The following is a 115,343-nucleotide window of genomic DNA, read 5'->3' as shown; positions in this document are numbered from 1 at the left end:
GCTCGCGACTGGAGCTGCTGGCAAACCACCACAAGCACGAGCAGGCACTGGCTGATGGCATGGTGGCCATGGCCGACCAATGCCACCTGCTGGCTTCCCTGCTGCGGGAATTGCGAGATGGCGTTGAGGGGGATTGGTGCTTCCCTGGTGATCTGGACGAGCGCATCGACTCAGCTCTGGCTGTCACCCTATGTGTGCGACTTGATGCAGCGTGTACCGAGGCCACGACCACCCCGACCGAGCAGGACTACCGCGAGCTGCAGGAGCAACACGACCAGTTGCAGAGCACGCACAAGGGGACGCTGGTTCTGCTGCAGGAAGCGCATGAGGTAATGCGCCGTGTTATCCCGTCATTGCCGCAAGACTGCGCCAAGCGTGGTGACCTGCTGGATCGCATCGAGGTGGTGCTGGCTGGCCAGGTGCCGGAACTCACAAGCTTGCCAGATTGCACCGAGGTAACCCGCACCGCGCCGAAGCGCATCTGGTTGCAAGTGAGCGATGACTTTGGCGATCACAATGAACCGTTCCCCACCAGGGATGAGTTGGGGAACCGCGAGGTAACCTGGTGCGCCGATAGCGTGGGAGGTACCCAAATAGAGTATCTGCGCGCTGATTTGGCACACTGGATTACAAAACCAGCCCGCATTGGAGGGGTCGTGTTCCGGCCAGGGGTCAAGGTGGCAACGGTCATTGAGGCAGCCTACCGATCAGCCGAGAACTACCAGCAATGCCCGGCCAAATTCCAAGCGCTGCAGCATGCCATTCTCGGCAAGTTGCCAGAACTGTCTGCAGATATGTTGCGCGAGATCCAGCTCACTGGTCCTGTCGTGGTCATAGATAAGCCAGGCGTGTCGGAAGACTCGCAGGACGCATGGAGAAGGATGCTCTCCGCAGCCCCTAAGCCAGAATCGGTGAAAGTCCGCACCATCACCGAAGGCCAGGAACTCGAGCTGACCACTGTGCTGCAATCCATCGCCAACGGTTTCAGCGACGACCCGGCACATGATGCAGCCGCGTTGCTCAAGCGGATCGCCGGGGACATACCGTGGACGGGTGACTCCTTCCAGATCCCGCCACGCCAAGGAGGTGAGCCGTGCGATTCCGCGAGCCCATCATCCAGCCCGGCCTGACCCGCACCGAAGCCGAAGAGACCCGCGCCAGATACCTCCGCATCAACCCCGGCGCCCGGGTCACCATCGACAGCCAACCCGATAACCCCCAGCTCAAGACCCTGATAGCCCACCTCCCCGTCCTGCCGTTCAGGCAAGTCATGGATCCCGGCTTTATCGGGTACCGGGGCTGGCGAGCATAACCAGATCCCCGGCCTGCCCGGGGCTTCCAATTCAAGGACTCACCATGGCGAAAATCTACATAGCCGGGCCTATCTCAGGCCTGCCGAACTTCAACCGCGACGCCTTCAATGCCGAGGCGCACCGCCTGCTTGGCCTGGGCCATGTGGCCCTAAACCCGGCGATCCTGCCGGATGGGCTGGAGCAACACGAATACATGGCCATCTGCATCGAGATGGTTAAGATGGCAGATCAGCTGGTCATGCTGCCTGGCTGGGAGCGCAGCGCCGGCGCCAGAGCAGAGCACGCCCTGGCCATCAAGCTCGGCAAGGCCATAATTCTCCCCGTGCCGCACTTGGCTGACGAGGTGGCGGCATGACCAGACAGCGGGCCGCCGGGCTCGCCATCCTGGCGCTAAACACCCTGGCCGCACTGATGGTGCTGACCCTGCTGTAATCGCGGCCCTTCCTTCAATCCACCCGGCGCCCCATCCTCTGGGACAGGAGGGCCACGCCATGCAGCAACTTCAACTGACCATCGACCAGGACAGCCAGCTTCTCAACGAGCTGGTCAGCGCCGTGCGCTCCCCCACCCTTTCCCGATCGGCCAAGCTCGCCGAGATCGGCCGCATCCTGGCGCACTTCGATCTGCCCATCGAAGCGCCCCGGGTTGCCGGCCAGCTCTGGAGCGCCACCGAACTGGGCAAGGAGCTGGGGGTCAGCGCCCAGGCCATTGGCCGGCTGGCCAACCAGCACCAACTCAAACGCCCGGCGTTCGGGGAGTACCGCCTTGACCAGGCGGTCAGCAGCAGGAAGCAGGTGGAATGCTTCCTCTACAACCGAGCGGGCCGGGATGAAATCACCAGACTGACGAGGACCAACAACCATGGGAACAGCAGCAGACCCGGCGCAAACCCACATTCAGGGCCAGCTCATCATAATGAGAATGCCTGACGCCATCCCGCTCAGCACCTACCTGAGCACCATCGAGCTCACCGACCGGGACACCATCAACAAGCGGATCCAGCGCGGCATCTGGCAGCTGGGGGTGCACATCGTCAACGTGGACGGGGTGAAGGAGCGTTGGGTCAACATCGCAGAGGTAACCAAGTGGGCAATGAAAAACAGCTCCCACGCGGCGTAACAGTCCGCGGGGATACGATCAATATCACCTTCACGTTCAAGGGGGTTCGCTGTCGTGAGCCCCTGTCCAACTTGCCGAACACCACCGCCAACGTGCGCTACGCCTCCCGCCTGCTCGGGGAGATCCAGGGCAAGATAGAGCGTGGCCAGTTCGCCTACGCCGACTACTTCCCGAAGTCCAAGAAGCTGCGGATGTTCGGCGGCGCCTCGATCGCCGCCAAGGTGGCCGACTATCTGGACGAGTACCTGCAGCGATGTGAGCGCCGGGGGCTGAGCCCATCAACAATGGTTGGGTACCGCAAGTGCCACACAGCGCTGGCCGATCTGCACGGGATCACCGTCTCCGAGCTGACCCCCGCCCAGGTGAAAAACTGGCTGATCAGGGGAGGCACTACCGCGAAGACGGCCCGCAACCGGCTGTCGTTCCTGCGCAGCGCCATCGACGAGGCGGTCACGGATGGGTTGCTGGCATCAAACCCGGTTTCTCTGGTGACCGTTTCCCGATATTTGGACGGGAATTCAGTTCCCGATCAGGGAGCCAAGGACGTGGACCCCTTCACCCCGGAGGAAGTGGCCGCCATCCTCTCCACAGCCCACGGCATCAATGAGCAGTGGGCCAACCTGTTCTCCTTCGCTTTCGCAACCGGGATGCGGCCGTCAGAGCTATGCGCCCTGCGTTGGGAGGCCATCGACTGGATCGGTAACACCGTGCAGGTATCTCGCGCCAAAGTGGTCGGGGTCATCAAGACCACCAAGACCCGGGCCGGAACTCGCACCATCGAGCTGACCGGCGAGGCGCTGGCGGCGCTGACCAGCCAGAAGCGCTTCACCTGCCTTCGGGGGGAGTATGTCTTTGACGACCCCAAGCTCAACCAGCCCTGGGCCGGGGCCGACGCCATCAGGAAGAAAGCCTGGCTCTACACCCTCAAGCGGTCAGGCGTTCGCTACCGCCACCTCTACCAAACCCGCCACACCTTTGCCACCGCCAACATCAGCCGCGGCTGCAACCTGTTTTGGCTCTCCACCCAGATGGGACACAAGGGGCCAGAAATGCTGTTTCGGCACTACGGATCCTACCTTGCCGAGTACGACGGCCAGACAGCAAAAGCGCCAATCCTGATCCAAAATCCAACCGGAAAATAAAAAAGCCTTATAGTTCAATTGGTAAAGCTGCACAGGACGGGGGTTCAAATCCCCCCAGCTCCACCAAATAATGTTCCGGCCGGGAACAAAGAAGTACAGAAACCCGCACAGCGTAAGGCTTTGCGGGTTTTTTGTTGTCCGTAAAAGTCCGAGGGAGTCGCCAGAAGCCAGCTCATTTAGTACCATTATTAGTACCACAGGGGCTGTGGTACTAAATTCGGTGGTACTAAGAGGCAACATGGACAAGAAGACGCGCGAGACCGGGACAAACCGGCTAACCGACACTAAAGTGAAAACTGCCAAGGCAGAAACAAAAGAATCCACGCTGTCTGATGGTGAAGGGCTAGAGCTGAGAGTTAAACCTAACGGCGGGAAGCGATGGGTTTTCAAATACCAAAGACCAGCCGATAAGAAACGCACCAACATGGGATTTGGTACTTATCCAGAAGTATCCCTTGCTGCAGCCAGAGAACGGCGGCGAGAAGCCCGTGCCCTGCTGGCCAAAAGCATTGATCCCAAGCTCCACAAAGAAGAACAGATCTCCACAGCCCAAGCCGAAAAAGAAGCCAGTGCCAACACGTTCGGGCTCATGGCCAGCGAATGGCTGGAACTGAAACGCCACGACGTATCAGAAGACTATGCCGCAGATTCGTGGCGCTCTCTTGAGCTATATGTACTGCCCTTCATTGGCGCCCTGCCCATCGACCAGATACGAGCGCCAAAAGTCATTGAGATACTTCGGCCGATTGAGGCTGATGGCAAGCATGAGACTGTACGGCGCCTCTGTCAGCGGATTAACGAGATCCTCGACTACAGCGTTAACCACGGGCTCCTCGCCGCCAACCCCTGCTCCGCTATTCGCAAGGTGTTCAAGAAACCCACCAAAAAACATATGCCAACCCTCAAGCCAGACGAGCTGCCTGCGCTGATGGCCGACATTGCCAACGGTCGTCTTGATCCCACCACCCGCTGCCAGATCGAGTGGAGCCTTCACACTCTGGTGCGTCCCGGTGAGTCGGCTGGCACTCGCTGGGACGAGATCGACGTTGAGGCCAGGGTCTGGAACATCCCCGCCGACCGGATGAAGATGGACAGACCCCACCGCGTACCGCTCTCCCCGCAAGCCCTTGCCCTGTTGGAGCGGATGAAGCCTATCAGCGGTCACCGCCCCTTTGTGTTCCCCGGCTACCGTGATCCCATGGGCCATATCAACGACCAGAGCGCCAATGCTGCCCTCAAGCGACTGGGCTACGGTGGGCGGCTGGTGGCCCACGGGCTGCGCTCGCTGGGGAGCACCACCCTCAACGAACAAGGTTTTAACCCCGACGCCATTGAGGCGGCCCTCTCCCACGCCGACGATAACGAGATCCGCCGTGCCTATAACCGGTCGGACTACTTCGAGCAGAGGGTGATCATGATGGGCTGGTGGAGTGAGCATATCGAGCAGGCCAGCCAGGGGAGTATGTCCCTGGCAAGCGGCTTTAAAGGATTAAAGGTGGTGGTCAAATAGTCCAAACCTAACGACTTGCCGGGTCTAGATAGGCCAATCGAAACGCGGGAAACCTTGCCCGTTCGGCTCGGCTCAACTTCAAGGGTTTCTAAGAATAACACATGGGTAAACAACCAGAAATATCCTCTAATTCCACCTCTCGCACCATTCCTGTATTGCCTCGTGATTACTGCACGATAGAGCGCGCCGCTCGCATGCTGTCCTGTGAAGCTGAGGACATTTTGCAATGGGGGGCGGAGGGTGCTATTCCCCTCATGGTGAATTTTGACCAATGGGTGAAGCCGATTTATGGGGAAGTAGTGGACTGTTACGGCTACGAACGAGAACCTGATGACGATGGAGTCGTTGAATTAGCTGGTGGACGAACGTGGTACAGGCCCACCCCACTAGCAGACGACGATGAAATTATTGGATTAGACGAGTTAGGGGGATTCTGGTGTGTGCTGAAATCTGATTTATTGCAGAGTCTCCTTGGAGTCCCCGTCGATGAGCTAAAACTCTTTGCACCTGATCTAGATTTAATTCCGAGAGGAAGTTCGCAGGCACTTGCTATGGCTTGTGACCTTGACAATCCATTTCCAACCTACTGGATTTCTCGGCATAGCATCCTGAAAATCAAAAAACACATTGAGTCAGGTGAATCGCTTCAACCTGACAGTCTTCTGCTCGAAAATTTCCTTGCATCATCAAAAACTCATCCACGAGCCTTAGCAAGTGCAGTAGACCGTGAGTTAATTCTGACTGCTGCAATTTATGTTAAAGATAAAGTTGGTGATGGCTGGTTTCATGACCCCAAGGACACTAATACCGACGAGGCCAAGGGATGGGCCTACAAGGTTAAATGCAACGAAAAACGGTTGTTTGATGGGGGCGTGTGTCCATTAGGCGAAAGCAAAATTGAACGGATTTTAGGTGCAGCAATGAATCAAGGTAAACCACACAAGAGTAAATAGAAACCAATGTCAGGTAATATCTCTCGATGTCAGGTTGCCTACCTGACATCGAGTTTGCATCACCCTGTGCTTCAATGACCTCCTCGAAAACAACGACGATAGAGGATAGTTATGGAAGCACATACCCCACCCACCCCAGCTCAGTTTCGCCTGATCCGCATGAAGGAAGTGATCCAAAAAACCGGCTTGAGCAAGAGCAGTATTTACGATCTGATCGCTCGTGATCAGTTGCCGAGACCCGTCCGTTTGTCACCAGTAGGAGGTCGTTCTGTCGCCTTTGTCGAGTCAGAAATAGACTCTTGGATTGCGGAGCGCATTGCCGCTCGCCATACTGAATAAAGGGGCAAAAAATGAACAAAAAAAAGGCCGCCCCGCAGAACGGCACGACCCAGTTTGAACGCCGAAATAATACCACCTTAGGTGCTGCCCCAACAGTTAGCGGACAACTCGCGCAAGTGCTTAGCATCCTCCGACAGGGGCCAACCTCTAACTTGGATTTCATCCATAAACACAACATCTTGAGAGCTCCTGCGAGGATTTTGCAACTGCGGCAAAAGGGGTTTCATATCACGACCCATATACAGTCACACGTGCTGTATCGTGACCACATATACAAGAACACCGCAACCTACGAGCTAGGACGCCCCGAATGGACGCCCTCCTCCCAGTCTGACAGCAACGCGACCACCAGCTAACACCGCTAGAGACCAACTCCATGACGATTAACATCAATGGGCCTAAGGCTCAGGGCGAAGCTTTGCCAAAAATCGGGAAATATAGCCTCTGCCCCCTCCAGAGAAGGGCAATTTTTGATGCCTGGGCCAGCAATGCGCTTGTAGTAATTCATGGCGGGAGTGAAAGATGAGCAAAGCAGGATTCATCTCGGATGTGGCTGCTGCGGCTATAGGTCACTGGCCCAACCTACTGATGGCTGTGGGGATCGACACCCCACGCAGCGGTAAGCATGGCCCCTGCCCTGCTTGTGGTGGAAAAGACCGGTTCCGGCTCGATGACAAGGGCGGACGCGGCACCTGGATTTGTGGGCAATGTGGTGCCGGTGATGGGCTGGATCTGGTGTGCCGAGTGACAAACAAGACCCTCAAGGAGGCCGCCGAGCTGGTGGCCCCCCTAGTGGGGCTGTCTGCTAGTGGTCTTGCTCCTGCCGAACGTGAGCGCATCCACCTGCAACAACAGACCAGAGCTGAGACCGAGCGCAAGCAGAACGAGCAACGACGCAGGAAGGTTACCCGCCGCGCAGCTGCCATCATGCGAGACTGTAAGCCCGGCCAAACCCCTTATCTGGTAAGCAAACACCTGTGCTGGCCCCATGGGGTGATTAACAACACCTTGATCCGTGAGGGGAGCGAAAGCTTCCAGCCTGGTAGCTTGGTGATTCCATTGACCAATGAGGCGGGCGAACTGGTGAACGTTCAACTAATCAGCCATAACGGTAACAAGCGTTATCTGGCTGGTGGCCAAAAGACAGGTGCCTATCACTTCATCGAGGGCAAAGAACTGGTAGCCGTGGTGGAGGGTTACGCCACCGGGCTATCTGTTCACATGGCAACTGGGGCGAGCGTCTATTGCACCATGGATTGCGGCAACTTGGCCACAGTAGCGGCCATTGCTCGCCGCCAGCACCCAGACGCCCAGATCCTGCTCTGTGGCGACAATGACGAAGGTACCAAGGGCAACCCCGGCAGAGCCAAGGCCGAACAAGCCGCCGCCGCTGTGGGCGGGCGGGTGGCTCTGCCGCCCATATCCGGCGACTGGAACGACTATTATCAAGCGCACGGGCTGGCCGCAACCAAAGCGGCAATTCTGCGCGCCGACACTGAACCATTTACCACACCGCCCACCAGCCAACCCCAAGAGACCAGCAAGAAGCAAGGGGCAAACCTGAACATGCTTCCTCCTGAGCCAGTGGCCACCACCTGTACCGATGAGCTGAGCCTGCCGAAAGGATTCGAGATCAGGGGTGAGCGGCTCTGTGCGTTAGAGATGGTCGGTCGCGGCGAAGATACACATCAGGAGTGGATACCTATTTCCAGCCCGATCCGGGTACTGGCGGAAACGTCCGATGAACATGGACGTGGCTATGGCCGCTTACTCGAGTGGCGAGACAGTGCCGGGCGAGAGCGCCAGTGGGCCATGCCGGTGCGCGCCCTGGTCTCACGCAACGGTGACGAGGTATTCGCCGCCCTGCTTGATGCTGGTTTGCCGTTCATCGGGCTGAGCCACAAGCGCAAGCTGGCCGCCTATCTGATGGCCTGCCAGCCTGAGCGGCGGATCGTTTGTGTGGAGCGAACCGGCTGGCATGGCCATGCCTACGTGTTACCACAAGGCGGTATCGGGCCAGATGCTGAGAGTGTGATCCTGCAAACGGCGGGCTATGCGGCCAGCGACTTTACCGAGCGGGGCAGCCTGAGCGAATGGCAACAGGGGGTTGCAGGGCTGGCGGTGGGCAATAGCCGCCTCTGCTTTGCCTTGTCGCTCGCCTTTGCTGCGCCCCTTCTCTCTCTGGTTGGCATGGAGGGCGGTGGCTTTCATCTCAAGGGGGAAAGCACCGACGGCAAGACCACCATCATGAAGGCCGCCGCCAGCGTGTACGGCAACCCAGACCGTTACAGCCAGACGTGGCGGGCTACCGGCAACGCCATTGAGGGGATCGCCAGTCGCCGTAATGACGCCCTGCTCTGCCTGGACGAGTTGGGAGAGCTGGACGGGCGCGAGGCTGGGCAGGTGGCCTATATGCTGGCGAACGGTCAGGGCAAGGGGCGCAGCAGGCAGGACGGCGAGCTAAGGGAGCGCAAGGCGTGGCGCTTGCTGTTCCTTTCTACAGGGGAACTGAGCCTTGAAGATCATGCCGCCAGCGCGGGCCAGCGTACCCAGGCGGGGATGGAGGTACGCACCATCCAGATCCCGAGCGATACCGGCCACCACGGCGCGTTTGAATGGCTTCATGGCATGGCTGGCGGGCGCACCTTTGCCGACACCCTCAAGGCCAACGCAGAGCGCCAGCACGGCACCGCATTTCATGCGCTGGTGGCTGGACTGACTGTCGATATGGAGCAGCACCGCGAGCACCTAAGAAGCGAGATCCAGCGCCTTGCCGCCGAGCTGACCCCGCAGGGCGCAGGCAATCAAGTAGGCCGAGCCATCAACCGATTTGCGTTGGTGGCCGCTGCCGGTGAGCTGGCAACCAGGTTAGGGATCACGGGCTGGCCAGCGGGGGAAGCGATCAGGGCGGTGCGGGTCTGCCTCAAGGCATGGCTGGCCGAGCGGGGCCACTTGGGCAATAAGGAGGACGCAGCCACCCTGGAGCAAGTACGCAGGTTTGTCACCGCCAACCAATACGCCCGCTTTGCCGACTGGTTCGATACCAGCCATCGCCCGGCCAATATGGTGGGCTATCGCAAGGTAGAGACAGACGGCGTGAGCTTCTTCGTGTTGCCACTTGGCTGGGCCGAGATAACCAAGGGGCGCGATCCCAAGCGAGCGGCGCACCTGTGTCTTGAGGCGGGTTATCTGCTGACAAGCAAGGACAAGAAGCGGCTACAACGGCAAGCCCGATTACCTGGCATGAATGCTAGGACATGGGTCTATGTGTTGGTCGAGCGGGTATTAGCCGACGAAGGAGAGGGCAAAGAGGACGAGTGACGCCAGCCAGAAGGAATCAAGGGGCTACCAAGTGTGGCCCTTTACTTTCTTGTCTCATCCGCGGGCGTAAAGAACAGGGCAAAAACAGTGGTGACAGTGGTGACAGTGGTGACAAGGTATATAAATTACCTTCAATGCCTTATATATCAAAGGCTGTAGCTGTCACCACCTTACATAAACATAAGTGGTGACAAGGTGGTGACAGTGGTGACAGATCCAAGGTGTCACCACCTGACATCATTAGAATAATGGCTAGGTGGTGACAGACAACCCCAGCCGTGGCGCGGGTTTGCGAGTATTGTCATCACGTCACCACTGTCTCCACCGCTTTTTGGATATATAGAGAGCATACAGCCGGTCAAGAGCACATTCTTGGTGGGGAGTTGGTAGCCATGATGTTGGCCTCCCTGCTCGGTTGATGGATGAATCAGAAACAGGTAACCGAGGATCAGAGTAAAGGGTTCATTCTGGCTTAATGGCACTTGTACCTAAATAGACACAACAGACCCCCTACTAAATCGGACTAAAAGTCATCTGATCAGCTGTGCACATCTGATCAGGTACGTTTATGTGATCAGAAGGTCATCTGCTCACATTCAAGCTAGGCGAAAGAGCGGCTAAAAAACCAAAAAAAGGACCCGTTAGGACCTAAAATGGCGATTCTGAGAGTAGAACAAGGGGGACCAGGTGTGATTTGGACGGCCAAAATATCTGATCAGTATTTCCGGGAGCATTGCCGATGCGCCCAAAAAATAGCGAAAGCGACCGTTACAGCAACATGAACTTTTGGCTCTCCCCAAAACTGGTACAATGAGCGCGGGCAACCTAACCCAACTACACAAACTGTAGGCTGGAGCGGGAAAGGGAAACGGGCACTTCGGTGCCCGTTTTTTAAGGCTCCACTCTGCCCAGCAATTCATCATGCTCTGCCACCCGGCGCGGCACTACATCATCCAGCCGCAGTCCAGAACATCAAAGCAATGGCACTCATTGAGCCAATGCCAGTTGCCGATCTTGTCGTCTAGGTTGCTGGAATGCACCCCGTCCGAGGGGGTATACTTGAATCACTAGGGGCAATGCTTGTATCTGGGGCATCGGCGGCGGGTCGGCCGGTACGTAGAACCAGTGGTCCTGTCCTGCCTGCGCCCTCGACCCGATCACCTCTCCTTTAAACCTATCAATACGGCTCGCCTGCTGATAGCCCCTTCGAGATACTACCCGTCCTACTTGTTGATCGATGAGTTCTCCTCTTCTGATAAGCCAACGGGGTTATCACCGTCCTCCCTCTGCAACCTGAAGGCAAAAAATCATCGCTCCAAAAGCATCCATAACGGTTTATGGCATCCGGGCAAGGCGGTAGAATGGCCGCCAACTCAATCCATTAGCGACAACTGCCTGCCCAGGCTGGCGGTTGCCCACCCGCATTACCCGGATGCCATTCATGTTTGATCAAGCCTTCAAGAATATCGACGACGCCCTTCACAAAGAGTCTGGCTGCAGCTCTGAGCTGGACTACACCGAACAGACCTCCTGGCTGTTGTTCCTCAAGTACCTCGACGCGCTGGAGCAGGACAAAGAGAGCGAAGCACTGCTGGAAGGCAAGCCCTATACCCCTATCCTGCTTCCTCGCTATCGCTGGTCGAGCTGGGCCGCCCCTAAGGGTGCCGATGGCAAGATTGACCACAACGTTGCCATGACAGGTGACGATCTGGTGGAGTTTGTCGATAAAGACCTGTTCGCCTATCTGGAAGGGTTCAAGCAACGGGCTAGCGGGCCGGATACCATCGAATACAAGATTGGCGAGATCTTCGGCGAGATTAAGAACAAGATCCGTAGCGGCTATACCCTGCGCGATATCATCGACCATATCGACGAGCTGCGCTTTCGCTCCCAGGTGGAAAAACACGAGCTGTCTGCCCTCTATGAAGAAAAGATCAAGCGGATGGGCAACGCCGGGCGCAATGGCGGCGAATACTACACCCCTCGCCCACTTATCCGCGCCATGATTGCGGTGACCAAGCCGCGCATTGGCGAGCGCATCTATGACGGAGCCTGTGGCTCGGCAGGCTTCTTGTGTGAAGCCCATGACTACCTGAGTGCCATGCCGAATCTCTCCACCGACGATCTGGCCACCCTGCAAACCCGCACCTTCTACGGCAAGGAGAAAAAAAGCCTCGCCTACGTCATCGCTATCATGAACATGATTTTGCATGGCATTGAAGCGCCCAATATCCAGCACACCAACACCCTGGCCGAGAACTTGAGCGATATTCAGGACAAAGACCGGATGGAGGTGATCCTCGCCAACCCACCGTTTGGCGGCAAGGAGCGCAAGGAGGTACAACAGAACTTCCCCATTCGCACCGGCGAAACCGCGTTTCTGTTTATGCAGCACTTTATCAAGATGCTGAAAGTGGGCGGCCGCGCGGCAATCGTCATCAAAAATACCTTCCTCTCCAACACCGATAATGCCTCGGTGGCGCTGCGTAAATTACTGCTGGATAGCTGCAACCTGCACACGGTACTGGATTGCCCGGGCGGCACCTTCCAGGGGGCCGGTGTTAAAACCGTGGTGCTGTTCTTTACCAAGGGTGAGCCGACTCGCAAGGTGTGGTTTTATCAGCTCAATCCGGGCCGCAATTTGGGCAAGACCAACCCGCTCAATGATGACGATCTAAAAGAGTTTGTCGCGCTGCAGGCCAGCTTTGCCGACTCGGACAAGAGCTGGAGCCTAAACATTAGCGAGATCGATACCACCAACTATGACCTGTCAGTCAAGAACCCTAACGGCGGTGAAGAAGTGGCACATCGCAGCCCGAGCGACATTATGGATGAAATCGCCGCGCTGGATGCCGAAAGTGCCGACTTGCTAGCCACGATTCGGGGGCTGGTATGAATCATGTTACCATCCCTCTCTGTGAGCTGTTCCAAATTGGTTCTAGCAAACGGGTATTAAAATCAGAGTGGAAAGATGCTGGAGTTCCATTTTATAGAGGACGAGAAGTTACTCGTCTAGCAATCGATGGCTCTGTAAATAATGAGCTTTTTATTACTGAAGAACATTATGCAGCACTTTCAAAAAGTAACGGAGTCCCCTCCGCTGGGGACATTATCATCACTGCAATAGGGACCATTGGTAATTCTTATATCGTTCAACCAACTGATCGCTTTTATTTCAAAGACGCAAGCATCCTTTGGATGAAAAGAAACAGCGACGTTCTTAGCGAGTATGTCAATCTATGGTTAAAATCGCCACTTTTCTTTGAACAGCTAGATCGCGGCAATGGTGCAACTGTAGATACCTTGACGATTAAGAAACTCCAAAGCGTCAGGATTCGCCTTCCCCCACTCGCCGAACAGCGACGCATTGTAGACATCCTCGACGAGGCTTTTGAGGCGATCGCGGCGGCACGAGCCAATGCCGAACAGAACCGGCAGAATGCCCGCACCCTGTTTGAAAGCTATCTCCAGTCGGTATTTAGCCAGCGCGGTGATGAGTGGTCAGAAGCCAAATTAAGTGAATGTTTCAGACTAAAAAGCGGTGACGCTTTAACCAGCAAGGAAATGAAATCTGGCGAATACCCTGTTTATGGAGGAAATGGTATCGCTGGTACACATAACACATTTAATCTATCAGGCAATAATGTCATTATCGGTAGAGTTGGAGCATTGTGTGGCAACGCTCGGAATATAGAAGAGCCAATTTGGTTGACAGATAATGCATTTCAAGTCACAGATTTAAAGTATGATTTTGATTATGCTTTTTTAACATACTTGCTAAATTTCAAAAACTTGCGTTCCTTGGCAAGACAATCTGCTCAACCAGTGATATCTAATTCATCTCTAAAAGACCTTATACTTAATTTTCCTAATATCATTGAGCAGCGAAACATTGTAATACAGCTAGATGCCCTCAGTAACAAAACTCAGCGCCTTGAATCACTCTATCAACGCAAAATTGCTGCACTCGATGAGCTAAAGCAGTCGCTATTGCAGCAAGCCTTTAGCGGCCAGTTATAAGGGACTGTAGTTGATAAGCAACTCGGCTTAACGGATGACTGCGCAGTAACACTGGAAATTGCTCGGCAGTTGGCCACATAGACAGGGAGAGAACGTGAAGAACGAAGCAGAAACCCGCAGCGACCATATCGACCCCATGCTGGTGGCCGCTGGCTGGGGTATCACCCCGGGCAGCCGCATTCGCCGCGAGTACCCCATCACCCTGGGGCGGCTGGAGGGCAATGGTAAACGGGGCAAGGCGCTCTCTGCCGACTATGTGCTGGAGTATCGCAATACCAAGCTAGCTGTGGTCGAGGCAAAGGCGTGGGACAAGCCGCTCACCACCGGGGTGGGTCAGGCCAAGGATTACGCCAGCAAGCTGGCTATCCGCTTTACCTATTCGAGCAATGGCCAGGGTATCTACGCCATCGATATGGAGACCGGCAAAGAGGGGGAGACCCTGACCTTCCCGAGCCCCGATGAGCTGTGGAATGCCACCTTTGCGCTGCAAAATCGCTGGTGGGATCGCTTCACCGCCGTGCCCTTTGAAGACAAGGGTGGCTACTGGCAGGGACGCTACTATCAGGATATCGCTATCGAGCGGGTGTTGAAGGCTATCAGCGAAGGGCAAGATCGCATTCTGCTGACCCTGGCAACCGGCACCGGCAAGACCTTTATCGCCTTCCAGTTGGCCTGGAAGCTGTTTCATAGTCGCTGGAACATCAATGACTGGAAGAGCGAAATTGAACCGGCCCGCCGCCCCCGCATCCTGTTTCTGGCCGACCGCAATATCTTAGCCAATCAGGCGTTCAACAGTTTCTCTGCCTTCCCGGAAGATGCTCTGGTGCGGATCTCCCCCGATGAGATCAAAAAGAAAGGTCGCGCCCCCAAGAATGGCAATATCTTCTTCACCATCTTTCAGACCTTTATGACCGGCACAGATGCCGAGGGCAAACCGGCCCCGGTATTTGGTGACTACCCCGCCGACTTCTTCGACCTCATCATCATTGATGAGTGCCACAGAGGGGGCGCCAACGACGAAGGGAACTGGCGGGATATCCTCAACTACTTCAAACCCGCCGTGCAACTGGGGCTGACCGCAACCCCCAAGCGCAAGGATAACGTCGATACCTATGCCTACTTTGGCGAGCCGGTGTATAGCTACTCCCTCAAAGAGGGGATCAACGATGGTTACCTGACGCCGTTTCGAGTGCGCCAACATGCCACCACACTGGATGAGTATATCTACACCTCAGATGACAAGGTGATTCAGGGGGAAGTAGAACGGGGCCGGGTTTACACCGAGCAGGACATTAACCGCATCATCGAGATCGGTGCCCGCGAGAAAAAACGGGTCGAGATCTTTATGAATGAGATAGACCAGCGCCAGAAAGCTATCGTGTTCTGTGCCACCCAAGATCATGCGCTGGCGGTGCGAGATCTCATCAACCAGATGAACACAATCAAGCACCCCGACTATTGCCACCGGGTAACCGCCGACGACGGGTCTCTGGGCGAGCAGTGGTTGCGAGATTTTCAGGATAATGAGAAATCGATCCCGACTATCCTGACCACCTCGCAAAAGCTCTCAACCGGCGTAGATGCCCGCAATGTGCGCAATATCGTGCTGATGCGTCCGGTTAACTCGATGATCGAATTCAAACAGATCATCGGCCGAGGCACCCGGCTGTGTGATGGTAAGGATTACTTCACCCTGCATGACTTTGTAAAAGCCCATCACCACTTTAGCGACCCCGAGTGGGATGGTGAGCCCCTGCCAGCCGAGGTTTGTGAACGCTGCGGCACCTCTCCTTGCTCCTGCGAGAAAGCACCGCCCAAGCCATGCAAGGTCTGTGGTGAGCGCCCTTGTGTCTGCCTGAAAGAGCCTGAGCCCGAGTATCAGTGCGAGGTGTGCGGCAATAAGCCCTGCACCTGCAAGAAGAAAGACAAAATCAAAATTGAACTGGCTGACGGCAAGGCCCGCAAGATCCAACACATGAGTGCCACCAGCTTCTGGCACCCCGATGGTACGCCGATGTCAGCCGCCGAATTTATGGATGAGCTGTTTGGCAAGTTGCCCGAGTTTTTCAAGGATGAAGACGAGCTGCGCGCGCTCTGGAGTGAACCGGGCACACGCAAGAAGCTGCTTGATGGTCTTGCAGAGAAAGGGTTTGGCATTGACCAACTGACCGAGATGCAGAAAGTAATCGAGGCCGAGCAGAGCGATCTGTTTGATGTGCTGGCCTATGTGGCCTATGCCGATGATCCCATGACCCGGGAAGCACGAGCAGCACAAGCCGAAGCCATGCTGGGCCAGGAGTTTGACAGCAAGCAGCAAGCCTTCTTGAGCTTCGTGCTGGGTCACTATGTCAAAGAGGGGGTCACCGAGCTTGATGACACCAAGCTGGGGCCACTGCTCAAACTCAAATACAACAACGCACTGGCCGATGCCTTTGCCGAGTTGGGCACTCCTGATGCTGTACGCAGCGCCTTCGTCGGCTTCCAGAAGTATCTCTATCAGGGACAGTGAAGGGGATAATCGGTATTGGTGTATAAATGGCCGCTACCGACAAAGGGATTTGAACCCGCATCTTGTGAAGGCTGCAAGGTTACTGCATGTTCTGGAGATACCTTTTAAGGAGGGGTGGTTTTACAGCGTGTACCACCGCGAGTACCACCGACACTTAAATATAGAATGACAAATCATTTAAAATCAATCGTTTATGCAGCAAATTCAGACTCCCCCAGCCCAAACGTTTGGAAAGGGCCACTTCGCAAGAAGTGGCCCTTTTTGTATCCTTTTTCTCACCTTGAGAGGATGTATCCGCCCCACGAGCGCAGCACATCTCCAGATCAGGCCAAAGGCTCTGCGGGGGGTGGCTGCATTTGACATGGGCCAGCTCCAGGTGGCGTCGCCAGCAAAAACCGGCGAGTGGAGCAGCAATTTGCCCGGGCGCTGTGGGCCACGCCATCAGCCCAGCGCCTCCATGGGGTTGAAACAACCTCGAGGGTTCGCCCCCGAGAATCTTCCACTAGCCGTTGGCAGTGGAAGGCTGGGTCAGATGAACGACGGGATTTTCGGAGAAGAGGTAGCGGTCATCCTCCATTTCGTCATCGAAGATGGTGGCCTGGAAGAGCATCTGCTTGGTGTTCTCCAGGTGCTGCCACATGGCCAGCTTGGCCGCCTACGGATCCTTGCGCATCAAGGCCTTGAGGATCTGGTCGTGATCGTCGCACCAGCTGGAGATGGCCTTGTCGTCGATATGCTCGTGGAGCTTGCGCCAGTAGGAGTTGCGCTCGCAATGCAGCCAGGGAGCCAGGGCTTCGGGGTGGGCGAGATCGTCGTCAAGCGCGGCTCTGAGCCTTGCCTGGTGGTCACGGCAGCGCAGCGGATCGAAATCGCCGCCCTGCGGTTGTCCGCCGAACAGGTGATCGACACCACGGCGGCGGGCGACTCCTTCAGCGCCGGTTATCTCGCCGCACGCCTGCAAGGGGCCGACGTCACCGACGCCGCCGCCAAGGCCATCCGCCAGATGCGCGCGGCCTACCCGGATCTGCTGATCGGGGCCGGCACCGTGCTCAACCGCGAGCAGGTGGATGCGGCCGTTGCGGCGGGCGCCGACTTCATCGTCAGCCCCGGCTTCAACCCGACCACGGTGCAGTACTGCCTGGTCAAGGACGTCACCATCATCCCGGGGTCAACAACCCCAGCCTGGTGGAGCAAGCCATGGAGATGGGGCTGCGCCACCTCAAGTTCTTCCCGGCAGAGCAGTCAGGCGGCACCGCCATGCTCAAGGCCCTGGGCGCCGTCTATCCGGTGCGCTTCATGCCCACCGGCGGCGTGACGCCGGCCAATCTGAAAGAGTATCTGGGGCTGAATGCCGTGATCGCCTGCGGCGGCACCTGGATGGTGCTGGCCAAGCTCATCGACGAGGGCAGGTGGGAAGAGCTGGCCGCCCTGGTAAGAGAGGCCGTGGCGGCCCTGTGATCATCGGTTGAGCGAGGGAAGGTCTGCCCTCCCCCGGATGTGTTGAAGAGCCACTTCCCGCGAAGTGGCTTTTTTATGCCCTGCCAGGGCTGGAGATCAATGTGCGGTGCGGTTGCCGCAGTCTGCCAGCGGCTTATTCCCCTGCGGCATCGGGCGTCAACACCAGCCTGCGCCAGGGGCCCGTGATGTCGCAATGACCCGTCTCTTCGGTGTTCTCCCAGCCCAGGCGATGATAGAAAGCCATCGCCGTGGTGTTGCGCATGGCCACCTTGAGGGAGGCCGGGGAGGGGTATCCGGCCAAGCCGGCGGCAAGCAAGGCCCGCCCCATGCCCTGCCCGTGCCAGTCCGCCACCACGTAGAGATGATGCACGAAGCTCTCGGCCCCCCAGATGGAGACGAATCCGCACGGGCTGCCCCCTTTCTCCGCCACCCAGATCTCCTCGCCCCGGGTCTGCTCGGCAAAATCCTCGAGCCGGAACAGGGCGGGATCAACCCAATGGAAGGCCTGGCGCCTTCCCTTGAGGAAGAGCTGCGCCAGCATGGGCTCGTCAGCTTCCGTCATCATTCTGATCATGACACCATCCTTGCGTTGCGTGCTTGTCGCTTCCCACTCTCGATGGATCCCGCCGTGCTGTCAAATCGGCAATGTGGACCCTCTTGAATACGTAACCGTGTGACACAGGGCTGCCTATTTTATCGCCTCAGGGGCTATACTGCCGAGGTCCCGTCCATGACTGGTTTGAGGTTCACTGATTTATGGATAACAAGCAAATTGAAGGCAGTATTCTGGTACCCGCCCACATTGACGATGTCTGGCGGGCCTGGACCACGGAGAGCGGGCTGCGCAGTTTTCTGGCGCCGGAGTGCCTCATGGTCCCGGAACCCAACGGACCGTTCGAGATCTATTTCAGACCCGATGCTCCCCTCGGCGAGCGTGGCAGCGAAGGGTGCCGGGTGATGGCGGTCATGCCCCATGATCTGCTCAGCTTCAGCTGGAATTTCCCTCCCCAGTTTCCCCACATTCGTCAGCAGAAGACCCAGGTCAGCCTGCGCTTCGTGCCGGAGGGCCAGGGCACCCGGCTCCACTTCCTGCAGACCGGCTGGGCGCAGGATCCGGATTGGGACCAGGGTTATGCCTACTTCCGGGAGGAGTGGCTGGAACTGAGTCTGCCAAGGCTTCAGTACCGTTTCACCCACGGCCCCATCGACTGGAACAACCCGCCGGGCAAGCAGCAGCTGAAATCCCTGGCCCAGTGACGTCCATTCAAGCGATGGGCATGGCATGAAAAAGGACCCGCTCAGGGTCCTTTTTCGTGGATAGGCAGGCGGTCACTCCACCGGCTCTTCATCGAACAGGGGGTGATAGAGCACCTCGCCCCTTACCCCGTCGAGCCCGCCGGGTTGCAACTCCATCGCCATGAAACACTCCGTCGACACCTCGTAGATGCAGTGCAGGCCGAAGTCGCTGGCAGGCCGAAACCCGAAACGGGCGTAGTAGGCAGGATCCCCGAGCACCACCACCGCCTTCCAGTCCATCTCCAGTGCCGTGTCCAGCCCTTCCCGCACCAGATCCGAGCCAATGCCCTGCCCCTGCCAGTCGGGATGCACGGCCACGGGTGCCAGTCCCAGCCAGGGCCCTTCCTGTCCCTCAATGGTGATCGGGCTCAGCATCAGGTGCCCCATGAACTCGTACTCTTCCTCCTCGACCATGGTGACCACGGCGGCCCCACATTCTCGCAGGCGGTTGACCAGTTCGGCCTCGTCGGGACGACCAAAGGCGGCACTCACCAGCTCATAGACTGGCAGCATGTCGCCGGGACGCTCGGTTCTCAACATACAGCGTTACTCCTCGTACAGCAGGGCGGCCATTATTCCACAGAAGTGGGGCGCCACTTCACTGCCTTTGTCTGAAAATGGGAGGACGGACTCAGGAAAACGCCTGACAAACCCCGCACCAGGCTTCGCGATGACCGCCCTTGCGCAAGCCATCAGCGTCCGTCGTCAGGCTGTCGCAATCGCCGCAGATAGGCGAGGCCCAGATCCCCGCACTCCTTGAGGAGGGCGCCACCCCCATGGGCTTGCACCCCGGGTGCCTCTGGCGCCAGCATGGCCAGGGGATAGCGCCGCACCGTCAGCCCGCTGAGTGTCTGCTCGCCCTCTGTCGTCTCCCCCGCCATGAAGAGCGCCACCCCCTCACCGTGCAGTATGGCCACGACCACCTCCTCGTCATCCAGCCAGGGGGCCAGCGCCTCTTTGCGTGCATCCGTCAGACGCGCCGGGCGATCCAGCCGCCAGTAATCGAGCACGAGGGCGCCATCGGCCGGATCTGGCCGACGCCCGTCATGGTGCATGCCAGTCTTTTCCATCACCCGGCCTGAGGCGAGGTTGCCCGGCATGTGGCGGGCGGTGAGGGCGGGCAGGTGCCACTGCTCGAAGGCAAACGCCCTGACCAGGCTCGCGGCCCGGGTGGCCAGCCCTCTGTTCTGCCAGGGCACGCCGACCCACCATGCCAGCTCCCCGTGCCAGTGCAGGGAGAGGGTACCGACCAGGGGAGCGGGCTCGTCTTCACACCCCTGGGGCAGAGTCAGGGCCCAGGTGCATCCCAGCCCGAGAGCAGCCTTGCGCCCGCTCAGGGCAAGCCAGTCCCGCGCCGCCTCCGGCGAATAGGGGTGGGGGATGTTGAGGGTATAGCGGGCGAGCGCCGCATCCGAACAATAACGCAGGATGGCGCTCTCATCGCCGGGCAGCAGGGGGCGCAGCACCAGCGCGTCCTGCCCGCCAGGCTCGCGCAGCACCGGGGTCATCAGGCGGCGGGCAAGCAGGCGTTGCAGGGCAACCCCGAGGTCGTCATCGGCACCGAGGCGGTGATCCGCCCCCACGGGCCCCAGGGTGAGCAAGCCGCTCTCTCTGGCCAGGGTCAGCAGGGAGCCGGAGGCAGCGATCAGGATCTGCCGGTCCGGCTGTGTCGCCATCAGCGGGGAGGCGGCCTCCCCCAGCCAGGCGGCAAGCAGGTCGCGGGCAAGGAGAATGCCATCTGGCGGGCTGACCGACCAGGGTGCCGTCTCCCTCGCCTCCCCTTTGCCAAGCAACAGCCACCAGCGGTTTCCCCGGTGCTGCCAGGCCTGCAACGCCGCTTGCCAGGAGGGGCGCCAGAGCGCACCCTCGATCAACAGATCCATTCCTTCCCCCACATCCGCCCCCCGGATCAGGCACCGGGTGCCCGGGCGGCACCACACTCCTGTCTGAGGCAGCATAAGCAGCTGCCAATGAGTTGTTAAACCATATGTTTACCATGGTTAAACGGCATACCCCATGAAAAAATGCCATATGGCTGACTTGATGGCGGTCACATTCCTTCCCCTCCTCGCTTCCTATCATGCCCCCATCATGGCGTGACCAAAGACGCCCATGAAGGACAACGGATAACAAGAGACACACTATGCAGCCAACCAGCCCACTCAAAACGGTAGTAGTCAGTACCCTGGCGACCGCCCTGCTGATCTTCGTGGCCCAATCCCTCATCGGGAAGCAGGAGATCAGACTCGGCATCGCCATCATTCCCATCCTGCCCATGCTCTTTGCCGTCATCATCGGCATGATCGTCTCCGCCAAGCCCGTCAAGGATCGCATTCCCGGCTGGAAGAGGCTCTTCACCGAGCGAGAAGAGGGCTTCTGCGGCAAGATGGTGGGTTTCAGCCTGCTGATCCTCGGGACCCAGTATGCGGGGATGATCATCCCCAACCTCAAGATGATCCTGAGCGTCGGCGTACCGCTCTTCCTGCAGGAGATAGGCAACCTCCTACCCATCCTCATCGCCATTCCGCTGGCGGTGAAATTCGGCTTTGGCCGCCGCGCCATCGGGGCCTGCTCCTCCATCAGCCGTGAACCCTCGGTCGCGGTGATCCAGGGCAAGTTCGGCACCGGCTCCCAGGAATACATCGGCGTGCTCGCCATCTACCTGTGCGGCTCCGTCATCGGCACCCTCTGGTTCAGCGTGCTCGGCAGCATTGCCCCCCTCACGGGGCTGCACCCCCTGGCCCTGGCCGCCGGTTCCGGCGTGGGATCCGGCTCCATGCTGAGCGCCGCCTCCGGTGCCCTCATCAACGGCCTCGATGAGGCGATGGCCCAGCAGGTGCTCAGCATCGCCGCCGCCTCGAACCTGCTCTCGTCGGCCCTGGGAGCGCTCTCCCTCACCTATCTGGGTCTGCCGCTCGCTGAAAAAATCTATGCCCTGACCGCCAAAGGAGAGAAAGCATGAAAAGCATCGTGATGGATATGCGCTTCGTCTTCCTGGCGATCCTGCTGGCCATGTTCACCCAGACCCTGACCTCGGGCCTGCCGCTGTGGCAGATGGGGGACAGCTTCGTCGCCATGTCTCTGGTGGTGTTCGCCTCCCTGGTGGCCAAGCGCTACCTGCCCTCCTCCCTGCCGGCCTTTGCCTATGCCACCATCATCGGCATTCTCATCTGCCTGCCCGAGACCCCGGTGCGCGGCCTCTTCATCGATGCCGTGGCCAAGATCTCCTTCCTCTCCTGCTGCGTGCCGCTCCTGGCCTTCGCCGGCCTCTCGGTGGGCGGTCAGCTGGAGGAGCTCAAGAAGATGTCGTGGAAGGTGATCCTCATCTTCATGATCGTCTCCACCTGCTGCTTCTTTGGCGCCTCCCTGGTTGCCCAGCTCGGTTTCTCCATTCAAGGGATCATCTGATGAACCACTACCATATCGAACCTGACCTGTTGGCCCTGCGCGACTTCAGCTACGAAGTGCGCCACCACCTGCACCGCATCCCGGAATACTCCGGGGCCGAGTTCAAGACCTCTGCCTACTGCCGTGGGTTGATGGAAGAGTTCGGCTACAGGATCACCCTGTATCCCGGCTTCACCGGTTTTCACGGGGATCTGGCGGTCGACCCCACCCTGCCCACCATTGCCTTTCGTGCCGACATGGATGGCCTGGAGATGCACGACATGAGCGAGGTGGCGTTCAAATCCACCCATGAGGGGATGGCCCACAACTGCGGCCACGACTCCCACATGGCGATCGCTCTGACCGCCGCCAGGTTTCTGGCCGCCAACCGCGAGCGCCTGCGCTACAACGTCCGCTTCATCTTCCAGATGGCGGAAGAGGACATGCGCGTCCCCGGTGCCGAAAAGATGGTGGAGCTTGGCTGCATGAAGGGGGTGGACGAGGTCTATGCCCTGCACAACGACGGCGCCATGGAGACGGGCACCATCAAGTTCAACCAGGGGGTCATGTCCTCCTGGGGGTCTGCCTGGACGCTCGATGTGCACGGCATCTCCGCCCACGGCTCCACCCCCCACAAGGGGCTGGATGCCATCCGGGAGGCGGTGCGGATCATCGAGGACATGGACTACATCGTCGCCAAGCGCACCAGTCCGTTCAGCCCGGCGGTCTTTGGTTGCGGCATGATCAACGGCGGCACCATTCCCAACGCCATCGCCGATCATGTGCAGGCCCGTGGCACCATCCGCGCCATGGACACCGAAACCGACCAGATCCTGAAAAACAGCTTCAGGGACATCATCGCCCAGAGCGAGCTGCGCGGCTTCAAGACCACCATGGTCCATGCCGGCTACCCGGCAGTGGAGAACCACCCCCAGGCCTGCGAGCGCCTGCAACAAGCCGCCTCGGAGGTGTTGTCCAGCGACGGGATCAACGCAAAGGGCCAGCCCATGACCGGCAGCGAGGACTTCAGCTACATGATCAACGCCACGCCAAGCCGCATGGGGGCCATGTTCTTCCTCGGCAGCGGCAATCAGGCCAAGGGGATCTGCAACTACCTGCACGCGAACCCCTATTACCTGGACGACGACTGCCTGCTGGTGGGAGCCCAGATCTTCGTCAATCTGGCGACCCGAGCCGCCTGAGGGGTCAGTACAAGGGGATAGCAATGCAAAGAGAGGCCGACGGCCTCTCTTTTTTATGTCTCGGCGTCAGAGCCAGGGCAGAGTCGCAGACGGAGCGGGCGTTCCCTGGTTGAGCAGCGCCAGCTGCACCGTCTCCCGGCTCACATGGGGGGCATAGAGGTGGATGAAGTCGTACATGTAGTCCCGCAGGTGGGCGTGCCTGCGCAGGCACACATGGGCCACGCTCGAGGCGATCAGATGATCGATGTTGAGGCAGACCAGGCTCTCCCTGTCCCCTTCGTCGAACGCCGAGGTGGCGATCACCCCGACTCCCATCCCCAGGCGCACATAGTGCTTGATGATGTCGCTGTCGGTGGCCGTCAGCACGATGCGGGGGCTGAGACCATGGCGACCGAACGCCTTGTCCATCTTGGAGCGGCCGGTGAAACCGAACACATAGGTGATGAGGGGATACCGGGCCAGATCCGCCATGGCCAGCGGCTGGCAGTCCAGCAGCGGATGGCCGTGGGGCACCACCACGCTGCGCCCCCAGCGATAGCAGGGCACGGTCGCCAGCTCGTCGAACAGGTGCATGGACTCGGTGGCGATGGCCATCTCCACATCCCCGTTTTGCGCCATCTGCGCCAGTTGGGCAGGGGCTCCCTGATGCAGCTGGATGCTCACCTCGGGGTAGCGGCGGGAGAATTCGGTAATGACCGCCGGCAGCTTGTAGCGGGCCATGGTGTGGGTGGTGGCGATGCGCAGCACCCCGCTGGTGGCCAGCTGATCCCCGAGGGAAAGCTGACCAATCTGCTCCACCTGGGCCACCACTCCCCTGGCCAGCTCCATCACCTGCTCCCCCATGGGGGTCAGGCCCGCCAGGTTCTTGCCCTTGCGGGTAAACAGCGCCAGCCCCAGCTCCTCTTCCAGCATCTTCATCTGCTTGCTGAGGGTCGGCTGGGAGGTATAGAGCTTCTCCGCCGTCGCCGAGATGTTGAAGTTGTTCTTCACTATCTCGGTGAAATTCTTGAGCCGGGCGATGTTCATCAGGGCGCCAGGCGCTCGATGTGCCAGCCGTCCCCCTCGCGGGTGTAATAGAAGCGATCGTGCAGACGATGCTCCCCGCCCTGCCAGAACTCGACGGTGTCGATGCGCACCCGGAAACCACCCCAGAAGCTCGGCAGCGGCACCTCGCCATTGGCAAACTTCTGCTTGAGTTCGAGGAACTTGGCCTCGAGCACGCCACGGGCCGAGATGCGGGTCGACTGTTTGGAGACCCAGGCGGCGATCTGGCTGTCCTTGGGACGGCTGTGGAAATACTTCATCACCTCGAAGGTGCTCATCTTCTCCACCCGACCGGTCACGTGTACCTGTCTGTCCAGGGTGTGCCAGGGGAAGAGCAGGCTGATACGGGGGTTGCCCTCCAGCTGATGCGCCTTGCGGCTGCCCATGTTGGTGTAGAACACCATGCCTTCGGCATCGTAGTGCTTGAGCAGCACGGTGCGCTGCCAGGGCTGGCCATCGGCATCCACGGTGCCCACCACCATGGCGGTGGGATCGGTCAGTTTGGCCTCGCACGCCTGGGCCAGCCACTTCTCGAACAGGGTGAGGGGCTCGGCCGGCAGATCGGCCCGGTGCAGTCCACCCCTGGTGTATTCGCGACGCAGATCAGCCACATCCATCATCTTGATTTTCCTTCTCTCTTTCTCTGCCGCCCGTGCGGCGATGGGTGCAGGCATTGTGCGACGAGCGCGCCATGGGTACAAGCCTCGGGGCGGCCAAATGGCGGAGCAAAAAGAGAGGGAGGCTCATGCCTCCCTCTTTATGCCGATGACCGTCAGCCTACTGCTTGCCGTCAACCGGCGGGCAATGGGCCAGCATGCGCCGGTTGTAGTCCGCCGCATAGGCGCTCAGCCTGGCATGGGCCTCCTTCTGATCCGGCTTGATGACATCCCCGAATCCGTCGAGATAGCGCACGCCGCAGCGCGCCTTGGCCGCCGCCTGCTGATCCGCCGCGATCCCGGGCGCCACCTCGCCGCGCCCGGCCCGCACGATCAGCCGGTAGTCCTGCCTGGCAAGGCTGGCGCTGACCGCCTGCTCCAGGGTGTCTGCATCGGCCTGACAACCGCCGAGCAGGGTGAGCAGCAGCACCCCGGCCAGTCTCATGCCCGCCTCCGCTGCCAGCCCAGCAACGCCAGGGCCAGGGTCCAGAAGCCGAGGGCACCGCCGCCACCGCTTCCCCCCTCTTCACCGCGCTGGGTGACCGAGAGCTTGAGGGGACTGATGGCGAAGAAGATGTTGTCGCTGCACGCCACCTTCAAGCGGGCAGTGCCATCCTGGCCCGCCGGGATGGTGACGCTCGCCGAGCCCGAGTTGGGTTTGCCGCTGGCAAGGGGAGTCCAGTTTGCCCCCTCGTCCCGGGTCATGAAGAGATCCACCTTGCTGCAGTTGATGGGGGCGGCATTGGTGCCGGCCACTTCCCAACTGATGGTCTGCGTCTTGCCCGCCCCCAGGGGGGTCACCACCGGGCTGGTCAGGGCAAAGGCCTTGCCGGTGTTGACCACCTGGATCTTCATGTCATCGCTGGCGACACCGCCCTTGCCGTCCCGCGCCGTGAGGCGGAAGTTCAGGTCCCGGTTGGTGGCAGGCCAGGCCTCCCCTATCGCCAGGGTGTTGGTGAGCAGGGAGGTGAGACTCGGCAGGGTGCGCTCCGGCAAGCTGGTCGGCGCCACGAAATGGAACAGCGGGCGGCTGCCGTCGTCCACCATGGTGGCCGGGCTGCTCGACTCCGTCCCCAGATCGATCTGCTCCCAGGTGTAATTCAGCGGATCGCCGTCAAGATCGGCCCCCGCCCCCTTGAGCACGAAGGGGGTGTTGGCAGGGATGACGTAGTCATTGCCTGCCGCCACCTGGGGCGCATTGTTGACCAGCGCCAACGGGGTGCCGCAATTTGGCACAGTGGCCATGTGGGCCCGCATCTGCTCGATGGACTTGCTGTGGAAATAGGGCTCGCTGTGGGGCTGCAGATCTTCGTCTCCGCAGATCCCCGCATAGGCCATGATGGAGCTGCCGCTGCCCGGCTCCCAGGCCTGGCTTGCCTCCCGATTGCCGCCACCACAGCTGCCTGTGGTGCCGTTGAAGGTGTGGTCTGCTCCGAACTGGTGACCGATCTCGTGGGCTACGTAGTCGATGAAGAAGGCATCCCCCACCGGCTCGGAGGAGCCCGTCATCCCCGCCGATTTGTCAGGGGTGCAGAGTACGCCCAGTCCCGCCAGGCCGCCGCCACCGGTGTTGACCACATGGCCGATGTCGAAGGCCCCCAGCCCCTTGGTCAGGGCATCGGCCTGCACCTGCATGTTGGCATCGATATCGCCGTCATCATTGTTGAAGGGATCGTTCGCCACGTCGGTGAAGATGATGGTGTCGTTGCCGCTGGCCAGCTGGAATTCGGCCGCCACGTCACGCTGGTAGACCTCGTTGACCCGGTTGAGCAGGGTGGTGATGGCGCCAAGACCCGCCTCCACGGTACCGCCGTGATACTGGGTGTACTCCCCCGCCGCCGAGATGGCGATGACATAGCGCTTGCGCTCGTTGCCATCCACCAGCACCTGGCGGGCCAGCTTTTTGGCCTCGCCCCCGATCACCTTGTCCGCCTCTTCTTCCAGCCGGCTGTGGGCATCCTGCTGGTAATAGACGGCATAGCCTTCCCCATTGCGAAGGGGATCGACGAACACCATTTTCCCTTCATGGCTGAACATGGCGTGGAATCCCTGGGGACCGAGATCGAAGCGCCCGGTCTCGCCCAGCGCCGCTTCGTTGTACCCCTTGAAGGCCAGGATATCGGGATATTTGGCGGCCAGATCCGCCGGCAGCAGATCATAGGGTTGCAGGCTGAAGGTCACCTCCTTGCCATCCGGCAGGGGCAGGGTCAGGCGGCGCTCGCCCCCCTTCAGGGCAGCCAGGTAATCGGTGGAGACGGTGACGATGCGATACTGGCTGGCCCTCACCTCGTACCCATCGGCGGCGGTGGCCCGCGCCGTGACCGTATGCCACTCGCCGGCCATCAGGTTGCCGGACGTCATCAGACCCGCCACCAGCACCGCCAGCGGAGAATATTTCATCAACTGCATCTTTTTAATTCCTTTTTAAACGGATTCACCTGAACTGCCACGGCATCATTTGCCCGCTGGTCCGATTAGTCCAGCAACATCCTCTGTACATTCCCCGAATGGGGAAGGTTGCACCAATGCAGACTAGCCCCTATCATGGCGCGGATTTGTCCGTTCCAGAACCCCTCTTCGACGGGGCCGGTTCACTCTTTCTTTGGCCAAGGTTAATCTCATGCTCAAGTCCCCACTGTTGCCCCGTTTCGGGGATCTGGTCGTTGCCATCGTTGACGATGTGCTGGGTCAGGGTCTTACCCTCGACCGCGCCTATGCACGTCACTTCTCCGGCATCGAACTCAAACCGCAAGAACAGGCAAGGATTGCCCTGGTCACCGGCGATCTGCTGCGCCGCCTCAGCCTCTACTGCTTCCTCACCGGCATCCAGGTCCGTCAGGCGGAGAAGAATGTCTGGCCGCTGCTGCACAGCTGGCACGCCTTCCACAAGATAGATCAGCCCAACCACCCGACCCTGGATCGCTTCAACGAGGAGGCGTTCCGCCGCCGCCTGACCGAAGCCAAGAAGAACCCGGTGCTGATGGACGGCTGCCCTGCCTGGCTGGAAAAACTCGGCAGCGAGCAACTGGGCGACGCCTGGCCGGCCGAGCGTGCCGCCCTGGCCTGGATGCCCAAGCGTTACCTGCGGGTCAACACCCTCAAGTGCACCCGGGACGAGCTGCAAGCCATGCTGGCCAAAGAGCATGTCACCACAGTGCCCGTCGACGGAGTGGAGACCGCCTTGCAAGTGACCTCGGACGCCGCCCTGTTCCGTACCCAGGCCTTTGCCGATGGCTGCTTCGAGCAGCAGGATGCCGGCTCCCAGCTGGTGGCCGCGGCCCTCGACGTCAAGCCCGGCATGCGGGTCATCGACGCCTGTGCCGGTGCCGGCGGCAAGACCCTGCACCTGGCCGCCATGATGCAGGGCAAGGGCCGTCTGCTGGCCATGGACGTGGAAGAGTGGAAACTGGAGAACCTCAAGCAGCGCGCCCGCCGCGCCGGTGCCCACAACGTGGAGACCCGGGTCATCACCAGCAGCAAGACCGTCAAGCGCCTGAAAGAAAGCGCCGATCGCGTGCTGCTGGACGTCCCCTGCTCCGGCCTTGGCGTGCTCAAGCGCAACCCGGATGCCAAGTGGCGCGACACCGCCGAGCGCCTGCCGGTGCTGGTCGCCCTGCAAGAGGAGATCCTGCAGCGCTACAGCCAGATGGTGAAGGTGGGCGGCCTGCTGGTCTACGCCACCTGCTCCATCCTGCCCGAGGAGAACCGCCAGCAGGTGGACAAGTTCCTCGCCGCCAACGAGCACTTCCGCCTGATCGGCGATCACAACGTCAGCCCGGCAGAGACCGGCTTCGACGGCTTCTACATGGCGCGCCTCGAACGCATCGCCTGATGTCTGTCGTGGGCACAAAGAAAAGGGGAGCCAGTGGCTCCCCTTTTTGCATTGCATGGTATAGATGCGGCCTTACTCGGCAGCAGCGTCATCCTGCTTGTGCTTGGCGGCAGTTTCCTTGATCAGGGTCTGCAGCTCGCCGGCCTGGAACATCTCGATCATGATGTCGCAACCACCGACCAGCTCGCCCTCGACCCACAGTTGCGGGAAGGTGGGCCAGTTGGCGAATTTCGGCAGCTCGGCGCGGATGTCCGGGTTCTGCAGGATGTCGACATAGGCGAAAGGCTCGCCGCAGGACATCAGGGCCTGGGAGGCCTGGGCAGAGAAACCGCAGCTGGGCAGCTTGGGGGATCCCTTCATGTAGAGGATGATGGGATTCTCAGCCAACTGCTGTTTGATCTTTTCAATAGTTTCCATAAATGCCTCACTGGAGCGATTTCGGCGGCCATTCTACTGCAATCCGGGCAGACCACAAACTGGCAAACCGTTGCGAATGAAAGAAGTCATGCATCAATACGCCGCAGCTTGATCCGGATCATGGCAAGAATCAAGGGTTGTTCGCCCATCTTTGATACTGCTACAATCGTCGGGCTTTGGGCCGTCTGGCCCCCTCATTTCAAGAACAATTCTTTTCAAGATAGAAAAGAGTACGCAATGTCTTGCAACCGTCGCCTTCGCACGGACCAGCCAATGGAGAGTAGAAAATGGCTTTCGAACTTCCCGCTCTGCCCTATGCAATCAATGCTCTGGAACCGCACATCTCCCAGGAAACTCTGGAATACCACCATGGCAAGCACCACAACACCTACGTGGTCAACCTGAACAACCTGGTGCCGGGTACCGAGTTTGAAGGCAAGTCTCTGGAAGAGATCATCAAGACCTCCACTGGTGGCGTCTTCAACAACGCTGCCCAGATCTGGAACCACACCTTCTACTGGCACTGCCTCTCCCCGAACGGCGGTGGCGAGCCCACTGGCGCCCTGGCCGATGCCATCACCAAGGCCTTCGGCTCCTTCGCCGAGTTCAAGGATGCGTTCACCAAGTCTGCCATCGGCAACTTCGGCTCCAGCTGGACCTGGCTGGTGAAAAAGGCTGACGGCTCCCTGGCCATCGTCAACACCTCCAACGCCGGTTGCCCGCTGACCGAAGCCGGTACCACCCCGCTGCTGACCGTCGACCTGTGGGAACACGCCTACTACATCGATTTCCGCAACCTGCGTCCGAAGTACATGGAAACCTTCTGGGCCCTGGTCAACTGGGAATTCGTGGCCAAGAACCTGGCTGCCTGATAAGCCTTTCTTGCCAAAACGCCCCGCACTTGCGGGGCGTTTTTTATGGTCGAACACCTGCCATCGACAACAAAGGCGCCCGCAGGCGCCTTGTGGAAGATGACCGTGCTTACTGGTCTATCTCGTCCATGTAATCGTCGAGGTTGCCATCATCCGCCGCCTCTGGCTTCTGCTCCTGGAGCTCGGGTTTGCGGCCCGTCACCTTGCCATCGTTGTACTGCAAGTAGAAGTCCTTGGTCAGGGCGTAAGGATCCAGCGCGTTGTCGATGATGCGCTCCTGATCGATCAGCTTGGAGCGGGTACCGAGGCCATCCAGCGCCCAGTGCACCACCTTCAGCGGGAAGGTCAGCAGGGCATAGGGGAAGTAGATGGTATCGATGGTATCCCCAACCAGTTGCCGGGTGGTGGTGGGACCGTAGACCGGCACCATCAGATAGGCGCCATCCCCGATGTCGGCCTTGCCGAGCACGGTGTCCATCTCCAGCGTGTTGCGAGCCAGGCCCGCATGCTTGGCCACGTCGAACAGACCGAGCAGGCCCACAGTGGTGTTGAGGGTGAAGCGGCCCAGGTTGGTACCGGCCCCTTTCAGATCCCCCACCAGCAGGTGGTTTACCATGCTGCTCGGCTCGTCGAAGTTGTCCACGAAATTCTCTATGCTGTCCCTCACTCCTTGCGGGACATAGCGGGCATAGCCGTGTACCACGGGGCGCGCCACATAGGGCTCCAGCACGTCATAGTTGACGGCCCACATGGCACGGTTGGGCCCCTGGAAGGGGTCGCGAGGATCGCTGGCCGTGCTGGATGCCCCGGGGCGGCTCGGGGTCTCGCCGAGATCCAGGCTCTCCGGGCCCGGCTTGGGAGGGCCGCCCGCACAGCCCGCGAGCAGCAATGCCACCGCCAATGCTCCTGAACGCAGATACATATGAAAGTCCTAAGATTTTTTTGGGTATTGATATGAATTATACAGGGGGCCCACCCCAAGGGGTGGGCCAAAAGCATATTAGAGGGCGTGATCGATGCGGATGTCAATCGGCGCTGTGGGGATGGTGCTGGTCGGCACGGTGACCGAAACCCCTTCAAAGGCGCCTTCCTTGTTCATGACGTTGCCGCCCCGGGAGAGGCGCGCCTTGAACTGCAGCTCGGCATGGGCCGCCAGCTTGCTCCCCTCCATCATGGCATCCCCGTCCCCCAGGGAGAGGGTGAGCGGGAGATGCGGGCCTGCAATGCGCTTGACCGCGATGGGCATGGGCGGACCGTTGGGGATCACCGCAAAGACGAACAGATGGGCATCTTCCGGCATCTTGATGCCCGGCGCCAGGGTGATGTGCAGGGGGAACTCCCCCTCTTTCACCGCCAGCACCCCGGCTTGTGCCTGGCCTTCGGCAGACGGGGTAGTCACGGCGATGCCACGCTGGCCAAGCTGCTGCCTGGCGTACTCCATGGAGCGCTCCACCATGGTGTAGCGGGCCGAGCCCGGCTCCAGCAGCGGCAACATCCCCTGCCAGCGGTCGAGGGCGGTCTGGAAATCCTCTTTTTGCAGGGCCATGAAGGCGTGGACGGAGCGAGCCTCGATGTTGGCCGGGTCCTCGGTAATGACCGCCTGCAACAGTTGATCCGCACGGGCTTCCTCCCCCGTCATCATCAGGGCCTGGGCATAGGGCACCGCCACCATGGCCTTCTGGGGCGCGAGAGCGTAGGCACGCTCCAGCGCCTCGCGGGCCATCTCGGGATCATTGCCATCCAGGGTCAGACGTCCCAGCAGCAGCCAGCCACGGTAGTCGTTCGGTTCTTGTTTCAGCTGGGTTCGCAGGGCCAGGGTGAAGTCCAGCAGATCCTGCTCGGTCACCCGGGCGTCGCGCTCCACCAGGATGCGATTGCTGAGCTCCCCCAACCGGCTGCTGGCATCCTGCCAGCGGCTCACCTCCTGCCAGGCGCCGAGCTTGGCGTAGAGGCCGATGCTCACCACCGCCAGCACCAGCACACCGGGGATCCAGATCAGGCTCTTGCCGCCACGGGCGGTCTGCTCCACGTCGGGAATGTCGTCCAGGAGGCTGCGCTGCAGCTCCACCAGGGATTCCGGCTCCTCCGCCAGTATCCCCTGCTCCCGCTCCTCCCCTATCTCCAGCAGGCGCTGGCGATAGAGCTGCTTGTTGAGGGCCGAGCGACTGATGCTCTGCCTGCCCTCGCCGCGCCACAGCGGCACGATCAGCGCCAGGCTCGCCAGCACCAGCAGGGCCGCACCCAGTATCCAGAATGGGGTCATGGTTTCTCTTCCTCTTTGAGCAGGGCGGACAGCCTGGCCTGCTCTTCTGCACTCAGGGTGCCTTCAGACTGTTGCAAGGGAGCAGGGGCATGGCGGCGGCTTCGCACCACCACGGTGACGACGCCAATCACGATGACCAGCAAGGGGCCAAGCCAGAGGATCAGGGTCGAGGCCATCAGGGGGGGATCATAGAGAATGAAGTTGCCGTAGCGGGCCACCATGTAGTCCACCACTTCCTGCTTCTCCTTGCCCTCGCGCACCATCTGGTAGGTCTTGTCCCGCAGATCCTTGGCAAGTCCGGCGTTGGAATCCGCGATGTCCTGGTTCTGGCACTTGGGGCAGCGCAGCTCCTTAGTCAGCTCGCGAAAGGTCTGCTCCTGGGCGTCGCTCTCGAAGGTGTAGACATCGATGGCGGCGCGGGCCTGTCCGGCGCAGACGAGACCGGCCAGCAGCAACAGGGATGCAATCAGTGTTTTCATCGGGGAGGCCTCACTTCATGGCATCGAAGATGGGTTTGAGGGTACTGGCCCAGACGTCTGGGTTGATGTCCCCCACGTGGCGATAGCGGATGATGCCCTGGCTGTCGATGAAGAAGGTCTCGGGCGCGCCATAGACACCGAGATCCAGCCCCAGCATGCCGTCCGGATCGTAGAGGTTGATCTGGTAGGGGTTGCCAAGCTCCGCCAGCCACTTGATGGCCTTGTCACGCTCGTCCTTGTAGTTCATGCCGACGATGTAGATCCCCTGCCCCGCCAGCTCCTTGAGGTAGGTGTGTTCTCCGTAACAGGTCGGGCACCAGGTGGCCCAGACATTGAGCAGCATGGGGCGCCCCTTGAGGATGCTCCTGTCGTGCTGCTTGCCCAGGTCATAGATGTCCTGCAGGGTGAACACGGGCACCTCCTTGTCCACCATCACGGATTCGAGCTTGGTGGGATCGGAGTAGAGCCCCTTGAACAGAAACACGGCCCCCATCAGGAAGATGATGAAGGGCAGCAGATAGAGCCAGGTCTTCTTGCTCATGCCTTGGCCTCCTCGTCACGACGTCCGAAGCGGTAGCGCTTGTCCAGCATGGCCAGCACGCCGCCGAGGGCCATGAAGACGCCGCCGAACCAGATCCAGCGCACGAAGGGCTTGTAGTAGATCCGTACCGCCCAGGCGCCGTTGTCGAGCTGCTCGCCGAGCGCCGCATAGAGATCCCGGGTAACCCCCGCATCGATGGCCGCCTCGGTCATCGGCATGCGGCTCACGGTGTACATCCGCTTCTCAGGTTTGAGCAGGGCTACCTGCTTGCCATCCTGGTGCACTTCCAGCACGCCCTTGAAACCGTCGTAGTTGGGGCCGTTCTTCTCCTTGATGCCGGTGAAGACGAACTCGTAATCGGCGAACTGGACGCGATCGCCGGCCTGCATCCGCAGGTCCTTCTCGATGCTGTAGTTCTGGGTGCAGGCGATGCCGATGATGCTGACCGCGAGCCCCACGTGCCCCAGGATCATGGCCCAGTGGCTGTTGCCAAGCTTGCGCACGCCGGTGGCAAAACCGTGTTTGTGGGTGGCCCGCGCCCAGGTCTCCTGCACGCTGGTGACGATGATCCAGACGCCAAGGCCGATACCGAGCGCAGCCCAGGGTTTGAACGCCTCGGCAAAGAGTTTGGGCAACAGCAGAGCCGCGGCCAGGCTCAGCACCAGGGCGAGCATCACCTTGCCCTTGAGCTCACCGAGATCCTGGCGGCGCCAGCGGAACAGGGGGCCCACCCCCAGCAGCAGGGCGAAGGGGATGATTAGCCAGCTGTAGATGTGGTTGAAGAAGGGGGTGCCGATGGAGATGCTGCCAAGCCCCAGCTCCTTGTGCACCAGGGGCAGCAGGGTGCCGAGCAGCACGGTGAGCAGGCCCGCCACCAGCAGGATGTTGTTGCCAAGGAGCAGGGTCTCCCGGCTCCACAGCTCATGCTTGCCGTGGCTCTTCACCTGGGAGCCCTTGAAGGCGAACAGCAATAGGGAGCTGCCTATCACCGCCAGCAGGAAGCCCAGGATGAACAGACCCCGGGTCGGGTCCGAGGCAAACGCATGGACCGACACCAGCACGCCGGAACGCACCAGGAAGGTGCCGAGCAAGCTCAGGGAGAAGGCCGAGAGCGCCAGCAGCACGGTCCAGGCCTTGAAGGTGGCGCGCTTCTCGCTCACCGCGAGGGAGTGGAGCAGGGCCGTGCCCGCCAGCCAGGGCATGAAGGAGGCGTTTTCCACCGGATCCCAGAACCACCAGCCACCCCAGCCGAGTTCGTAATAGGCCCACCAGGAGCCGAGCACGATGCCCAGCGTCAGGAAGACCCAGGCCGCCATGGTCCAGGGACGGGACCAGCGCGCCCAGGTGGCGTCCAGACGCCCCGTCATCAGGGAGGCGATGGCGAAGGCGAAGGCCACCGAGAAGCCCACGTAGCCCATGTAGAGCATGGGGGGGTGGAAGATGAGACCGGGATCCTGCAGTAGCGGATTGAGATCCCGCCCGTCCACCGGGAAATACGGCAGGGTGCGGGTGAAAGGATCCGAGGTGAACAGCACGAAGGCGGTGAAGCCCACCGAGATAAGGCCGAGCACCCCGAGTACCCGCGCCACCGCATCGAGCGGCAGGCGACGGCTGAAGAGGGCCACCGCCGCCGTCCAGCCCCCCAGGGTCAGCACCCAGAGCAGCAGCGAGCCTTCATGGGCTCCCCATACCGCCGAGATGCGGTATTGCAGGGGCAGCAGGCTGTTGGAGTTGGTGGCCACGTACTGCACGGTGAAGTCGTTGTCGATAAAGGCCCAGGTGAGACAGAGAAACGACAGCAGCAGCAGCAGGAACTGGCTGTAGGCGAGCGGGCGGGCCGCCGACATCATGCCAAGACGACCGAGATGGGCCCCGATCAGCGGGTAACTGCCCAGCAGCAGGGCGGTGGCGAAGGCCAGGATCAGTGAGAACTGCCCTAATTCCGGGATCATTGACTATTCCCTCTCGATTGCACAGAGAAACCTGCCGATTTGGCGGCATAAAGAAGTGAATTCTTGGCGCATACCGGCATCATTGCTTGGCTCCCTGCAACTGCGCCTCTGTGTATTCGGGCTTGAAGTGCATGCCGTTGGTGGCGTCGGCCACTTCCGGCGGCATGTAGTTCTCGTCGTGCTTGGCCAGCACCTCGAAGGCGGCGACCGTGGTGGCATCCTTGAGGGTGCCCTGAGCGACAATGCCCTGCCCCTCGCGGAACAGGTCCGGCAGAATGCCGTCAAACTCCACCGTCACCAGATGGCCGCCGTTGTCCACCAGCTTGAAGGCTACCTTGAGGCTCTGGGGATCCCGCACCACAGACCCCGGCACCACCAGGCCACCGATGCGCAGGCGCTGCCCCTCCTCGGGCTTGATCTTCTCCGGCCCCTTCCCTTCCACCAGCTCGCTCGGGGTGTAGAAGAGGTCGATGTTCTGGCTCAGGGCATAGAGCACCAGGCCAGTCACGCTGGCAAGGCCCAGGCTGATGGCCAGGATGATGGTGAGGCGTTTCTTGCGGCGCGGGTTCATAGGGTGTTCTCCATCTGCTGGGCCGCCTTGCGGCGTGCCTCCCGAGCCTGCTTGTTGCGCAGTTCGCCAAGCAGGCTGCGGGTCTTCAACCGGGTGGAAATGACGATGCCGACCAGGCAGAGCAGGGTCAGACCGAAGGAGAGCCAGACGTAGAAGGCATAGCCTCCCATGGCCATGAAATCACTGAACGAGGCAAAGTGCATGCTTACTTCTCCTGCCTGGCGATGTCGGCGACCCAGGGGCGGTGCCACTCCCGCATCAGCAGCTCATTGCGAAAACGCATCAGGGTCAGGGCACCGAGAAATGCGGCAAACGCCAGGATCATGATGAGCAGCGGCCACAGCATCTCGGGGGAGATGGAGGGTTTGTCAAACTTGGTGATGGTGGCCCCCTGGTGCAGGGTGTTCCACCACTCCACCGAGTAGTGGATGATGGGCAGGTTGATCACCCCGACCAGCGCCAGGATGCCGGCGGCGCGGCCCGCCACCACCTTGTCGCTGAAGGCGTTGTAGAGGGCGATGACACCCAGATAGAGGAACAGCAGGATGAGCTCGGAGGTGAGCCGGGCATCCCACACCCACCAGGTGCCCCACATGGGTTTGCCCCAGGCGGCGCCGGTAAAGAGGGCGATGAAGGTGAAGACGGCCCCCACCGGGGCGATGGCCGCCACCGTCATGTCTGCCATGCGCAGTTGCCACACCAGGCCAATGAAGGCGGCCACCGCCATGGTGGAGTAGGCGCCCATGGAGAGGATGGCGGAGGGCACATGGATATAGATGATCCTGAAAGAGTCGCCCTGCTGGTAATCGGCGGGTGCGAAAGCCAGCCCCCAGACGGTGCCGATGATGAAGGCGAGCAGGCTTGTCACGGCAAACCAGGGCAGCAGGGTGCCGGCCAGCCCATAGGCGCGCTCGGGTTTGGCATAAGGGTGCAACCATTTCCACATAGCTCACGAAACCTTTCAGTTATTAATTTTTAAGTGGCGAGGGCTACCATACCCATGGGGGAAAAACATCATATCCCCCGAAAGCAATAAGCAGCCATCCCCTTGATCTATCTCAACTATCTCGCCCCTAACAAGGCTTCAAACGAAAATCTTTTCACCAAGTCAATCAGTTGACACTCACCCGAAGCGCCGCCGAGATAGCCAGGGGCGTCAGGGTCAATGCCCCCACCAGCATGGCCCCCAGGATGGCGAGCTGACCGGCATAGGGCAGTCCCATGCTCGCCGCGTCGATGGCGGACGTGGCGAAGATAAGCACCGGAATATAGAGCGGCAGCAACAACAGGCTGAGCAGCACGCCCCCCTTGCGCAGCCCTGCGGTCAGCGCTACTCCGACCGCCCCGAGCAGGCTCAGCACCGGCGTACCGAGCGCCAGGGTTGCCACCACGGCCACATAGGTCTTCAGCTCCAGGGAGAGCAGGATGGCGAGCAAGGGGGAGACCAGCAACAGCGGCAGACCGGTCAGCAACCAGTGAGCGATCACTTTGGCCAGGGCCAGCAACCCCAGGGGATGGGGCATCAGCATCATCTGCTCCAGGGCGCCGTCACTGAAGTCGTCACGAAACAGCCGCTCCAGGGAGAGCATGGCCGCCAGCAGGGCCGCCACCCAGATGATGCCGGGAGCGATGCGGGCCAGCAACTGGGGCTCGGGCCCGATCCCCAATGGAAACAGGGTGATGACGATGAGGAAGAACCAGAGCGGGTTGAAGATGTCGGCGCGCTGGCGCAGGGCCATCAGCAACTCGCGGTGAATAAGGTGTATGACGGCGCGCAGCATGGGCTACTCCTGCAACAGCGAGGTCAGGGAGAGGGTCTTGAGCCGTCCCTGCATCAGGGTCAGATCCTGGTGGGTCGTAAGGACCACCATGCCCCCCCTGTCCGCGTGGGCGAGGAACAACTGCTCCAGCACCCTGACCCCCTGCTTGTCGATGGCGGTGAAGGGCTCGTCCAGGATCCAGAGCGCCGGTCGCTCGCTCAGCCACAACCTGGCCAGCGCCACCCGTCGCTGCTGCCCGGCGGAGAGCTGCCCCGCGGGATAGTCTTCGAAACCGGCGAGGCCGACCTGGGCCAGCACCCGCCAGAGATCCACGCCGTCCCCGGCAGGGCCATGAAGCTTCTGGTAGAAGGAGAGATTCTCAAGGGGGGTCAGGGTCGCCTTGACGCCGGGCTGATGGCCCAGGTAAAGCAGGCTGGCGTGGTATTCATCCCGGCAATGGCGGATATTCTCCCCATTCCAGCACACCTCGCCAGCAAAGGGCTGGGAGAGGCCGGTGAGCAGGCGCAACAGGCTGGTCTTGCCCACCCCGTTGGGACCCTCAATCTGCATCAAATCCCCGGCACGCACCGCGAAGGAGAGATGTTCAAACAGGGTGCGATCTTCACGCACGCAGCTCAGATTGTTCGCTTGAAGCAGCATGGGGATGTAATCGTTGAAAATGAGGCGGCCTGTATCTTAACACAGGATCCGGAGGCGTCTTTTCAAAGATGCCAATAATCAACAGGATTTGTGGGGAAGATCGCGCCCCCACCAAAGAGATTGATGCCAAAGGATTATCCACTGTCCCGGCATCAAGAAAGAGGTGGCCACGGGCCGAACAGAAAGCGGGGAGGCACCGGCCTCCCCGCGACACATCCGTCAGCTGCGTCCCTTTCGCAGGGAAATAAGCAGCTCCGCTTCCGCCTGGGGCAACTCGCACTCGCTCATCACCTCGTCCAGATCGGCACCAAGCTCCACCATCTTGGCGGCGCGGCTGTAGAGGCGGCGCTCCGGATCCTGCAACGTCAGCTCCTGCTGGCTGTCGTGGATCTTCTGCATGGCCCCTTCTGCGGCTTGCAGACGCTGACCCATGCCGATTGCGCCCGTGTGCAACTCCATCATCTGCTTGCGCAGACTCTCGAGCTGCCCCTGCAGCGCTTCCACCCTGGCCTCGGACTCTCGCTGGCGACGACGGTGCCCCAGGATCCCGTAAAGGGCCAGCACCAGTGCGAGCAAGGACAACCCCAAGGCTGCAAATTCAATCATCAAACCATCACCTTACCGTCACAGGGAGGCGGACAGGTGCCATCGCCCCCGTCCGCACGTTCCCGTCCCTGTTACAGGGAACCAATGTCTTCCCACTCTTCGTCGGAGAGCAGCTTGTTGAGATCCACCAGGATCAGCAGTTGGCCGTCACGGTTGCTGACGCCCTGGATGAACTTGGCGCTCTCCTCGGTGCCCACCGCCGGGGCGGCATCGATCTCGGAGGAGCGCAGATAGACCACCTCGGCCACGCTGTCCACCATGATGCCGATCACCTGCTTCTCCGCCTCGATGATGACGATGCGGGAGTTCTCGCTCACATCCCCGGCCGGCAGGCCGAAACGGGAGCGGGTATCGATGACGGTCACCACGTTGCCACGCAGGTTGATGATACCCAGCACGTAGTCAGGTGCACCCGGGACCGGAGCGATCTCGGTGTAGCGCAACACTTCCTGAACCTGCATCACGTTGATGCCATAGGTCTCGTTTTCCAACTGGAAGGTCACCCACTGCAGCACTTCGTCTTCGGCCAGATTCTGTGCAATATTGCGCTTCTCTGTCATCTTCTTGATCCTTGTATGAACCCGTCAACGGGTAAAATTAGCAATAAAACCATGGCGATGCCGATGTTGTCAGCGGCCTTCGATGTTCACGCCCCGGCCAAGCAGCAGCAAGAGCTCCCTGACGTGCAGCAGGGCACACATCTTCTCCTTGACCATGCCGGCCAACCAGGGGCGCTTGCCCTCCTGATGGCGCCACTTCACCTGGTCCCGGTGCAGCAGTTCTGTGCCCTTCAACTGGTGACAGGCCAATCCCCAGGGTGATTCTCCCAGCATAATCAGATATTTGTAATCGTCCATCTCCAGATGCTGACCCGGCATGACCCACTGGGCCGTGTCCACCACGTTCATCTTCTGCTCGCGGGAGGTCATGATCCCCTTGTACCAGCCCGGCTGGCCGAAGAGAGAGGTCACCTCCCCCAGTTGATGGATGCCCCCCAACTCGGTCAGAGGCACCGCAAACGTCACCCCGGCCACGTCGAAGAAGAGCGCCTGAAACTCGTTGCCGGTATCCAGGTTCTCCCAGGTCGACGGTGCGGGCGCCGCCTCAAGGGCGGGCGCAGGTTCTGCCACCGCGAGGGCGACGGGCTCGACCTCCTCCGCCACGGCTTCCACCACCGGCTCTGCCAGGGCGACCAGAGGCTCACTGTCAACCACCTCCGCCTCGAGCTGGAATGGTTCGACATGCACCTCTTCGTGGCTCAGGGCATCCATCTCGAACTGGACCTGTCCCACCTGGGCAAGCAGCTCGCTCAGCTGGGCCAGTCGGGTATCGGCTTCAAGATAGGGGGTGGCAGCCACCTCCGGCACGGCGACGGTCTGACGTTGCAACGCAGGGGCCGGTGCTTCGTCTTCGGGATCTTCCCGCAGCAGGGCATCGTCCAGCAGCAGGGAGTGGAAATAGTCGTCCATGGCCCGAACCTGGGTGGTCTCTCTCACGGCATCACCTCCTGGGTCCGTTGACGCTCCAGCGCGTCGAGATGGTTGAGCAGGGTCTCATAGGCATAGGTGCCCCGGCTGCCCGGTGCATAGATGGAGGGAGGAATGTGCACCAGACTGGCATCCCTGAATTTGGTGTCGATGGGAATGACCGCATTCCACACCGCCTCCCCATACTGCTCCTTGATGGACTGCAATGTCATCAGGGAGGCGCGGGTACGCTTGTCAAACATGGTCGGAATGATGGTGTAGCGGAACTTCTCCCGCTTGGAGCGCTGCATGATCTCGAAGGTCTTCATCATCCGCTCCAGCCCCTTGAGGGCCAGGAATTCGGTCTGTACCGGCACCAGGATGCGATCGCAGGCCGCCAGCGCGTTCACCATCATGACCCCCAGCACCGGCGGGCAGTCGATGAGCACGTAGTCGAACTGATCCTGCACCCGCAGCAGAGCGCGCTTGAGCACCAGCCCCATCCCTTCCCGGTTGCCCATCACCCGATCCAGCGTGGCCAGGGTAATCGAGGCGGGCAGCAGGCTGATGTTCTCGAATCGGGTCTTGAGGGTCATCCGGTTGACCAGCTCGGCGCTGGGTTTGGCCGCCTGGAACAACTCGTACAGGGTGCCTTCCAGCCTGTCCGAGTCGAAATCGAGATAGGAGGTCAGGGAGGCGTGGGGGTCGGTGTCGATCAGCAGTACCCGCTGGCCACGCTGGGCCAGAATGCCCGCCAGGGAGACGACCGTGGTGGTTTTACCGACTCCACCTTTCTGATTGGCAACCGTCCAAACAATCACTGTATCAATCCTGCCTTGTTGTTATGCGTATGCCCCCACCGGGCAGCGCGATCACCCTGATCTTTTCACTGTCGACACTCTGCGGTGCGTCCTGCACCGGTGCCACCGTCAGCGGTTTGACGGGGGCTGGCGGCACCCAGGCGAACCTGGATATGGCGACCACCACCTTGCGATTCTGTAATCGTCCCTGCTCGGTGCCATTGTCGACGAAGGGGGAAAACTCTCCGTACGCCTCGTAGGCGAGCCGACCGGGAGCCACCCCTTTGCCCACCAGGGCATTGAGCACTGCCTCGGCGCGGGCCGCTGACAATGTCCAGTTGGAGCGGAAAATTTCGTTGTTTATCGGTTGGTTATCCGTGTAGCCCCGCACCCTGACATAGTTATCGACCGGTTTGAGAATACCTGAAAGCGTATCGAGCACAGGGGCGGCATTGTTACCCAGAAAAGCGCTGCCACTGTTGAACAGGAGACCTGAACTCAACTCCACCGTCAGCCAGTTGTCATCCTGCGCAAGCTTCACCACCCCCGCATCGACCAGGGCGCCCATGGACTCCTGGATCTGCATGTCGATCTGCGCAAGAGCCGTGCCATCTTGCGAGACGGGCGTACCCGTGATGGGGGCACGCGAGGGGGACGCAGAGGCCTTGCTCTCCAGCAGGCTGGGGGCGGCCGACACCGGGTTGTCCAGCAAGGAATTGCCCCGTCCTTCCAGCAGGCCATCGCTGCGCGGCGCCTGGTTGAAGGCCTGGGTCATGCCCTCGATGACGGCGCGGTACTCCTCCTTGTTGACGATGGCAACGGAGTAGAGCACCACGAAAAGGGCGAAGATGAGCGTCATGTAATCGGCATAGGAGACCAGCCAGCGATCGAGATGCTCTCGCCCTTGCAGGTGCAAACGATAGCGCTTGCGCATGGCTACTCCCCTTTCAGATAAGCCCGTAACCGCCTTTCAACCTGCGGGCCGTTCTCCCCGTGGGCGATGGCCAGAAGCCCCTCCAGGGTCATCTCCTGATAGAGGCCGTAATGGTAGTGGAAGGCGCGCAACCGATTCGCAATCGGCAGATAGAGCAAGTTGGCAAAGCCCACCCCGTAGATGGTGGCGACGAAGGCCACGGCAATGCCCGCCCCCAGGGTGCCTGGCTCCTCCAGATGAAACATGGCCTGGATGAGGCCAATCACGGCCCCGATGATGCCGATGGTGGGGCTGTACCCCCCCATGGACTCGAACACCCTGGCCGAGTGCTCGTTGCGCTCCTGCTCGATGTCGATGTCCGCCTCCAGCAAGCTGCGGATATCCTCGATGGAGACGCCATCCACAATCATGGAAAGCCCCTGGCGGGTGAAGGGATCGGGCTCGGCCTCGGCCTGGTTTTCCAGCGCCAGCAAGCCTTGCTGGCGGGCGAACTGGGCCCACGCCTTCAGGCGTTCGGCCTGCTCCGCAAGATCCAGCTGCGGCGGAAACAGCATCCAGGTTGCCTGCCTCAGGGCACTGAGCAGGTACCTGCGGGGAGTCTGCAAGATCACCGCCCCCCAGGTTCCCCCGACGACGATGACAAAGGCCGGGCCATCCAGCAGGGTCAGCAGGCTCCCGCCATGCCACCACTGGGCGATGGCGACGGCCCCCAGCGCCAGCACCAGGCCGAGCATGCCCATGGTCAGCGACCCAACTCGACCAGAATGCGCTGGGCCACCCGATCCAGCGGCAGGGATTCGCTTGCTATGCCCGCCTTGGCAACGGCCTGGGGCATGCCATAGACCACGCAGGAGGCTTCATCCTGCGCCCAGATGGTCGCCCCCTGCTCCTTGAGCAGACGGGCACCGTCGCGGCCATCCGCGCCCATGCCGGTCAGGACGATGGCCAGCACCTTGTCGCCATAGGTCTTGGCGGCGGAGGCGAAGGTAATGTCCACGCAGGGTTTGTAGTTGACCTTGTCATTGCCATCGATGATGCGAAGACGGGCACCGGGCCCGCGCCCTTCCAGCAACATCTGCTTGCCACCGGGGGCAAGATAGGCCTGACCCGGCTTGAGCACGTCGCCATCCTGCGCCTCCTTGACCCCTATCTGGCACAGCCCGTTGAGGCGGGCGGCAAAGGCAGCGGTGAAGGTGGCCGGCATGTGCTGGATCAGCAGGATGGGATGAGGGAAATCTCCCGGCAGCTTGGTCAGCACGTTCTGCAGTGCCACCGGCCCGCCGGTGGAGGTACCGATGGCAACCAGCTGGTAACTCTTGCCACTGCGCTTGAACGCGGCGGGAGCCGCCGCTGCCCGCGCAGGCTCGGGCTGGCGTTCGGCCAAGGGACGATTCAGGGCCCCCGTGACGGCGGGCCGGACGGCAGGCTCGGGGGCTCGGGGCCGGGTGGCCATCAGGAAGCGTTTGCGGGCGATCTCCTTGACCCGCTGCTGCAGCAGGTTGACGGCTTCGTCCTTGTCGCGGGCGATGTCTTCAAACTTCTTGGGCAGAAAATCGAGGGCGCCCGCATCCAGCGCATCCAGGGTTGCCTTGGCTCCCTCGTGGGTCAGGGAGGAGAACATCAGGATGGGGGTCGGACACTTGGCCATGATCTCGCGCACGGCGCTGATGCCGTCGAGCACCGGCATTTCAATGTCCATGGTAATGACGTCTGGCCGCAACTGCTGCGCCTTGTCTACCGCCTCCCGCCCGTTCTGGGCCGTGTCGATCACCGTCATCAGGGGATCCTGATTGATGATTTCGCTGACCCGGCGGCGGAAGAAACTCGAATCGTCGACCACTAATACCTTGACTGCCATTGTTATTCTTTTAACTCCTTGAGCCTGGCGCTCAGTGGCGACGGGCATAGGCCTTGAGCAGGCTGGGCACATCCAGAATGAGGGCGATGCCGCCGTCGCTGGTAATGGTGGCGCCGGCCATGCCGGGGGTACCTTGCAGCAGGTTGTCCAGGGGCTTTATCACCACCTCTTCCTGACCGATGAGGTTGTCTACCACGAAGCCGACCTGCTGGGTGCCGATCTGGACGATGACCACGTGGCCCTGGTCCTGGCGGGCCGTCTTGCCGGCACCGCGTACCAGCCACTTGTGCAGGTAGAACAGCGGAATCGCCTTGTCACGGACGATGATGGTGAGCTGGCCATCCACCACGTTGGCCTTTTTCAGATCCAGGTGGAAAATTTCATTCACGCAACCGAGGGGCAGGGCGAAGGTCTGTTGACCCACCTCCACCATCAGGGTCGGCAGAATGGCCAGGGTCAGGGGAACCTTGATCTCGAGACGGGTGCCCTTGCCCCAGGTGGAATCGATGTGCACCGAGCCATTGAGGCTGACGATGCTGGTCTTCACCACGTCCATGCCCACTCCACGGCCGGAGATGTCGGAGATCTCCGACTTGGTGGAGAAGCCGGGGGCGAAGATCAGGTTGTAGGCATCGTTGTCGCTCATGCGCGCCGCGCTGTCAGCATCGAGCACGCCACGGCTGATGGCGATCGACTTGAGCTTCTCCGGGTCCATCCCTGCGCCGTCATCCTCGATGCAGAGCAGAATGTGGTCCCCTTGCTGGGAGGCGCTCAGGGTGATGGTACCCTGACGGGGTTTGCCCGCTTTCTCGCGCACGTCCGGCATCTCGACGCCATGGTCGCAGGAGTTGCGCACCAGGTGAACCAGGGGGTCGGCCAGGGCCTCCACCAGGTTCTTGTCCAGATCCGTGTCCTCACCCACCATCACCAGCTCGATCTCCTTCTTGAGGGTACGAGCCAGGTCGCGCACCACACGCGGGAAGCGGCCGAATACTTTCTTGATAGGCTGCATGCGGGTCTTCATGACCGCGCCCTGCAGATCGGCGGTCACGACGTCGAGGTTCGCGACAGCCTTGGACATCTCTTCGTCATTGCTGGCGATGCCGAGGCTCACCAGGCGGTTTCTCACCAGCACCAGTTCGCCCACCATGTTCATGATGACGTCCAGGGTCTTGGTATCCACCCGCACCGTGGTATCGCTCTGTACCGCGCTGCTCTCGGCGGGAGCGGCCTGCTTGGCAGGGGCGGCCTTGGCTGGCGCTGGGGGCTCTGCCGGCGCGGGTTTGGCGGCCACTGGCGCCTTGGGCGGCGTCACCGGGGCTGCGGGGGCAGCGGGTGCCGGAGCCTTGGGTTCGGGAGCGGGCGTAGGAGCAGATGCCAGACTGTGCTGGGGCCCCTGCCCACGGCCGTGCAGTTCATCCAGCAGGCGCTCGAACTCATCGTCGTCGATGAGCTCGTCCACCTCTTTCTGGACCGACTGCAGGGGGGCCAGATCGGGGGCACCACCGTGCTGGCCCTGACCATGGAGCTGGTCGAGCAGGGCTTCGAATTCGTCGTCTGTGATGTCACCTGAACCGCTCAGCACGGGGGCGGCAGAGACCGTCGGCGCTTTGCCGACACCGTGCAGCTCATCGAGCAGGCGTTCAAATTCGTCGGCGGAGATCTCGTCGATGGAGCCACCGCCATTGACGGCGACAGGCGCCACCTCGGCGATGACCTCGGGTTCTGGTTCGGGCTCAGGCTCGGGTGCTGGCTGGGCCGCCACGCTGGCGGTACGCAGCTGCTCCTGCCCTTCCGGCTTGCACAGCTCGTGCAGATCGTGCAGCAGATCGGGAGAAGCGGGGCTTATCTCTTCGCGGTTCTGGACCTGGGCAAACATGACGTTGATGGCATCCAGCGCCTGCAAGATGACATCCATCAGCTCGGCACTGAGGGTCCGCTTGCCGTTGCGCAGCATGTCGAACAGGTTCTCGGCACCGTGACAGACATCCACCAGTTCGGTGAGGGAGAGGAAGCCCGCTCCCCCCTTGACGGTGTGGAAGCCGCGGAAGATGGCGTTCAACAGGTTCTTGTCATCGGGCCGCTTTTCCAAGTCGACCAGTTGTTCAGACAACTGTTCCAATATTTCTGATGCTTCGACCAAAAAGTCTTGCAGTATGTCTTCATCAACTTCGAAGGCCATGCGTCACTCCATTAGAATCCCAGGCTAGACAGCAGATCGTCCACATCATCTTGACCATTGACCACATCTGAGCGGGTCTGCGGGTTCATGATGGGGCCTTCCGCCTCGATGCCGCTCGCTGGCAGGCTACGTGCCGAATTGTCGCTAACGCCCTCACCGAACATGGTCAGCATCTCTATCAACTTCGTTTCAACTTCCTGCACCAGTTTGATCACCTTGCGGATCATCTGACCGGTCAGGTCCTGGAAATCCTGAGCCATCAGAATTTCCGTCAGCAGTTGTCGTAACTTATCGGCATCCGTCTCAGAAGCCTTAATAAAATCATTCAGTTGATGGCACAGCGCCTTGAATTGACCCAGCTCGAGATCCCGGCTCATCAGGGCATTCCAGTTGGGCATGACCAGCTGAATGTTGTCGTTGAGTCGATCGGCGATGGGAAGGCTTGCCTCGACCGCATCCATGGTGCGATTGGCCGCCTTGTCCGTCATGTCGATGACATAGCTCAGACGCTCCCGGGCATCCGGGATCTCATGGGTGGCCAGGTCGGGGATCCTGGGATCCAGGCGAAAATCCTGCAATGAGTTGTGCAATTGGCGGGTCAGCTGCCCCACCTTGTCAAACAGGGCCGCCGCATTGGGGGCGCACACATCGGCGAGGATGGTATCGGCCTGTTCAAACTCTTCCCGCTCCAGGTGGGCAACCAGCATCCTTGCCTGGTCAAGCGAGATCATGGCACTCGTTTTGGCCTTCATCCCTGCCGCTCCTTAGCCGATACGTTCAAAGATTTTGTCGAGCTTCTCTTTGAGGGTGGCAGCGGTGAACGGCTTGACGATATAGCCATTGACCCCGGCCTGGGCGGCTTCGATGATCTGCTCGCGTTTGGCTTCGGCAGTCACCATCAGAACCGGCAGGTGCTTGAGCTTGTCGTCGAGGCGAATCGCCTTGAGCAGGTCGATGCCCTGCATGCCGGGCATGTTCCAGTCGGTGACCACGAACTGGAAGTCGCCATTTTTCAGCATCGGCAACGCCGTGTTGCCATCGTCTGCTTCATGGGTATTGTTGTATCCCAGGTCACGCAGCAAGTTCTTGATAATCCGGCGCATCGTTGAAAAGTCATCGACGATGAGGATTTTCATGTTCTTGTCCAAAGTTCCTCCTAAATAGCCGCCAAGACGGCTCACTTACATGATGCAGATCGCAGGTTTTATGGTGCGGATTATGCCTTAGAGTTGTGCTCCAGTGTAGCCAGTACAACCACTTATAAATTCCAATCTCGCAAACGGGCGCGCAGCCTGTGCATGGCCTGACTATGAATCTGGCTCACCCGAGACTCACTCACACTCAATACTTCACCGATCTCGCGCAGATTCAGCTCTTCATCGTAATAAAGGGAGAGCACCAGCGCCTCCCGCTCCGGCAGGCGGGCGATGTGCTCGGCCAGAGCCCCCTGGAAGCGTTCGGCCGCCAGATCGTCGAATCCTCCCTGACCGTTGCCGTCATCGGGATGACCGATGACATCTTCACTGACGCCCAGATCCTCAATGCCGATGATCTTGCCGCAGGAGACATCCTGCAGCATGGCATGGTACTCCCCGAGGGACACCCCCATATTGGCGGCCACCTCGGTGTCTCTGGCATCCCGGCCATGGGCCTGCTCCACGTTCTCGATCGCTTCTGCGATGGCACGGCTGTTGCGGTGCACCGAGCGGGGCACCCAGTCCCCACGGCGGATCTCGTCGAGCATGGCACCACGGATGCGGATGCCGGCATAGGTTTCAAAGCTGGCGCCCTTGCTGCCGTCAAAGTTGCGGGAAGCTTCGAGCAGCCCAATCATACCTGCCTGGATCAGGTCATCCAGCAAGACACTGCTTGGCAGGCGAGCCAATAAATGCTGGGCAATCCGCTTGACCAGCGGAGCGTGTCGCTCGACCAGCACGTAGGAATCCTGATGACGCAAGTATGCTTGGGCTTTATTCACGGGAGTCTTCCTGTGTTATGACCGGCTTTTGCAACAAGTTTTCCAGGAAAAATTCGAGGTGGCCGCCCGGCTGATTCGGGATGGGCCAGCTCGCCGCCTTGTTCGCCAGGGCACGAAATACCAGGGCGGCAGGGGATTTTGGAAACGCCTCAACTATCAGTTTCTGCTTGCGCACCGCGGCCCGCAGGTTGGTGTCGTAAGGCACGCAGGCCACCAGCTCCAGGGAGGTATCCAGGAAGCGGTCGGTGACCCGGGTCAGCTTGGCGAACAGCTCCTGCCCCTCGCGCAGGGAGCGGACCATGTTGGCCACCACCTTGAAGCGGAACACACCGTGATCCTTGGAGAGGATCTTGATGAGCGCGTAGGCATCCGTGATGGAGGTGGGTTCATCGCACACCACCACCATGATGTCCTGGGCGGCGCGGGTGAAGCTCAGCACCATGTCGGAAATCCCCGCCGCCGTGTCCACCAGCAACACGTCCACCTGGGTCTTCATCTCGCTGAAGGCGCGGATGAGCTCGGCATGTTGTACCGGGGAGAGCTCGACCATGGACTGGGTACCCGAGGTGGCCGGCACTATCATCATGCCGTAGGGCCCCTCGACGATGATGTCATCCAGGGTGCATTCCCCCGCCAGCACATGGGAGAGGTTGCGATGCACCCTCAGCCCCAGCATGACGTCGACGTTGGCCAGGCCAAGGTCGGCGTCCAGCACCAACACCCGCTTGCCCTGGGCGGCCATGGCTCCCGCCACGTTCAGGGTCACGTTGGTCTTGCCGACGCCCCCCTTGCCTCCGGACACGGCGATCACTTTCACTCGATTGTTTTGACGCATTTTGCGCAGACCACTCGCCTGATCCATATACATGTTACTCATAAAACTCCGAATCTTCGGATTCGCCAAAACCCGATCCCCAGAAATAGGGATCTTCTGCTTCCCGTTCCAGCGACCCCATGGCGGCACCGACCAGCAGCGCCGCGTTGGCAACTTGAATATCTTCCGGCACCCGTTGCCCGTCGGTGATGTAACTGATGGGCAGGGCGTTTTGAATGCACACGTTGATCACTTCACCCAGATTCAGGCTCTCGTCGAGCTTGGTCAGAATGCAGCCGGAGAGCGGAATGCGCCGGAAGTGATCCACCGCCTCCTGCATCACCCGTCGCTGGGAGGTGGCCGACATGACCAGATAACTGCGTATACGCACCTTGGCATTCTTCACCAGGGTGTCGAGCTGTTCGGTCAGGCGGATATCCCGCTGACCCACCCCGGCGGTGTCGATGAGCACCAGCCGGCGATGGCGGAACTGATAGAGGGCACTGGCCAGCTCTTCGGCGTCCCGCACCTGACGCACCGGGCAACCCATGATGCGACCATAGGTCTGCAGCTGTTCGTGGGCCCCGATCCGGTAGTTGTCCGTGGTAATGAGCGCCACCTGCTCGGCGCCATACTTCATGGCAAAGCGGGCCGCCAGCTTGGCGATGGTGGTGGTCTTGCCCACCCCGGTCGGTCCGAGCAGGGCCACCGCCCCTCCCTGACGCAGGATCTCGTCCTCGCTGATCTTGAGCTGGGCCGTCAGCACCTCGGCCAGCTGGGCCATGGCCTGATGGATCGGCATGTCTTCGGGGATGAGGCCCGCCAGCTGATCGGCGAAGGCGTCGTCAAACCCCATCTTCTTGAGCTCCTTGATGAGCAGGGCGCGCATGGGTTCGCGGCGTTCCACCTCCTGCCACATCAGGCCGGAGATCTGGTGCTCCAGCAGCTTGCGGATGCTGGCCATCTCCTTGCGCATCCCCTCCATCTCCTGATCTCGCTGGGCGGACTGGGCCTGGCGCGGGGCGGCGGCAGGACGGGCCTTGGGCTTGGCGGGCTCGGGAGCGGCGCCCCACTGGCCCTGTTCGGCCAGGGTTCTGGGAGCACTGGCCGCGCCCGCCAGTCCGGCGGACTGGGTGCCGGCAGCGCCATTGGCGGGCCAGGAGGCCGAGGCCGGCTGACCGTTGCCTCCGTTGCCAGACCATGATCCCGGTGCGGCATTGCCACCCGCCGGGTTGGCCGGATTGAGCTTCTGCTGGCGTGCCAGCAGGGCCGCCAGGGTATCGGCGTAGTATTCGTTCTGTTCCTTGGGTGGCGCCGACCTCGTCATCTGCTTGCCCGCAGACGAGATATTGACGCTCTCTTCATTCAACTGACGGCGAACCGGCGCGTCTTTGGGCCCCGGTACCTGGGATTGATAATCGACGGCCGCGACTATCTCCACCCCACCGGTGACCTTTTTGTTGGACATGATGACGGCATCGGGTCCGAGAGTCTCCTTGACCTCGGCCAGCGCCGTGCGCATGTCTTTGGCAAAAAACCGCTTAATCTTCACCCGTCATCTCCGCTAACTAGCCCTGTCCCACCGCACTGACGATGCGGATCTGCTTGTCGTCAGGCACTTCCTGATAGGACAGCACGCGTAATCCAGGAATGGCATTCTTGACAAATTTCGCCAGGGTATTGCGCAATATCCCCGATGTCAGAAGCACGGCCGGCTGGCCTTCCAGTTCTTGTCGTTGAGTGGCTTCCACCAGGGAGCGTTGCATCCGCTCCGCCAGTCCCGGTTCGATACCGGCGCCATCTCCCCCACCTGCTTGCAGGGATTGATGCAATATACGTTCCAGTTCTGGTGACAAGGTGATCACCGGCAGCTCGGGCTCGGGGCCGGCAATCTCCTGCACAATCAATCTACGCAGGGCGATCCGGCAGGCTGCGGTCAGCACTTCCGGGTCCGGGCTGCGGGGCGCATATTCCACGAGGGTCTGCAGGATAGTGCGCATATCGCGAATTGGCACGCCTTCATTGAGCAAATTCTGCAATACCTTCACCAGGTTGCCCATGCTGATCACCTCGGGAACCAGTCCTTCCACCAGCTTGCTCTGATGCTTCCCTATCATGTCGAGCAGTTGTTGCACCTCGTCATGACCCAGCAGCAGCGCCGCATGGTTGGAGAGGATCTGGCTCAGGTGGGTAGCCACCACGGTGGCCGCATCGACCACGGTGTAGCCAAGGGTCTGGGCCTGGGAGACCTGCTCCTTGGCGACCCAGACCGCCTCCAGCCCGAACGCCGGGTCCTGGGTGGCGATACCGTGGATCTGGCCGAACACCTGCCCCGGGTTGATGGCCATCTCCTTGTCGTGATAGACGGTGGCTTCCCCCGTACTCACGCCCATCAGGGTGATGCGGTACTGGTTGGGGGCAAGATCCAGGTTGTCGCGAATGTGGACGGCAGGCACCAGAAAGCCCAGCTCCTGGGAGAGCTTCTTGCGCACCCCCTTGATCCGGTTGAGCAGCTCGCCCCCCTGATTCTTGTCCACCAGCGGGATCAGCTGATAACCCACCTCCAGGCCGATGATGTCCACCGGCATGACGTCGTCCCAGCTGAGATCCTTCTGCTCCACCGGGGCATCCCCCTGGGCCGGCATGAGTTCGCCGCTCGCCGCCTTCGCCTTGTTCTGCTTCTCGCGGCGCAGCAGCCACCAGGCGCCCGCCGCCGCCACCGCCCCCAGGCTCAGGAAAGCCAGGTGCGGCATGCCGGGCACGCTGCCCATCATCAGCAGGATGCCTGCGGAGATCACCAGCGCCTTGGGATTTTCGAACAGTTGGCCGAGTACCGCTGTTCCCATGTCTTGGTCGGTATTCTGACGGGTGACGATGATGGCCGCGGCAATGGAGAGCAGGAGCGAGGGGATCTGGGCGACCAGACCGTCACCGATGGCGAGCAGGGTATAGACCTGGGCCGCTTCGCCGAAGGTGAGCTGGTGCTGCATCATGCCGATGATGAAGCCGCCGATGATGTTGATGAAGAGGATCATGATGCCCGCGATGGCATCCCCCTTCACGAATTTGGAGGCACCGTCCATGGAGCCGTAGAAGTCCGCTTCCTGAGTCACGTCCTGACGGCGCTTCTTGGCCTCTTCCTGGTTGATGAGACCGGCGTTCAGATCCGCATCGATGGCCATCTGCTTGCCGGGCATGGCGTCAAGGGTGAAGCGGGCGCTCACCTCTGAGATCCGGCCCGCCCCCTTGGTGACCACCACGAAGTTGATGATCACCAGGATCATGAAGACGATGATGCCCACGGCATAGTTGCCGCCGATCACCACGTTGCCGAACGCCTCGATCACATGGCCTGCCGCCGCGCTGCCGTTGTGGCCTTCCAGCAACACCACCCGGGTGGAGGCGACGTTGAGGGCGAGCCGCAGCAGGGTGGCGATCAGCAAGACGGTGGGGAAGGCGGCAAATTCCAGGGGGCGGCGGGTATAGACCGCCACCAGCAGCACCACGATGGAGAGGGCGATGTTGAATGAGAAGAGGATATCCAGCATCAGGGGCGGAATGGGGAGTACCACCATCCCCAGAGAGGCCAATACCAGCAGCGGCGTCCCTACCCCTCTGCTGAGCAGCCACTTGTACTCTTTGAAACGGCCCAGTCCCGCTTTGAATCCCATCGTGCTTCTCAATGATAAACTGCCAATGACGGATTAAAGCAAATATCAAGCCAAGGATTCAATGCATTGATCTATATGGCTTTTATTTTAACGCTGTCAGAAGTCCGTCGTTGGCGTCACGGGGAATGGTGACAGGGGGAAGCTGCCTTCACCAAGCCGGCCAAAGGCCAGCCCAGGCCATGGGGCGAGGCGCCGCGCCTCGACAGGGAGATTGCGGCCTTGTTTTCGACACAAGGGAGAGATCGGATGGTGGGGACATCCCACCGCTTTATTTGCGAAACGCGGGGGCGCAAGGGAGAGAACCCGGGATCAGGCTGCCTCCACTGCGTTATTTGCGAAACTCGGGTGGAATGGGCAGATCCGTGGCGATGGGGGTCGGACGCCGGCCGCGGCCACGGCGGAACTTCTTGAGCTGATAGACATAGGCCAGCACCTGGGCGACGGCGGCGAAGAGCCCCTCCGGGATCTCCTGGCCAATCTCGGTGGCGTGGTAAAGGGCCCGGGTGAGCGGCGGGGAGGACATGACGGGGATGTCGTATTCGCGCCCGATCTCCCGGATCTTCATCGCCACCTCGTCGACCCCCTTGGCCAGTACCTTGGGCGCCGCCCCCGGCTTGCCCGCATCGTATTTGAGCGCCACCGAGTAGTGGGTCGGGTTGGTGATGATCACATCGGCCTTGGGGACATCCCCCATCATGCGGCGCATGGCCATCTGCATCTGCAACTGGCGTATCCGCCCCTTGACCTCGGGCTTGCCTTCGCTGTCCTTGAACTCGTCCTTGATCTCCTGCTTGGTCATCTTGAGCTGGCGATTGTGGTTCCAGCTCTGGAACGGCACATCGATGGCGACAATGGGGATCAGGGCGCAGCAGAGGATGATCAACATCCAGAGCAGCAGGTCCAGGGCATCGACGATGCCGCCGGGAAAACCCTCGAGAGAGAGATTCAGCAGATGGTTGAACTGGCTCGACAGCATCCACCAGGCGAACAGACTGATAAACACCACTTTTGCGATGGATTTGACAAGTTCCACCAGAGATTGCACCCCGAACATCCTTTTGATGCCGCTCAGGGGGCTCAGCTTGCTCCACTTGGGCAGCATGGCCTCGGAGGAGAAGTTCATCCCGCCGAGCAGGGTGTTGCCGACGAAGGCGGCGATGATCACCAGCATGAACAGCAGCCCCAGAGGCTGGATCAGCTCTCCCAGCAGGGCAGGCACCATGGCCCCCATGGCATTGGGGTCGAACGCCTGATCCCGGTCCAGGGTAAAGCCCATGGTGAGCACCTTGATCATGGCACCTGCCAGACTCTCCTTGATCATCAGGAGGCCGAACACGGTCGCCAGCAGGACGCTGGCGGTACCCAGCTCCTTGGAACGTGCAATCTGCCCTTTTTCCCGGGCTTGTTGCAGTCGTTTGCCCGTGGGTTGTTCTGTGCGTTCCTGATCGGTATCAGCCATGCTGGCCTCCTGCCGGCATCAGCCGACTGGCGGCCCGCCAGACTGGCGGCAAAAGGGCCGCAACCGGGAGGGCCTCAGTCATGCTGGCCCCCGAAGCACTGGACGTTGATGAGCTCGCAGCTGGTCTCCTGCACCCGCTCCCAGAGCGCGTCGAAGTGCCCCATGAAGCCACCTATGGTGAGCCAGAGGATGAACAGGCCCGACATCATGCTCACCGCAAAGCCGATGCTGAAGATGTTGAGCTGGGGGGCCGCACGGGTCATCACCCCGAACGCGAAGTTGATCAGCAGCAGGGCGATGATGGCCGAGAGCGCCATCACCAGAGAAGCCTGATACATGACCCCGAGAAAGCTCACCAGGCTGCGGATGGCAGGCAGGGTGAGCCCGCTGTCAGATACCGGCAGGGTTTCGAAACTCAGCACCACCATGCGCAGCATCAGCAGGTGGCCGTCCACCGCGAGAAACACCAGGGTCGCCAGCATAAGGTAGAACTGGCCCACCACGGGAGCCGACTGGCCGTTCATGGGATCCACCAGGGTGGCAAAGCCCAGGCTGGTCTGCATGGCGATGACCTGACCCGCCATCACGAAGGTCTCCAGCAGGAACTGGGTCATGAGGCCGAGCGCGATGCCGATGAGCAGTTGCTGCCCCAGCACCAGGAAGCTGCCGAGGGAGAAGAGCTCGATCTTCGGCATCGGGGGCAGCAGGGGGGCGATGATGAGGGTGATCGCCAGCGCCAGGCCGATACGGATATGGGCGGGGGCGAGCCGGCTGCCGAAGACCGCCATCACCATCAGGAGACTGCTCACCCGGGCCAGGGGCCAGAGGATGGAGGAGAGCCACTCCATGATGAGCGCCGTGGTGTAGGTCATGACAGCGGCACTCCCGGCAGGGGCAAGCCAACGGGAGGACGCAGGCCCCGGTCTGCCTCGGCCAGAGCGGGGTGGCCCTTGGCTGGCATCAGCCCACCACCTCGGGGATCTGGCTCACCATCAGCTGGAAGAAGTCCATCAGACTCTGCAATCCCCAGTGAGCACCCGCTCCCAGGGCCAGCAGGGTGACCACCAGACGGGGCAGGAAGCTCAAGGTCTGTTCGTTGATGGAGGTGGCGGCCTGGAAGATGGCGACCACCAACCCCACCATCAGGCTCGGCAGGATCACGGCGCACACCATGATGGTCACCAGCCAAAGCGCCTCGCGAAAGACGTCGACGAAGGTTTCAGGACTCATTGCTCGCTCCTTTTGATGGGTTTGCCCAGGGCCGCATCCTCCTGGCCTCCTCCTTCGAGAGAAAGAGAGGCCTCGCGCCCTCCCCGAGTGAAGGGGAGAGCCGGGGGGAGGGTCTGCCCTCCCCTAACCACCCGAGCCCAGCCCGAAGCTGGTGGCCAGGGAGCCCAGAATGAGGTTCCAGCCATCCACCATGACGAACAGCATCAGCTTGAACGGCAGGGAGACCAGCATGGGGGAGAGCATCATCATCCCCATGGCCATCAGGATACTGGCGACCACCAGATCGATGACCAGGAAGGGCAGAAACAGCATGAAGCCTATCTGGAAAGCGGTCTTGAGCTCGCTGGTGACAAAGGCCGGGATCAGCACCCGCAGCGGCACGTCAGCAGGCTCGGCCACCTGCACGTTCGCTATCTCCATGAAAGTATTGAGATCCTTGACCCGGGTCTGGGCCAGCATGAACTGGTGAATGGGCAGCTCCGCCTTCTCCAGGGCCTCCTTGGCCCCGATGGTCTCGGCCAGATAGGGCTGCAGCGCCTCGTTGTTGATGCGATCCAGCACCGGCGACATGATGAAAAACGACATGAAGAGGGCGATGCCGATCAGCACCTGGTTGGAGGGGCTCTGCTGCAGACCGATGGCCTGGCGCAGGATGCCGAGCACCACGATGATCCGGGTGAAGGAGGTCATCATGATCACCATGGCCGGCAGGAAGGAGAGCGCGGTCATCAGCGCCAGCACCTGCAGGGTCAGGCTGTACTCCTGACTGCCATCCGCCATGGTCTTGACGGTGAGTGCAGACATGCCGTCCTGGGCCATCGCCAGGGGCGAGAGCACCAGGGAGAGCAGTGCCAGCCACCCTGTCCAGTTAACGTTTTTCATGCTTGCCCATCAGTTTGCCCAGTTGCTCGGAGAACGCCTGGGGCTGGCTCTCGTCCAGCGGCTCCTCCAGGCGATAGAGGAAGTTGACCTGCTGCGGCGTCACCCCGACCAGCAGCTGCTGGCCGCCCACCTTGACCACCATCAGCTTCTCCTTGTAGCCGAGCGGCAGGGTGGCGATGACCTTCATCTGGCCGCCCCCCATCACCTGGGTGAGCTTGCTCTTCTTGAGCAGGAAGCCGAGCACCAGGATGAGGCCGATCACCATCAGGCTGGAGAGCAGCCAGGAGGTGAGGCTGGGGGGATTGGCCCCTACCCCCGGGTTGGCCAGGGCTGGCAGGGAAAACAGCCACAACGGGAGCACACGGATCATTTGAGCTTCTTGATCCTTTCAATCTGGCTGATGACGTCGGTGAGGCGGATACCGAACTTGTCGTTCACCACCACCACCTCGCCGTGGGCGATCAGGGTGCCGTTGACCAGCACATCCAGGGGCTCACCCGCCACCCGATCCAGCTCCACCACCGAGCCCTGGTTCAGTTGCAGCAGGTTGCGAATGCTGATCTGGCTGCGGCCCACTTCCATGGCGATGGTCACCGGGATGTCCAGAATGGTGTCCAGCTTGCGCCGCTCTTCAGCGCTGATGGGGGCTTCGTCCTTCAACTCCTCCAGGGGGGCAGGCTTGGCTTCGGCCGTGACCTGCTCCTCCAGTGCGGCCGCCCAGGCGTCAGCCATCAAATCCTGCTCGTCATCGGTTCCGCTCATCTTCAATTCCTCAGTGTTGCAACACCTCCCCCGGGGGGAGGATCAATCAGGGTGTTTGTCAGAGATGCTTCGCTCGAGCTCTTCCAGCTCGGCTTCGCCATCAATGCGCACGCCCCCGCGGGTCACCAGATGCATCTCTGTCTTGACCCCGTCAGGGCGCTTGATTTTGTCGGTGATCTTGAGCGCCACGTTCTCCTTGGTGCGCCCCATCTTGGCGTGGAAGGTGGGCAAGTCCTCCACAAAGACCAGCAGGTTCTCCGGCATCTCCACCGGGATGATGTCCCCGGGTCTGAGCTCCATCAACTCACGCAAGGAGAGCTCGGTCTCCAGCAGCTTGGCCTTGAGCTCCACCTTGACGTCCATGATCTCGTCGCGCAGGGCCTTGCTCCAGCGCACGTCGGTATCCCCCTTGTCGCTCTGCACCCCCGCATCCAGCAGTTCGCGGATGGGTTCCAGCATGGAGTAGGGCATGGCCACGTGGAAGTCGCCGCCACCGCCGTCCAGCTCGATGTGGAAGGAGCTCACCACGATCACCTCGGTGGGGCTGACGATGTTCGCCATGGCCGGGTTCACTTCGGAGTCGAGGTATTCAAAGCCCACGTCCATCACCGGCGCCCAGGCATCCTTGTAGTCCTCGAACACCAGCTTGAGCAGCATCTGGATGATGCGCCGCTCGGTGGGGGTGAACTCGCGTCCCTCGATCTTGGCGTGGTAGCGGCCATCACCGCCAAAGAAGTTCTCCACCAGGATGAAGACGAGCCGCGCCTCCATGGTGATGAGCGCCGTCCCCTTGAGGGGGCGGAAACGCACCATGTTCAGGCTGGTGGGCACGAACAGGGTGTGGACATATTCGCCGAACTTGAGCATCTGCACGCCGTTGATGGAGACCTCGGCGGTGCGCCGCATCATGTTGAACAGGCTGATGCGCATGTGGCGGGCAAACCGTTCGTTCACCAGCTCCAGGGTCGGCATGCGGCCGCGGACGATGCGGTCCTGGGAGGAGAAGTCGAACTGGGCGATACCGGGATCTCCGGCAGCTCCCAGCTCCTCCTCCTCGACATCGTCGACGCCGTGCAGCAGGGCATCAATCTCGTCCTGACTTAACAGATCGCTCACGCTTCACCTTTCATTGCATGACAAAGCCGGTAAACAGCACTTGTTCGATTACGGGAGAAGAGACCAGGTCGTTCAGCACCCGGCGGCACTCTTCCAGCGAATCCTGACGCAGCTTCTCCTTGCCCTCGAAGGTCATCAGCTGTTCGGCGGTCGCCGAGCTGAAGACCCGCAGCAAGGTGCCTTCGATCAGGGGAATGTTCTGTTTGGCCAGGGTTTCGTCGGCGGTGCCGCGCACCATCAGCTGGATCTTGATCTGCACCAGCCGATCCCGCTGGCCTCCCGCCACGTTGAACACGAAGGGACGGGGCATGCCCACATAGAGCGAGGGCTGGGGCGTGTTCGCCTCCGGCTTGGCCTCGCTTTTTTCGGCAGCGGGCTCATCCCCACCGGCGAGCATGAACCAGGCGCCGGCGCCACCCCCACCAAGGAGCACGACGGCCAGGGCGACTATCATGATCAGCTTCTTTTTCTTGCCTGCCGCCGGATCCTTCAGCGTCAGTTCGTTATCGTCTGCCATCCCTTGTCCACCCTAGTCTCAAACTTGTTCGGTATCATAAACTTACTTAAGAATGCATCAAGCATAGAAATCGATTCCGGCATCGTTTGCCGATTCCACCAGCAGCGTGAGGTTGCGAGCGCTCCCCTCGGCCTCTCTGCCATCGCTGCCGCCGCCATTTCCCCCCTGTCGCCCCTGGTCACCGAAACCGGACTGACCCTGGGAGGATGACTGCCCCTGCTGCTGGAAGGCTTGCTGCTGCGCCTGTTGCTGCACCACGGTCTGGCCGAGCTGGATCCCCTGCCCTGCCAGCATGTCGCGCAGGCGCGGCATGGCCTGCTCCAGCATCTCACGGGTCTGGCCATGCTGCACCACGAAGTGCACGCTGGCCTGGCTGGAGGCATCCATCTGGATTTGGATCTTCATCTTGCCAAGCCCCAGGGGGTCTAGCTGGATCTCCGCCTGTTGCAGCTTGTCCGCCAGCATCAGGTTCACCTTGTGGTGCAACTGCTCGGGGGCCTCAGGGGTCGCCAGCTTGAGGTGGGGCAGGCTCTGGGGCTCCCGTCTGACGGTCGCCTCGGCCAGCGGTCTGTTCTCGCCGACCTGGCTCTGTGCCTGATGCAAAGGCTGGCTCCCCTCGGCGGGTTCACTGCCCTTGACCTCCATCCCCGACTGTTTGCCCAGCTCATCGAGCCGGGACTTGTCCACCGCGGACTTCACCGACACGGCCGCGCCGGCGGCCACCACGGGGGCGTTCTCCATCTGGTCCAGGCCCCCCGAGAGGGCCGTCAGGGGGGCCTGTGCCACCTGGGATTCATGACGAGCCAGGATCTGCGGCGCCACCTGCACAGGGGCCGGGTCCTCCGTCGTCACGGGCTGGCTGCTCCCTGCATTCACCGCAGGCTCGGCCCCTGCACGGGCTCCCTGCCCGCTCGCGGCCTCAGCCTGTCTGGCCTCACCGGCGACAGGGGCCTCCTTCTCTGCCCCTGCCGCCGTCGCGGGCGGAGCGGACTCCGGTGTGGCCGCAGGGGCCGGCCCCTGCGCCACCGTCCGGATCACGCCATCGCCATAGGCGCTGGTGGCACGGGAAGCGGTTGTCCCCTGTCCGGCCGACGCCAGGGGATCGGTCACCTGTGCCTCTTGCGATGAGTCAGCCCGGGTGACAGTGGGAGCCTGGGCGTTTTCTCCGGCCACCACTTTGGCGAGCAGGGCGGCACGCTCCTGACCCGAGAGAGGGGGCTCGACCCCCTTGGCATCCGGCTCCGCTCCCTTGCCTGCCATGGGCTGGCGGGTCACCCCGCCCTGGTCGGCCACGGCGGTGTCATCGGCCAAGGGGTGCTCTTCTGCCCCCAGCGGCAGAGCCCCCTGACCGCTCGGCACGGCGCTGGCGCCTTGGGCCGCACCGGGGATGGCTTTCGTTCTGTTTCCTTCATGCTGACGCTCTGGCGCCATCTGCGGCAGGGAGGCGCTCCCCTCTGCCGCCTCCACGCCCTCTGCCATCCCCACATCCTCTGCCATTCCGACCCCCTCTGCCATCCCAGGCGCAGCGGCGCCAGGCGGCAAGGGGTTGCCGTCCACAGGCACCGCCGCCTCACCGGCCATGGCGGGCGATGTAGGGGGCACCACCAGGCTCACATCCTGGCGCAGGGAGGCTTGCAACTGTTGCAGGAAGTCGTCGGGAGGCAGCTCGCCCTCGTCGTCCGCTTCCTTCAAGGAAGACGCAGACTCGGTGGCGGGCTCGTCAGACGCCAAAGATTTGGCAGCCGGGGCAAGCCCCTCCCGGGCGCCCTCGGCGGGGCCCTGGAGCGCTGGATTTCCCTGACTGGCTGGCGCCTTGCTCATCAGCTGGGCCATGGCTTGCGAGAAGGCGGCCTTGCCCTCGCCTGACGGCTGCACGCCCCCTTCGCCCCCGACGGTGGGAGCCAGCAGGGTGGCGCTGCCATCGGCAGAAGGCGCCTGGGGGAGAGTGCTAATCAAGGGGGTCTGTATCATGCTGGGATCCCTGACGACGATTCGGTGACGGCCGCACGTGCGGTCATGGCTTGGCCCATCGGCCTCGCATGACCGGAAGAAAGCAAATTACAGGCCAGTTTGGTGATAACGACGCAGGATGGCGTAGTCATCCAGCATCTTCTGCTCCTGGCGCTGGGCCTTCTGGCGCACCTTGTCCGCCTTCTTCTCCAGCAGCAGCTCGACCGCCTTGCGCCGCTGCTGGGCTTCGAGCCACTGGGTGCGGCACTCGGCCAGTGCCTCGCGCACCTGCAACACCCCTTGGTACTGCTGGGTCGCCGCGTTTTCGAGCTTGTTGATGAAGGCGTGATACTGGCTGTTCTGCTGGGGACTGATCCCCTGCAGACCGCGCTCCGTCCACTGCTGGTGGTAAATCTGGCGATACTGGTTGAGGGCGTTTTGCTGATCCATGAACAGCTTGAGATCCTGCTGGGCCTTGGCCAGCGCCATGGCGGCCTGCTGTTCGGCCTCCTCCAGCCGACTCGCCAGCAACGTCAATCCTTTACTCATAAGGGCTCTCCACCGGTCAACGCATCAGGGGCATGGCCACCAGTTGCAGGGATTGCAGGCCTTCATCGTAGTGAATGACCTCGCGCATTTTCTGCTGCAAGAACTGATCCAGATAGGGTTTCTGGATGATGGCCCGGTCGATGCGCGGATCCGATCCCTGGCTGTAGGCGCCGATGGTGATGAGATCCCGGTTCTGCTGGTAGAGGGAGTAGAACTGCTTGAAGGTGCGCGCCAGCTCCATGTGCTCCGGTGAGGTCACCATGGGCATGACCCGGCTGATGGATTTTTCGATGTCGATGGCCGGATAGTGGCCCGCATCCGCCAGCTCCCGCGCCAGCACGATGTGGCCGTCAAGGATGGCCCGGGCCGCGTCGGCGATGGGATCCTGCAGATCGTCCCCCTCCGTCAGCACGGTGAAAAAGGCGGTGATGGAGCCCTGGCCGTCGCTGCCGTTGCCGGCCCGCTCCACCAGCGCCGGCAATTTGGCAAACACCGAGGGGGGATAGCCCTTGGTGGCCGGCGGCTCCCCCACCGCCAGCGCAATTTCCCGCTGGGCCTGGGCGTAGCGGGTGAGGGAGTCCATCAGCAGCAGCACGTTGAGCCCCTGCTCGCGGAAATACTCGGCGATGGCGAGCGCCGTCTCGCACCCCTTGAGGCGCATCAGCGGCGAGGCATCGGCAGGGGCGGCCACCACCACGGCGCGCTCGCGCCCCTCGGCGCCGAGGATCTCCTCGATGAACTCCTTCACCTCCCGGCCCCGCTCGCCGATGAGGCCCACCACAACCACATCCGCCACCGAGCCCCGGGTCATCATGCCAAGCAGCACGGATTTGCCGACACCGGAGCCGGCGAACAGCCCCATGCGCTGACCCCGGCCCACGGTGAGCACGGCATTGATGGCCCGTACCCCCACGTCCATGGGTTGATGGATGGGGCGACGGGCCAGGGGATTGATGCGGTGCTGGGCGAACTGCACCGTCTGGGACGATAGGATGGGGCCGAGCCCGTCCAGGGGCTGGCCGATGCCGTCGATGACCCGGCCAAGCAGACTCATGCCCACCGGAATGCCGTGATCTTCGGTGACGGGCACCACCCGGGCGCCGGGAATGACCCCCTTGAGCTGCTCGCTCGGCATCAAGAACAGGCGATCCCCGGCAAACCCCACCACCTCGGCCTCCAGGGCCCCATCCTGGGTATCGATGCGGCACAGGGAGCCGATGGCAGCGCGGCAGCCAATGGCTTCCAGGGTCAACCCCACCACACGGGTGAGCTTGCCTGCCACCGGTGGTATGGGGGCCTGCTCGCGAACCCGGTAGCCTTTAAGCCGATCAAGAAGGGGTGCCGTCATGTCGCCTCCGACGATGAGTGCCTGATGATGCCGTCAGCAGGACGCTGCACGACGGGTTCGAACCGGGCCATGGCTCAGCTCGCGTTGTCACGCAGGAAATTGCGCAGCAGTTGATCGATGCGCCCGGAGAGGGTGAGATCGATGCTGGAAAGCTCGGTGGCCAGTTGCAGATCACCGGGGGAGAAGGTGGGCTCGCTTTGCAGCCGCCAGTGGCGCCTCGCGCACTCCTCGGCGCCAAAGGCGGCCTCTACCCGGATCACATCCTCCGGGTGCAGCATCAGGGTGACCCCCTGCTCGGCGGCAGGGAGCAGGGCCAACCCCTGCTTGAGGGCCTCCAGCAGCAGCGTGGGGGAGGTTTGCGCCTCATGGCGGATGAGGGCGCGGGCGAGCTGTTGCACCAGGGCGATGAGCTGCTGCTCCACCGCCTCGTCCATCTCGCCAAGGGGAGTGGCCAGGCGTGAGACCAGGGCTTGCCAGCGGGCTATCTCCAGCTCCACCTGCTCCCGCCCCATGGCGAGTCCCTCTTCCCTGCCCTGCTCCAGCCCGGCCTGGTGGCCCTGCTGCAAGCCTTCGAGCTTGCCCTCTTCCAGCCCCTTGGCAAAACCGGCCTCGCGCCCATCGCGCATCCCCTCTTCCCAGGCGGCCTGACGAATCGCCTCCACCTCTTCGGCGGTGATGCTGGGGGCGGGTTCTTCGGGTTGTTCTTCCGGCAGGGCCGCATCGGCCTGCTCCTGACGATACCAGTCAGGAGCCAGCCCCAGGGCATTGGTCTCGACCTCGGCTTCGGTCTCCATCTCTGGCCAGCCCCAGGTCTCAATCTGCGCCGTGTCGGACTCGGGCCTCAGATAGCCGCGCAGTTTGCTGTTCTTGTCATTCATGTGCCGAAGAGACTCCTATCGAGGGCCGGGTACAGGGGCCGACATCATCGCACATTCCATGGCCCATGGCTTAGAGGAACTCTTCGCCACCACCCGCCCCCAGCATGATCTCGCCCGCATCCGCCAGGCGGCGCGCCGTGGAGAGGATCTCCTTCTGGGCGGCCTCCACCTCGGAGACCCGGATCGGCCCCATGGCCTCGAGGTCGTCCGCCAGCATCTCGGCAGCCCGCTTGGACATGTTCTTGAATACTTTTTCCCGCATCTGGTCGTCCGACCCCTTGAGGGCCCGTTGCAGCAGATCCCCGGGCACTTCTCGCAGCAGGGTCTGGATGCCCCGATCGTCCACGTCGATGAGGTTTTCGAACACGAACATCAGATCCTGGATCTGCTGGCTCATCTCCTCGTCCGACTCGCGGATGGAGTCCATCAGCTGCCCTTCGATGTTGGTGTCCAGGTAGTTCATGATGTTGGCCGCCGCCTTCAGGCCGCCCATCTTGGCCGCCTGGGCACCGGCCGCACCGGCGAACTGTTTCTCCATGATGTCGTTGAGCTCCTGCAGCGCCGCCGGTTGCACCTCTTCGAGGTTGGCAATGCGCATCACCAGATCCAGGCGCACCTGCTCCGGGAACTGGCTCAGGATCTCGGCGGACTGTTCCGGCTCCAGATAGGAGAGGACGATGGTCTGGATCTGCGGGTGCTCGTTCTGGATGATGCTGGCCACCTGGCGGGCATCCATCCACTTGAGGGAGTCGAGGCCGCGGGCGCCTGATCCCAGGATGATCTGATCCACCAGGTTGCTGGCCTTGTCCTCCCCGAGCGCCGCCACCAGGGCCTTGCGCACGAAGTCTTCACTGCCGATGCCGATATTGGTGTACTTCTGGATGTCGTCGATAAATTGACGATGCACCGCCGCCACCCGATCGTGGCTGAAATCCGACATGGAGGCCATGGACATGCCGAGCCGCTGCACCTGCTTGGGCTCGAGGTGGCGGAAGATCTGGGCCGCGTCCTCCTCGTTGAGGCTCAGCATCAGCACCGCAGCCATCTCCATGCCGCCCATCTGATCCAGGATCAGGCGCTGGCTTTCGGTGATGTCGTTGCCGGTGACCTGGCTTTTATTCTCTTCAGGCATCTTTGGTTACCCATTCTTTGATGACCTGGGCGGCCAGGTCAGGTTCGTTCGCTACCAGGGCGCGCACGGCCTTGAGCAGATCCTCGTCACGGTGCAGGTCAGGCAGCTTGAGCTGACCATCCCGCAGACCGAATACCGGTTCGGCCTCGGCCTGGGCGGCCAGCAGGCTCAGTTCGTCGTCGCCACCCAGCACGGTGTGGTTGTCGAAGTCCAGCTCCCCTTCCGGCTTGGCGTCCGGGTAGAGCAGGCGCTTGAGCATGGGCCGCACCACGGTGACGATGAGCACTATGATGACCAGCACGGAGGCGGCGATGCGCACCGCGCGCCAGAACCAGGGCTGCTCGTAGAGGGGGATGTCGGCCACGGTCTCGAGTTCCGGGCGGTTGAACGGAATGGCGACCACCTCCAGGGTATCCCCCCGGGTCACATCAAAGCCCAGACCGCCGCTCAGCAGACGGCGCAGGGTATCGAGCTCGGCCTGGCTGCGGGCTTCCCGGGTCACGGCACCGTCGGCGCCGGGGATGGCCTTGTAATCCACCGCCACCGACACCGTCATGCGGCGAATGCCGCCCTGCTGGCGCCGGATGTGGCTGACGGTGGTGTCCAGTTCGAAGTTGCGGGTCGCTTCCTTGCGGGAACGGCCGGAAGAGGCGGTTCCTTCCCCGCCGGCAGCCTGCTCGGGAATGTTGGACGCGGCGGGCGGCTGGTTGGAGAGGGCGCCGGGCACCCCGCCGTTGCTGCCGCTAGCGCTGTTCTCTTCCATGGTCATTTCGGAGCGCACCGCCGGCAGGTCCGGGTTGTAGGTCTTGCGGGTCTGTTCCTGCTGGGAGAAGTCGAGGGAGAGATCCACCTCCGCCGTATAGTTGTCGGCCCCCAGCACCGGGATCAGGATGGCGTCAATTTTTTGTTTGTATTCGAGCTCCTGCTTCTGCTGCATCGCAAACTCCTTGCGGGTCTGGGCAGAGAGGGGATCCTGGGAGCCGGAGTTGAGCAGGCGACCGTTCTGGTCGGTCACGGTGACGCGGGTCGGCTCCAGACCGTGAACGGCGGAGGCGACCATGTCGACGATGGAGTCCACCTCACCCTGGCCCAGGGCGTTACCCTTGAGGCTCAGGACCACGGTGGCGCTGGGCTTGCGTTCGTTGCGGGCGAACACGTTGTCTTTCGGGATGGCCAGCAGCACCTGGGCCTTGGCGACGTTCTGGAACTGCTCGATGGCGCTCGCCAGCTGGCGCTCGCGGCTCAGCTTCAGGCGCTCGCTCTCCATGCGCTGGCTGACGCCGAAGCTGGAGTCCTTGAGCAGGATGGCTTCGCCGTCGTTGCTGGCGTCGCTGTTGTTGGCCAGACCGGCGCGGGTCAGGCGCAACCGGATGTCCGCATAGTTTTCGGCACTGACCAGCACGCTCTTGCCATCCACCTGATAGGGGATCTTCTGCTGATCTAGGTAATCCAGAGTGGAGACCAGCTCCTGGGTGGTGAAGGTGCCGAGGGGACGCATCTCCGGCTCCTTGCCCCACAAGAGGATGAAGACAGCGATGGCCAGACAGATGGTCAGCCCCAGGATCAGGGTGATCTGGCGCAACACATCGGTGTTGGACAGGAAGCCCAGCGCCGAGCTCTTCTGCTCGTGCTCGTCAAGGGCGGCCGCCCCCTCGTTGTTGATCAGCAGATCGCCGTTTTGATCAGTTGCCACGGTTTATGTCCTTGTTGCTGACATCTTCATGATGATCGGTCGCCATGGGCCCGAGTTACACCGGCATGTTCATGATGGTCTTGTAGGCATCGACCATCTTGTTGCGCACCTGCACCGTCGCCTCGAAAGCGATGGAGGATTTCTGGCCGGCGATCATCACCTGGGAGAGATCCACCGACTTGTCGCCGAGATCGAAGCGGGTACGCAGATCGTTGGCGGTGCCCTGCAACTCGTTGACGTTGTCCAGGGCCTGTTGCAGCATCTGGCCGAAATCCGAGCTGACCGGACGACCGGGCTGGGTCAACGGCGTGGCACCGGCTTCCACCTTGAGGGCCTGCATCTCTTGCATCAGGCTGCTTGCGCTAATTTCCATCTTCCCTTCCCAGACAAATCATTGACACTGACTGGTTTGAAGCAATAAAGGTGCCAACCAGAGCGAGATTTCGAGATCAGGGATAAAAGCGGGGCGCGATCAGGCCGGCGGGCACCGGCCATCCGGGGATCAGGTCGCAGATCCGGGGGGATCGCCCAGCCGCCGCCGCAGGTAGATGCTCTGCTTGTCCCACTCCCGGCGCTGGGCAACCATCCGATCCTGCTCGGCCTCATGGGTCATCTTGCTCTCCTTGTCGCTGGACTCTGTGCGGCGCCCATGAAAAAGAGGGCCCAAGGCCCTCTTTTTACTGCAAGTCCCGACAATTAAACAGAGTGCACCTCGATCTCCTCCAAGAAAAAACGAGTCAGATCGGCAGGGATCACTTGTTCAGGTCATCATCCAGCCAGTACTTGGAGCCCGAGATGTTGGCGTCCAGCAACAGCCCCTTCTCGCCAATCTGGTAGATGGCCATGCCCCCATTGTACTTAGCGGTGAGCTCGGCGCTCTCCTTGCCCGCCACGGCGCCCACCTCGGAGGTGGCTTCCCACCCCTTGCTGACGAAGGCATCGAACCTCGCCTTGTCCTCGAACAGGATCACCTGCTGGTAGAACTTGCCGCCGATCCCGGCCGCGAGACCGGCACCGAACATCTTCATGTAGGTGTGCTTGCCACTGGTGCGATTGACGGCGACCCCGGCCCCCTGATTGGTGTGGATCATCAGGGAGAACTTGCGCGAGTCGAACACCGCATAGCCATAAGCCTTGTCAAACAGCAACTTGGCCGAAGGCTGCTCGTTGAACAGCCGCACCAGGGCGGTATCGGCCATGGTATCGAGGGCGGTTCTCGCCTCCTCCGGGGTCTTGGGCTCGAGCATGGTGTCGAGCTTCTTGTCGGCGGCGGTCAGCCACTCCTTGCCGGTGGCCGCGCTCTCTGCCGTCCAGGCCCCCGCCTTGTTGTAGGCCTCGGCCCCCCAGCTGGACACCGACTCCCAGGTCTCCTTGGAAAAATCGGTGATCCCCTTCCACGCCTCCTTGCTGGTATCGCTCACCGCGGTACCGAGTTCGGAGGCGGCCTCCTTCAGCTTTGCCCAGTCGGCCAGACCGGGGGTTGAGGCCAGCGCCAGTGCCGTGGCTATCACCAGGAATCGAATCTTCATTGTTTCCACCCTCTGTGATGAGTCGAAGGTCACAGTAGCAGATCTGGCGCCTGCCCGTTAAGGGCATCCCCCCGGCGCGGGTCAGACGCTGACGCGCAGGGGCTCAACGAAGCCGTTTGCCCTGGCCGTCCACCACCTGCTCGCCATCCTCCTTGGCAAAGGCCCCTTGCTGCGGGTCGGGCAGGATATCGAGCACCACCTCCGACGGGCGGCACAGCCGGGTGCCGAGGGGGGTGACCACGATGGGCCGGTTGATGAGGATGGGGTGGGCCAGCATGGCATCGATCAGTTCGTCATCGCTGAAGCGATCTTCTGCCAGCCCCAGCGCCTCGTAGGGGGGCACGTTCTTGCGCAGCAGATCGCGCACCGGCATGCCCATGGCGGCGATCAGGGCCACCAGCTCGTCGCGGGAGGGGGGCGTCTCCAGATAGTGAATGATGGTGGGCTCCACACCGCTGTTGCGAATCAGCGCGAGGGTGTTGCGGGAGGTGCCGCACTCTGGATTGTGATAGATAGTGATTGCACTCATTTACCTGTCTCTCATGACTCAAGTGAATAGAAATGGGTTAGTGGCCATCCGTTAGCGCTTTAGTCCCGCCTCGTACCAGGGTTTGCTGGCGTTGACCACGCGCACCACCAGCAGCATGACCGGCACCTCGATGAGCACCCCGACCACGGTAGCGAGCGCCGCGCCCGAATGAAAGCCGAACAGGCTGATGGCGGCGGCCACCGCCAGCTCGAAGAAGTTGGAGGCTCCGATCAGAGCGGAAGGGCAGGCCACCGAGTGCTTCTCCCCCACCTTGCGGTTGAGCCAGTAGGCGAGCCCGGAGTTGAACAACACCTGGATCAGGATGGGCACCGCCAGGAGGGCGATGACCAGCGGCTGCTCGATGATGGCGTTGCCCTGAAAGGCGAACAGCAGCACCAGGGTGAGCAGCAGGGCCGCCACCGACCAGGGCTGGATGCGGGTCATGACGCCGTCAAAATGGGCCTGCCCCTTTCTCAGCAAGACCTTGCGCAGCAGCTGGGCGAGGATGACAGGGATGACGATGTAGAGCACCACCGAGGTGAGCAGGGTATCCCAGGGCACGACTATGCTGGAGACCCCGAGCAGCAGCGCCACCAGCGGGGCAAAGGCAAACACCATGATGAGGTCGTTCACCGCCACCTGCGACAGGGTGAAGTAGGGATCGCCGTTGGTGAGGCGACTCCAGACAAACACCATGGCGGTGCAGGGGGCCGCTGCCAGCAGGATCAGCCCAGCCACGTAGCTGTCCAGCTGATCCGCTGGCAGCCAGTCGGCAAACAGCACGCGGATGAAGAGCCAGCCGAGGAAGGCCATGGAGAAGGGCTTGACCAGCCAGTTGATGAAGAGGGTGACCCCGATTCCCTTGAGGTGCCCCTTCACCTGGTGCAGGGCGCCAAAGTCGATCTTGAGCAGCATGGGGATGATCATCACCCAGATAAGCAGCCCCACCGGCAGGTTGACCCTGGCCACCTCCATGGCGCCGATGGCCTTGAAGAGGCTCGGTAACCCCTGCCCCAGACCAATGCCCACCAGGATGCAGAGGGCGACCCAGGCGGTCAGATAACGTTCAAAAAAGCCGATGGCAGGGGCTGCCTTGGCCTCACAGCTTGCAGACATGATGACTCCCGGTGCGATCCACGCTCGCACCCCAGGTTGGATAGATGAATGACACGGCGCATGGGCATCGACAGCCCGCCCTGGCCCGTTACGACTCGCCGCAGCAGGGCGACGACCCCTCGGCGCGGGAAGCGCTGCCGGGCCCGGCGGGCAGCAGGCCGCACGCCTCGGGATGACCAGCGCAACACTCCTCGGTGAGGTAGGCGATCACCCCCAGCATCAGGGGGATGTTGGCGCGGTAGCGCAGAAAGCGCCCCTCCTGCTCCACCGACAGCAACCCGGCGTTGAGCATCCCCTTGAGGTGAAACGAGAGGGTATTGGGGGCGATGTCGAGCTCGCCGGCCAGCTCCCCCGCGACCCGCCCCTCCAGCCCGGCCTTGACCAGCAGTCGCCACACCTCGAGCCGGATCCCGGAAGCCAGCGATTCAAAGACCTTGGTGGCCGTCTCTTTGTTCATGGGTCTCCCCCCTTGAATGCTTCATTTCAACTATACAAGAATTATTGAAATGATCAAAGCGTCACCACCGAGTCGGCATCGCGGCGGAACAGGCCGCCAGAGGCGCCGCCCCGGCCATGTCGTGCCCACTAGCGGCCTCATGCCAGTCATATGGCTAATATCTGGCCTCTTTTTATAAGGCACTCTTATGACCTTACCCCGGACAATCCTCCCGTTGGCCGCCCCGCTCACCGCGGCGCCCTGCCTCGCCGCAAAGCCGCAATGCCGCAATGCCGCAGAACAACCCCGGCGCCGGATGCACCTAAAGGCGATGAAACGAGAGAGGGCCCCAGGGCCCCGCCGTCAGATGACGGGGCCTGGGGAATCCGGGAGAAACCGGGGAGGAGAGAGGGGCGCAATCAGGTGATCACGGGATCCCGATATTGCCGATGGATGGCACAAAACGCCTCCCGGCTTTGCAGCGCCGCCGCGACGCAGACAGGGTCGAACTGACTGCCGGCATGGGTCTTGAGGTATTCAAAGGCCGTTTCGAGGGGCCAGGCCTGCTTGTAGGGTCGCTCGCTGGTGAGGGCGTCAAACACATCCGCCACCGCGACGATGCGGGCTTCCAGGGGGATCGCCTCCCCCGCCAGTCCTTCCGGGTAACCCTGACCGTCGAAACGCTCGTGGTGGTAGGCGATGATGTTCTTCAGCATGTCGGTGTGATGGATGCCGTCGAGGCCGAACTCGCGGATCATCAGGGCGATCATCTCCCGTCCCTTGAAGGGGTGGGTCTTCATCACCCCGTACTCCTCGGCCGTGAGCTTGCCCGGCTTGAGCAGGATGGCGTCGGGCACCGCAATCTTGCCGATATCGTGCAGCTCGGAGAAGAGGTGAATGAACTCCACCTCCTCGTCACTCAAGGGGTAATGGGCTGCCACCTCCCGGGCGATGAACCGCGAATAGGCCGACATCCGGTGCAGGTGATTGGCGGTCTCCTCGTCCCGGTAGCGGCTGAACTCCCGCACCGTGGTCAGGGCCCCGTTCAGGGTCTGGATGGAAAAGAACTCCACCGCGATGATGGCCGCCAGGATCTGGGCATAGGCCGCCAGCTCACCGCAAATGGCGCCATCGAAGTAACCGAGCTCTTTGGCATCGCAAAACAGAAAGCCGAACAAGCGACTGTTGAGCAGCAGCGGCTCGGTATAGCTCGACGCGTACCCGGCCGCCAGCACTTTGCGGCTGTGCTCGGAGGGGGAGCCCAGCAGGGAATCCAGGGTATCGAGCACCCTGGGCTGCTGGTGCTCGGCCAGGTAGCGCAGGGAAGGCACCTCGCTCAGCCTGACCTCGTACTGCAACAGCGGCGAGCCCCCGTCCGTGCTGTGGGCAAAGGTCTTGAGCTGGTCCGTCTGCGGGTCGTAGATGGCGATCGCCACCCGGCTCAACTTGTCAAACCGCTGCCTGAGGGTGGCGTGCACATTCTGCACTTTCTCACCAAATGAACTCTCCATCCCGCACATCCTTCTGTAGGCCTGTTGGGAGTATAGTGACACCCGTTTTGCCCCTCCTGCCAAATGGTGACGGCGCACAGGGATCGTGATCCCGCCCGCACTGGCGACGGCTCCCTCCCTGCCCGTGGTCATGTCACGCCCGCCCCACACCGCGTCCCCGGGCAAAGAGATTGTTCGCTTCCGACGTGTCGGCTGTATAGTTTTTGGTTAGCCATTCCGGTAAAATCCGCGCCCTTGAATAAGAGCCACCTAAGAGTGATTGAGCGATGTCCAACACAAAACAGGCCCCCAAAGTAGGATTCGTCTCCTTGGGTTGCCCCAAAAACCTGGTCGATTCCGAACGCATCCTGACCCAGCTGCGTACCGAAGGGTACGACGTGGTGCCCAGCTATGACGATGCGGAGCTGGTGGTGGTCAACACCTGCGGCTTCATCGACAGCGCGGTGCAGGAGTCCCTGGAAGCCATCGGTGAAGCCCTGGCCGAGAACGGCAAGGTGATCGTCACCGGCTGCCTGGGTGCCAAAGAGAACCAGATCCGCGAGATCCACCCCAAGGTGCTCGAGATCACAGGTCCCCACGCCTATGAAGAGGTGCTGGGCCACGTCCACAAATACGTGGAAAAACCCACCCACAACCCCTTCACCAGCCTGGTGCCGGCCCACGGCGTCAAGCTGACCCCGCGCCACTACGCCTATCTCAAGATTTCCGAAGGCTGCAACCACCGCTGCACCTTCTGCATCATCCCCTCCATGCGCGGGGATCTGGTGAGCCGTCCCATCGGCGAAGTGCTGGCCGAGGCCAAGCGCCTGAAAGAGGCTGGCGTGAAGGAGATCCTGGTGATCTCCCAGGACACCTCCGCCTACGGCGTGGACGTCAAGCACCGCACCGGTTTCTACGACGGCATGCCGGTCAAGACCAGCATGGTGGCCCTGTGCGAAGAGCTGGCCAAGCTCGGCATGTGGGTGCGCCTGCACTACGTCTACCCGTACCCGCACGTGGATGACGTCATCCCCCTGATGCGCGACGGCAAGATCCTCCCCTACCTCGACATCCCGCTGCAGCACGCCAGCCCGCGCATCCTCAAATTGATGAAGCGCCCCGGCTCCGTCGAGCGCACCCTGGAGCGGATCCAGAAGTGGCGCGAGATCTGCCCCGAGATCACCCTGCGCTCCACCTTCATCGTCGGCTTCCCCGGCGAGACCGAGGAAGAGTTCCAGATGCTGCTGGACTTCATCGACAAGGCGGAACTGGACAGAGTTGGCTGCTTCAAATACAGCCCGGTCGAGGGTGCCAAGGCCAACGAGCTGCCGGATCCGGTGCCGGCCGAGGTGCAGGAAGAACGCTTCCAGCGCTTCATGGAGCTGCAACAGCAGGTCTCCATCCGCAAGCTGGCCCGTAAAGTGGGCAAAGAGATGCTGGTGCTGATCGACGAGGTGGACGAAGAGGGCGCCACCGGCCGCTCCGCCGCCGATGCCCCCGAGATCGACGGCCTGGTCTACCTGAACGGTGAAACCGGCCTCAAGCCCGGCGACATGGTCAAGGTCCGCATCGACGAAGCGGACGAGTACGACCTCTGGGCCAGCCTGGTGGAATAATCACGCCACTCCCCCTCAAAGCCAGTCGGTCTCACCGACTGGCTTTTTTAATGTCCGCCGCCCGTCAGGCTCTTGCATGCCCCCCTGTCATCCCCTGTCCCGCCCCTCATCACCGATCTCCCTCCCCTCCCTCTTTTCGCACGCGCCCGTGAACCAGCGCACACTTCTCTCCTGCCACATGAGCCGCTTGTTTCCTGCGCAAAAATAAGCCGTGTCAACGGGGAAAAAACGAGCACGATCCAGCTCACATTATCGTTGTAACAGGGAGTGGCAATGTGACTTTTTACTTTGTGAGAATTAATGCAACTTTATAATTTAAAAGGATTTAAAATGCATTTTGACGATAATGACGTGCGCCGTGCAATTTTTACGATATCGACGAAATGAAGAGTTGTTGTTTTCCTGTTAATTCTGCTTTTCTAAGGGCGTTGGACGACACAACTACAAGGGTGCAAAACCTGACCAACAGCGAGGGCCGGTATCCAAGCATGCGATGTCGGTGCTCCATTCCAAAACCATGGAAGACCAATAAGAAAGGAAAAAATATGCTTGCCAAAGTATCCAAAATCGCAACCTCAGTCATGCTGGGAACTCTGCTTGCCGGTGCCACCGGTACAGCCATGGCCGCCGACAACAAGACGGTGCTGACCCTGGTTGCCCAGCAGGAAACCGCATGGGTCAAGAACTTCAACCCCTTCCTGCAAGCGGGTCTGCTCCACACCACCCGTCACTTCATCTATGAGCCGCTGGTGATCTTCAACGATATGCAGGGTGGCAAACCCGTCTATCGTCTGGCCACCCACTACGCCTTCAGCGATGATCTGAAATCCGTCACCTTCGACCTGCGCGAAGGGGTCAAGTGGTCCGATGGTGAAGCCTTCACCGCCGACGACATCCTCTTCTCCTTCAACCTGGTCAAGGCCAACAAGGCGCTGGACGAGCGCTCCATCTGGACCCAGATCAAGGGTGTCGAGAAGCTGGGTGACCACAAGGTCAAATTCGACCTGGCCGAGATCAACACCAACGTGGTGAACGACCTGGTGCTGGTGCCCATCGTGCCGGAGCATCAGTGGAAGTCGGTGAAAGACCCGGTGGCCTTCACCAACGACAAGCCGGTCGGGACCGGTCCCTTCACCGAAGTGGACAACTTCTCCGCCCAGCTTTACACCCAGTGCCGCAACCCGCACTACTGGGACAACGCCAGCCTCTCCATCGACTGCCTGCGCATGCCGCAAATGGCCACCAACGACCAGGTACTGGCCGCCGTGATGAAGGGTGACGTGGATTGGTTCGGCTCCTTCGTGCCGGACATCGAGCGCCTCTACGTCGGCAACGATCCCAAGAACAACAAGTACTGGTTCCCCGCCTCCGGCACAGTGGCGTTCAACGTCAACTTCCAGAGCAAGAACCCGGGCAACCACGAAGCCTTCAACGACATCAACTTCCGCCGCGCCTTCTCCATGGCCATGGACCGCCAGTCCATGGTGGACATCGCGGGCTACGGCTACCCCACCGTCAACGAGTACCCGTCAGGGCTTGGCAAGGCATTCGCCTCCTGGGACAACCCGGACGTCGAGAAGAAGTACGGCAAGTACAACAAGTTCGACCTGGAAGGGGCCAAGGCCCTGCTGAAACAGGCGGGCTACAAGGACTGTGACGGCGACAAGTTCCTCGACACCCCGAGCTGCAAGAAGATCGAGTTCAAGGTGCTGGTACCGAACGGCTGGACCGACTGGGTCAACACCGTCCAGATCGGGGTCGAAGGCCTGCAGGCCCTGGGCCTGAACGCCAAGACCGCCACCCCGGAAGCCACCGTCTGGACCGAGTCCCTGATCACCGGTGACTTCGACGTCGCCCTGCAGGGTTACTTTGCCGGTGCCAACCCGCACAAGTACTTCGAGACCGCTTTCCACTCCCGCAACATGGGTGAGCGCGGCAACCGCTTCGCGGCGCCCCGCTACAAGGATCCCGAGCTCGACAAGCTGATTGACGACTTCACCCAGACCGCCGATGCGGCCAAGCAGAAGGAGATCATGTTCGCCATCCAGGAGCGTGTCGGGGCCAACCAGACCATCATCCCGGTGTTCAACAACCCGACCTGGTACGAATACAGCACCAAGCGCTTCAATGGCTGGTTCAGTGCCGACAACCCGGTCGCCAAGCCGCAGGTTCACCCGGACACTCCGGAGCGTCTGCTGCACGTGCTGTCACTCAAGCCAAACAGCTAATCACCCCGGCCCCCTGCGGGGGGCCCTCTTCCCCGCCATGTCTTCCATCCCCCGCACCTGCCGGGGTTGGGGGAGCTTTGCCCGGCGCGGGGCAGGCTTGCAGTAAAAGGTATCACCATGGGATTTATACTTAGACGCTTCTCCTTCTATCTGGTCGCCTTCCTGGTGGCCGCCACCATCAACTTCCTGCTACCCAGAGCCATGCCGGGGGACCCCGTCTCCGTCATGTTTGCCCGGGCCGGCGCCATGATGGAACCCGCCGCGCTGGAAGCCCTCAAAGCCACCTTCGGTTTCGTGGACGGCCCCATCGGCACCCAGTTTCTCACCTATGTGAAGAGCGTCTTCACCTGGGATCTCGGCACCTCGGTGCGCTACTACCCCCAACCGGTTGCCGACGTCCTCGGCCGCGCCATCGGCTGGACCCTGTTCCTGGTGGGCACCTCCACCATTCTGAGCTTCTCCATCGGCTCCATCGTCGGCATCTTCGCCGCCTGGTACCGGGGCGGACGCATGGACAGCATCCTCTCCCCGCTCACCCTGGTGATGCAGGCCATCCCCCCCGTGGTGGTCTCTCTGCTCGCCCTCTTCCTGTTCGGAGTGAGCCTCGGCTGGCTGCCCATCGGCTACGCCTACAGCCCCGAGATCCCCGCCGATTTTGGCTGGGAACACATCAAGAGCATCCTGCTGCACGCCATCATGCCGGTGGGCACCCTGGCCGCGGTGCAGGTAGGGGGCTTTCTCATCACCATGCGCAACAACATGATCAACCTCCTGGGCGAGGACTACATCACCATGGCCAAGGCCAAGGGGCTCTCCAGCAACCGGGTGATCTTCAACTACGGCGCCCGCAACGCCGTGCTGCCGAGCGTTACAGCCCTCTCCATGGCACTCGGTTTCGTCATCGGCGGATCCCTCATCACCGAGGTGATCTTCAACTACCCCGGCCTGGGACTGACCCTCTATCAGGGCATCCTGGCCCGTGACTACCCCCTCATCCAGGGGCAACTGCTCATCATGACCATCACCATGCTCAGCTTCAATTTCCTGGCGGACGTGCTCTACGTCTTCCTGGATCCCCGTCTGCGTACAGGAGGCAAATAAGATGCGTATGCCGACTATCTTGAAAATCCTGCTGGGTAACAAGAAGGCCGCCTTCGGCCTCGCCATCGTGGTCACCTTCGTGCTGATGGCCCTGTTCGCCCCGCTGCTCGCCAGCAACGAACCCACCAAGCGGGTCGCCCGCCCCCACCAGCCCCCCAGCATGGAGCTGGTGATGGGTTCCAACCGCATGGGCCACGATCTCTGGGCCCAGTTCACCAACGGCGCCCGCATCTCCCTGATGGTGGGCTTCGGGGCAGGCCTGCTGGTGTGCGCCCTGGCCATCACGGTGGGCATCACCGCCGGCTACTTCGGCGGCGTGGTGGACGAGTGCCTCACCTTCCTGATGAACGTGGTGCTGGTGATCCCGAACCTCCCCCTGTTGCTGGTGCTGGCAAGCTTTATCGGGGAGGCGTCACCGACGGTGATCGCCCTCATCATCGGCTTTACCTCCTGGGCCTATGGCGCCCGGGTGATCCGCGCCCAGACCCTGGCCCTGCGGGAGAAAGAGTTCGTCATCGCCGCCGAGGTGCTGGGTGAACCGGCCTGGCGCATCATCCTGGTGGAGATACTGCCGAACCTCATCTCCATCATCGGGGTGAGCTTCATCGGATCCATCATCTACGCCATTGTCACCGAGGCGACCCTGGAGTTCCTGGGCCTTGGCGACCCCACCGTCGTGAGCTGGGGCATCATGCTCTACAACGCCCAGACCTCGAGCGCCATCCTGGTGGGCGCCTGGTGGGAGATCCTGGCCCCCTGCTTCGCCATCGCCACCCTGGGGGCGGGCCTCGCCATGCTCAACTTCGCCATCGACGAAATCGCCAACCCGCAGCTTCGTTCCCACAAGGGCCTGCGTCGCTGGAAGCAGCTTGCCACTCCCATCACAGCTCAGGAGAAGACAGCATGACCATGCAACAACCCCTGCTGTCGGTGCGCCTGCTCTGCGTCGACTACATCACCGAGAGCGGCGACGTGCGCGCCGTCAATTCGGTCAGTTTTGACATCATGCCGGGTGAGGTGTTCGGCCTCGCCGGCGAGTCCGGCTGCGGCAAGTCCACGGTCGCCTTCTCGGTGGCTAGGCTGCACAAGCCGCCCGCCTACATCAGCGGCGGCGAGATCCTGTTCAAGGGAGAGAACATCCTCGGCTTCGATGACGAGCGACTGCGCAGCTACCGCTGGCGCCAGGCGAGCGTGGTGTTCCAGTCCGCCATGAATGCGCTCAACCCCGTGCTGCGCATGGAGGAGCAGTTCTGCGACGTGCTCTTGGCCCACAACCCCGGCATGACCCGCTATGAAGCGATCAAGCGCGCCCAGGAGCTGCTGGAGATCGTCGACATTCACCCGAGCCGGCTCAAGGACTACCCGCACCAGTTCTCCGGCGGCATGCGCCAGCGGCTGGTGATCGCCATCGCCATGGCCCTCAACCCCGAGCTGCTCATCATGGACGAGCCCACCACGGCGCTCGATGTGGTGGTGCAGCGGGAGATTTTGCAGAAGGTCTATGCCCTGAAAGAGAAGTTCAACTTCTCCATCCTCTTCATCACCCACGACCTCTCACTCATGGTCGAGTTCTGCGATCGCATCGGCATCATGTACGCGGGGGAACTGGTGGAAGTGGCGCCGGCCAAGGCGATCCTGACCGCGCCTCTGCACCCCTACACTCGGGGCCTTGGCAACTCCTTCCCCCCCCTGCACGGGCCCAAGACCGTGCTGGAGGGGATCCCTGGCAGCCCACTCAATCTGCTGGAGGTGCCAGTGGGCTGCCGCTTCCAGGCACGCTGCGCCAAGGTGCACGCGCGCTGCCGCCAGGAATACACCCGGCTGGCCGAGATCCGGCCCGGCCAACAGGCTGCCTGCCACCTTCATGAGGCAGCAGAGGAACAACCGGATCTTCCGATCCATCTGGACAAGGCCGCTGGCTGTTAAGGATGTCTGTCATGCAAATCGCCCAAACCGACGCGCCCATCATCGAGGTCCAGCACCTCTACAAGGACTTCGCCGTCAACTCCAACGCCATCAAGAGCGGCAAGATGCGGGCGCTGTCCGACATCACCTTCAACCTGCACCGGGGCCGCGCCCTGGCAGTGGTGGGGGAATCCGGCTCCGGCAAGAGCACCATCGCCAAGATCATCGCCAAGATGTACAAGCTCTCCAACGGCCGCATCCTCTACCGTGGCCGCGACCTGGAGGAGTTCAACAAGGGCACCGCCCTGCTGGACTATCGCCAGAGCGTGCAGATGGTGTGGCAGGATCCGTTCGGCTCACTTAATCCGACCCATACCATCTACCACCACATCGCCCGTCCCCTGCTGCTGCACAGCAAGGTGAGCGACAAGCGGGATCTGCCCGACATGGTCTATGGCCTCCTTGAAAAGGTGGGGCTGACCCCCGCCAAGGCGACCGCGGCCAAGTACCCGCACCAGCTCTCCGGCGGCCAGCGCCAGCGGGTCAACATCGCCCGCAACCTGGCGGTGGAGGCGGAAGTGGTGCTGGCGGACGAACCCACCTCCATGCTCGACGTCTCCATTCGCATCGGCATCCTCAACCTGATGGAGCAGATGAAGAACGAGCTCGGCGTCTCCATGCTCTACATCACCCACGACATCGCCACCGCCCGCTACGTGGCGGAAGATCTGGCGGTGATGTACGTGGGTCACATGGTGGAGTGGGGAGAGGTGGACGAGATCCTGCACCACCCCCAGCACCCCTACACCCAGTTGCTCATCTCGGCGGTGCCGGACCCCGAGAAGAGCATCCACGCCGAGCTGGAGGGAGGCCGCAAGGGGGAGATCCCGCTCTGGACCCCGGAATCCCGTGGTTGTCCCTTTGCCGGGCGCTGCCATCAGGCCATGCCCCGCTGCAAGGAGAGCCTGCCGCCGGTGACCCGTCTCGCCGACAACCACTTCGTGCGCTGCTACCTCCACGAACAGGGGTAAGCAGGCCCGCGGCCGGGCGCCGTCGCCCGGCCATGCCTCGCGTCGGGGCCGCAAGGCCCCGCAATGAGCCTCGCCCGCCAGGGGCGAGCCTTCGGAGTAAGACCTTGATGGAACTTTTGATCAACCAGGTGGGTTACGAATGTCACGGGGAGAAGAGCGCCCTGCTGCAGTGCGGCGCCGACCTCGATATCCGCGGCCACGTCAGGTTGCTGCGCCAGCAGGACGACCACCTTTTGCTGGAGACGCCGCTGGTGGCAGCGGGATGCGTCCCCGGCTGGCAGGGGCGCCACTACTGGCGGGCCGATTTCTCCGCCTTCACCGAGCCCGGCCACTACCGGCTGGAGGCCGTCGTGACCACGGGAGCGCAGGAGCGTCTGGTGCGATCCCCCCCCTTTGCCATCGACCGAGGGCTGCTGGCGCGCCGCTGCCTCTCCGATGTCATCCACTACTTCAAGGGACAACGCGCCAGCGGCACCTTCGACCGGGCGGACCGCAGGGCACGCCTCTTTGGCACCGATCAGCGCCGGGACGTACATGGCGGCTGGTTCGACGCCAGCGGCGACATGAGCAAGTACCTGAGTCACCTCTCCTACGCCAACTACCTCAATCCCCAGCAGACCCCCATGGTGGTCTGGTCCCTGCTCAAGTGCCGGGAACTCCTGGCGACACGTCGTGACATCGACGGGATGAACCTGTGCAAACGGCTCAGTGACGAGGGGCTGCACGGGGCGGATTTTCTCTGCCGGATGCAGGACGAGAGCGGCTTTTTCTACATGACCCTGTTCGACAAGTGGAGCAAGGATCCCGAGCAGCGAGAGCTGTGCGCCTATGCGACCCAGCAGGGGATCAAGTCCGCCCGCTGGCAGGCGGGTTTTCGCCAGGGGGGCGGCATGGCCATCGCCGCCCTGGCCCGCGCCGCCCGGGAACCGATTGGCGGCGACCTTGACACAAGCCAGTATGCCGACGCGGCCAGACGCGGCTACCTGCACCTGCGCGAGCACAACCTCGCCTACCTGGACGACGGGGTCGAGAACATCATCGACGACTATTGCGCCCTGCTGGCGGCGGTCGAGCTCACCAGAACGCTGGGCGCCGAGTGGCTCGCCGAGGCGCGGGATCGGGCCGGCCGGCTGTGCGCCCGCCAGCGCGCCCACCCCGATCTCGGCCACCATTGGGCCGCCAACGACGATGGCTCTCGCCCCTACTACCACGCCGCCGAAGCGGGCCTGCCGGTGCTGGCGCTGCTGGAGTATCTCGCCATCGAGCCGGATCCGGCGCGCCAGTGGGCGGCCAGGACCGTTGCCGAGCAGGCCCTGGCGGCCGAGCTGGCCCTCGCGGCCCGGGCAGGCAATCCCTTCGCCCTCGCCCGCCAGTATGTGAAAGGGGTCGATGAGGCGCCCCGGGTGAGCTTTTTCATGCCCCACCACAACGAATCCGGTTACTGGTGGCAGGGGGAGAACGCCCGGCTGGCATCGCTCGCCACCATGGCGTTTGCTGCCGCACAGCACCTGCCCGGGCAGAGCGCACTGCTGCGCACCTTCGGCCAGCAGCAGCTCGACTGGATCCTGGGGAGAAACCCCTTCAACGCCTGCATGCTGGCGGGTCAGGGCATCAACAACCCGGAATACACCGCCGGCTACCCCAATGCGCAGGGGGGGATCTGCAACGGCATCACCGCCGGCTTCGATGACGAAAATGACGTGGCCTTTATTCCAGAGGCGTACAAGGATCGACTGGATCAGAACTGGCGCTGGGGGGAGCAATGGATCCCGCACGCCGCCTGGTTCGCCCTGGCCATCACCTGGCAGAGCGCACAAGGAGGCCACCATGATTGAGAGCGGTTCACACATCACTGGCACCGGGGAGAGCCCTGGATCCTCCATACCGCCAGCCAGGTTTACCCTGGCCATCACCTGGCAAAGCGCGCAGGGAGGCCCCCATGATTGAGTTCTGGGTCGGGGTGGACGGCGGCGGCACCCACACCCGGGCCCGCATTCGCAACAACGCAGGCAAGCTGCTCGGCGAGGGGCGCGCCGCCGGCTCCAATCTGGAGCTGGGCATAGCCCTCGCCCACGGCCATGTGCTGGCTGCCATCGATCAGGCCCGCATCGACGCGGGTCTGCCCAGAGAGAGCGAACAGCGGATGGGAGTCGGGCTCGCACTCGCCTCCGCCGAGCTCGCCGACTGCTACCACGCCATGCTGACCATGCCCTTCCCGTTTGCGCGGGTGAAGCTCACCTCCGATGCCTTTGGTGCCTGCCTCGGCGCCTTCGACGGCCAGGAGGGGGCCATCCTCATCGCGGGCACCGGCTCGGCGGGGCTCATCTACCGGGAGGGACGCCTTCGCACCTGCTCGGGTCGCGGCTTCCCCGTCTCGGATCTCGGCAGCGGCGCCTGGCTCGGGCTGCGCGCCATCCAGCAGTCCCTGCTCTGCCACGACGGCATCCTGCCCCCCAGCACCCTGGCGGTGCGTCTGATGGATCACTTCAAGCGGGATCAGGCCGAGGTGGTGCGCTGGGCTGCGCGCGCCATCCCGGCCGACTATGGCCGCTTCGCCCCCTGGGTATTCGATGCCGCAAGCGACGGGGACGAGCTCGCCACCGCCCTGCTGGATGAGACCTGTGCCCAGCTCGGCATGCTGCTGGAGGGCATGACCCAGCTCGGGGCAGACCGGATCGCCCTGCTGGGCGGCATCGGCACGCGCCTCGCCCCCCGTCTGGGCCACTTCCATCTGATCGCCCCCAAGCGCGACGCGCTGGAGGGGGCCATCCTGTTTGCCAGGACGGAGACGCTGCCATGTCTGCATCCCTGAGCCTGGTCGGGCCGACAACACCTGCGGGACAGGTTCCCGTTTCCTTCACCCCATCAGAGGAATTCCCATGTCCGCACCCCTGATCCACACCCGGGTCGATCACCGTGACGGTGACGATGTCTGGTTTCGCTTCACCCTGAGCCAACTGCCAGCAGCCCCCTGGAAACTCCACTTCTGCCTCGCCCGCCAGATCGATCCCCACTCGATCGAAGGGGGCGCTCTGGAGCGCCAGAGCGGCAGTTACAAGGTCATGGTGCCCCACGAGGGGGTGAGCGAGCTGCGCTTCTGCTGTCGCAACACCCCGCTCAAGCATGACTCCGATATGCCCAAGGGTTTCTTCCTGAGCCTGGAGAGCAAGGGACAGCTGCAACCCCTGGTGCTGGAGGGGGAAGACCTTGGCCTGACCAACCCGCCCTCCCCGGGCCCCGACCTGCCACAGGTGGAGGCCGTCAACGGCCTCGTGCCCCAGCCCGCCCACCTGATTTATACAGAAGGCAACTTCCGGCTGGCCGAGCGGGCCCACGTCGACGGCCCCGTTCCCCTCGCCTCCCTGCTCGCCCATTTCAACGAGCTGACAGGCCTGGCCCTGACCCAGGATCACGATGCGGAGATCCACCTCGTCGAGGCGACACTTCCCCCCGAGGGGTATGAGCTCACCATCACCCCTGAGGAGATCGTCATCCGGGCCGCCGGCGAGGCGGGCTGGCGACACGGGCTGGTGAGCTTGGCCCAGTGGGCGCTGCAACACGGAGAGAGCCTGCCCTGCTTGACGGTGCGGGATGCACCGCGCTTCGGTTTTCGCGGCATCTTCCTCGACTGTGCCCGCCACTTCCACTCCATCGCCACCCTCAAGCGCCTGCTCAAGCAGATGAGCCTCTACAAGTTCAACCGCTTCCACTGGCACCTCACCGATGACGAGGGGTGGCGCCTTGAGATCAAGACCTTCCCCCAGCTGACCGCCGTGGGAGCCTGGCGCGGCCATGGCCTGGCGGTGGGGCCCCAGCTGAGCGGCGGCCCCGACCCTTATGGCGGTTACTACACCCAGAGCGAGGTGCGCGAGCTGGTCGCCTACGCCGCCGGGCTTGGCATCACCATCATTCCGGAAATAGACATCCCGGGGCACTGTCACGCCGCCATCAAGGCGCTGCCCGAGCTGCTGGTGGAAGAGGCAGACCGCTCCCGCTACCTCTCGGTGCAATATTTCGACGACAACGTGCTTAACCCGGCCCTGCCCGGCACCTACCGGTTCCTGGACGCCGTGATGGACGAGGTGTGCGATCTCTTCCCAGGGAGTCAGGTTCACATGGGGGGGGACGAAGTGCCCACCGGCGTCTGGACCGACAGTCCCGCCTGCCAGCAGCTCATGGCCGAGCAGGGGTATCAGGATTGCCGCGAGCTGCAGGGGCACCTGCTGCGCCACTGCCAGCAGTACCTGGCCCGCAAGGGCAAGCAGATGCTGGGGTGGGAGGAGATACTGCACGGTGACAAGGTGAGCCGGGAGGCCACCGTCTTCGCCTGGACCAGCTTCCAGGCCGGCCTGGATGCCGCCGCATCCGGTTACCCCGTGGTGATGGCGCCTGCCCAGCACCTCTATCTGGATCTCGCCTGGAGTCAGGACATCCACGAACCGGGACTCTACTGGGCGGGTACCCTCAACCTGGCGCAGGTGCATGCATGCGATCCTGCCCCGGCCGATTTCCATGCCAACGATAACATCCTGGGGGTGCTGAGCCCCTTGTGGTCGGAACTGATCACCTCTCGCGATCGTCTCGACTACATGTTGTTCCCGCGCATGCTGGCCACGGCAGAGGTGGCCTGGAGCACTCCCGCCCGCAAGGTGTGGGAGCACTTCGTCGCCCGTCTGCCCGGCCAGCTGCACATCCTCGACCAGTTGCAAGTGCGTTACCGGGTGCCACAGAGGTAGTGTTATCTTTTTCTTTTCGGCGACCTTTTGGTCGCCGTTTTTTTACCCATCAACAACAAAAACCCAACCTAGCCCCTACTTTTCATCTGCCTTTGTTGGCAAAATAAGGCCCCCGATGAAACCAGACAGGGGATGCATCTCCCTGCGGTTCCGCCACAATAACAATCAGCAAACAGATCGGAGCTTACCCTTATGGCCCGTAAACACGCCCAGGTCGTGGACAGTGAAGTGGAATTTCCCGCCGACGTGCAACTCGTCTCCACCACGGATCTGCGCGGCGTCATTACCTACGCCAACCCCGCCTTCTGCCGCATCGCCGGTTATCAGGTCGATGAACTGGTCGGCCACAACCACAACCTGGTTCGCCACCCCGACATGCCCAAGGCCGCCTTCGCCGACCTCTGGGATCGCCTCAAGGAGGGCAACCCCTGGCGGGGAGTGGTGAAAAACCGCTGCAAGGATGGCCGCTATTACTGGGTCGACGCCTACGTCACCCCCATCTACGAGCACGGCAAGATAAGCGGCTACCAGTCGGTGCGCTGCAAGCCCGACCCCCAGCTCAAGCAGGCAGCCGCCCAGGCCTATCGGGCCCTGCTTTCGGCCGAGCAACGGGGCACCCCGGCTCGCCCCTCGCTGCGCCGTTTCAGGCCGCTGATGCTCGGCCTGCCGCTGCTGGCGCTGCTGGTCTGGGCCGCCCTCACCCAGGGCCCCCTCACCGCGCTGCTGATGCTGCTTCCCCCCCTCGTCATTGCGGGCGCCTACTGGCGCGAGCTCATCGCCTTGCCCCGCTATCTCAGGCAGCTCGGTCAGCAATATGACAGCCTGACCCGGCTGGTCTATTCGGGGGATGCCCCGGGTGCCATCGCCGATTTTCACCTGAAGATGCTGCAGGCCCGGATCCGCACCGTGCTGGGGCGGGTCGACGATGCCACCCATCCGCTTCAGGCCCTGGCAACCGATCTGCAGGACTCCTCACACCGCGCCTTCCTCGACATCAACGAGCAGGATGCCCAGACCCAGCAGATGGCGGCCGCCATGACCCAGATGGCCAGCACCGCACACGAGATTGCCCGCAATATCCAGGACACCAACGGCCAGGTGACCGAGGCACGCAGCAGTTGCCAGAGCACGGTGGAACAGCTGGACCAGACCCAGCAGCAGATGACCAGGCTGGCCAGCCAGGCGGAGCAGGCCTTCCACTCCGCGGTGGAGCTCGCCAGCGAGTCGGAGCGCATTGGCAGCGTGATGGGTGAAATCCAGGGCATCGCCGAGCAGACCAACCTGCTGGCCCTCAACGCCGCCATCGAGGCCGCCCGTGCCGGCGAGCAGGGGCGCGGCTTTGCGGTGGTGGCGGACGAGGTGCGCACTCTGTCGACCCGTACCCACAAGGCGACCGAGCAGATCCAGGGCAGCATCAGCCAGATCCAGCACACCCTGGAACGCTGGCAGGGCATGATGCAGGACAACCTGGCCCAGACCCGGGAATGTGTCGAGATGACCCGCCAGGGATCAGGCAACCTGCACCTGGTGCTGGGGGAAATCGATCAGGTGACCGAATTCTCCACCCAGATCGCCGCCGCCGCGGAGCAGCAGCAGGTGGTGGTGGAGGAGATCAGCCGCAACATCCACCAGATCTCCGAATACTCCCGCGCCAACAGCCAGAAGATCCAGGCGGTGGACGACTCCAGCCAAGAGCTGCTCAGGCGGGCCCGCGAGCTCAGGGGACTGAGCCAGACCTTCGGCTGACAGATTGCAAGCCCCATGACAGAAGCGCCACAATGGCGCTTCTGCTGTTTTTGACGAGCCATCATCATGAGAACGAACGCGCCCCCTCTGGACAAGACGGCCCGCATCGAGGCGATCCTCGCCCTGATCCCCCCCGGCCGCGTGGTGAGCTACGGCCAGGTGGCGGACCTCGCGGGCCTGCCCGGACGGGCACGACTGGTGGGAAAAGTCTTGCGGGAGACCGACAAGGTGCTGCCCTGGCACCGGGTGCTGGGGGCGGCAGGCACCATTTCGCTGCCAAAAGGATCCGCAGGCTTTGACAGGCAAGCGGGGCTGCTGCAGGAGGAGGGGGTGCCCGTGATTGGCGGGCGGGTCAGGATGCGGGAGTGGCAGTGGCAGCCCGACCTGGCCGAGCTGCTCTTTCTGGTTCCCTTCTGACGAGGCTGGCACGTCCCGAAGGGATAGGGGCTCTTGCAACAAAGGGAGGGCCTCTGTGATCGCCCTCCGTCACGTTCTCTTCCCTAGTCGCTGGCAATGGGTCCCAGAATGTCATCGCTGCGCACCTGTACCGGGATGGTCTCATCCTCCCGTTGCAAGAGCACCAGCAGACTCTGTCTGTCCACCTCCAGCACATAGGCTGTCCCTTCACGGGTCAGGCAGGTCATGCCCGGCCGTATTTCATGTATCTCCATGACAACTCCCTGTCTTGCGCTGCCATCCATGCAGCCATTCCAGTATATCGCCATCCACCAACAAAGAAGCCCCTCGCAAGGGGCCTCTTTCATCATGCTGTGAGCGGCGTCGCCATCAGGCTTTCTTCGCCTTGGGCAGGCTCTCCTGCCATTTTCCGTTGTCGTAATGGGCTGTCCAGCCGGTCGCCTTGCCGTTGACCTCGGTCATCACGTACTGCTCCTTGGTCTTGCGGCTGAAGCGCACCACGGAGGCGTTTCCGTCAGGATCTGACGCCGGGGCGTCCGCCAGGTACTGGTGCTTGGGGGAGAGGCGATCGCGGAAGCGCTTGAGCTCCTCCACCAGGGGCGCACGGGTCTCGCGGGATTTGGGGAAGTTGCTGGCGGCCAAGAAGAGGCCGGCGGCGCCGTCCCGCAGCACGAAGTGGGCGTCGGACTGGGTACATTTCAGCTCGGGCAGGGGTACCGGATCCTCTTTCGGCGGCGCAATGTCGCCATTTTTCAGGATCTTGCGGGTGTTCTTGCAGCTCTCGTTGGTACAACCCATGTATTTGCCGAAACGGCCGTTCTTGAGCTGCATCTCGGAGCCGCAGCGATCGCACTCGATGCTCGGCCCTTCGTAGCCCTTGAGCTTGAACTGCCCCTGTTCCACCTCGTAGCCATCGCAATCCGGGTTGCGACCGCAGACGTGCAACTTGCGGCTATCGTCGATGATGTAGGCGTCCATCGCGGTGCCGCAGATCCCGCAGCGATGCTTGGCACGCAGGGCATCGGTTTCCGCCTCGTCCCCGTCGGTGGCGGAGACGAACTCGTCCGCACTGACCAGGTTGATGGTCTTCTTGCAGCGCTCCTTGGGCGGCAGGGCATAGCCGGAGCAGCCGAGGAAGACGCCGGTGGTGGCGGTACGGATACCCATCTTGCGGCCACAATCCGGGCAGTCGATGTCGGTCAGCACCATCTGGTTGGCACGCATGCCCCCCTCTTCATGGGGCTTGTCGGCCTGCTCCAGCTCCTGGGTGAACTCGGCGTAGAAGGCGTCGAGCACCTTCTTCCACTCCAGGCTCCCCTCGGCGATGCCGTCGAGCTTGTCTTCCATCTTGGCGGTGAACTCGTAGTTCATCAGCTCGACGAAGTTTTCCACCAGGCGGTCGGTGACGATCTCCCCCATCTTCTCGGCGAAGAAGCGGCGGCTCTCGACCCGCACATACCCACGGTCGACGATGGTGGAGATGATGGAGGCGTAAGTGGACGGACGGCCGATGCCGCGCTTTTCCAGCTCGCGTACCAGGGCCGCTTCGGTGAAGCGGGCGGGCGGCTTGGTGAAGTGCTGGCGCGGATCCAGCTTGACCAGTTTCAGCACCTCGCCGACGGTCACCGCCGGCAGCTGGCTGTCTTCACCCTTGCGGCCCATGGGCGGCAGGGCCTTGGTCCAGCCGGCGAAGCGCAGGGTGCGACCGCGCGCCTTGAGCTCGAACTCCCCTGCCTTGACGGTCAGGGTGGAGGAGTCGTACTGGGCCGGGGTCATCTGGCAGGCGACAAACTGGCGCCAGATGAGGTCATAGAGCCGCATGGCATCGGGCTCCATCCCTTCCAGCATCTCGGCAGTCACCTGGACGCTGGAGGGGCGGATCGCCTCGTGGGCCTCCTGGGCATTGGCCTTGGCGCCGTAGAGGTTCGGCTCGCTCGGCAGGTAGGCGGCACCATACTGCTCGCCGATGTATTCCCGCACCGCGTCCACCGCCTCTTTGCTGAGGTTGGTGGAGTCGGTACGCATATAAGTGATGTAACCCGCTTCATAGAGACGCTGGGCCATCATCATGGTCTTCTTGACCCCGAAGCTCAGACGGGTAGAAGCCGCCTGCTGCAGGGTGGACGTGATAAAGGGAGCGGACGGCTTGGAGCCGGTCGGCTTGTCTTCCCGGTTCACCACCTTGTAGTCGACCCCTTCCAGGGCCGCCACGGCGGCGAAGGTCTCGGCCTGGGTCACCGGCTTGAAGTCGGCTCCGTTGCGGCTGACCACCTCCATGCGCAGCTCGCTCTTCTCGGCGGTCAGCAGGTCGGCGTTGAGATCCCAGAACTCCACCGGCACGAACGCCTTGATCTCGCGCTCCTTGTCGACGATGAGGCGCACCGCGACGGATTGCACCCGACCGGCGGAGAGGCCGCGGGCCAGCTTCTTCCACAAGAGCGGGGAGACCATGTAACCCACCACCCGGTCGAGGAAACGACGGGCCTGCTGGGCGTTGACGCGATGAATGTTCAACTCGGACGGCTGGGCGAACGCCTCCTGGATGGCGCTCTTGGTGATCTCGTTGAACACCACGCGCTTGTAGCGGCTGTCGTCGCCACCGATGATCTCGCGCAGGTGCCAGGCGATCGCTTCCCCCTCTCTATCCAAGTCGGTTGCGAGATAGATGGTGTCAGCCTTGGCGGCCAGACTTTGCAACTCGCTGACCACTTTTTCCTTGCCGGGCAAAATCTGGTAGTTGGCCTGCCAGCCTGCGGTCGGGTTGATGCCCATCCTTGAGAACAGGGCGTTGCGATCCTTGGCCGCCTTCTCGGATTCGCTGAGCTTGATGCCGCGAATGACAGGTTTTTTGGGCTCGGTGCTGGCGCTGCCGCTGGTCGGCAGATCGCGCACGTGGCCTACGCTGGATTTCACCACGTAGTCCTTGCCCAAATATTTGTTGATGGTCTTGGCCTTGGCCGGAGACTCCACGATGACCAGTGATTTGCCCATGCTGTAACTATTATCCTCATTGCACCCGACGGGGTTGGCGTGCGGTTTTGTGGGGCTGTATAAGAGATTTGACGGGAAAAAGCAATCTTGCGGGTCAATTTGCCCGACAGCCCGAACCGCCCTGCTTCTTTATTTATTAATGCGAAGCCGGGGCGCGGGAAGCAACCGCTTTTTTGTTTTTATGCTATATCCCCCCCTTTTTTAGATTGGAAATGACATATCCAGCCACCCTTGTGACATAAAAACCCATTCTGGTTATCAGCTTGTTACAAAGGATGAAATCTCTTTATAATGGCCGCACACCGCAGCTTTGTGCGCGGAAGGAACCGCTCCCCATATAAAAATCGAAAGGATGTGATCATGAAGCACTTCGAGGTCAACTTCGACGGCCTGGTCGGCCCCACCCACAACTATGCCGGCCTCTCCTATGGCAACGTCGCCTCCCAGAGCAACGCCAAAGAGGCCTCCAACCCCAAGGAAGCGGCCAAGCAGGGGCTGCGCAAGATGAAGGCGCTGACCGACCTCGGCATGGTGCAGGGCGTGCTGGCTCCTCAGGAGAGACCGGATCTCGCGACCCTGCGCCGCCTGGGCTTCACCGGCAACGACGCCAGCGTCCTGGCCCAGGCCGCCAGACAGGCCCCCGCCGTGCTGGCCGCCTGCTATTCGGCCTCCAGCATGTGGACCGCCAACGCCGCCACCGTCTCCCCGAGCGCCGACACCCAGGATGGCCGCATTCACTTCACCCCCGCCAACCTGACCAACAAGTTCCACCGCTCCCTGGAGCCCGAGGTGACCGGGCGCATCCTGCGGGCCGTGTTCAACAACGATCGCCACTTCTATCACCACCAACATCTGCCGGAGAACGACCACTTCGGTGACGAAGGCGCCGCCAACCACACCCGGCTGTGCCGCGCCTATGGCGAAGCGGGGGTCGAGCTGTTCGTCTATGGCCGCAGCGCCTTCGACGTCTCCCAGCCCGCGCCCAAACGCTATCCGGCCCGCCAGACCCTGGAGGCGAGCCAGGCCATCGCCCGCCTGCATGGCCTGGGGGATGAGAGTGCGGTCTTCATTCAACAGAACCCGGACGTGATCGATCAGGGGGTGTTCCACAACGATGTCATCGCGGTGGGCAACCAGAACGTGCTCTTCTTCCACCAGCAGGCGTTCCTCCATACCGAGGCTGCTCTGGCCGAGGTGCGTACCAAGTTCGGCGAGGGGGACCTGCACTTCATCGAAGTGCCGACCAGCGAAGTGTCGGTGCAGGATGCGGTGAAGTCCTACCTGTTCAACACCCAGATCCTCACCCTGCCATCCGGCGAGATGGCGATCATCGCCCCCACCGAATGCCGCGACAACCCGGCGGTGTCCGCCTATCTGGCCAGGCTGGTGACCCTGGGCACCCCCATCAAGGACGTCCACTACATGGACGTGAAGCAGAGCATGAGAAACGGCGGCGGCCCCGCCTGTCTGCGCCTGCGGGTTGCCATGAACGACACCGAGCTCGCCGCGGTCAACCCGGCCTGCCTCATCACCGACAACCAGTTTGCCCGCCTGGATCAGTGGGTCGAGAAGCACTATCGCGACAGCCTGGCGCTGGACGATCTGCGGGACCCCTCCCTGGTGCTGGAGACCCGCACCGCCCTGGACGAGCTGACCCAGATCCTGAAACTGGGTTCCGTCTACCCCTTCCAGCGCTGAGGTGCGCCATCGGCCTGCAGAGCCGACGCAATAAAAAAAGAGAGCCGGGCAATGCCCGGCTCTCTTTTTAGTCCTTTGCACTGAGCTATAAAACCTGTTCATGAGCTGTAGCGAGAGATCGTCAGCAAGGTGAAGAGCAGCGCAGGAACCGGAGTGTGTAGATACACATGAGGATTCCGAGCAGCACATGAGCCTTGATCACGACCTCGCAGTAAGCTCGAAACAGGTTCTCAGCGCCAGGGGCTCTGCTGCCACAGGCGGCCGAGGGCCCCCTCCAGCCCCAGTGCCGCCTGCTTGCCAAGCTTCTGGGTCAGGCTCCTTGGTTTGCTGTAGCGGATGCCGACCACCTTGTGATGGCTGGCCTGGGCCAGCAGGTAGTCATCGCTGGTGCAAAGCGCATCCACCAGACCGAGCTGCTTGGCCTGGCTCGCCAGCCAATGCTCGCCGGTGGTCACCTTGTCGATGTCGAGACCGGGTCTGTGCTCGGCCACGAAGGCCTTGAACTGCTCGTGGATGGCCCCCAGCTCCTCGCGAAACTTCTCCCGCCCCAGATCGTCGTTCTCGCCGAACATGGTGATGGTGCGCTTGTACTGGCCTGCGGTGTGCATCTCGAATTCGATGTCGTGCTTCTTGAGCAGCTTGTTGAAGTTCGGCATCTGGGCAATGACACCGATGGATCCGACGATGGCGAACGGCGCCGCCAGGATCTTGTCCGCGACGCAGGCCATCATGTAGCCACCGCTCGCCGCCACCTTGTCGATGGCCACGGTCAGCGTGATGTCCTTGTCCCGCAGCCGCTGCAACTGGGAGGCGGCCAGGCCGTAGCCGTGCACCACGCCGCCGCCGGATTCGAGGCGCAGCAGCACCTCGTCCCCGGGGCGGGCCACGCCTATCACGGCGCTCACCTCTTCCCGCAGGGAGGCCACCTCCTTGGCATCCATACTGCCGTTGAAGTCGATGACGAACAGCCGGCTGCGCTCATCCTCCCCCTTGGCTTTGGCCTTGTGCTCCGCCTTGCGGGTCTTCTCCATCTGCTTGCGCTCGGCCTTGCCCGCCAGGGCTGCCTGCAGTTGATGGCGCCCCTGCTCCAGCTCGCCGGAGAGATCGGTCACCACCAGCTCCCCCTTGCGGGATTTGGGCTGGCGGCTGCTCGCCACCATCAGGATGACGGCGCCGATGGCCAGCAAGAAGGTGAGGGTCTTGGCCAGAAACAGGCCGTATTCGGTCAAAAATGCCACTTGATGCTCCGCTCAATGTCCGGTTTTTTCACATAGTAAGGAGTTTGCCCCCCTCGCGCAAAAACTCTGCCATCTCCCGTGCCAAGGACGGAGGGATCGATGCTATCGCCCTGTTTTATTCACATTTTTGCCGTCTCATACTGGTCAACTGCCGGGCCGGATCAGTACACTTGCCCACTCGATTCGTTGCGCCAAGCCGCCAGGCATTGTTAACAGGAGTCCACATGCTCGACTATCAGGCCCCCCGTGATCTGCTCAAGGACAAGGTCATTCTGGTGACGGGTGCCGGTGACGGCATCGGCCGCGAAGCGGCCCTCACCTATGCGGCCCACGGCGCCACCGTGATCCTGCTCGGGCGCACCAGTGCCAAGCTGGAGGCGGTCTACGACCAGATTGAAGCGGCCGGTCACCCCCTGCCCGCCATCGTGCCGGTGGACTTGAAAGGGGCTACTGCCACCCACTACCGCGGCATGGCGGAGACCTTCGCCCAGCAGTTCGGCCGCCTCGACGGCGTGCTGTTCAACGCCGGGCTGCTCGGCACCCTGTCGCCGTTCGAACACATTCAGGAGCAGGAGTGGGACGAGGTGATGCAGGTCAACGTCAAATCCGAATTCCTGCTGACCCAGGCGCTGCTGCCCCTCATTCGCCAGACCGCCAAGGAGCACGGCGAGGCGTCCATCGTCTACACCTCCTCCAGCGTGGGCCGCAAGGGACGCGCCTACTGGGGCACTTATGCCATCTCCAAGTTCGCCGTCGAAGGCATGATGGAGGTGCTGGCGGACGAGCTGGAGAACACCAGGGTGCGGGTCAACACCCTGAACCCGGGCGGCACCCGCACCAGGATGCGGGCCAGCGCCTTCCCGGCGGAAGATCCGCAAACCCTCAAGACCCCGGCCGATCTGATGCCCCTCTATCTCTACCTGATGGGGCGTGACAGTCAGGGCCAGAGCGGCAAGACCTTCGTGGCCCAGCCCAAATAAATCAACAAATCAACCGGATGGGATTACAGTGAAGAGGGGGTGCCAAGGCGCGCCCTGTTGAATCCCATCGGCCCCAGACAGGTTGCACTATGTTTCGTCCCAAGAGCACGTTTGAGCAATGGCGGATCTTTCAGGCCGTGGTGGACTGCGGCGGTTATGCCCAGGCTGCCGAGGCGCTGAACAAGAGCCAATCCTCCCTCAATCATGCGGTTGCCAAGCTGCAACAGAGTCTGGGGGTGGCCCTGCTGGAGGTGCGGGGACGCAAGGCGGTGCTGACGCCGGCGGGGGAGATCTTCCTCAAGCGGGCGCGCCAACTCAGCCAGCAGGTGGAAGAGCTGGAGAACCTGGCCAACAACCTGGAGCGGCAGTGGGAGCCGCAGATCAACCTCTATGTGTCCGTGGTGCAGCCGCGGGAGCGCCTCTACCGGGCGCTGGCCCACTTCTACCCCCGCAGCCGCGGTTGCCGCATCAACCTGCACGAGCGGATCCACTGCCACTTCAATGCGCTGCAGGCGGGAGATCTGATGCTCTCCGAGCACCTGCCCCAGGATCGCACCGGCCTGCCGCTGGACGAAGTCTGTCTGCTTCCTCTGTGCGCAGCGGGCCACCCCCTTGCGGAGCAGGGAGAGCCCATCACCGCCGAGGTGCTGGCCAGCCACAACCAGATAAGCCTGCATCCCCCCATCCACCGCTCGGTGGACTGGAACGATGCGGACGACACCGGCTGGAAGGCGACCCACTATCATGAGGTGCTCAACATGGTGCGCCTTGGCATGGGTTACGCCTGGGTGCCCCGCCACCTGGTGCAGGAGGAGCTCGCCGAGGGCTCGCTGGTGCAGCTCGACCTCACCGGCGGCAACGAGCGCTATCTCTACACCTACCTGCTCACCCCCTCGGTGGAGGCGCTGGGGCCGGCGGCCGAGCTGCTGCTGCGCTGCCTGCGCATCGAATACCAGGGAGACAACCCCAGGTAAGGCCGCTTCTTCCCCGCACGACCGGGGCACTGGTGCCGGCACAGCCGGACATCGGCTCCCCTTTGCATCCCCTATACGTTGGGGACCCGCCAGCAGGCGGCCAGTGCCATCAGCGCCAGGGCCGCCGCCACCATGAAGACCCCGTGGAAGCTCCAGAGCTCCGCCACCGTCCCCGCGATGGCCCCCGCCATGATGGAGCCGGTGCGGATGCTGTTGGAAAAGAGCGTGGTCGCCACCCCGGCGCGCCCCGGCATCAGGTCCTGGAAATAGGACATGCCGATGCCGGCCACGATGCCGATGAAGATGGCATTGAGCAGTTGCAGCGCAATGAGGGCATGCTGGCTCGACAGGGTCACGAGACCGCCATAGAAACCGACCCCGGCCAGCACCGCCAGCAGCATCATGGGCCGCTTGCCGAAGCGCCGGGTGTAGTAGCCCGCCAGCAGCATGAAGGGGATCTCCAGGGCCGCCGCCGTGCCCATCAGCAAACCGGCCAGCTTCTCCTCCAGCCCCAGCTCGCGGGTGATGTAGAGGGGCATGTTGATGAGGTACATACTGTTGCAGGTCCACATCAGGGTGGAGGCGATGAAGAGCGCCCGCACCGACGGATCCCGCCAGCTGCTCACCCGCTCCACCTCGCTGTCCATCACCGGCAGCGGCAGGGAGGGAAGCCAGCGCCACACCACGAAGGCGCAGATGACATAGGCCAGCGCCGAGGCCAGATACATCACCTCAAAGCCGTAGCCGATGGCGAGCGCGAAGGCGATGGGCGGCCCGATTACCCAGGCCAGGGAGAACTGGGCCCGCAGCACTGAGCTGAACATGTCGGCCTGTTTGTTGCGGCTGTCGGCGTATTCCCGCGCCAGGGCGAACAGCTGCGGGCTGGCGGTGGCGGTCAGGCTCGCCAGCAGCACCCCCAGGCTCACCAGCAACCAGTACTGCCGGTTCCAGGCAAACAGCAGGGAGAGCACGATGCCGGCGAAGCAGCAGCGCAGGATCAGCTGCTTGCGATCCCCCTTGTTGTCGGAGCGGTGGCCGAGCCACTGGCTGATGAGGATGCCGATCACCGCGTTCACCGTGTAGAAGAGCCCCACCAGGAAGGGACGCACCTGCACCTCCTCGGCCAGAAACAGGCTCAAGGTCGGCACCTGCAGCGCCACCGCCACCCCGGTCATAAAGGTCACGGCGAGAAACGAAAGAGAGACGGGATCCGGCCTCTTGCGGGCAGCAGACAGCAAACTCATAGAGATACCATTGATATGGAAGAAAAAAAGGAGCCAGATGCGGGCGGGCTTGGCGTATGGCGGCGGCTATTTTATGTCATTATCAACAGCCACCTCAAGGGTTGCGGGGGGGCGTCCAAGTCCGTACATTGGAAGCCCATCCAGCGCCAGTACAAGGATTTAACATGTTTGATTTTGACCGGGAAATAGATCGCAGCGGTACCATGAGCCTGAAATGGGACAAATACAAGGGTCAGGATGTCCTGCCCATGTGGGTCGCAGACACCGACTTCGTCTCTCCCCCCGCCGTACTGGAGGCCCTCACCCAGCGTGTCGCCCACGGCATCTTCGGCTATTCGCGCCCCTCTCCCCGGCTCATCGAACTCATCGTATCGCGTCTGGCCAGCCGCTATGGCTGGACCATCCAGCCCGAATGGCTCGTCTTCCTGCCCGGGGTGGTGCCGGGCCTCAACCTCGCCTGCAAGGCCTGGAGCCAGCACGGGCGCGGCATCATCACCCCCAAGCCGGTCTACTACCCCTTCCTGCAGGCGCCGGGCTTCAATGACCGCCCCCTGCTCACCGTCCCCGTGGTGGAGGAAGAAGGTCGCTGGGTGCTGGATCTCGAAGAGCTTGAGCGTCAGGCCCCCTCGGCGGATCTGCTGCTGCTGTGCAACCCCCACAACCCGGGCGGCACCGTCTTCACCCGGGAAGAGCTGCTGGCCATCGACGCCATCGCCGAGCGCCACAACCTGGTGATCTGCTCCGACGAAATCCACTGCGACCTGCTGCTGGACAAGGATGCCCGCCACATCCCCTATGGTGCCCTGAGCCCGGAGGCGGCCGAGCGCTCCGCCGTCATGATGGCGCCGAGCAAGACCTTCAACATCGCAGGGCTGTGCTGCTCCTTCGCCGTGATCCCCAATGCCCGCCTGCGGCTCAAGCTGCAACAGGCGATGCGCGGCATCAGCGCCGACGTCAATCTGCTGGGGTTCGTGGCGGCCGAGGCGGCCTATGAGGGGGGCGAGCAGTGGCTGAATGAACAGCTCGACTACCTGACCGGCAATCTGGCCCTGATCGAGCAGGCCGTGGCCCGCTGGCCCGGCGTCAAGCTGGCCCGCAACCAGGCCACCTACCTCGCCTGGATCGACATGAGCGCCCTGGGGCTGGACGATCCCGTCGCCTTCTTCGAACAGGCGGGCGTGGGTCTCTCCCCCGGAGCCCAGTTCGGCAACGGCCAGTTCGTGCGGCTCAACTTTGGTTGCACCCGGGCCCGTCTCACCGAGGCCCTGGCCCGCATGGAGAAAGCCATTCTCCAGACCCGCTAGCGAACCGTCCCGGGCGGCGGCCCCAGGCCGCCCGGTGCGCGCAAAAGCGGTAAAATCCGTTCAGCTTCCCGTCTGATACGGATAAGATGAGGCTCATCACCGGATGAGCCCGCCTCCTCCTTATGTTCAGCCACGGTTTCGGTCCACTATGCGCCCATTCGCCTTCTCTGCCCTGTTGCGTCTGCCACGTACCGCCCTGCCCTGGCTTGCGGCCGTGCTGGCGCCCTCCCTCTTCGCCTCCCCCGCCTATGTCACCATCGGTACGGGAGCCCTCAACGGCGTCTACTACCCCACAGGGGGGGCCATCTGCCGCCTGCTCAACGAGGAGAGTGCCCGCCACGGCCTGCACTGCACGGTGCAGAGTACCTCGGGCTCCATCGCCAATCTGGCGGCGCTCGCCAAGGGAGAGGTACAGCTCGCCCTGATGCAGTCGGATGTGCTCTACCATGCGGTGCACGGCAGCGGCCCCTTCGCGGGCCAGGCCCCGGACGATCAGCTGCGCAGCCTCTTGCGGCTCCACAAGGAGTCCCTGACCCTGATTGCCAGCGCCACCAGCAACATCACCGCCCTGGCCGACATCAAGGGCAAGCGGGTCGATGTCGGCGCCCCCAACTCCGGGGACAGGGTCACCAGCCGGGCCCTGCTCGATGCCATGGGGTGGCGGATCGCCGACTTCAGCCGCCCGCCCGTGATCTCCCCGGGCAACCGGCTGGAGGGGCTCTGTGACGGCACCCTGGATGCCGCCTTCGTGGTCGCCGGTCACCCCAATCAGGCCATCGGCGATCTCACCGGCCGCTGTCAGGCCCGCCTCATTCCCATCGAGGGGGAACAGGTGGACAAGCTGCTCAAGCAGCACCCCTACTACGATCGCAGCCGCATCGGCGCCAACCTCTATCCGGGGCAGACAAGCGGCGTCAATACCTTCGCCGTCACCGCCGAACTGGTGGCCCTGGCCAGCCTGCCCGAAAGCGAGGTGCGCACCCTGCGGGACGTGCTGAACGAGCGGCTCAAGCAGTTCACCCGGCTGCATCCGGCACTGACCCCCCTCACCTGGGAAGGCATGCAGGCGGGCAGCATCGCCCTGCTCCATCCCGGCATGCTGGATGCCGTGCCCACCCTCCCGGCGGACACCCTCACGGCATCCGGTGCCGTGGCGACCTCGGGTGCCCTGCCAACCTTGCCCCCGGCGAGCAGCGCGGCCACACCGACCGATGGGGCAGGCCCCCAGGAAGGCACCGCGCCACTGGAGGGGTCCGACACCTTGCCGGAGCAGCCGGCCGCCGCGACCCTCTCAACCAGTTCGGGGGCGGCCTCCACCAACCAGGCCCCGGCCCTGACCGAGCCGCCCACACCGGGCAGTGCAACCCTGGCACCAGGCCATCCCCTGACCCCGCCTGAGGCGCCCGCCTCGTCGGCAACGCCGCTGGAGGCGCCATCACCGCAGGCCATGCCGGCCAGCCCGCCCAGCCACGCGGTGGGGACCACAACTCCCGCCGGGCAATGAACACCAACCAAGAGGCCACCCCAGGGGTGGCCTCTTGGTTATGGGGAACGGGCGCCTGGCCTGTCACGGCGCCAGCAGCAGCGCCGGATTCTGGATCTCCTCCTCCACCCAGTGCAGCAGTTGCTTGATGGCCCGCGACAGCACCTGGTTCTGGCGCACCACGTACCCCAGGCTGGTACCGGGAAAATCGGTGAGCCGGGTCACCGGGGCGGTCAGCTTGAGCCTGGGGTGAAGGGAGAAATCCGGCACGATGGCGACGCCAAAGCCCGCCTCGGCCCAGTCGAGCTGGGCATCCACGCTCCCCACCTCCATGATGCGGCAGCTCGGCAGGCCGAGCAGGGGCAGGGAGGGATCGATCAATGCCCGGGTCCGGGTGTCGTGCCCCAGCAGGATCAGGGTCGGCTCGTCCAGAGGATCGCTCTCCCCCGAGCTGGCCCGCGCCTGCCAGCGGGCCAGGCCGTGCCCCAGGGCACACCAGGTCACCTGCTGCAACTCGGTGTAGAAGAGCGGCTCGCTGCGCTTTTGTGCCATCACGAAGCCCAGATCCGCCTTGCCCGCCCGCACCAGATCCGCCGCCTGATCCGAGGTGGTGTTGAACAGGGTGAGGTCGATGCCGGGGAAGGCCTGCTTGAAGCGCTGGAACGGCTGGATCAGCAGCAGGCGCGAGATGATGTCGCTGGCGGCGATGGCGAGCGTCCCCTGGCTCAACTGGCTCAGGGCATTGAGATCGGACTGGCAGAGTTGCAGCTCGTTGATGGCGCGCTCGGCGCTTTGCAGCAGCCGCTCCCCCGCCTGGGTCAGGCGAAACGGGCTGCGCTCTACCAGCTTGACCCGGGTCGCCTGCTCCAGGTTCTTGAGGTGCAGGCTCACATTGGGTTGCGTCATGTGCAGTTCGGTGGCCGTCTGGCCGAAGTGCTGCAACCGGGCCAGGGTGACGAAGGTGTGCAGCCAGTGAATGTCCAGCATGGGGTTCCTCTTCTCCCGGGTCGATGGCAGGGCCAGCGCCGCCAGGGCACGGGCACCACGAAAGGGAGCGCGGTGTCGATAATTGCACCGGAATTATATGGCTTTCTTATCGGAATTATAAAGATAATTAATTTTTCTAATCCTCACGGGGCTCCTAGGATGGACGCCTAACGTCTTAGGAGAAAGAGTCATGTCGTCTATCGTAGTCGTAGGTGCTAACTGGGGTGATGAAGGCAAAGGCCGCATCGTCGATTATCTGGCAGGCCAGGCTGGCGCCAGTATTCGTTTCCAGGGCGGCAACAACGCCGGCCACACCGTGGTCAACGATCTGGGCACCTTCAAGCTGCACCAGGTGCCGAGCGGCGTCTTCAACCCGGATTGCCTGGTCGTGCTGGGCCCCGGCATGGTGATCAGCCCCGAGAAGCTCACCGTCGAGCTGGAAGAGGTCAAGGCCTCCGGCGTCATTCCCAAGCTCGCCATCTCTGACCGTGCCACCCTCTGCCTGCCGCTGCACGCGCTGGAAGACACCCTGGAAGAGCAACGCCTGGGTGACGGCGCCTACGGCTCCACCCGTCAGGGCATCGCCCCGGCTTACGGTGATCGGGTCATGAAAAAGGCGATCCTGGTGGGCTGGCTGAAACAGCCGGACGTGCTGGTCGAGCGCATCCAGTTCATGCTGGACTGGAAACTGCCGCAGATGAAGGCTCTCTATCCGGACTTCGAATTCACCCAGACCGCCCAGGAAATGGCCGACTGGCTGCTGGAAGTGTCCGCTCCCTGGCTGGACGCCGTCTGCAACGTCAGCATGCCCCTCAAGGCACTGCAAGCCGAAGGCAAGACCCTGCTGTTCGAAGCCCAGCTGGGCGCCGGCCGTGATCTCATCTACGGCGAATACCCCTGGGTCACCTCCTCCCACGTTTCCGGCGCCTACGCCGGCATCGGTGGCGGTCTGCCGGGCCTGCGCCCGGAGCGCGTCATCGCCGTGGCCAAGGCATTCAGCTCCTCCGTCGGTACCGGCACCCTGCTGACCGCCATGGAGAACCAGGACGAGTTCCGCAAGATCACCAACGAGTTCGGCGCCACCACCGGCCGTCCCCGTGACGTGGGTTACTTCGATGCCGTCGCCACCAAGAACGGCGTCGAGCTGCAGGCTGCCACCGAAGTGGCCCTGACCAAGCTGGACTGCCTGACCGGTCTGCCGGATCTGAAGATCTGCGTGGCCTACGAAGGTGCCCACACCGAGAACCCGATCTGGCCGCAGACCGCCGCCCTCACCCCCGTCTACGAGAAGATGGAGAGCTGGAGCGAAGACATCAGCGCCTGCCGCACCTTCGCCGAGCTGCCCAAAGCTGCCCAGGACTATGTGCTGCGCATCGAAGCCCTGCTGGGCGTGCCAGTGCCCATGGTCTCCGTCGGCCCGGGTCGTGACGAGATGATCCTGCGCTAAGGCCCCTCGCCTCTCCCAAAAACCGGCATCCCAGGATGCCGGTTTTTTTATGCCCCTCAAAAGCCCCGAACAGCTCACAAAAGCCACCTCCATGGCATAATTTGAGCCATACGGGCACTCTGTTTTGAGCCAGCCCCCTTAGAGTGAATGCCATATTCACACAAAGGAGTGCCCATCATGAGATCCCCCATTATCCCGCTGCTGCCCCTGTTCTGCCTCGCGGCCCTGCCCGCCGGTGCCATGACCCTCAAGAGTACCGACATCCGCGAGGGTGACCCCATGGACAAGGTCTTCAGCTTCAACGGCTTTGGTTGCAGCGGCGAGAACCGCTCCCCCCAGTTGAGCTGGCAGAGCCTGCCCGCCGGCACCCAGAGCGTCGCCATCACTGCCTATGACCCGGACGCCCCCACCGGCAGCGGCTGGTGGCACTGGCTGGTGGTGAACCTGCCGGCCAGCCAGAGCGAGCTGCCGAGCAATGCCTCCGGCAAGATCAAGCAGGGGCTGGAGCTTGGCACCGACTACGGTACCCAGGGTTATGGCGGCCCCTGCCCGCCCGCCGGTCACGGCATGCACCGCTACCAGTTCACCGTCTGGGCCCTGCCCAAGGCGCTGGAGGTGAAGGCCAACACCCCGCCCGCCATGGTAGGCTACATGCTCAACAGCCTGGCCCTTGGCAAGGCCACCCTGACCGCCACCTTCACCACCCCCTAGGAGCCCGCCCGATGAGCACGCCCCTGCTGCAACTGAATCATTACTTCGGGATCCGCCAGCAGCCCCTGCGCCGGGTGCTCATCTACGCGCCGACCCTCATCTGGGTGCAGCAGGGCCGCAAGCAGCTGTGGTGGCGGGAGCAGCGCCTCTCCTTTGACAAGGAGAGCTGGCTGCTGATCCCGGCGGGTCACCGGCTCACCTTCGTCAACCAGCCGGAGCAGGGCTCGTTTCGCTCCCAGGCGCTCACCCTGCTGGCCCCGCCACCGGCCGAGTGGCTGGCAGAGAGCACCCTCGATCTCCTCAAGCCACCGGCCATCAGGGTGACGTCGGCCCTCGCCTTCTGCTTCGATCTCGTCACCACCATGGCGCAGCGGCAGCTCTGCGAGACGGCCCAGACCCAGCTGCTGCAAGGGTTTTATGGCGAGCTCAGGGAAGCGGGGGGCCTTGGCCTGCTCTTTCCTGCCACCACCATGACTCTGGGGGAACGGCTGGCCCGTTACTTCAGCGTGGAGCCTGGTCTCGATCACCGGCTGGAGACGGTAGCAACCCACTTCGCCATGAGCCGCGCCTCTCTGGTCCGCAAGCTGGCCGCCGAGGGGCGCAGCTTTCGCCAGGTGCTGACCCAGGTACGCCTGGGGCACGCCCTCACCTTGCTGCAACAGGGGCTCACTCCGCTTCAGACCGCCCTCGCCTGTGGCTACGACTCCCCCGGCCGCTTTGCCGCGCGCTTCAAGGAGGAGTTCGGCCTGACCCCCCACCAATACCTGCGTACCTGCCCCTCCTCTCTCTCACTGACTGCCACCACAAAAGTAAATAATTACTAAAACACAAAGCTATGTAACCTCGTGTAACCGGGTGATCCGGCTCACACTCGCCCCTCCTGCACTGTGACACAGCGCCAATAATCCCGTCAGAATCGCCCTATAATGGCTCTCGAAAACGCTTTCACTAAAATAATCACTAAAAAACACCTTCCTTAACCTACAAAAACTGTCATTGGAGCGAGAAATGTTTCGTAAAAATTTACTTTCCATCACCCTGAGCGTCGCCCTGTTCGGCCTCACTGCCTGCAACGGCAATGACTCCAGCAGCCCGGCCGCCCCCAGCGCCACCCTGGCGAACCAGTATCAGAACGTGATCGACCGCAGCGGCACCCCGCTCCAGTTCCGTGACTTTGACAGCTACGCCAACCTCAAATACAACCCGCTGCTCGATCTCGGCGCCTGGCACGGCTTCCTGCTGCCCGCCAGCGACAGCGAGTGGGGCGGCTTTACCGGCCCCATGGTCATCGCCGAGGAGTACAGCCTGTTCTTCGCAAGGGAATTGGACAAGCTGACCCTGAGCGACGAGAGCGGCCGCGCCTTTCCCCTCACCAGCGCCAGCAAACAGGCGCTGTACGCCATCCCGGGGGCGCTGGTGCAACGCTTCGAATTCGACCCCTTCACCTTGGAGCTGGAGCTGCGCTACGGCGATGCCCGCACTGCGCTGGTTCGCACCCGCCTCATCAACCACACTGACGCCCCCCTCACCCTCAAGCTCAACTGGCAGGGGGAGCTGCTCAACCAGTGGGATGCCAACAAGACGGTAGCCGAGCAGTACCCCGCCTGGACCCGCACCATCAGCCAGACCGAGCGCGGCGTGGCATTCCAGTTCGGCAAACTGCGCAGCACCTGGAACATCATGCAAAGCGGCAGCGCCAGCTACCGCATCGATCGCACCCTGCCGAGTAGCACCACCCTCGACGAGCAGGGGCTCGGCTACGTGAGCGAGGCCAGCCTCACCCTGGCCGCCAAGGGCCAGCAGGATATCTACACCCTGCAGAGCTACGTCCACAGCAGTGCTGAAGCGAGTCGTTTCGAGCAGAGCCGCCAGGACCTGCTGGCCGACCCCGCCAGCCATTTCGACGACTCCATCCGCCGCTGGGAGGATTACTTGGCGCGCGGCCTCTCCAATCAGGGGATCCCGGAATCGGAGCGGCGCATCGCGGTCAAGGCGATGGAGACCCTCAATGGCAACTGGCGCTCACCGGCCGGCGCCATCCTGCACGACGGGGTGACCCCCTCCAACACCGCCCGCTGGTTCGACGGGGTCTGGGCCTGGGACAGCTGGAAGCACGCTTACGCAATGGCCCACTTCAACCCCGAGGTAGCCAAGAACAACGTGCGCGCCATGTATGACTACCAGATCCAGGCCGATGACCCGGTTCGGCCGCAGGATGCCGGCATGGTGATCGACGCCGTCTTCTACAACAAGCTCGCCGATCGCGGTGGCGACGGCGGCAACTGGAACGAGCGCGACACCAAGCCGCCCCTCTCCGCCTGGGCCATCTGGGAGATCTACAGCGCCACCCAGGACAAGGCCTTCATCGCCGAGATGTACCCGAAGATCCAGGCCTATCACGACTGGTGGTATCGGGCGCGGGACAACAACCGCAACGGCATCATCGAATATGGCGCCACCCGCCACGTCGAGCACAACGACGAGTTCGGCAACATCACCTTCAAGGTGCAGTACCCGACGGGGGCACCGGTCGGGCTGGATCTGTCGAGCTGTACCAATGAGGGAGATGGCTGGTATGGCTGCGCCGGCATGGCGCTCTATCAGCAGGTATTGAGCGTTGGCGGCTACGCCGACATGGATATCGGCGCCCAGCACGGGGCCGGCTGGGAGTCCGGCATGGACAACGCCGCCCGCTTCGGCTTTATAGAGCCGGATCAGCTCAAGCGCTATGCCGACAAGACCTATGGCGGCGACATGGCCAGGGCGCGCCAGGACTGGAACGTCTTCTTCTTTGAAAACCATGAGGACGACGGCAACCTCATCGGCTTCTCCATCGATCAGGAGTCGGTGGAGCTCAACGCCTTCCTCGCCAAGGAGAAGCGCATCCTGGCCGACATGGCCGAGCTGCTCGGCAAGCCGGACGAGGCGAGCCGCTATCGCGAAGGGGCGACCCAGCTGGCCGATTACATCAACAGCTGCCTGTTCGATGAGGCCTCCGGCTTCTATTACGACCGCCAGATAGCCCAGGGGGATCTGCCCGACGCCAACGGCTGCGTCGGCAAGCTGTTGACCGCCCGCGGCCGTGGCCCGGAAGGGTGGAGCCCGCTCTGGGCCGAGGTGGCGGACAAGGAGAAGGCGGCGCGGGTGCGCGAGGTGATGCTCAATGCCCAGGAGTTCAACACCAGGGTGCCGCTCGGCACGGCGGCACTGACCAACCCGGCCTATGACCCCGACATCTACTGGCGCGGTCGGGTCTGGCTGGATCAGTTCTACTTCGGGGTGAAGGGGCTGGAGAACTACGGCTATCGCAGCGATGCCCAACAGCTCGTCAACAAGCTGTTTAGCAATGCCGAGGGGCTGGCGGGCAGCGGCCCCATCCGCGAGAACTACAACCCGGAGACCGGCGCCATGCAGGGGGCCAGCAACTTCAGCTGGAGCTCGGCCCACCTCTACATGCTCTATCGCAACTTCCTGAAAACCGAGGGTTGATCCCAACCGACCCGGTCAATGACCCAACAAAAAGGCCTCCGCAAGGGAGGCCTTTCTTATGGCAGCGCCGCAGGTGGCGACTTACTTCACGGTCACCCGGGCAAACTTGCGCTTGCCGACCTGGTAGACGGCGGTACCGGCACCGATGAGGGCCTTGCCATCGTCCAGCTTCTCGCCATCAACCTTGACCGCGCCCTGCTTGATCATGCGCAGCGCTTCGGAGGTGGTGGCCACCAGATCGGCGTCTTTGAGCAGGTTGGCGATGGCCAGCCCTTCCCCTTCCAGTGCCAGCTCGACTTCCGGCATGTCGTCCGGAATGGCGTTCTTGGAGAAGCGCTGGGTGAAGTCTTCGTGGGCCGCTTCGGCCGCCGCTTCATCGTGATAACGGGCGATGATCTCCTTGGCCAGCCAGATCTTCACGTCGCGCGGGTTGAGGGTGCCGGCAGCGATACCTGCCTTGAACTCTTCGATTTCAGCCAGCGGACGGAAAGAGAGCAGCTCGTAGTAGTTCCACATCAGATCGTCGGTGATGGACATGATCTTGCCGAACATCTCCCCCGGGGCGTCGTGTACGCCGATGTAGTTGGCAGCGGACTTGGACATCTTCTTGACGCCGTCCAGGCCGACCAGCAGCGGCATCATCAACACGCACTGGGTCGCCATGCCCGCATCTTTTTGCAGCTCGCGGCCCATCAGCAGGTTGAACTTCTGATCGGTACCGCCGAGCTCGACGTCCGCCTTGAGCGCGACCGAGTCATAGCCTTGCAGCAGCGGATAGAGGAATTCGTGAATGGCGATGGACTGGCCGTTGCTGTAGCGCTTCTTGAAGTCGTCGCGCTCCATCATGCGGGCCACGGTCTGCTTGGCCGCCAGCTTGATCATGCCGGTCGCGCCCAGCTCACTCAGCCAGGTGGAGTTGTACTCGATGCGGGTCTTGGCCGGGTCGAGGATCTTGAACGCCTGCTCGGCATAGGTGAGGGCGTTGTGCTTGATGGCCTCTTCGGAGAGCGGCGGACGGGTGGCGTTCTTGCCGGAGGGGTCACCCACCATGGCGGTGAAGTCACCGATCAGCAGGATCACTTCATGGCCCAGATCCTGGAAGGTCTTCAGCTTGTTGAGGATCACGGTATGACCCAGGTGGATGTCCGGCGCGGTCGGGTCCATCCCCAGCTTGATGCGCAGGGGGCGCCCTTCCTTCAACTTGGCGATCAGTTCTTCTTCAACCAGAATTTCTTCCGCTCCGCGCTTGATCTCGGCTAGCGCCACCTCGAGCTGGGACATTTTTTGACTCTCCAATCACGATTCCACAGGGCCAGACATATTACTGGAATGGCGGGCCAATTGGAAAGGCGGTAAACTCCGACCTTCTTCCGGGTTCAACTTTGTCTGCTTCTCATGGTCCTTTGGCACGCCTTCAACTCTCTCCCTCACTGGCACCGCAAGATGGTGCTTATCCTGAGCATCATGGTGATGATGCTGGCGGCCTGGCCGAGCGAACAGGCAGTCGCCACCCGGGTCGATGACAACGACAACGAACTGGCCGTCGAGCAGCAGGTCGAGGAGGAGGCCCAGCTGGCACGGGCCGAGCCCGTCACCCCGCCCAAACCGCGCTATGTCACCAGACAGGTGAAGGTGCGCAGCGGCGACAACATGGGAGTCATCTTCCAGCGCCTGGGCCTCAGTACCACGGATCTGCACCTCATCGACCAGCTCGAGGGCACGGATACCCTGCGCCTGCTCAAGCCCGGTCAGGAGCTCACCTTCAAGCTCACCAAGGGCGGCGAGCTGCACAGCCTCTATTACCCCCACAGCCTGGAGCAGGCGCTCAAGGTGAACCGCCGGGATGACGGCTTCGTGGCCAGGCCGGTGAAGATCGAGCTCGACACCCGCGAACAGGTGGCCCAGGGGGAAATCCGCTCCAGCTTCTGGGGCGCCGCCGTCGAAGCGGGCATGACGGAAGACCAGATCATGGATCTCGCCGCCATCTTCGGCTGGGACATCGACTTTGCCCAGGACCTGCAACCGGGGGACAGCTTCCGGGTGGTCTACCAGGACAAATACCAGGATGACGAGCGGGTTGCCTCCGGCGACATCCTGGCCGCCGAGTTCGTCAACCAGGGGGCCATCTACCGCGCCGTGCTGAACACGGATGGCAACTACTACACCCCGGACGGCAAGGCGATGCGCAAGAGCTTCCTGCGCGCGCCGGTCAACTTCAAATACATCAGCTCCAACTTCAATCCGCGCCGCCTTCATCCGGTCACCGGCAAGGTGCGCCCCCACAACGGCATCGACTACGTGGCGCCGGTGGGCACCCCCATCATGGCGGCGGGCGGCGGCAGCGTGGTGGCCGCCGGCTACAACCAGTTCAACGGCAACTACGTCTTCATCAAGCACGCGGGCAACTACGTGACCAAGTACCTACACCTCTCCAAGCGCACCGTCAACAAGGGGCAGCGAGTGAAGCAGGGCCAGACCATCGGCCTGCTCGGCGGCACCGGCCGGGTCACAGGCCCGCACCTGCACTATGAGTTCGTGGTGGGCGGCGTGCACAAGAACCCGCGCACCCTCAACCTGCCCCAGGCGGAGTCTCTCAGCGGACGGGCGCTGGCCAGCTTCAAGGCCCAGGCCATGCCCCAGCTGGCCAAGCTGGACAGCCCCGAGCTGCAACTGGCCAGAAACAAGGGCAACGGCGACGACAGCTGACCGCTGTCGACCAAGGTGGAACACGGTATCAGACCGTTCCTCTGCATCATTGAAAGAGGGTTGTCATGACGGAACGCTATATAGGCTTGATGTCCGGTACCAGCATGGATGGTATCGACGCCGTGCTGGTGACGATGGATAGGGAAGCGCTTCGAGTAGAGGCGGCGCTGTGCCACCCCTGGCCAGCGGAGACCGCCCACGAGCTGCACGCCCTCTGCACCCCGGGCGACAACGAAATCGACCGCATGGGGGTCGCCGACAACCTGGTGGCCCGCGAATTTGCCGCCGCCACCCAGGCCCTGCTCGCCAAGGCGGCGCTGACTCCCAAGGAGATTCGCGCCATCGGCAGTCACGGCCAGACCATACGCCACCGCCCTGCCCTCGGCTTTACCCTGCAAATTGGCAACGCGGCCCTGCTGGCGGCCCTGACCGGCATCGACGTGGTGGCCGATTTTCGCACCATGGACATGGCCCTCGGCGGTCAAGGGGCCCCCCTGGTGCCCGCCTTCCATCAGGCGCTCTTTGCCCGCCCCGGCGCCCTTCGGGTGGTGCTGAACCTCGGCGGCATTGCCAATATCTCGGTGCTGCCCGGCCAGGCCGACGGGGGGGCGGGTTCAGGGGTATATGGCTTCGATACCGGCCCCGCCAATACCCTGCTCGACGGCTGGTATCGCCGCCACCATCCGCACGGTGACAGCTATGATGCCGGTGGCCAGTGGGCCGCCAGCGGCAGGCTTATCCCTGCGCTGCTGGAGCAGTTGCTGGCTCACCCCTACTTCGCCGCCCCCGCCCCCAAGAGCACGGGGCGTGAGATGTTCACCCTCGACTGGCTCGACGGCGAGCTGGACGGCTGCGCATACGCCCCCGCTGATGTGCAGCGTACCCTGCAATCCCTCACCTGCCACAGCATCGCCCGCCAGTTGCCCACCCACCGTGATGCGCCAACCCGGCCCGAGCTGTTTGTCTGCGGCGGCGGCGCCCACAACGCCCCGCTGCTGGCGGAGCTTGCCACCCTGCTGCCCGACTGGTATCTGACCAGCACCGCCCAGCTCGGCCTGGCACCGGACTGGGTGGAAGGGGCCGCCTTTGCCTGGCTGGCACAGCGCTTTATCCAGCGAAAGCCGGGCAACCTGCCTGCGGTGACCGGCGCGAGCCGCCCGGCGGTGCTGGGCGCCCTCTATCCCGCCTGAGCCGCTTCCCGAGCGCCCTCCCCCCTAATGGAACAAGCCCGAACAGGTGCACCTGTTCGGGCTTGTTGTTATGCCTGGCGCCAGATGGCGCAGACCCGTCACTCTGTGCTCCCTACCCGAGCCGCTCTTTCAACCTGGCCGCCTGCGCCTTGAAGGTCTCATAATCGGCGACATGCCGACTCCTGGCGGCGGTGATCCACTGCACGCCCGTCTCGTCGGCGTGGGAAAATTCGATGCAAAACTCATATTTCGCGCTGGAGAGCAGCCCCATCAGGGCGCCAGACAGAAACCCCACCAGGGGCAGGAAGAGCACGATGAGCCAGTTGCCCGCCTGCTCGTAGGAAGGGGTGAAGTAAAAGAGCACACTGGAGGTGACCACTCCCAGCAACAAGCTCTTCTTGAGCCTATCTATCCAGCCGAGTGCTTTTACCTGCACGCCGACGATGCGGCCCAGATCGTAGCGATCCTTGTTCACCCTCAGTGTGTTGTCCGACTGCTCAATGGCAATGGCCATCCTGATACTCCGTCCTGTTGGCTATGGCGATAAGGGGTTGCCGTGGCGGCCCCGGGTTGTGCATCCCGAGGGCATGACGGGACCAGCGGCCAGCCACGGGGCGATGGGCGGCACCTCCCCCAACAGGAACACACGCTGCGCATGGTATCGTATGGCGCCAAACATCAAAAGACGTTCACATCAAAAGGCGAGGTGGATCACCTTCTACCCGCCCCTTGTCCCCCGTGCAGCCGTTGGCTTTTCTGGCCATCCCCTCTTGGGCAAGGTAGCCGGGGGATCAGGGGTCAGTGAGATAACAGCCCCGTGATGACCCTCAGGAGGGGCGGGCCGATGGGATGGCACCATGGGCCCGCACCTCGAGAGCACTCCCATGGCCCTAGAAGGCCCACTTCAGGAAGCGGTTTACCTGGCGCTTGACCGGTGCACAGAGCGGCGCTTTGGGAGGCTCCAGGTTGATCTGTCTGCGGCCCACCCTGGCTTCGCCCCGCAGCAGGATCTGGAGATAGTGGGGATGCTGGCGCTGGATGAATCGAGAGATCTCATGGGCCCAGGGTTTGGGGACTCCCCACAGGGTCGAGGCCAGGGCGCCGACGATACAGAAGAAGGCGGGCTCGTGCATGCCCATCCTGACGCCATTCTCCAGCGCCTCCTTGAAGGAGCCCGAATGGGCGATGCAGGTCATCACATTGACCATGAAGGCGGCATAGTCATCTTCCCCGCCGTGGCCCACCCTGGCCACCAACCCGGCCTGTGGCCTGTAGCCGAACTGGTGGTCGATGTGCTCAAGCACCGCATTGCGCTGGCGAATGACCTTGGCATAGAACATCAGCATGGCGGTACAGTCGAGCGCCTGGCTCAAGGCCGCCTGATGGGGATGGGTCTGGGTGGGACGGGGCGTGGTCAGCAGCGCGATCTCCTCCGAGATGGCGAGCAGACCGATGGGCACCGCCGTGCTGATAAAGGCGAGATCAATGGCGATCGCCAGGTCCTGGCCCTCCTCCATCCGGCCGATGACCACCTGCTCGGCAAAGAGGCGACGCTGGCGCTCGATAAAGGCGCCATAGATCAGGGCCCTGAACTTCTTCTGGGGATAGGGGGTATCGAGCAGGGTCTCCATGGTCAGGATGGCGGCACCGGTGCGACCGCGCAGTTGATAGTCGGGGGCGAGGGGGAAGTGCTTGCCTAGGCGGGGGGGTGGCCGAAACCCGCTGGTGCGGCTGTACATGTCACCCAGAATGAATCCAAGCATAAAACCTCCGAAGTCAGATGACGGGGATCGCGATGCGATCGCATGTGCCACTCCGGGGCAGATGAGTGCCGATCCGTGCTGCTCGTCGGCAGGGTCCCTGATTTCATTATTAATCATACAGTTAATAATCCACCCAAACCCCGACCCAGGTCGCAATAACGGCAGTTGATGACAAAGAACACAAATAAGGGTGGTGCGGGGAAGATGAGCCGGCTGCATCGCAAGGAGTGTGGGATACGCCAGGGCGGCAAAGCAGGGCGGACTCCGAGGCCCCCTCACAGGGAGGGTCATGACAGGAGTGATATGCATCGGGGGGCGGCAAGTCGGGGCAGGCAAGGGGAAGGCCCCCTCCCCTTGCTTCTGCGCCCTGCTGGCGGGCTGTGTTCGCGCCGCTGAAAAGATATGGCATAGGCGGTGTGGCGACCCGCCCATGTCAGCCTCCGCCGCAGGGGCTAAAAAGCGCCCTCTCTTTCTCCCGTATTTATGTCATGACCTGTTGCCATGCAAAGAGGATGAATGTTATTTCAGTGTGCTCGCCGCAGCATATTTTGGCGGCGCTGAACAGGGCGTCGAGAGAGCGATAAATAGATAGCTATGCAAAACCGGGAGAATAAGCTGCAATTTCGCCAAAAGTATTAACGGAGGATTCACAGGCTGTAACCCTGATGCGCGACAATATGGCGCTATCTGGTTCCACTTTCATGGTAAAGCGGGATCATCATCACCTTTATTTGCCATGCCCGTCATGAATTGAATCGCAAAATGAATATATTTCACTCTGTTGAGCCACTTCATAGAAACAGGATCCCGGTTTGCATCCCCGGATAACCGCCCCCTAGAATTCTCCCGTCTGAATCACCAGGCCAACTTCTCTCCCTTGTCTGTTGCACGCGCTGTCTGCATCGAAACAGGGCTCGACACTGTGATGATCGTTCTCCTTTTCTCCGTCGCCCTGCGGCGGGAACGGGCAACTGTTGCCGCAATATCACGAGTCATCAGCGTGCCGTATTCGGTCAGGGAAGAACAATGCGGCCCGGACCCTACATCAAAAACGAAAAAGGAGTATCGCCATGAGTGGTACCATCATCAAATCCGCCAGAAATACCCCCAATGCGCCTCAGGATCTGGGGCCCTATACCCAGAGCGTGGCCTTCTCCCACTACAACAATATTGCCGCCCAGCTCCCGGTCGACCCGATAACGGGCTCGCTGGTCGCAGGGGATATCCAGGCCCAGGCCAGACAGTGTCTCACCAATATCCAGGCCATCGTCCAGAGCATTGGCCACGGCATGGAGGACATGGTGAAGGTGACTCTGTTCCTCGCGGACATAGCCGACCTCGATGCCGTCAACGCCGTCTATCGGGAATTCTTCCCCCACTCGCTGCCGACCCGCACAGTTCTCGCCGTCGCCAGTCTGCCGCTCGGCGCCAGGGTGCAGATGGACGCCCTGCTCTCCAACGGGGAAGGCACCTTCCCCCAAGCCCCCTGCCCGCTGCTCAAGATCTCCCGCAATAGCGGCCAGGCGCCGCAGGATCCGCTCTCCAGCAAGAGCGTCGCCTTCTCCCATTACAACAATATCGGTGCCCAGCTGCCGGTCGATACGGCCTCAGGCCAACTGGTCGCCGGTGGCATCCGCGAGCAGGCGGCCCAGTGCCTGCGCAATATCAAAACCGTGCTGGAGAGCATCGACGTGCCCTTCGACGACATCGTCAAGGTGACTGTCTATCTGACCAATCTGGCGGATCTCGATGCCGTCAACGAGGTCTACACCACCTTCTTCCCGGACTCCGCCATTGCCCGTGCCGTTGCCTATCTGCCCGCCCGCTCTGTGGTCAGTGCCGCCGCCCTGCCCATGGGGGCACGGGTGCAGATGGATGCGGTCATCTCCCACGGTGACGGCACCCCGCCCCAGCTGGTGGAAGACAGACACAATCTGGTGATCCGTGCCCGCAATACCGACAAGGCACCGAGAAGCCCGCTCCATAGCCAGACCGTCGCCTTCTCCCACTACAACCATATCGCCGGCCAGTTGCCGCTCGACATGACCACCGGCAAAGTGCTGACCGGCTGTATCCGTGAGCAGACCGCCCAGTGCCTCGGCCATATCAAGACCATCGTCGAGAGCATCGGCCACGTGATGGACGATATCGTCAAGGTCAATATCCAGCTTGCCAACATCGCGGATCTGGCGGACGTGGATGCCATCTACACCCAATACTTCCCGGCCTACCTGCCCGCCCGCACCGTGATTGGCGTGAGCGAGCTGCCCGCTGGCGCCCTGGTGCAGATTGATGCGGTGATGTCCAATGCGGAAAGCACCCCGCCGCAGGCGTAAGGGTCGCGATAAATAAAATGAGACCGGCTGATAGCCGGTCTCATTTTATGTAACATGTGGGGGATTATTTTTATGGCATCGTCTTAAAGAACGCGAACGTCCGATTACGCTTCGCTAATCGAACCTACAAGCTCATGCATATAATTGATATCACTACAGATACTTGGGGATGGTTAGTGATGAGTAAAATTTCAGAAAGAGTAAGACATGTAAAAATCAGAGATGGATATTGTTTGATTTGTGGAGAATTTGGCACACTCTCGATAGATCATGTTCCTCCACAGGGTTCAATTACTGTAACCAAGGTTGAACAACGTCATATTATGGAAATGATGGGAGTAGGTGCAAAATCAATAAAAGGCGTACCATCAACCAATGGAAGCAAATTCAGAACGATCTGCAGCGACTGTAACAGTAATATCTTAGGAGGCAATGATGGCGAGGTTGCGGATGCAAATAAAAAGCTGACAAGTAAAATTCGTAATTATTTTCAGAATCCAACCTCCCCATATAATACCATATCTATTGACATAAACCCTATCAAATATGCCAGAGCGATGATAGGCCATATTCTATCTGCAACATCAGTTACCGAGTGTAAAGAGCCACCACAAATATCTCCGTACTTTGACCCACTAAAGAAATTTGTACTAGGGGATGACCATGCCATTACAAAAACCCATGATATATATTATTGGTTTTATCCTTACGATCGTCACTTGAGCGCAAAGTGTGTGAGCTTTTTCAATCAAGGGCATTCTACAGTACTAAGTTTATTGTCATTTTTCCCAATCGCATTTCTCGTAACCCCAAAAGATGAAGGTATATACCCAACGCATGCCACGCGATTTGATTTCAGTTCTAGTAAATTAGTTCTAGATTTGTCCAGTTACAACATTCATTTTTCTGACTTTCCTTTTTCAGAACTAAAAGGAAATCAGATGTGTTTACTAAACGATTGCCAGGCAATAATAAGTTATCCAATTAAGAACCAAGATATATAGTATATTTAACTATTTTTATTACAATAAAAAAGCGCCTCCCGAGGGAGGCGCTTTTCAATTCAGTATCAAGCAATCAGCGATTACAGGGACTCAGCGGTCGCAACCACGTTTTCCACGGTAAAGCCGAATTCCTTGAACAGCAGTTCGGCCGGGGCGGACTCACCGAAGGTGCGCATGCCGATGATCTTGCCGCCGAAACCGACGTACTTGTACCAGTAGTCGGCGATGCCCGCTTCGATGGCCACACGCTTGGTGACGGCGGCCGGCAGGACGGACTCCTTGTACTCGGCGGACTGGGCATCGAACACGTCGGTAGACGGGATGGAGACCACGCGCACGGCACGGCCCTTGGCAGTCAGCTGCTCATAGGCGGCAACGGCCAGTTCCACTTCGGAACCGGTGGCGATCAGGATCAGCTCCGGGGTACCGGCGCAATCCTTCAGCACGTAACCACCCTTGGCGGCATCGGCCAGTTGCTGGGCGGTGCGGTCCATCTGGGCCAGGTTCTGACGGGAGAAGATCAGGGAGGTCGGGCCGTCGGTACGCTCGATGGCGTGTTTCCAGGCGATGGCGGACTCTACCTGGTCACACGGGCGCCAGGTGCTCATGTTCGGGGTCAGACGCAGGGAGGCGATCTGCTCGACCGGCTGGTGAGTCGGACCATCTTCACCCAGACCGATGGAGTCGTGGGTGTAGACGAAGATGGCGCGCTGCTTCATCAGGGCGGCCATGCGCAGGGCGTTGCGGGCGTACTCCATGAACATCAGGAAGGTGGCGCCGTAGGGGATGAAACCACCGTGCAGGGCGATGCCGTTCATGATGGCGGACATGCCGAACTCGCGCACGCCGTAGTGGATGTAGTTGCCTGCGGCGCTCTCGGGAGTCAGGGACTTGGAGCCGGACCACATGGTCAGGTTGGACGGCGCGAGATCCGCGGAGCCGCCCATGAATTCCGGCAGCAGCTTGCCGAAGGCTTCCAGGGAGTTCTGGGACGCTTTACGGGTCGCGATCTTGGCCGGGTTGGCCTGCAGGGTTTCGATGATCTTGGCGGATTCAGCAGCCCAGTTGGCCGGCAAGTCGCCTGCGGTGCGGCGCTTGAATTCGGCAGCCAGGGCCGGGTGAGCGGCTTCATAGGCGGCGAACTTGGCAGCCCAGTCGGATTCGAGCTTGGCGCCCTTTTCCTGACCGTTCCACTCGGCGGCGATGTCGGACGGGATGACGAACGGCGCGTGGTCCCACTTCAGGAAGGCACGGGCGGCGGCGATCTCGTCGTTGCCCAGCGGTGCGCCGTGGCAGTCGTGAGAACCGGATTTGTTCGGGGAGCCGTAACCGATGATGGTGCGGCAGCAAATCAGAGTCGGCTTGCCGGTCTCGGCCTTGGCGGCTTCGATGGCGGCATTGATGGCTTCCGGGCTGTGACCGTCAACAGCCGGGATTACGTGCCAGCCGTAGGCTTCGAAACGCTTGACGGTGTCGT

The 115,343-nt window shown here is 62.0% G+C and carries 107 protein-coding genes (2 of these 107 only partly in view); 45 read left to right on the top strand and 62 right to left on the bottom strand.

All coding sequences use genetic code 11. The annotated features are described in order from the left end of the window. From J9893_RS20020 to J9893_RS19955, 13 genes are all read left to right on the top strand, one after another. Positions 1-1,130, top strand: partial view of a hypothetical protein gene (locus J9893_RS20020; protein WP_210601758.1) — the 3' portion only. It extends 349 nt beyond the left edge of the window; 1,130 of the gene's 1,479 nt are visible here — the last part of the coding sequence; the start codon falls outside the window, past its left edge; it ends in the stop codon at positions 1,128-1,130. Beyond that, a complete protein-coding gene (locus J9893_RS20015; protein WP_042027561.1) occupies positions 1,094-1,312 on the top strand; it encodes a hypothetical protein in 219 nt (72 codons plus the stop codon). The genes J9893_RS20020 and J9893_RS20015 overlap by 37 nt, the downstream gene beginning before the upstream one ends. A 44-nt stretch (positions 1,313-1,356) precedes the next feature. Next, on the top strand, positions 1,357-1,668 hold the full coding sequence (locus tag J9893_RS20010; RefSeq protein ID WP_210538398.1) for a DUF4406 domain-containing protein: 312 nt from the start codon (positions 1,357-1,359) through the stop codon (positions 1,666-1,668). A 136-nt stretch (positions 1,669-1,804) separates the two neighbouring features. After that, entirely contained in the window at positions 1,805-2,242 is a 438-nt protein-coding gene (locus tag J9893_RS20005) for a hypothetical protein (RefSeq protein WP_043163220.1), read from the top strand. Then, on the top strand, positions 2,235-2,432 hold the full coding sequence (locus tag J9893_RS20000) for a hypothetical protein (protein ID WP_042642185.1): 198 nt from the start codon (positions 2,235-2,237) through the stop codon (positions 2,430-2,432). The genes J9893_RS20005 and J9893_RS20000 overlap by 8 nt, the downstream gene beginning before the upstream one ends. Continuing rightward, positions 2,399-3,574 carry a site-specific integrase gene (locus tag J9893_RS19995; protein WP_210601757.1) on the top strand — a complete coding sequence of 392 codons (1,176 nt, stop codon included), beginning with the start codon at positions 2,399-2,401 and terminating at the stop codon, positions 3,572-3,574. The genes J9893_RS20000 and J9893_RS19995 overlap by 34 nt, the downstream gene beginning before the upstream one ends. Before the next feature lie 238 nt (positions 3,575-3,812). After that, positions 3,813-5,084 (top strand): integrase domain-containing protein, encoded by a 1,272-nt coding sequence (locus J9893_RS19990; protein ID WP_210601756.1) that lies wholly within the window; start codon positions 3,813-3,815, stop codon positions 5,082-5,084. Positions 5,085-5,185: 101 nt separating this feature from the next. Further along, the gene (locus J9893_RS19985; protein ID WP_210601755.1) at positions 5,186-6,037 is read left to right on the top strand and encodes a hypothetical protein; all 852 of its coding nucleotides are present in this window, start codon (positions 5,186-5,188) and stop codon (positions 6,035-6,037) included. A gap of 111 nt (positions 6,038-6,148) precedes the next feature. Next, on the top strand, positions 6,149-6,376 hold the full coding sequence (locus J9893_RS19980; protein ID WP_210601754.1) for an AlpA family transcriptional regulator: 228 nt from the start codon (positions 6,149-6,151) through the stop codon (positions 6,374-6,376). Between the two features lie 522 nt (positions 6,377-6,898). After that, positions 6,899-9,697, top strand: coding sequence for a DUF927 domain-containing protein (locus tag J9893_RS19970; protein WP_210601752.1), 2,799 nt, complete (start codon positions 6,899-6,901; stop codon positions 9,695-9,697). A 1,441-nt stretch (positions 9,698-11,138) separates the two neighbouring features. Beyond that, entirely contained in the window at positions 11,139-12,593 is a 1,455-nt protein-coding gene (locus J9893_RS19965) for a type I restriction-modification system subunit M (RefSeq protein WP_246875655.1), read from the top strand. Further along, entirely contained in the window at positions 12,590-13,717 is a 1,128-nt protein-coding gene (locus tag J9893_RS19960) for a restriction endonuclease subunit S (protein WP_210601750.1), read from the top strand. The genes J9893_RS19965 and J9893_RS19960 overlap by 4 nt, the downstream gene beginning before the upstream one ends. Before the next feature lie 94 nt (positions 13,718-13,811). Beyond that, positions 13,812-16,226, top strand: coding sequence for a DEAD/DEAH box helicase family protein (locus J9893_RS19955; protein ID WP_328222314.1), 2,415 nt, complete (start codon positions 13,812-13,814; stop codon positions 16,224-16,226). A gap of 502 nt (positions 16,227-16,728) precedes the next feature. Here J9893_RS19955 and J9893_RS22105 read toward each other — a convergent pair. Beyond that, the gene (locus J9893_RS22105; RefSeq protein WP_235690580.1) at positions 16,729-16,866 is read right to left on the bottom strand and encodes a hypothetical protein; all 138 of its coding nucleotides are present in this window, start codon (positions 16,864-16,866) and stop codon (positions 16,729-16,731) included. Between the two features lie 132 nt (positions 16,867-16,998). On the opposite strand from J9893_RS22105, the gene J9893_RS21995 reads away from it, so the two are divergent. Both J9893_RS21995 and J9893_RS19945 read left to right on the top strand, forming a co-directional pair. After that, entirely contained in the window at positions 16,999-17,541 is a 543-nt protein-coding gene (locus J9893_RS21995) for a PfkB family carbohydrate kinase (RefSeq protein WP_282597924.1), read from the top strand. Continuing rightward, positions 17,424-17,684: a hypothetical protein gene (locus tag J9893_RS19945; RefSeq protein WP_210601748.1), complete on the top strand. Its 261-nt coding sequence runs from the start codon at positions 17,424-17,426 to the stop codon at positions 17,682-17,684. The genes J9893_RS21995 and J9893_RS19945 overlap by 118 nt, the downstream gene beginning before the upstream one ends. A 133-nt stretch (positions 17,685-17,817) precedes the next feature. Here J9893_RS19945 and J9893_RS19940 read toward each other — a convergent pair whose 3' ends face one another. Next, entirely contained in the window at positions 17,818-18,258 is a 441-nt protein-coding gene (locus J9893_RS19940) for a GNAT family N-acetyltransferase (protein ID WP_042880882.1), read from the bottom strand. Positions 18,259-18,440: 182 nt separating this feature from the next. On the opposite strand from J9893_RS19940, the gene J9893_RS19935 reads away from it, so the two are divergent. After that, complete coding sequence (locus J9893_RS19935) at positions 18,441-18,941, top strand: SRPBCC domain-containing protein (protein WP_010673967.1); 501 nt, start codon at positions 18,441-18,443, stop codon at positions 18,939-18,941. Positions 18,942-19,013: 72 nt separating this feature from the next. On the opposite strand, the gene J9893_RS19930 is transcribed toward J9893_RS19935, so the two are convergent. Both J9893_RS19930 and J9893_RS19925 read right to left on the bottom strand, forming a co-directional pair. Then, entirely contained in the window at positions 19,014-19,520 is a 507-nt protein-coding gene (locus tag J9893_RS19930) for an N-acetyltransferase (protein ID WP_052815855.1), read from the bottom strand. 152 nt (positions 19,521-19,672) lie between these two features. Next, positions 19,673-20,863 carry a GNAT family N-acetyltransferase gene (locus tag J9893_RS19925; RefSeq protein WP_246875654.1) on the bottom strand — a complete coding sequence of 397 codons (1,191 nt, stop codon included), beginning with the start codon at positions 20,861-20,863 and terminating at the stop codon, positions 19,673-19,675. A 260-nt stretch (positions 20,864-21,123) separates the two neighbouring features. On the opposite strand from J9893_RS19925, the gene J9893_RS19920 reads away from it, so the two are divergent. From J9893_RS19920 to J9893_RS19910, 3 genes are read left to right on the top strand one after another with little or no spacing between them, the layout of a single operon-like run. Next, complete coding sequence (locus J9893_RS19920; RefSeq protein WP_010673963.1) at positions 21,124-21,942, top strand: DUF3100 domain-containing protein; 819 nt, start codon at positions 21,124-21,126, stop codon at positions 21,940-21,942. Further along, positions 21,939-22,388, top strand: coding sequence for a hypothetical protein (locus J9893_RS19915; protein ID WP_048207257.1), 450 nt, complete (start codon positions 21,939-21,941; stop codon positions 22,386-22,388). The genes J9893_RS19920 and J9893_RS19915 overlap by 4 nt, the downstream gene beginning before the upstream one ends. Further along, entirely contained in the window at positions 22,388-23,569 is a 1,182-nt protein-coding gene (locus J9893_RS19910) for a M20 family metallopeptidase (protein ID WP_143237239.1), read from the top strand. The genes J9893_RS19915 and J9893_RS19910 overlap by 1 nt, the downstream gene beginning before the upstream one ends. Positions 23,570-23,635: 66 nt before the next feature. Here the strand turns inward: J9893_RS19910 and J9893_RS19905 are convergent, their stop codons facing one another. The 4 genes from J9893_RS19905 to J9893_RS19890 all read right to left on the bottom strand — a co-directional run bounded on the left by J9893_RS19905 (position 23,636) and on the right by J9893_RS19890 (position 27,678). Continuing rightward, positions 23,636-24,595, bottom strand: coding sequence for a LysR substrate-binding domain-containing protein (locus J9893_RS19905; protein WP_010673960.1), 960 nt, complete (start codon positions 24,593-24,595; stop codon positions 23,636-23,638). Continuing rightward, positions 24,595-25,233 carry a pyridoxamine 5'-phosphate oxidase gene (gene pdxH, locus J9893_RS19900; RefSeq protein ID WP_039039893.1) on the bottom strand — a complete coding sequence of 213 codons (639 nt, stop codon included), beginning with the start codon at positions 25,231-25,233 and terminating at the stop codon, positions 24,595-24,597. The genes J9893_RS19905 and pdxH overlap by 1 nt, the downstream gene beginning before the upstream one ends. A gap of 157 nt (positions 25,234-25,390) precedes the next feature. After that, the gene (locus tag J9893_RS19895; RefSeq protein ID WP_010673958.1) at positions 25,391-25,714 is read right to left on the bottom strand and encodes a hypothetical protein; all 324 of its coding nucleotides are present in this window, start codon (positions 25,712-25,714) and stop codon (positions 25,391-25,393) included. Beyond that, positions 25,711-27,678 (bottom strand): reprolysin-like metallopeptidase, encoded by a 1,968-nt coding sequence (locus tag J9893_RS19890; protein WP_210601747.1) that lies wholly within the window; start codon positions 27,676-27,678, stop codon positions 25,711-25,713. Before J9893_RS19890 ends, J9893_RS19895 begins: the two co-directional genes overlap by 4 nt. Before the next feature lie 211 nt (positions 27,679-27,889). On the opposite strand from J9893_RS19890, the gene J9893_RS19885 reads away from it, so the two are divergent. Next, positions 27,890-29,101: an RsmB/NOP family class I SAM-dependent RNA methyltransferase gene (locus tag J9893_RS19885; protein ID WP_010673956.1), complete on the top strand. Its 1,212-nt coding sequence runs from the start codon at positions 27,890-27,892 to the stop codon at positions 29,099-29,101. A 72-nt stretch (positions 29,102-29,173) separates the two neighbouring features. Here the strand turns inward: J9893_RS19885 and J9893_RS19880 are convergent, their stop codons facing one another. Continuing rightward, positions 29,174-29,518 carry a Grx4 family monothiol glutaredoxin gene (locus J9893_RS19880; protein WP_010673955.1) on the bottom strand — a complete coding sequence of 115 codons (345 nt, stop codon included), beginning with the start codon at positions 29,516-29,518 and terminating at the stop codon, positions 29,174-29,176. 287 nt (positions 29,519-29,805) lie between these two features. Here J9893_RS19880 and sodB point away from each other — a divergent pair, with 287 nt between their 5' ends. Then, complete coding sequence (sodB, locus tag J9893_RS19875) at positions 29,806-30,390, top strand: superoxide dismutase [Fe] (RefSeq protein WP_010673954.1); 585 nt, start codon at positions 29,806-29,808, stop codon at positions 30,388-30,390. Positions 30,391-30,499: 109 nt separating this feature from the next. Here the strand turns inward: sodB and J9893_RS19870 are convergent, their stop codons facing one another. From J9893_RS19870 to J9893_RS19655, 44 genes are all read right to left on the bottom strand, one after another. Beyond that, on the bottom strand, positions 30,500-31,312 hold the full coding sequence (locus J9893_RS19870) for a VacJ family lipoprotein (RefSeq protein ID WP_029314176.1): 813 nt from the start codon (positions 31,310-31,312) through the stop codon (positions 30,500-30,502). Positions 31,313-31,390: 78 nt separating this feature from the next. Beyond that, positions 31,391-32,653, bottom strand: a complete 1,263-nt coding sequence (gene ccmI, locus J9893_RS19865) for a c-type cytochrome biogenesis protein CcmI (protein WP_143237237.1) — start codon at positions 32,651-32,653, stop codon at positions 31,391-31,393. After that, positions 32,650-33,132, bottom strand: coding sequence for a cytochrome c-type biogenesis protein (locus tag J9893_RS19860; RefSeq protein ID WP_143237236.1), 483 nt, complete (start codon positions 33,130-33,132; stop codon positions 32,650-32,652). The genes ccmI and J9893_RS19860 overlap by 4 nt, the downstream gene beginning before the upstream one ends. Positions 33,133-33,142: 10 nt before the next feature. Beyond that, positions 33,143-33,673 (bottom strand): DsbE family thiol:disulfide interchange protein, encoded by a 531-nt coding sequence (locus J9893_RS19855; protein WP_010673950.1) that lies wholly within the window; start codon positions 33,671-33,673, stop codon positions 33,143-33,145. Continuing rightward, positions 33,670-35,625 (bottom strand): heme lyase CcmF/NrfE family subunit, encoded by a 1,956-nt coding sequence (locus J9893_RS19850; RefSeq protein ID WP_043154498.1) that lies wholly within the window; start codon positions 35,623-35,625, stop codon positions 33,670-33,672. The genes J9893_RS19855 and J9893_RS19850 overlap by 4 nt, the downstream gene beginning before the upstream one ends. Positions 35,626-35,704: 79 nt before the next feature. Further along, the gene (ccmE, locus tag J9893_RS19845; RefSeq protein ID WP_010673948.1) at positions 35,705-36,196 is read right to left on the bottom strand and encodes a cytochrome c maturation protein CcmE; all 492 of its coding nucleotides are present in this window, start codon (positions 36,194-36,196) and stop codon (positions 35,705-35,707) included. Continuing rightward, positions 36,193-36,399, bottom strand: a complete 207-nt coding sequence (gene ccmD / locus J9893_RS19840; protein ID WP_039039901.1) for a heme exporter protein CcmD — start codon at positions 36,397-36,399, stop codon at positions 36,193-36,195. The genes ccmE and ccmD overlap by 4 nt, the downstream gene beginning before the upstream one ends. Before the next feature lie 2 nt (positions 36,400-36,401). Further along, a complete protein-coding gene (locus J9893_RS19835; protein ID WP_010673946.1) occupies positions 36,402-37,142 on the bottom strand; it encodes a heme ABC transporter permease in 741 nt (246 codons plus the stop codon). Positions 37,143-37,308: 166 nt separating this feature from the next. Next, entirely contained in the window at positions 37,309-37,977 is a 669-nt protein-coding gene (gene ccmB / locus J9893_RS19830; protein ID WP_128271629.1) for a heme exporter protein CcmB, read from the bottom strand. Positions 37,978-37,980: 3 nt separating this feature from the next. Then, the gene (gene ccmA / locus J9893_RS19825) at positions 37,981-38,616 is read right to left on the bottom strand and encodes a cytochrome c biogenesis heme-transporting ATPase CcmA (protein ID WP_039039903.1); all 636 of its coding nucleotides are present in this window, start codon (positions 38,614-38,616) and stop codon (positions 37,981-37,983) included. A gap of 219 nt (positions 38,617-38,835) precedes the next feature. Continuing rightward, entirely contained in the window at positions 38,836-39,222 is a 387-nt protein-coding gene (locus J9893_RS19820) for a DUF2802 domain-containing protein (RefSeq protein ID WP_010673943.1), read from the bottom strand. A 71-nt stretch (positions 39,223-39,293) separates the two neighbouring features. Continuing rightward, positions 39,294-39,782 (bottom strand): chemotaxis protein CheW, encoded by a 489-nt coding sequence (locus tag J9893_RS19815; RefSeq protein WP_010673942.1) that lies wholly within the window; start codon positions 39,780-39,782, stop codon positions 39,294-39,296. A gap of 69 nt (positions 39,783-39,851) precedes the next feature. Next, on the bottom strand, positions 39,852-40,718 hold the full coding sequence (locus J9893_RS19810; protein WP_134996663.1) for a chemotaxis protein CheW: 867 nt from the start codon (positions 40,716-40,718) through the stop codon (positions 39,852-39,854). Beyond that, a complete protein-coding gene (locus J9893_RS19805) occupies positions 40,715-41,509 on the bottom strand; it encodes a ParA family protein (RefSeq protein WP_010673940.1) in 795 nt (264 codons plus the stop codon). The genes J9893_RS19810 and J9893_RS19805 overlap by 4 nt, the downstream gene beginning before the upstream one ends. Positions 41,510-41,513: 4 nt before the next feature. Further along, positions 41,514-42,422: an OmpA family protein gene (locus tag J9893_RS19800; protein ID WP_210601746.1), complete on the bottom strand. Its 909-nt coding sequence runs from the start codon at positions 42,420-42,422 to the stop codon at positions 41,514-41,516. Between the two features lie 2 nt (positions 42,423-42,424). Next, a complete protein-coding gene (locus J9893_RS19795) occupies positions 42,425-43,162 on the bottom strand; it encodes a flagellar motor protein (RefSeq protein ID WP_042016381.1) in 738 nt (245 codons plus the stop codon). Positions 43,163-43,164: 2 nt separating this feature from the next. Then, the gene (locus J9893_RS19790) at positions 43,165-44,280 is read right to left on the bottom strand and encodes a chemotaxis response regulator protein-glutamate methylesterase (protein ID WP_143237235.1); all 1,116 of its coding nucleotides are present in this window, start codon (positions 44,278-44,280) and stop codon (positions 43,165-43,167) included. A 31-nt stretch (positions 44,281-44,311) separates the two neighbouring features. Further along, positions 44,312-46,462: a chemotaxis protein CheA gene (locus J9893_RS19785; RefSeq protein WP_143237234.1), complete on the bottom strand. Its 2,151-nt coding sequence runs from the start codon at positions 46,460-46,462 to the stop codon at positions 44,312-44,314. A gap of 11 nt (positions 46,463-46,473) precedes the next feature. Beyond that, on the bottom strand, positions 46,474-47,214 hold the full coding sequence (locus tag J9893_RS19780) for a protein phosphatase CheZ (RefSeq protein ID WP_010673935.1): 741 nt from the start codon (positions 47,212-47,214) through the stop codon (positions 46,474-46,476). A 12-nt stretch (positions 47,215-47,226) separates the two neighbouring features. Continuing rightward, positions 47,227-47,610 (bottom strand): chemotaxis response regulator CheY, encoded by a 384-nt coding sequence (cheY, locus tag J9893_RS19775; RefSeq protein ID WP_010673934.1) that lies wholly within the window; start codon positions 47,608-47,610, stop codon positions 47,227-47,229. Positions 47,611-47,720: 110 nt separating this feature from the next. After that, entirely contained in the window at positions 47,721-48,440 is a 720-nt protein-coding gene (locus J9893_RS19770; RefSeq protein ID WP_041212632.1) for an RNA polymerase sigma factor FliA, read from the bottom strand. Next, positions 48,433-49,308: a MinD/ParA family protein gene (locus J9893_RS19765; protein WP_041215585.1), complete on the bottom strand. Its 876-nt coding sequence runs from the start codon at positions 49,306-49,308 to the stop codon at positions 48,433-48,435. Before J9893_RS19765 ends, J9893_RS19770 begins: the two co-directional genes overlap by 8 nt. A 1-nt stretch (position 49,309) precedes the next feature. After that, complete coding sequence (gene flhF, locus J9893_RS19760; RefSeq protein WP_041212630.1) at positions 49,310-50,806, bottom strand: flagellar biosynthesis protein FlhF; 1,497 nt, start codon at positions 50,804-50,806, stop codon at positions 49,310-49,312. Positions 50,807-50,822: 16 nt separating this feature from the next. Further along, positions 50,823-52,925 carry a flagellar biosynthesis protein FlhA gene (gene flhA / locus J9893_RS19755; protein ID WP_010673930.1) on the bottom strand — a complete coding sequence of 701 codons (2,103 nt, stop codon included), beginning with the start codon at positions 52,923-52,925 and terminating at the stop codon, positions 50,823-50,825. A 328-nt stretch (positions 52,926-53,253) separates the two neighbouring features. Beyond that, positions 53,254-54,384: a flagellar biosynthesis protein FlhB gene (flhB, locus tag J9893_RS19750; RefSeq protein ID WP_010673929.1), complete on the bottom strand. Its 1,131-nt coding sequence runs from the start codon at positions 54,382-54,384 to the stop codon at positions 53,254-53,256. A gap of 74 nt (positions 54,385-54,458) precedes the next feature. Further along, complete coding sequence (gene fliR / locus J9893_RS19745) at positions 54,459-55,256, bottom strand: flagellar biosynthetic protein FliR (protein ID WP_010673928.1); 798 nt, start codon at positions 55,254-55,256, stop codon at positions 54,459-54,461. A gap of 88 nt (positions 55,257-55,344) precedes the next feature. Continuing rightward, positions 55,345-55,614 carry a flagellar biosynthesis protein FliQ gene (gene fliQ / locus J9893_RS19740; protein WP_010673927.1) on the bottom strand — a complete coding sequence of 90 codons (270 nt, stop codon included), beginning with the start codon at positions 55,612-55,614 and terminating at the stop codon, positions 55,345-55,347. Between the two features lie 123 nt (positions 55,615-55,737). Further along, on the bottom strand, positions 55,738-56,496 hold the full coding sequence (gene fliP, locus J9893_RS19735) for a flagellar type III secretion system pore protein FliP (RefSeq protein WP_048207230.1): 759 nt from the start codon (positions 56,494-56,496) through the stop codon (positions 55,738-55,740). Next, positions 56,483-56,866, bottom strand: coding sequence for a flagellar biosynthetic protein FliO (gene fliO, locus J9893_RS19730; protein ID WP_210601745.1), 384 nt, complete (start codon positions 56,864-56,866; stop codon positions 56,483-56,485). The genes fliP and fliO overlap by 14 nt, the downstream gene beginning before the upstream one ends. Further along, the gene (gene fliN / locus J9893_RS19725; RefSeq protein ID WP_010673924.1) at positions 56,863-57,258 is read right to left on the bottom strand and encodes a flagellar motor switch protein FliN; all 396 of its coding nucleotides are present in this window, start codon (positions 57,256-57,258) and stop codon (positions 56,863-56,865) included. Before fliN ends, fliO begins: the two co-directional genes overlap by 4 nt. A 42-nt stretch (positions 57,259-57,300) precedes the next feature. Further along, positions 57,301-58,374, bottom strand: a complete 1,074-nt coding sequence (gene fliM, locus J9893_RS19720) for a flagellar motor switch protein FliM (protein ID WP_010673923.1) — start codon at positions 58,372-58,374, stop codon at positions 57,301-57,303. A gap of 10 nt (positions 58,375-58,384) precedes the next feature. Continuing rightward, the gene (fliL, locus tag J9893_RS19715; RefSeq protein WP_010673922.1) at positions 58,385-58,891 is read right to left on the bottom strand and encodes a flagellar basal body-associated protein FliL; all 507 of its coding nucleotides are present in this window, start codon (positions 58,889-58,891) and stop codon (positions 58,385-58,387) included. 57 nt (positions 58,892-58,948) lie between these two features. Continuing rightward, entirely contained in the window at positions 58,949-60,862 is a 1,914-nt protein-coding gene (locus J9893_RS19710; RefSeq protein ID WP_210601744.1) for a flagellar hook-length control protein FliK, read from the bottom strand. Between the two features lie 87 nt (positions 60,863-60,949). Continuing rightward, positions 60,950-61,390 carry a flagellar export protein FliJ gene (gene fliJ / locus J9893_RS19705; protein ID WP_041212625.1) on the bottom strand — a complete coding sequence of 147 codons (441 nt, stop codon included), beginning with the start codon at positions 61,388-61,390 and terminating at the stop codon, positions 60,950-60,952. Between the two features lie 16 nt (positions 61,391-61,406). Next, on the bottom strand, positions 61,407-62,738 hold the full coding sequence (fliI, locus tag J9893_RS19700) for a flagellar protein export ATPase FliI (protein WP_029314163.1): 1,332 nt from the start codon (positions 62,736-62,738) through the stop codon (positions 61,407-61,409). Between the two features lie 74 nt (positions 62,739-62,812). After that, positions 62,813-63,616 (bottom strand): flagellar assembly protein FliH, encoded by an 804-nt coding sequence (fliH, locus tag J9893_RS19695; RefSeq protein WP_139736710.1) that lies wholly within the window; start codon positions 63,614-63,616, stop codon positions 62,813-62,815. Between the two features lie 70 nt (positions 63,617-63,686). Further along, positions 63,687-64,748, bottom strand: a complete 1,062-nt coding sequence (gene fliG, locus J9893_RS19690; RefSeq protein ID WP_010673917.1) for a flagellar motor switch protein FliG — start codon at positions 64,746-64,748, stop codon at positions 63,687-63,689. After that, entirely contained in the window at positions 64,741-66,441 is a 1,701-nt protein-coding gene (gene fliF, locus J9893_RS19685) for a flagellar basal-body MS-ring/collar protein FliF (RefSeq protein WP_041212623.1), read from the bottom strand. Before fliF ends, fliG begins: the two co-directional genes overlap by 8 nt. 55 nt (positions 66,442-66,496) lie before the next feature. Then, positions 66,497-66,814, bottom strand: coding sequence for a flagellar hook-basal body complex protein FliE (fliE, locus tag J9893_RS19680; protein ID WP_029314161.1), 318 nt, complete (start codon positions 66,812-66,814; stop codon positions 66,497-66,499). A gap of 379 nt (positions 66,815-67,193) precedes the next feature. Continuing rightward, positions 67,194-67,970, bottom strand: coding sequence for a lipoprotein (locus J9893_RS19675; protein ID WP_041212621.1), 777 nt, complete (start codon positions 67,968-67,970; stop codon positions 67,194-67,196). 103 nt (positions 67,971-68,073) lie between these two features. Next, positions 68,074-68,499 (bottom strand): glutaredoxin-dependent arsenate reductase, encoded by a 426-nt coding sequence (gene arsC / locus J9893_RS19670; RefSeq protein ID WP_113977750.1) that lies wholly within the window; start codon positions 68,497-68,499, stop codon positions 68,074-68,076. Positions 68,500-68,550: 51 nt separating this feature from the next. Further along, positions 68,551-69,615, bottom strand: a complete 1,065-nt coding sequence (gene arsB / locus J9893_RS19665; protein ID WP_143237231.1) for an ACR3 family arsenite efflux transporter — start codon at positions 69,613-69,615, stop codon at positions 68,551-68,553. Between the two features lie 88 nt (positions 69,616-69,703). Continuing rightward, positions 69,704-70,072 (bottom strand): helix-turn-helix domain-containing protein, encoded by a 369-nt coding sequence (locus tag J9893_RS19660; protein ID WP_039039917.1) that lies wholly within the window; start codon positions 70,070-70,072, stop codon positions 69,704-69,706. Positions 70,073-70,470: 398 nt separating this feature from the next. Then, positions 70,471-71,562, bottom strand: a complete 1,092-nt coding sequence (locus J9893_RS19655; RefSeq protein WP_109113209.1) for an HD-GYP domain-containing protein — start codon at positions 71,560-71,562, stop codon at positions 70,471-70,473. Positions 71,563-71,828: 266 nt separating this feature from the next. Between J9893_RS19655 and rimO the strand changes: the two genes are divergently transcribed. From rimO to J9893_RS19600, 11 genes are all read left to right on the top strand, one after another. Beyond that, positions 71,829-73,157 (top strand): 30S ribosomal protein S12 methylthiotransferase RimO, encoded by a 1,329-nt coding sequence (gene rimO, locus J9893_RS19650; RefSeq protein WP_041215595.1) that lies wholly within the window; start codon positions 71,829-71,831, stop codon positions 73,155-73,157. A 545-nt stretch (positions 73,158-73,702) separates the two neighbouring features. Then, positions 73,703-75,385 carry an ABC transporter substrate-binding protein gene (locus J9893_RS19645; RefSeq protein ID WP_010673906.1) on the top strand — a complete coding sequence of 561 codons (1,683 nt, stop codon included), beginning with the start codon at positions 73,703-73,705 and terminating at the stop codon, positions 75,383-75,385. A 117-nt stretch (positions 75,386-75,502) separates the two neighbouring features. Further along, the gene (locus J9893_RS19640) at positions 75,503-76,486 is read left to right on the top strand and encodes an ABC transporter permease (RefSeq protein ID WP_010673905.1); all 984 of its coding nucleotides are present in this window, start codon (positions 75,503-75,505) and stop codon (positions 76,484-76,486) included. Between the two features lies 1 nt (position 76,487). After that, positions 76,488-77,393, top strand: coding sequence for an ABC transporter permease (locus tag J9893_RS19635; RefSeq protein ID WP_203762713.1), 906 nt, complete (start codon positions 76,488-76,490; stop codon positions 77,391-77,393). Beyond that, a complete protein-coding gene (locus J9893_RS19630; protein ID WP_201984775.1) occupies positions 77,390-78,412 on the top strand; it encodes an ABC transporter ATP-binding protein in 1,023 nt (340 codons plus the stop codon). The genes J9893_RS19635 and J9893_RS19630 overlap by 4 nt, the downstream gene beginning before the upstream one ends. Before the next feature lie 11 nt (positions 78,413-78,423). After that, positions 78,424-79,422, top strand: a complete 999-nt coding sequence (locus J9893_RS19625) for an ABC transporter ATP-binding protein (protein ID WP_039040529.1) — start codon at positions 78,424-78,426, stop codon at positions 79,420-79,422. Positions 79,423-79,529: 107 nt separating this feature from the next. Next, positions 79,530-81,257 (top strand): glycoside hydrolase family 9 protein, encoded by a 1,728-nt coding sequence (locus tag J9893_RS19620; protein WP_201984798.1) that lies wholly within the window; start codon positions 79,530-79,532, stop codon positions 81,255-81,257. A 104-nt stretch (positions 81,258-81,361) separates the two neighbouring features. Beyond that, on the top strand, positions 81,362-82,234 hold the full coding sequence (locus J9893_RS19615; protein WP_109113238.1) for a BadF/BadG/BcrA/BcrD ATPase family protein: 873 nt from the start codon (positions 81,362-81,364) through the stop codon (positions 82,232-82,234). Between the two features lie 67 nt (positions 82,235-82,301). After that, the gene (locus J9893_RS19610; protein WP_201984776.1) at positions 82,302-84,158 is read left to right on the top strand and encodes a beta-N-acetylhexosaminidase; all 1,857 of its coding nucleotides are present in this window, start codon (positions 82,302-82,304) and stop codon (positions 84,156-84,158) included. Positions 84,159-84,350: 192 nt separating this feature from the next. Continuing rightward, complete coding sequence (locus J9893_RS19605; RefSeq protein ID WP_103243539.1) at positions 84,351-85,904, top strand: PAS domain-containing methyl-accepting chemotaxis protein; 1,554 nt, start codon at positions 84,351-84,353, stop codon at positions 85,902-85,904. Between the two features lie 66 nt (positions 85,905-85,970). Continuing rightward, positions 85,971-86,321, top strand: a complete 351-nt coding sequence (locus J9893_RS19600; protein WP_048207207.1) for an MGMT family protein — start codon at positions 85,971-85,973, stop codon at positions 86,319-86,321. Positions 86,322-86,404: 83 nt separating this feature from the next. On the opposite strand, the gene J9893_RS19595 is transcribed toward J9893_RS19600, so the two are convergent. Both J9893_RS19595 and topA read right to left on the bottom strand, forming a co-directional pair. Further along, positions 86,405-86,575, bottom strand: coding sequence for a hypothetical protein (locus J9893_RS19595; protein ID WP_164882089.1), 171 nt, complete (start codon positions 86,573-86,575; stop codon positions 86,405-86,407). 115 nt (positions 86,576-86,690) lie between these two features. Continuing rightward, a complete protein-coding gene (gene topA, locus J9893_RS19590; protein ID WP_010673895.1) occupies positions 86,691-89,312 on the bottom strand; it encodes a type I DNA topoisomerase in 2,622 nt (873 codons plus the stop codon). A 360-nt stretch (positions 89,313-89,672) separates the two neighbouring features. Here topA and astB point away from each other — a divergent pair, with 360 nt between their 5' ends. Then, positions 89,673-91,010 (top strand): N-succinylarginine dihydrolase, encoded by a 1,338-nt coding sequence (astB, locus tag J9893_RS19585; protein WP_113977761.1) that lies wholly within the window; start codon positions 89,673-89,675, stop codon positions 91,008-91,010. A 230-nt stretch (positions 91,011-91,240) separates the two neighbouring features. Here astB and sohB read toward each other — a convergent pair whose 3' ends face one another. Then, positions 91,241-92,248 carry a protease SohB gene (gene sohB / locus J9893_RS19580; protein WP_042880316.1) on the bottom strand — a complete coding sequence of 336 codons (1,008 nt, stop codon included), beginning with the start codon at positions 92,246-92,248 and terminating at the stop codon, positions 91,241-91,243. 224 nt (positions 92,249-92,472) lie between these two features. On the opposite strand from sohB, the gene J9893_RS19575 reads away from it, so the two are divergent. Continuing rightward, positions 92,473-93,228, top strand: coding sequence for a YciK family oxidoreductase (locus J9893_RS19575; protein ID WP_010673892.1), 756 nt, complete (start codon positions 92,473-92,475; stop codon positions 93,226-93,228). An 89-nt stretch (positions 93,229-93,317) separates the two neighbouring features. Then, positions 93,318-94,202: a LysR family transcriptional regulator gene (locus tag J9893_RS19570; protein WP_042015608.1), complete on the top strand. Its 885-nt coding sequence runs from the start codon at positions 93,318-93,320 to the stop codon at positions 94,200-94,202. A 71-nt stretch (positions 94,203-94,273) separates the two neighbouring features. On the opposite strand, the gene J9893_RS19565 is transcribed toward J9893_RS19570, so the two are convergent. Continuing rightward, positions 94,274-95,446, bottom strand: a complete 1,173-nt coding sequence (locus tag J9893_RS19565; protein ID WP_052814361.1) for an MFS transporter — start codon at positions 95,444-95,446, stop codon at positions 94,274-94,276. Positions 95,447-95,610: 164 nt separating this feature from the next. Between J9893_RS19565 and J9893_RS19560 the strand changes: the two genes are divergently transcribed. Further along, positions 95,611-96,750: a PatB family C-S lyase gene (locus J9893_RS19560; RefSeq protein ID WP_113977763.1), complete on the top strand. Its 1,140-nt coding sequence runs from the start codon at positions 95,611-95,613 to the stop codon at positions 96,748-96,750. A gap of 148 nt (positions 96,751-96,898) precedes the next feature. Next, positions 96,899-98,254, top strand: coding sequence for a TAXI family TRAP transporter solute-binding subunit (locus J9893_RS19555; protein ID WP_113977764.1), 1,356 nt, complete (start codon positions 96,899-96,901; stop codon positions 98,252-98,254). A gap of 63 nt (positions 98,255-98,317) precedes the next feature. On the opposite strand, the gene J9893_RS19550 is transcribed toward J9893_RS19555, so the two are convergent. Further along, a complete protein-coding gene (locus J9893_RS19550; protein WP_041212603.1) occupies positions 98,318-99,220 on the bottom strand; it encodes a LysR family transcriptional regulator in 903 nt (300 codons plus the stop codon). Positions 99,221-99,410: 190 nt separating this feature from the next. Here J9893_RS19550 and J9893_RS19545 point away from each other — a divergent pair, with 190 nt between their 5' ends. From J9893_RS19545 to ygjK, 4 genes are all read left to right on the top strand, one after another. After that, positions 99,411-100,667: an adenylosuccinate synthetase gene (locus tag J9893_RS19545; RefSeq protein WP_042880306.1), complete on the top strand. Its 1,257-nt coding sequence runs from the start codon at positions 99,411-99,413 to the stop codon at positions 100,665-100,667. Positions 100,668-100,844: 177 nt separating this feature from the next. Then, a complete protein-coding gene (locus tag J9893_RS19540; RefSeq protein WP_113977766.1) occupies positions 100,845-101,378 on the top strand; it encodes a YbhB/YbcL family Raf kinase inhibitor-like protein in 534 nt (177 codons plus the stop codon). Positions 101,379-101,389: 11 nt separating this feature from the next. Then, entirely contained in the window at positions 101,390-102,202 is an 813-nt protein-coding gene (locus J9893_RS19535) for an AraC family transcriptional regulator (protein ID WP_113977768.1), read from the top strand. 184 nt (positions 102,203-102,386) lie between these two features. After that, positions 102,387-104,867: an alpha-glucosidase gene (gene ygjK, locus J9893_RS19530; RefSeq protein ID WP_143237223.1), complete on the top strand. Its 2,481-nt coding sequence runs from the start codon at positions 102,387-102,389 to the stop codon at positions 104,865-104,867. Positions 104,868-104,948: 81 nt separating this feature from the next. Here the strand turns inward: ygjK and tyrS are convergent, their stop codons facing one another. After that, positions 104,949-106,148, bottom strand: a complete 1,200-nt coding sequence (gene tyrS, locus J9893_RS19525) for a tyrosine--tRNA ligase (RefSeq protein WP_039040151.1) — start codon at positions 106,146-106,148, stop codon at positions 104,949-104,951. A gap of 114 nt (positions 106,149-106,262) precedes the next feature. On the opposite strand from tyrS, the gene J9893_RS19520 reads away from it, so the two are divergent. Both J9893_RS19520 and J9893_RS19515 read left to right on the top strand, forming a co-directional pair. Then, positions 106,263-107,573, top strand: coding sequence for a peptidoglycan DD-metalloendopeptidase family protein (locus tag J9893_RS19520; RefSeq protein WP_113977772.1), 1,311 nt, complete (start codon positions 106,263-106,265; stop codon positions 107,571-107,573). Between the two features lie 65 nt (positions 107,574-107,638). Beyond that, entirely contained in the window at positions 107,639-108,763 is a 1,125-nt protein-coding gene (locus J9893_RS19515) for an anhydro-N-acetylmuramic acid kinase (protein ID WP_113977774.1), read from the top strand. Between the two features lie 112 nt (positions 108,764-108,875). Here J9893_RS19515 and J9893_RS19510 read toward each other — a convergent pair whose 3' ends face one another. Both J9893_RS19510 and J9893_RS19505 read right to left on the bottom strand, forming a co-directional pair. Continuing rightward, positions 108,876-109,277, bottom strand: coding sequence for a hypothetical protein (locus J9893_RS19510; RefSeq protein WP_223954045.1), 402 nt, complete (start codon positions 109,275-109,277; stop codon positions 108,876-108,878). A gap of 376 nt (positions 109,278-109,653) precedes the next feature. Then, complete coding sequence (locus tag J9893_RS19505) at positions 109,654-110,526, bottom strand: hypothetical protein (RefSeq protein WP_113977776.1); 873 nt, start codon at positions 110,524-110,526, stop codon at positions 109,654-109,656. A gap of 1,070 nt (positions 110,527-111,596) precedes the next feature. Between J9893_RS19505 and J9893_RS19500 the strand changes: the two genes are divergently transcribed. Both J9893_RS19500 and J9893_RS19495 read left to right on the top strand, forming a co-directional pair. Continuing rightward, complete coding sequence (locus J9893_RS19500; RefSeq protein ID WP_143237222.1) at positions 111,597-112,862, top strand: RidA family protein; 1,266 nt, start codon at positions 111,597-111,599, stop codon at positions 112,860-112,862. 179 nt (positions 112,863-113,041) lie between these two features. Then, positions 113,042-113,866, top strand: a complete 825-nt coding sequence (locus tag J9893_RS19495; RefSeq protein WP_210601743.1) for a hypothetical protein — start codon at positions 113,042-113,044, stop codon at positions 113,864-113,866. Between the two features lie 80 nt (positions 113,867-113,946). Here J9893_RS19495 and tkt read toward each other — a convergent pair whose 3' ends face one another. After that, positions 113,947-115,343: the 3' portion of a transketolase gene (gene tkt / locus J9893_RS19490; protein WP_113977779.1), read on the bottom strand. 595 nt of this gene lie beyond the right edge of the window; only the last 1,397 of its 1,992 coding nucleotides appear in the window; its start codon lies off the right edge, out of view; it ends in the stop codon at positions 113,947-113,949.

The sequence above is a fragment of the Aeromonas sp. MaB10011B genome (genome assembly GCF_017939325.1).
Classification (GTDB): Bacteria; Pseudomonadota; Gammaproteobacteria; order Enterobacterales; family Aeromonadaceae; genus Aeromonas; species Aeromonas caviae.
This window is presented reverse-complemented; position numbering and strand designations above follow the sequence as displayed.

Excerpts from the sequence above, each read along its gene's own strand:
- J9893_RS20010 (WP_210538398.1), top strand. The coding sequence starts at position 1,357 with ATGGCGAAAATCTACATAGCCGGGCCTATCTCAGGCCTGCCGAACTTC.
- J9893_RS20005 (WP_043163220.1), top strand. The coding sequence starts at position 1,805 with ATGCAGCAACTTCAACTGACCATCGACCAGGACAGCCAGCTTCTCAAC.
- J9893_RS20000 (WP_042642185.1), top strand. The coding sequence starts at position 2,235 with ATGCCTGACGCCATCCCGCTCAGCACCTACCTGAGCACCATCGAGCTC.
- J9893_RS19990 (WP_210601756.1), top strand. The coding sequence starts at position 3,813 with ATGGACAAGAAGACGCGCGAGACCGGGACAAACCGGCTAACCGACACT.
- J9893_RS19985 (WP_210601755.1), top strand. The coding sequence starts at position 5,186 with ATGGGTAAACAACCAGAAATATCCTCTAATTCCACCTCTCGCACCATT.
- J9893_RS19980 (WP_210601754.1), top strand. The coding sequence starts at position 6,149 with ATGGAAGCACATACCCCACCCACCCCAGCTCAGTTTCGCCTGATCCGC.
- J9893_RS19970 (WP_210601752.1), top strand. The coding sequence starts at position 6,899 with ATGAGCAAAGCAGGATTCATCTCGGATGTGGCTGCTGCGGCTATAGGT.
- J9893_RS19965 (WP_246875655.1), top strand. The coding sequence starts at position 11,139 with ATGTTTGATCAAGCCTTCAAGAATATCGACGACGCCCTTCACAAAGAG.
- J9893_RS19960 (WP_210601750.1), top strand. The coding sequence starts at position 12,590 with ATGAATCATGTTACCATCCCTCTCTGTGAGCTGTTCCAAATTGGTTCT.
- J9893_RS22105 (WP_235690580.1), bottom strand. The coding sequence starts at position 16,866 with ATGTGGCAGCACCTGGAGAACACCAAGCAGATGCTCTTCCAGGCCACC.
- J9893_RS21995 (WP_282597924.1), top strand. The coding sequence starts at position 16,999 with ATGCAGCCAGGGAGCCAGGGCTTCGGGGTGGGCGAGATCGTCGTCAAG.
- J9893_RS19945 (WP_210601748.1), top strand. The coding sequence starts at position 17,424 with ATGGAGATGGGGCTGCGCCACCTCAAGTTCTTCCCGGCAGAGCAGTCA.
- J9893_RS19940 (WP_042880882.1), bottom strand. The coding sequence starts at position 18,258 with ATGATCAGAATGATGACGGAAGCTGACGAGCCCATGCTGGCGCAGCTC.
- J9893_RS19935 (WP_010673967.1), top strand. The coding sequence starts at position 18,441 with ATGGATAACAAGCAAATTGAAGGCAGTATTCTGGTACCCGCCCACATT.
- J9893_RS19930 (WP_052815855.1), bottom strand. The coding sequence starts at position 19,520 with ATGTTGAGAACCGAGCGTCCCGGCGACATGCTGCCAGTCTATGAGCTG.
- J9893_RS19925 (WP_246875654.1), bottom strand. The coding sequence starts at position 20,863 with ATGGATCTGTTGATCGAGGGTGCGCTCTGGCGCCCCTCCTGGCAAGCG.
- J9893_RS19920 (WP_010673963.1), top strand. The coding sequence starts at position 21,124 with ATGCAGCCAACCAGCCCACTCAAAACGGTAGTAGTCAGTACCCTGGCG.
- J9893_RS19915 (WP_048207257.1), top strand. The coding sequence starts at position 21,939 with ATGAAAAGCATCGTGATGGATATGCGCTTCGTCTTCCTGGCGATCCTG.
- J9893_RS19910 (WP_143237239.1), top strand. The coding sequence starts at position 22,388 with ATGAACCACTACCATATCGAACCTGACCTGTTGGCCCTGCGCGACTTC.
- J9893_RS19905 (WP_010673960.1), bottom strand. The coding sequence starts at position 24,595 with ATGAACATCGCCCGGCTCAAGAATTTCACCGAGATAGTGAAGAACAAC.
- pdxH (WP_039039893.1), bottom strand. The coding sequence starts at position 25,233 with ATGATGGATGTGGCTGATCTGCGTCGCGAATACACCAGGGGTGGACTG.
- J9893_RS19895 (WP_010673958.1), bottom strand. The coding sequence starts at position 25,714 with ATGAGACTGGCCGGGGTGCTGCTGCTCACCCTGCTCGGCGGTTGTCAG.
- J9893_RS19890 (WP_210601747.1), bottom strand. The coding sequence starts at position 27,678 with ATGCAGTTGATGAAATATTCTCCGCTGGCGGTGCTGGTGGCGGGTCTG.
- J9893_RS19885 (WP_010673956.1), top strand. The coding sequence starts at position 27,890 with ATGCTCAAGTCCCCACTGTTGCCCCGTTTCGGGGATCTGGTCGTTGCC.
- J9893_RS19880 (WP_010673955.1), bottom strand. The coding sequence starts at position 29,518 with ATGGAAACTATTGAAAAGATCAAACAGCAGTTGGCTGAGAATCCCATC.
- sodB (WP_010673954.1), top strand. The coding sequence starts at position 29,806 with ATGGCTTTCGAACTTCCCGCTCTGCCCTATGCAATCAATGCTCTGGAA.
- J9893_RS19870 (WP_029314176.1), bottom strand. The coding sequence starts at position 31,312 with ATGTATCTGCGTTCAGGAGCATTGGCGGTGGCATTGCTGCTCGCGGGC.
- ccmI (WP_143237237.1), bottom strand. The coding sequence starts at position 32,653 with ATGACCCCATTCTGGATACTGGGTGCGGCCCTGCTGGTGCTGGCGAGC.
- J9893_RS19860 (WP_143237236.1), bottom strand. The coding sequence starts at position 33,132 with ATGAAAACACTGATTGCATCCCTGTTGCTGCTGGCCGGTCTCGTCTGC.
- J9893_RS19855 (WP_010673950.1), bottom strand. The coding sequence starts at position 33,673 with ATGAGCAAGAAGACCTGGCTCTATCTGCTGCCCTTCATCATCTTCCTG.
- J9893_RS19850 (WP_043154498.1), bottom strand. The coding sequence starts at position 35,625 with ATGATCCCGGAATTAGGGCAGTTCTCACTGATCCTGGCCTTCGCCACC.
- ccmE (WP_010673948.1), bottom strand. The coding sequence starts at position 36,196 with ATGAACCCGCGCCGCAAGAAACGCCTCACCATCATCCTGGCCATCAGC.
- ccmD (WP_039039901.1), bottom strand. The coding sequence starts at position 36,399 with ATGCACTTTGCCTCGTTCAGTGATTTCATGGCCATGGGAGGCTATGCC.
- J9893_RS19835 (WP_010673946.1), bottom strand. The coding sequence starts at position 37,142 with ATGTGGAAATGGTTGCACCCTTATGCCAAACCCGAGCGCGCCTATGGG.
- ccmB (WP_128271629.1), bottom strand. The coding sequence starts at position 37,977 with ATGCTGCGCGCCGTCATACACCTTATTCACCGCGAGTTGCTGATGGCC.
- ccmA (WP_039039903.1), bottom strand. The coding sequence starts at position 38,616 with ATGCTGCTTCAAGCGAACAATCTGAGCTGCGTGCGTGAAGATCGCACC.
- J9893_RS19820 (WP_010673943.1), bottom strand. The coding sequence starts at position 39,222 with ATGATTGAATTTGCAGCCTTGGGGTTGTCCTTGCTCGCACTGGTGCTG.
- J9893_RS19815 (WP_010673942.1), bottom strand. The coding sequence starts at position 39,782 with ATGACAGAGAAGCGCAATATTGCACAGAATCTGGCCGAAGACGAAGTG.
- J9893_RS19800 (WP_210601746.1), bottom strand. The coding sequence starts at position 42,422 with ATGCGCAAGCGCTATCGTTTGCACCTGCAAGGGCGAGAGCATCTCGAT.
- J9893_RS19795 (WP_042016381.1), bottom strand. The coding sequence starts at position 43,162 with ATGGGCATGCTCGGCCTGGTGCTGGCGCTGGGGGCCGTCGCCATCGCC.
- J9893_RS19790 (WP_143237235.1), bottom strand. The coding sequence starts at position 44,280 with ATGGCAGTCAAGGTATTAGTGGTCGACGATTCGAGTTTCTTCCGCCGC.
- J9893_RS19785 (WP_143237234.1), bottom strand. The coding sequence starts at position 46,462 with ATGGCCTTCGAAGTTGATGAAGACATACTGCAAGACTTTTTGGTCGAA.
- J9893_RS19780 (WP_010673935.1), bottom strand. The coding sequence starts at position 47,214 with ATGAAGGCCAAAACGAGTGCCATGATCTCGCTTGACCAGGCAAGGATG.
- J9893_RS19765 (WP_041215585.1), bottom strand. The coding sequence starts at position 49,308 with ATGTATATGGATCAGGCGAGTGGTCTGCGCAAAATGCGTCAAAACAAT.
- flhA (WP_010673930.1), bottom strand. The coding sequence starts at position 52,925 with ATGGGATTCAAAGCGGGACTGGGCCGTTTCAAAGAGTACAAGTGGCTG.
- flhB (WP_010673929.1), bottom strand. The coding sequence starts at position 54,384 with ATGGCTGATACCGATCAGGAACGCACAGAACAACCCACGGGCAAACGA.
- fliR (WP_010673928.1), bottom strand. The coding sequence starts at position 55,256 with ATGACCTACACCACGGCGCTCATCATGGAGTGGCTCTCCTCCATCCTC.
- fliQ (WP_010673927.1), bottom strand. The coding sequence starts at position 55,614 with ATGAGTCCTGAAACCTTCGTCGACGTCTTTCGCGAGGCGCTTTGGCTG.
- fliP (WP_048207230.1), bottom strand. The coding sequence starts at position 56,496 with ATGAAAAACGTTAACTGGACAGGGTGGCTGGCACTGCTCTCCCTGGTG.
- fliO (WP_210601745.1), bottom strand. The coding sequence starts at position 56,866 with ATGATCCGTGTGCTCCCGTTGTGGCTGTTTTCCCTGCCAGCCCTGGCC.
- fliN (WP_010673924.1), bottom strand. The coding sequence starts at position 57,258 with ATGAGCGGAACCGATGACGAGCAGGATTTGATGGCTGACGCCTGGGCG.
- fliL (WP_010673922.1), bottom strand. The coding sequence starts at position 58,891 with ATGGCAGACGATAACGAACTGACGCTGAAGGATCCGGCGGCAGGCAAG.
- J9893_RS19710 (WP_210601744.1), bottom strand. The coding sequence starts at position 60,862 with ATGATACAGACCCCCTTGATTAGCACTCTCCCCCAGGCGCCTTCTGCC.
- fliJ (WP_041212625.1), bottom strand. The coding sequence starts at position 61,390 with ATGAGTAAAGGATTGACGTTGCTGGCGAGTCGGCTGGAGGAGGCCGAA.
- fliI (WP_029314163.1), bottom strand. The coding sequence starts at position 62,738 with ATGACGGCACCCCTTCTTGATCGGCTTAAAGGCTACCGGGTTCGCGAG.
- fliH (WP_139736710.1), bottom strand. The coding sequence starts at position 63,616 with ATGAATGACAAGAACAGCAAACTGCGCGGCTATCTGAGGCCCGAGTCC.
- fliG (WP_010673917.1), bottom strand. The coding sequence starts at position 64,748 with ATGCCTGAAGAGAATAAAAGCCAGGTCACCGGCAACGACATCACCGAA.
- fliE (WP_029314161.1), bottom strand. The coding sequence starts at position 66,814 with ATGGAAATTAGCGCAAGCAGCCTGATGCAAGAGATGCAGGCCCTCAAG.
- J9893_RS19675 (WP_041212621.1), bottom strand. The coding sequence starts at position 67,970 with ATGAAGATTCGATTCCTGGTGATAGCCACGGCACTGGCGCTGGCCTCA.
- arsC (WP_113977750.1), bottom strand. The coding sequence starts at position 68,499 with ATGAGTGCAATCACTATCTATCACAATCCAGAGTGCGGCACCTCCCGC.
- arsB (WP_143237231.1), bottom strand. The coding sequence starts at position 69,615 with ATGTCTGCAAGCTGTGAGGCCAAGGCAGCCCCTGCCATCGGCTTTTTT.
- J9893_RS19660 (WP_039039917.1), bottom strand. The coding sequence starts at position 70,072 with ATGAACAAAGAGACGGCCACCAAGGTCTTTGAATCGCTGGCTTCCGGG.
- J9893_RS19655 (WP_109113209.1), bottom strand. The coding sequence starts at position 71,562 with ATGGAGAGTTCATTTGGTGAGAAAGTGCAGAATGTGCACGCCACCCTC.
- rimO (WP_041215595.1), top strand. The coding sequence starts at position 71,829 with ATGTCCAACACAAAACAGGCCCCCAAAGTAGGATTCGTCTCCTTGGGT.
- J9893_RS19645 (WP_010673906.1), top strand. The coding sequence starts at position 73,703 with ATGCTTGCCAAAGTATCCAAAATCGCAACCTCAGTCATGCTGGGAACT.
- J9893_RS19640 (WP_010673905.1), top strand. The coding sequence starts at position 75,503 with ATGGGATTTATACTTAGACGCTTCTCCTTCTATCTGGTCGCCTTCCTG.
- J9893_RS19635 (WP_203762713.1), top strand. The coding sequence starts at position 76,488 with ATGCGTATGCCGACTATCTTGAAAATCCTGCTGGGTAACAAGAAGGCC.
- J9893_RS19630 (WP_201984775.1), top strand. The coding sequence starts at position 77,390 with ATGACCATGCAACAACCCCTGCTGTCGGTGCGCCTGCTCTGCGTCGAC.
- J9893_RS19625 (WP_039040529.1), top strand. The coding sequence starts at position 78,424 with ATGCAAATCGCCCAAACCGACGCGCCCATCATCGAGGTCCAGCACCTC.
- J9893_RS19620 (WP_201984798.1), top strand. The coding sequence starts at position 79,530 with ATGGAACTTTTGATCAACCAGGTGGGTTACGAATGTCACGGGGAGAAG.
- J9893_RS19615 (WP_109113238.1), top strand. The coding sequence starts at position 81,362 with ATGATTGAGTTCTGGGTCGGGGTGGACGGCGGCGGCACCCACACCCGG.
- J9893_RS19610 (WP_201984776.1), top strand. The coding sequence starts at position 82,302 with ATGTCCGCACCCCTGATCCACACCCGGGTCGATCACCGTGACGGTGAC.
- J9893_RS19605 (WP_103243539.1), top strand. The coding sequence starts at position 84,351 with ATGGCCCGTAAACACGCCCAGGTCGTGGACAGTGAAGTGGAATTTCCC.
- J9893_RS19600 (WP_048207207.1), top strand. The coding sequence starts at position 85,971 with ATGAGAACGAACGCGCCCCCTCTGGACAAGACGGCCCGCATCGAGGCG.
- J9893_RS19595 (WP_164882089.1), bottom strand. The coding sequence starts at position 86,575 with ATGGAGATACATGAAATACGGCCGGGCATGACCTGCCTGACCCGTGAA.
- topA (WP_010673895.1), bottom strand. The coding sequence starts at position 89,312 with ATGGGCAAATCACTGGTCATCGTGGAGTCTCCGGCCAAGGCCAAGACC.
- astB (WP_113977761.1), top strand. The coding sequence starts at position 89,673 with ATGAAGCACTTCGAGGTCAACTTCGACGGCCTGGTCGGCCCCACCCAC.
- J9893_RS19575 (WP_010673892.1), top strand. The coding sequence starts at position 92,473 with ATGCTCGACTATCAGGCCCCCCGTGATCTGCTCAAGGACAAGGTCATT.
- J9893_RS19570 (WP_042015608.1), top strand. The coding sequence starts at position 93,318 with ATGTTTCGTCCCAAGAGCACGTTTGAGCAATGGCGGATCTTTCAGGCC.
- J9893_RS19565 (WP_052814361.1), bottom strand. The coding sequence starts at position 95,446 with ATGAGTTTGCTGTCTGCTGCCCGCAAGAGGCCGGATCCCGTCTCTCTT.
- J9893_RS19560 (WP_113977763.1), top strand. The coding sequence starts at position 95,611 with ATGTTTGATTTTGACCGGGAAATAGATCGCAGCGGTACCATGAGCCTG.
- J9893_RS19555 (WP_113977764.1), top strand. The coding sequence starts at position 96,899 with ATGCGCCCATTCGCCTTCTCTGCCCTGTTGCGTCTGCCACGTACCGCC.
- J9893_RS19550 (WP_041212603.1), bottom strand. The coding sequence starts at position 99,220 with ATGCTGGACATTCACTGGCTGCACACCTTCGTCACCCTGGCCCGGTTG.
- J9893_RS19545 (WP_042880306.1), top strand. The coding sequence starts at position 99,411 with ATGTCGTCTATCGTAGTCGTAGGTGCTAACTGGGGTGATGAAGGCAAA.
- J9893_RS19540 (WP_113977766.1), top strand. The coding sequence starts at position 100,845 with ATGAGATCCCCCATTATCCCGCTGCTGCCCCTGTTCTGCCTCGCGGCC.
- J9893_RS19535 (WP_113977768.1), top strand. The coding sequence starts at position 101,390 with ATGAGCACGCCCCTGCTGCAACTGAATCATTACTTCGGGATCCGCCAG.
- ygjK (WP_143237223.1), top strand. The coding sequence starts at position 102,387 with ATGTTTCGTAAAAATTTACTTTCCATCACCCTGAGCGTCGCCCTGTTC.
- tyrS (WP_039040151.1), bottom strand. The coding sequence starts at position 106,148 with ATGTCCCAGCTCGAGGTGGCGCTAGCCGAGATCAAGCGCGGAGCGGAA.
- J9893_RS19520 (WP_113977772.1), top strand. The coding sequence starts at position 106,263 with ATGGTCCTTTGGCACGCCTTCAACTCTCTCCCTCACTGGCACCGCAAG.
- J9893_RS19515 (WP_113977774.1), top strand. The coding sequence starts at position 107,639 with ATGACGGAACGCTATATAGGCTTGATGTCCGGTACCAGCATGGATGGT.
- J9893_RS19510 (WP_223954045.1), bottom strand. The coding sequence starts at position 109,277 with ATGGCCATTGCCATTGAGCAGTCGGACAACACACTGAGGGTGAACAAG.
- J9893_RS19505 (WP_113977776.1), bottom strand. The coding sequence starts at position 110,526 with ATGCTTGGATTCATTCTGGGTGACATGTACAGCCGCACCAGCGGGTTT.
- J9893_RS19500 (WP_143237222.1), top strand. The coding sequence starts at position 111,597 with ATGAGTGGTACCATCATCAAATCCGCCAGAAATACCCCCAATGCGCCT.
- J9893_RS19495 (WP_210601743.1), top strand. The coding sequence starts at position 113,042 with ATGAGTAAAATTTCAGAAAGAGTAAGACATGTAAAAATCAGAGATGGA.